This window comes from Sphingomonas sp. FARSPH, assembly GCF_003355005.1.
Taxonomy (GTDB): Bacteria; Pseudomonadota; Alphaproteobacteria; order Sphingomonadales; family Sphingomonadaceae; genus Sphingomonas.
The window spans coordinates 2729487-2844829 of record NZ_CP029985.1; the positions used below are offsets into that span (position 1 = coordinate 2729487).

The window sequence follows — 115343 nt, forward strand, 5'->3', positions numbered from 1 at the left end:
CGGGGAAAATCCAGGGGGTACGGATGGACTGGAAGGGGAAGGCCCGCGCGCTCGTCGTCGCGGCGGGGGGCGTGGCGGCAGGCGGGATCACGCCGGCGGGGGCGGATACGCCGACGCCGCCGGGTGCGCCGACGCTGGCACAGCGGTTCGGCGCGCGCGAGCGCGTGCGCGACATCAGCCTGTCGCCCGATGGCACGCATGTCGCGATCGTCGGATCCGGCGCGACGCGCGACACGATCACGATCATCGACCTGGCGACGGGCACGCCCAAGACGATGAACGCGACCATGCCCGGATCGGTGCAGCTGACCAATTGCGGCTTTTCCGCTGCGGACCGGCTGGTCTGTCGATACCGGGGCATCACCGATCTCTACACGCTCAAGGTCGCCTATACCCGCACGGTCGGCCTCGATACGGCGGGCGGCAACGTTCGCTATCTGGGGCGTCGCACCGGCATGGACGCGACGCGCGCCAGCCAGTTCGACGGCGAGGTGATCGACTGGCGCGACGGCGATGGATCGGTGTTGATGACGCACGATTACGTGCCGCAGGAATCGCCCGGATCGATCACCCGATCGGGCCGCGACGGATTGGGCGTCGACCTGGTCGACACGCGCACGGGCAAGTTCGTGACGGTGGAACAGCCCAACCAGATCGCGACCGACTATATCGCCGATGGCCTGGGCAACGTGCGTATCCGCGTCGTCGCGCCGCGGCACGTCGATGGGCTGCTGAAGGGGCAGACGGTGTACGCCTACCGGGCGAAGGGCGGCGGCGACTGGAAGGCATTCAGCACCTCCACCCCCGACAACAACGTGCTGGAGCCGATCGCGGTCGATGGCAGCGCGGACGTCGCCTATGCGGTGCGCGGGCTGGACGGACGGCGGGCGCTGTACCGCGTCGCGCTGGACGGCACGATGAAGGAGGAGCTGGTTTCCAGCAACCCCTCGGTCGACGTCGGCGCGCTGGTGCCGATCGGGCGGCGCGGGCGGATCATCGGCGCGACCTATGTCACCGATCGCCGCCATGTCGATTATTTCGACCCGGAATATCGCAAGCTCGCCGCCTCGCTCGCGCGCGCCCTGCCCAAGACGCCGCTGATCCAGTTCATGGGCGCATCGGGTGACGAGAGCCGCCTGCTCGTGTTCGCGAGCAGCGATGTCGATCCGGGTGTCTATTATACCTACGACAAGAAGACGCGGCATCTGGACGCGATCACGCTGGCGCGGCCGGAACTGGAAGGGTTGCCGCTCGCCGAGATGACGGCGATCACGTTCGAGGCGAAGGACGGAACCAAAATTCCCGCCTATCTGACGTTGCCGCCGGGCGGCGCGCGCAAGGGGCTACCGACGATCGTCATGCCGCATGGCGGACCCAGCTATCGCGACGAATGGGGATTCGACTGGCTCGTCCAGTATTTCGCGCAGGCCGGCTATGCGGTGCTGCAACCCAATTTCCGCGGATCGAGCGGCTATGGCGAGGCCTTCTTCGCCAACAATGGTTTTCGGTCGTGGCAGACCGCCATCGGCGACGTCACCGATGCGGGGCGCTGGCTGGTCAAGGAAGGGATCGCTGATCCGGCGAAGCTCGCGATCGTCGGCTGGTCCTACGGCGGCTATGCCGCGCTGCAGGCGAATGTCGTCGATCCCGACCTGTTCAAGGCAGCGATCGCGATCGCGCCGGTCACCGACCTTGCGATGACGAAGCGCGAGGCGGAGGGGTTCGAGAACGAGAAATTGGTCGCGGCGCAGGTCGGCTCCGGCCCCGCCATTGCGGCCGGGTCGCCCGCGCGTCACGCCGACCGCTTCAAGGCGCCCGTGCTGATGTTCCACGGCGACCAGGACATCAACGTCGGCGTCGACCAGTCGCGCACGATGGATCGGGCGCTGTCGCGTGCGGGCAAGCAGGCGCGGCTCGTCGTCTTCCCGAAGCTGGACCACCAGCTCGACGATGCGACCGTGCGCGCGCAGATGCTGTCGGACTCGGACGCCTTCCTGCGCAAGGCGATGAACATGTGACGCGGCGGGCGACGCGGACGGTTCAGGCCGCCCGCTTCGCCATCCATCCTTCGGCATGCGCAAAGGCGGGGGCGTCGTCGACGTCGATCCACGGCAGGTCGCTGCAATCGACGACGCGGGCGCGGCCCTTGGCGGCGAGAATCCGCACCCCTTCGGTCAGCGACGGGCTGTCGAGCGTCGCGAGCGCATCGAAGAAGGCGGGGCCGACCGCGAACACGCCGGTGTCGTAGCAGTCGTGCGGTGCCAGTTCCTTGCCGATCGCGACGATGCGGTCGCCCTGCGTCGCGACGCAGGTGACGTCGAGCGGATCGACCCACGGGTGGCCGAGCCGGCGATCGATGCCGAGGCTGAGCCCGTCGCCCGCGCCCGCCTCGGCCAGCCGGCGGTAATGCGCGGGGCGGACGAGATGGTCGCACATCGCCATCACCACGCCGTCCGCACCGATCCAGTCGCGCGCGGCCAGCGCGGAGACGCCGTTGGGCTGGTGCCAATCGGTCATCACCACCGCGACCGCGAGCGGCCAGGCGCGCTCGACCAGATGCGCGGCGATCGCATCCGCGCCATAGCCGAGCGAGACGACCGCGCGCGTCAGACCCGCCGCCGCCATGCCTTCCAGCGCATGGTCGATCAGCGCGCGCCCCGCGACCGGACACAGCGGCTTGTAGGGAGTGACGTCCCGGAGCCGGCTGCCGGCGCCGGCGGCGAGCAGCAGGCCCGTCGTGATCATCATGCGGCCTTGATGAACGCCTCGACCTCGGCATGCGCGATGTCGTCGGTCATCTGCGTGCGGGGGTGCTTGCAGAAATAGGCCGATGCCGGGTCGATCACGCCGGCGAGCCCGCGGTCGCGCGCGATCTTGGCGCAGCGGATCATGTCGATCGCGACGCCCGCGCTGTTGGGCGAATCCTCGACCGACAGGCGCAGCTCCAGGTTCATCGGCACGCCGCCGAACAGCTGGCCTTCCATGCGCAGGAAACAGACCTTGTTATCGTTCTGCCAGGGCACGTAATCCGACGGGCCGATGTGGACGTTGTCGTCCTCCAGCCGCTCCGCCGCGACCGACTGCACGGCTTCGGTTTTCGACACTTTCTTCGAGGCGAGGCGGCGGTGGTTCGCCATGTTCAGGAAGTCGGTGTTGCCGCCGGTGTTGAGCTGGTAGGTGCGGTCGAGCTTGACGCCGCGCTTGGCGAACAGGTCGGTCAGCACGCGGTGGACGATCGTCGCGCCCAGCTGCGCCTTGATGTCGTCGCCGATGATCGGCACGCCCGCCGCCTCGAACTTCGCGGCCCATTCGGGGTTCGATGCGATGAACACGGGGATGTTGTTGACGAAGGCGACGCCCGCCTCGAGCGCGCATTCGGCGTAGAATTCGGTCGCTTCCTGGCTGCCGACGGGCAAATAGTTCATCAGCACCTCCGCGCCCGAGCGCTTGAGCTCCGCGACGACGTCGGCCTTGCTCGGCTGCGTGTCGTTGGCGACGACGAACGTGCGCTCATCCTTGTAATCGCCCATATGGTCGGCGACGCCGTCCAGCACCGCGCCCATACGCACGATCGTACCCGTCGCGGTGACGTTGGGCGCGAAGACCGCGGTGCAATTGGGCTTGGCGAAGATCGCGTCCGCGACGTCCTTGCCCACTTTGCGCGCATCGACGTCCCAGGCGGCGACGACCTTGATGTCGCTCGGCTTGTAGCCGCCGACCTCCCAGTGCATCAGCCCGACAGTGTCGTTCGCGCCTTCGCGATAATGTTCGAGGCCTTGCACCAGCGAACTGGCGCAATTGCCGATGCCGATGATCGCGATGTTGATGGACGTCATGATTGACCCTGTTCACTGGAAAGGAAGGTGGGGGTGGCGGCGGCGCCGTGGACGAAGCTGCGTTCGACGCGCCGGTGGAGAAGCAGGCCCGCCGCGCAGATCAGGCTGAGCGGCACGATCTCGAACCACCAGAAGGCGGCCGGGCTGGCAGCGAGGCAGGCGAGGACGATCGCGAGCACGCGGACGTTGGCGGTCAGCAGCGCCTCCAGCCGCATCGCCGGGACGGCGCGAGCGGCATAGGCGGCGGCAAAAGCGGCGCGGTCGGGCGCGGCGGCGAAGCGGCGTTCGAACGGCATCGCCGCCCGATCGACTGCAAAGGCGACGGAATCATACAGGCGCACCAGCCACGGGCCCGAAGACACGGCCGGCGCGGCGAGCGGCTGCCCGCGAACGCGGCGGTGGAAGCGGGCGCGCTCGCCCTCATACAGGCTGGACTGGACGGCATGCGCCGCGCCCGCTGCGACCGCCAGCAGCCAGCCTTCGGGCGTGCCGACGGTGAAGGCGAGCGAAAGATAGATCAGCGTGAAGACGCCGTGGTCGCACAGGCCGTCGAGCATCCGGCCGAGCGCGCTGGCGGTGCCGGTCGCCCGTGCGATCATCCCGTCGAGCCCGTCGGCGATCAGCCAGGCGATCGCGAAGCCGAGGCCGACGAGTGCGGCGCCGGGACGATGCCATTGCGAAAAGGCGGCGGCGGCGACCCCGCCGCAGATCAGTCCGACGATCGAGACGCTGTTGGCCGACACCCGCCACGCCAGCGCGCGACCCAGCAACGCGTGTGCCGCCGGGTGGATCAGATAGAGGTTGGATGGGTCCTCGATCCGGCGATCGCGCGAGCCATCCCGCGGCGGGATTGTCATCGGATTGTCACTTTGCGCCCATCATCGGATCAGCGCAAGGACCTAACAGCGGTGCTGCCCTTTACGCATGTCGCCGATCGATCGTTCCGAGGATGCGGAGTATTCGCGTATATCCGTCACCTTCCTACAAGATGATGATGCCATCGATTCAACGTCGATAAATATTCGTCTTGGATGATATAAGTGACCCGGCAACGGATCGATGATGATGGATTGGGCGCACGGGCCGAGGGGTGTGTGATGCGATACATCAACATCCTTTTATACGCAGGCGACGCTGCGGTGCCGCCGGGATGCGTCAACATGGCAACGTACAACGAGGTCCGCGCCGTCGATACGAGGTCGGCGCAGCAGGCCGAGGTCGACGCCAAGCAGCGCGTCGTGCTGACCGTGTCGGGCACGACGCGGCTGAACGGTATCGAAAGTGCAGTGGTGCGCACGTGCGCGAAGCCGAGCCCCGACGCGCTGTCGGCAATCGCGCTGGGCGACGACGCGGGATCGTCGGCGGCGAAAAAGGCCAGCATCCAGGCAGCGTTCGCGCTTTCTGAGACGCCGAGCGACATCGGCCTGCGCACCCCATCCATCCAGCTGATGCACGATGCGATGTACCGATTATGCGAAGGCGTCGCGTCGGGAAGCCGACGAAATCGATTCTTTGACTTGAAGATGCCGCCTAGTTCTAAGCTCGAATTTTTTGACGATAATGAGAATTCTATGAATGCCGGCAGTGATCCGCCGCGTCCACGCGCCGGCGTCGTTAGCCTCCAGCCGGCACATTCCGGCGCAGCTCATCCAGCCACACCGCCGCCGTGCCATCGGAGGGTGCGCGCCAGTCGCCGCGCGGGCTGAGCGCACCGCCGGCCGACACCTTCGGGCCATTGGGCAAAGCGGAGCGCTTGAACTGGCTGGTCTGGAAGAAGCGGATCAAGAAGCGTTCCAGCCAGTGGCGGATGGTCGCCAGGTCATAGGCGGTGCGCGCGGCGGCCGGATAATCCTCCGGCCAGGCGCCCGCCGCCGCATCGCGCCATGCATGCCAGGCGAGGAATGCGATCTTCGACGGCGCGAGGCCGTGACGGACGACGTAATGCGCGAAGAAGTCGTTGAGCGCATAGGGGCCGATCATCTGCTCGGTCGATTGCAGCGCGCCGGTATCCGCATCGGCGGGCACCAGCTCGGGCGAAATCTCTTGCGCGAGGATGTCGACGAGCACGCGATTGGTGTCGGCGTCATACTGCCCCGTGCGGATGCACCAGCGGATCAGGAACTGGATCAGCGTCTTGGGCACGCCCGCGTTGACGGCATAATGGCTCATCTGGTCGCCGACGCCATAGGTGCACCAGCCGAGCGCAAGTTCGCTGAGGTCGCCGGTGCCGAGCACCAGCCCGCCGCGCTGGTTGGCGAGGCGGAAGAGGTAATCGGTGCGCAGCCCCGCCTGCACATTCTCGAACGTCACATCGTAGACGGGCTCGCCGCGGCCGAAGGGGTGGCCCATATCCTCCAGCATGCGCCGCGCGGCGGGGCGGATGTCGATCTCTTCCGCGCCGGTGCCGAGCGCGCGCATCAGCGCCCAGGCATTTCCCTTGGTCGTGTCGCCGGTCGCGAACCCCGGCAGCGTGAAGCCGAGGATATCGCTCCGCGGCCGGCCCAGCCGGTCCATCGCCTTGGCCGCGACGATCAGCGCATGCGTCGAATCGAGCCCGCCCGAAACGCCGATCACCAACGTCTTCGCGCGCGCCGCCTCGAGGCGCTTGGCCAGCGCAGAGACCTGGATATTGAACGCCTCGTAGCAATCGGCGTCGCGCCGCGCGGGATCGTTGGGCACGAAGGGAAAGCGGCGTATCCGGCGCTGCAGGCCGATGTCGGCGACGGGTGCGCGATGATCGAAGCCGATGCGGCGAAAGCGCGTTTCGGGATGGCCGGCGGCGATGGCGGCGTCGTTGAACGTGCCGTTGCGCAGCCGTTCCTGCGTCAGCCGTTCGAGATCGATGTCGGCGATCGTCAGGCCCGGCTCGGCGGCGAACCGATCCGACTGCGCGAGGCATTCGCCCAGTTCGTGGATCAGCCCCTGTCCATCCCAGGCAAGGTCGGTCGTGCTCTCTCCCGGCCCGGCGGCGGAATAGATGTAGGCGCACGATGCGCGCGCCGATTGCGCGGCGGCGAGCAGTTCGCGTTCGCGTGCCTTGCCGATGACGATGTTCGAGGCGGACAGGTTGCAGCAGACCAGCGCGCCTGCGAGCGCGCCCGCGGTGGAGGGCGGGGCCGGCGCCCAGTAATCCTCGCAGATTTCCGCATGCACGACGAAGCAGGGCAGGTCGTCGGCGGCGAAGATCAGGTCGGTGCCGAACGGCACGTCCACCTCGCCCAGCCGGATCGACAGGCCGGCCACGCCCATGCCGCTCGCGAACCAGCGCTTCTCGTAATATTCGCGGTAATTGGGCAGGAACGTCTTGGGGACGACGCCCAGAATGCGGCCGCGCGACACCGCGATCGCGCAATTGTACAGCCGGCCGTTCCTCTCCAGCGCCGCGCCGACGAGCAGCAGCGGGGCAAGCGCCGCGGTTTCGCGCGCGAAGGCGACCACCGCTTCCGCGCTCGCGCGCTGCTGCGCGCTCTGCAGATGCAGGTCGTCGAGCGCGTAGGAGGTGAGGTTGAGCTCCGGGAACACCACGAGGTCAACACCGCGTGCGTCCGCGTCCCGCGCCAGCGCGACCGCCGCCGCAACGTTCGCCGCGACATCGCCGACGCTGGCGCGCGGCGTCGCCGCGGCAACGCGGACCATGCCGTGGCGGTGGATCGAGGCGAAGGCGGCGAGATCGGTCATCGGGTTCCGGTGGTAGGGCGAGGGGGCTGGGGGATCAACTCGCCGCGTGGAGGTGCAGGTCCAGGGAGGGTGGGGCGTGACAATCCATTCGCAGTCATCATCCCCCGCTCAGCCGCCATGTCATCCCCGCGCAGGCGGGGATCCAGACGCGGGGACGGTGCTGAGGCCCGCGACGTCGGAGGTTCTGGATCCCCGCCTGCGCGGGGATGACGAGCTATTTGGGTCAGGGTGAGTCGGGGCCGGAGGTGCAGGACAGCTTTGGCGATGCTAGCGCAGCCGCCAAGGAGGCGCGGATGACGACGATCTACGGCATCAAGAATTGCGACACGATGAAGAAGGCGCGCGCGTGGCTCGATGCCCACGGCGTCGATTATGCCTTTCACGACTATAAGGTTGAGGACGTGACGGCGGATCGGGTGCGGGGCTGGGTCGATCGACTGGGATGGGAGGCGGTGCTCAACCGGGCCGGGACGACGTTTCGCAAGCTGCCGGAGGCGGACAGGGCGGGGCTGGATGCGGACAAGGCGGTGGCGCTCATGCTTGCGCAGCCGTCGATGATCAAACGACCGATGTTGGAGCATGGGGATACGCTGATCGCGGGGTTTCGGCCCGAGCGGTATGCGGCGGTGTTCGGGTGAGTTCCCCTCCCGCCCGCGGGAGGGGTTAGGGTGGGGCGGGCGCGGGGTGTGCGTCGTTCATGCTCTCCCCCAGCCCCTCCCGCGAGCGGGAGGGGAGCCTGTTGCGTTTGGGGTTTGGACGCTGCACGATCCTCGAAAATGGGGAAACCGCATGACCGTTACGCCTGCGCCGGGCTGGTTCCGGATCGTTGCTCTTGTGCTGCTCGTCTGGGGTGCGATCGGGTGTTTCGCCTGCGTCCAGCAATTCCGGCTCGGTGCGGAGGCGATGGGGCCGGCGGATGATTACCAGCGCGCGCTCTATGCGGCGTTGCCGAGCTGGTACAATGCTGTCTATGCGGTGGCGACGGGGACGGCGCTGCTGGGCGCCATCGCGCTGCTCGCACGGTCGGCGCTGGCGAGCCCGCTGTTTGCGATCTCGCTCGCCGCGGTGGTCGTCCAGTTCGGCTGGCTGTTCGCGACGACCGACATCATCGCCCATCGCGGCGCATTGACCGTGGTGCCGTTCCCGCTGGTGATCGCAGCGATCGCGGCGGGCAGTCTGTGGCTGGCGTGGCATGCCCGAGCGCGGGGCTGGATCGGCTGACGCTGCGCGCCTAGAAGCCTCGTCCATGTCCACGACCTACACGCTCGACACCGCGACCAGCCGCGCGACGCCGACGCCCGTGCCGCTCAAGCGGTTGACGGTGCCCGCGATCCTGCATCGCAAGGGCGGCGATCCCGAAAAGGGCGGGCCGCTGGTGATGCTGACCGCCTATACCGCGCGCACCGCGCAGCTGCTCGATCCGCATTGCGACATGCTGCTCGTCGGCGACAGCCTGGGCCAGGTGATCTACGGCCTGCCCTCCACGGTGCCCGTGACGCTGGAGATGATGGCGGCGCATGGCGCGGCGGTGGTGCGGGGCAGTTATCATGCGCTGGTCGTCATCGACATGCCGTTCGGCAGCTACGAAGCTTCGCCCGAACAGGCCTTCGCCAGCGCCGCGCGGCTGCTGAAGGAGACGGGCGCGGCGGCGGTCAAGCTGGAAGGCGGCGCGGCGATGGCATCCACCGTGCGCTTCCTGTCGGAGCGCGGCATTCCGGTGTGCGGCCATGTCGGCCTGACGCCACAGGCGGTCAATGCGCTCGGCGGCTATGGCGCGCGCGGGCGTAGCGAGGCGGAGGCCGCGAAAATCGTCGCCGACGGCAAGGCGATCGCCGAGGCGGGCGCATTCGCACTGGTGATCGAGGGCGTGATGGAGCCGATCGCGATCGCGCTGACCGAGGGCGTCGCCTGTCCGACGATCGGCATCGGCGCGTCGGCGCGCTGCGACGGGCAGGTGCTCGTTGCCGAGGACATGCTCGGGATGTTCGAACGCACCGCCAAGTTCGTGAAACGCTACGACGACATCGCCGGCCGCATTTCCGCCGCAGCCGAAGCCTATGCCGGCGAGGTGCGTGCGCGGACCTTTCCGGGCGCGGAGCAGGTGTATCAGCCCAAGGAGTGAATGCGCCGCGCGTCATCGCGCCGGCCAGTCTTTCGTTTCGTTGCCGGCGCGGCTACAAGTCGGCGCTTTCCCGTTCCTGCCTGACCGGAGCCCGTCTTGGCCCTGACCCCCAATACCAACGAAGCGTTTCTGCGCGAGGTCGACGACGAGCTGCGTCGCGATCAATTGCTCACCTTCTGGGAACGCTACGGCCGCGCGCTGATCGGAGCGATCGTCGTCGCCCTCGCGCTTTTCGGCGGCTACCTATACTGGCAGCATCGCAAGACGGTGGCCGCGGGCGTCGAGGGCGAAAAGCTGCAGACCGCGTACGATTCGCTCGCCACCGACCAGCCTGCGAAGGCCGCACCGGTGCTGGCGGAGATCGCCAAGTCGGGTGGCCCGGGCTATGGCGCGCTCGCCCGCTTCACGCAGGGCGACATCCAGCTTCAGAAGAACGACCTGAAGGGCGCCGCCGCCACCTTTGCCGCGATCGCTGCGGATACCACGGTGGCGCAGCCGTTCCGCGACCTCGCGCTCGTCCGCCAGACCAGTGCGGAGTTCGACACGCTGAAGCCGCAGGTGGTGATCGAGCGGCTGCGTCCGCTCGCCGTCGCCGGCAATCCGTGGTTCGGCAGCGCGGGCGAGATGGTCGCCATTTCGTATCTGAACAGTGCCCGCCGCGACCTTGCCGCGACGCTGTTCGGCCAGATCGCCAAGGACGACACGGTTCCCGAAACGCTGCGTCAACGCGCGGTTCAGATGGCCGCCGTATTGGGGTCCGATGCGGCTGCAGCCCCCGCCCCCGAACCTGCCAACGTGCGCATCGTCAAGCCCGCGACCATGAAGGAAGCTCAAGCGAAATGACACCTAAGTATCGGGCGTCCGTCGCGCTCGCGGCGCTGATGGCGCTGTCCGCCTGCGGCATCTTCAAGGGCGGCGGGCCGAAGCGGACGCCGACCGTCGGCCAGCGCGTGCCGATCCTGTCGTCGGAAAACGCGATCGAGGCCGATCGTTCGATCGCCGACATCCAGGTGCTGTTGCCCGCCGCCGCGGCCAACGCCGATTGGCCGCAGCCGGGTGGCAATGCCGCGCATTCGATGGGGCAGCTGGCCCTCGCCGACAGCCCGTCGCGCGTGTGGCAGGCGGCGATCGACGGCGGATCGAACCGCGAACGGCTCGCCGCGTCGCCCGTCGTCGCCGACGGCAAATTGTTCGTGGACGACGTCAGCGCCACCGTCCACGCGTTCAACGCGCAGACCGGCGAATCGCTGTGGAAGACCAGCCTGACCGAGGGCAAGGTCAACCGCGCCGCGCGCTTCGGCGGCGGCGTCAGCTTCGATTCGGGCAAGGTCTATGCGACCGACGGCCTGGGCGACGTGGTCGCGCTCAATGCGGCGGACGGCAAGGAAGTATGGCGCAGCAAGCCGGGCGGCCCGCTGCGCGGCGCGCCGACCGTCGCCAACGGCTCGGTCTATGTGCTGAGCCAGGACAACCAGATTTTCGCGCTGAGCGATGCCGACGGCAAGGTCCAGTGGGTCCAGTCGGGTACGCTGGAAAGCCAGGGCGTGTTCGGCGTCGCAGCGCCCGCGTCGAGCCAGGGCACGGTCGTTGCGGGTTTCTCCAGCGGCGAACTCAACGCCTATCGGTACGAGAACGGCCGCGTGCTGTGGGGCGACGCGCTGTCGCGCACGTCGATCACCACGTCGGTGTCCAGCCTGTCCGACGTCGATGCCGATCCGGTGATCGACAATGGCCGCGTCTACGCGGTCGGGCAGGGCGGGCGCATGGTCGCGCTCGACCTCGCCACCGGCCAGCGTCTGTGGGAGCAGAATTTCGCCGGCATCTCGACACCGTGGGTGGCGGGCGAATGGCTGTTCGTCGTCACCGACGATGCGCGCCTGATCTGCCTGGCGCGTTCGAACGGCAAGGCGCGCTGGATCGCCCAGCTTCAGCGGTTCAAGAACACCAAGAAGAACAAGGGGCCGCAGGTCACCTGGTTCGGACCGGTGCTGGCAGGCAACAAGCTGGTGCTGACCAATTCGCTGGGCGACGTCGTCTTCGCCAGTCCGACCGACGGCAGTGTCACGGGCCAGGTCGATGGCAAGGAGCCGTATGCGCTGCCGCCGATCGTCGTGAACAACACGCTGTACACGCTCAACCAGAAGGGCCGCATCACCGCCTATCGGTGACGCGCGCCGCGCGCGAGGGGTGACGGCGCCGCGCCGCTGGGGTAGGGGGCTCGGTTTGAACGCCGGCCCCCGGCCCGTCCCGTGCGACGGAGCGGGGGTGGTTGCGCCCTAGGACCCTCGTCATGTCTCGTCTTCCTCACGTCGCGATCGTTGGCCGACCCAATGTCGGCAAGTCGACGCTGTTCAATCGCCTGGTCGGCAAGAAGCTGGCGCTGGTCGATGATCGGCCCGGCGTGACGCGCGACCGGCGCGAGGGGGACGCGCATCTGCTCGGCCTCGACTTCCGCGTCATCGACACCGCCGGCTATGAAGACGAGGACCCGCAGACGTTGCCCGGCCGCATGCGCCGCCAGACGGAGGCGGCGGTCGCCGACGCCGACGTCGCGCTGTTCGTGATCGATGCGCGCGCCGGCATCGTGCCCCTCGACGAGGAAATCGCCCGCTGGCTGCGCGGGTCGACGACGCCGATCGTGCTCGTCGCCAACAAGGCGGAAGGCCGCGCGGGCGAGGTCGGTATCCTCGAATCGCTGGCGCTGGGCTTCGGCGATCCGGTGCAGCTGTCGGCGGAACATGGCGAGGGCATCGCCGACCTGTTCGAAGCGGTGCTGCCGCATCTTGAGCGTGACGAGAAGGATACGTTCGAGGAAGAGGAGGACGAATCGCCCTCAGCCCCGCTCAAGCTCGCGATCGTGGGGCGGCCCAACGCCGGCAAGTCGACGCTCATCAACCGCATCCTCGGCGAAGAGCGCCTGATCACCGGCCCGGAAGCGGGGATCACGCGCGATTCGATCGCGATCGACTGGACGTGGCACGACCGTGACGGCAATCCGCGGCAGGTGCGGCTGATCGACACCGCCGGCATGCGCAAGCGTGCCAAGGTGCAGGACAAGCTGGAGAAACTGTCGGTCGCCGACGCGTTGCGCGCGGTCGATTTCGCCGAGGTCGTCGTGCTGCTGCTCGATGCGGCGCTGGGGCTGGAGGCGCAGGACCTGCGCATCGCCGACCGCGTGCTGGAGGAAGGGCGCGCGCTGGTCATCGCGCTCAACAAATGGGACGTCGCCGAAAACGCCTCGTCGCTGTTCAACGGCGTCAAGAAGGCGCTGGAGGATGGCCTGAGCCAGGTGAAGGGCGTGACTTTGCTCACCGTGTCGGCGGCGACGGGCAAGGGGCTGGACGTGATGATCCAGGCCGCGTTCGAAACGCGCGAGGCCTGGTCGAAGCGTGTGCCGACGGGCGAGCTCAACCGCTGGTTCGAACGCGCGATCGAGGCGAACCCGCCCCCCGCGCCGGGCGGCAAGCGGATCAAGATGCGCTATGTCACGCAGGTGAAGACGCGGCCGCCCAGCTTTGTCATCTTCGGTACCCGCGTCGATCAGTTGCCGGCGAGTTACGAGCGCTATCTGGTCAATTCGATGCGCAAGGAGCTGGGATTCGGGGCCGTTCCGGTCCGATTGACCCTGCGGGCGCCCAAGAACCCGTTCGACCGCAAGGAATAGCGGCGCGCGGCAACCGGCTGTTTACTTCCGTTGCCCTACACTCCGCCATTATGAGGTGCACGCCGATACCGGCGGGCCTGGGGAGATTGTCGGTGTCGTTCGTAGGCAGCACGTTGGTGGATTGGGCCGCGTTCGCGCAGGCGCGCAGCGAGCTGGGCAGCGGATTCGTGCGGATTCTCGGCTATTTTCGCGAGGATGGCGTGAAATCGGTGTCCGCGATCGAACAGGCGATGCGCGCGAACACCGCCGCCGCCATGGTGATTCCGGCGCATACGCTGAAGGGCGAGGCGCGCCAGTTCGGCGCCGAGCCGCTCGCGATGCTGGCCGAAACGATCGAGGAGATCGCGCGCGATTGCGTCGAGCGGCACGAAACCTGCGAGGAAGCGCTGGAGCATGTCGTGCGCCTGCGCCCCCTGTTCTTCGAGACGCTGGCGCTGCTGGAGCGCGAGGCCAATCCGTTGGTGCCGCGCCGGCCGACGGGTAGCACGGGCGGCTTCGGGCGCAAGCTGTCGTAGCCCTATCGCTGCACTGGGTGGCGATGCGATCGCCGCCCGTTCTTGCCCGTGATGCTGCGCCCTTTTACGCCAGCGCCGCTTCCGCTCCCATCAGCGTCGGGAAGAACGCCTCGTGCGCGTGGCGCAGATCGTCGAGGCTCACCACGTCGTCGCGGTCGGGGCGTTCGAAGATCAGCCGCCTGCCGCCCGTGCGACCCAGCGGTTCCGCCTCGACGTCTGCGGCATGCGCCTCTGCCAGGAAATCCATCAGTGCGTGATCGTGGACGGTCACGACGTACACGCCCTGGTCCTCCGCGAAGAACGATCGGGCGCAGCCGAACGGCTGCTTGCGATCGATCATGGCGCCGATGTTGCCGGCCAGCGCCATCTCGGCGAGCGTCACCGCGATGCCGCCGTCGGAGACGTCGTGCACGGCGGAGAGCTGGCCCTGTTCGATCCCGCGGCGGATCAGGTCGCCGGTGCGGCGCTCCGCGTCGAGGTCGACGGGCGGCGGCGGTCCGGCGTCGCGGCCCTCGATACCGTGGCATTCGCGCAGATACAGCGACTGGCCGAGGTGGCCGCCGCGCGTGCCGACCGCGAGGATGACGTCGCCGGTGCCCTTGAACGCGATCGTCATATTGGCTTGCCAATCGGCGAGCAGGCCGACGCCGCCGATCGCGGGGGTGGGCAGGATAGCGGAGCCGCCGCCGGTCGCTTTCGATTCGTTGTAGAGGCTGACGTTGCCGGACACGATCGGGAAGTCGAGCGCGCGGCAGGCGTCGCTCATCCCCTCGAGGCAGCCGACGATCTGGCCCATGATCTCGGGCCGTTGCGGGTTGGCGAAGTTCAGGCAGTTGGTGACCGCGAGCGGCTTGGCGCCGACCGCGGTCAGGTTGCGCCATGCCTCCGCCACCGCCTGGCGGCCGCCCTGCACGGGGTCGGCGAAGCAATAGCGGGGGGTGCAGTCGGTGGTGATCGCCAGCGCCTTTGGCGTGTCGTGGACGCGCACCACCGCGGCGTCGCCGCCCGGGCGCTGGACGGTGTCGGCGCCGACCATATGGTCGTACTGCTCCCAGATCCAGCGGCGGCTGGCGATGTCGGGGGAACCGATCAGCGTCTTGAGGTCCTTCGCGATGTCGCGGCTTTCGGGCAGTTCCGCGGGCATCGCCGGCGGCACCGTCGGCACGTGCGGGCGATCGTAGAGGGGCGCATCGTCGGCGAGCGGGGCGAGCGGGATGTCGCACACCACCTCACCATGATGTTTCAGCACCATGCGCCCGGTATCGGTGACGTGGCCGATCACCGCGAAGTCGAGCTCCCACTTGCGGAAGATCGCCTCCGCTTCGGGCTCGCGGCCGGGCTTAAGCACCATCAGCATGCGCTCCTGCGACTCGGAGAGCATCATCTCGTAGGCGGTCATGCCCGTTTCGCGCTGCGGCACGTCGTCCATGATGAGTTCGATGCCGACACCGCCCTTCGACGCCATCTCCACGCTCGAGGAGGTGAGGCCGGCCGCGCCCATGTCCTGGATCGCGACGATGACGTCGGTCGCCATCAGCTCCAGGCACGCCTCGATCAGCAATTTTTCGGTGAAGGGATCGCCGACCTGCACCGTCGGGCGCTTCTCCTCGGCATCCTCGCCGAAGTCCGCCGACGCCATGGTCGCGCCGTGGATGCCGTCGCGGCCGGTCTTCGACCCGACGTAGACGATCGGATTGCCGATGCCGCTGGCGGCGGAATAGAAGATTTTGTCCTGATCCGCGACGCCGACGGTCATCGCATTGACCAGGATGTTGCCGTCATAGGCGGGATGGAAGTTCACCTCGCCGCCGACCGTGGGCACGCCGACGCAATTGCCGTAGCCGCCGATGCCGTGGACGACGCCCGCGATCAGATGGCGCATCTTGGGATGGTCCGGCCGGCCGAAGCGTAGCGCGTTCATGTTGGCGACGGGCCGCGCGCCCATCGTGAACACGTCGCGCAGGATGCCGCCGACGCCCGTCGCCGCGCCCTGATACGGCTCGATGTACGACGGGTGGTTGTGGCTCTCCATCTTGAAGATCGCCGCCTGACCGTCCCCAATGTCGATGACGCCGGCATTCTCGCCGGGGCCGCAAATCACCTGCGGTCCGGTGGTGGGCAGCTTCTTCAGGTGGATGCGCGAGGATTTGTATGAGCAATGCTCCGACCACATCACCGAAAAGATGCCCAGTTCGACCAGATTGGGCACGCGGCCGAGCGCGTTCAGCACGCGCTGATATTCCTCGGGGGACAGGCCGTGTTCGGCGACGATCTCGGGCGTGATCTGGGTCATGGCCCGCGCCTTTAGGGGAGCGCGGCGGTTTCGTCACTATCCCCGGCGCATCAGGATGACGCCGCCGATGACCAGCGCCGCGCCGGCGAGACGAGGCAGGGTGACGGGCTCTGCCTTGAGGCCGAGCAGTCCGAAGTGATCGAGGACGAGCGCGGTGGCGAGCTGGCTGGCGATCGCAACGGTGAGTGCGGTGGCAAGGCCCAGCCGCGGCGCCGCAAAGGCCATCGCCGCGACGAATCCCGCACCGTAGAACCCGCCCAGCCACGCCCAGATCGGCGCGCCCCCCAGCATCGACGGCGCAGTCCGATCGAACGCGCCCCATGCCGCCGCGAGGGCAGCCGCGCCGACGAGGAACGACACCAGTGCCGCGAGCAGGACCGAACCGGAATTCTTCGCCAGGACGGCATTGGTCGGCGCCTGCGCCGCAAGGCCGATCCCGGCCAACAGAACGGCGATCAGCGGGAATAACGCGGCCATGTCGCCTGTTACGCGTAAGGCGGCTGGGTGTATCCCTTCGGGCTGAGCGTGAAGATTTCGCAGCCGTCTTCGGTGATGCCGATCGAATGTTCGAACTGCGCCGACAGCGACCGGTCGCGCGTCACCGCGGTCCAGCCGTCGTCGAGCAGCTTCACGTCCGGGCGCCCGATGTTGATCATCGGTTCGATGGTGAAGATCATGCCCGCCTTCAGTTCGGGCCCGGTTCCCGGCTTGCCGACATGCACGACCTCGGGCGCATCGTGGAACAGGCGACCCAGCCCGTGGCCGCAGAAATCCCGGACGACGCCGTAGCGATGCTTTTCGGCGTGACGCTGGATCGCGTGCGCGACGTCGCCCATGTGATTGCCCGGCTTCGCCTGCTCGATGCCCAGCATCAGGCATTCGTACGTCACCTCGACCAGCCGCTTCGCCTTCAGCGGAACCTCGCCGATCAGGTACATGCGGCTGGTGTCGCCGTGCCAGCCGTCGACGATCGGCGTCACGTCGACGTTGACAATGTCGCCCGATTTCAGGGTCTTTTCCGACGGAATGCCGTGGCACACGACATGATTGATCGAGATGCACGTCGAATGCGTGTAGCCGCGATAGCCCAGTGTCGCGGGCACGCCGCCGTTCCCGGTAATGAAGTCGTAGATCAGCCGGTCGAGCTCGGCCGTCGTGACGCCGGGCACCATGTGCGGCACCAGCATGTCGAGCGTTTCGGCGGCGAGGCGTCCCGCCTTGTGCATCCCGGCGAAAGCGGCGGCGCCATGCAGCTTGATGGCGCCGGTGCGCCCCTCCGGCGCGTCGGAGGTCACGGTCACATATTCGGTCATCGCCGCCATATAGCGTAGCGGGCCGGCCTTTACGAGGCTATGCCCGGGGTCATGGCAGACGAGCGTATCTGGACCGCCGCTTTGGTGGTGATCGGCGATGAAATCCTGTCCGGGCGGACGCAGGACAGGAACATCGCGCAGCTGGCCGCGTGGCTCAACGTCCAGGGTATCCGCCTCGCTGAGGTGCGCGTCGTCGCGGACCGGCAGGAGGCGATCGTCGAGGCGGTGAACGCCCTGCGCGCGCGCAACGACTATCTGTTCACGACCGGCGGCATCGGCCCGACGCACGACGACATCACCGTCGACGCGATTGCGACGGCATTGAAGCTGCCCGTCGTCCACCACCCGGACGCGATGGCGACGCTGGAGGCCTATTACGCGACGCGTGGCGGCCTGACCGAGGCGCGGGCGCGGATGGCGCGCGTGCCCGAGGGCGCGACCCTGATCCCCAACCGTGTGTCCGGCGCCCCGGGGATCCGCATCGGGTCGATCTTCGTGATGGCGGGCGTGCCGCACATCACCGCCGGCATGCTCGACGCGCTGACGGGTACACTGGAAGGTGGTCGCCCCGTGGTGTCGGGCACGATCGGCTGCTGGGTCGCGGAAAGCGAGGTCGCCGACCTGTTGCGCGACGCGGAGAAAACGCACGAAGGCGTCGCGATCGGCAGCTACCCCTTCTTTCGCGACGGCAGGACGGGCGCCAATTTCGTCGTGCGCAGCCCCGAACAGGCGCTGGTCGACCGCTGCTTGGCGGACCTGACCGCCGCGTTGGAGGCGGAAGGCCGCGCCGTCGTCGCAGGCGGCATCTGAGCCGCCCAAGCGAATTTTCGCCTAAGCGTGGTTGACGAGCCTGCGCCCACCGTTAAAAACGCTTGAGCCAGTCGTCAGCCATGTCCGGCGACCGCATCACGGCAAAGCCGCGGCTGCGCGGGTGTAGCTCAATGGTAGAGCAGAAGCTTCCCAAGCTTACGACGAGGGTTCGATTCCCTTCACCCGCTCCAAGCTCAAATTTTCGCAGCGCGAAATGGGCAGCCTGGTCGACGTGTGACGCGATGCCCAAAGGGGCAGGGCGGTCAGAGGGTACTAATACTTCCAAAATAAATCGATCTTTTACAGCGTTTTAACGCGCTTGTCTGGGCATTGATCTAAAGTGTTCCGTCCCGAAACGGATTGATCCGCATCACGTTATGTCCCCGAGTAAAACCTGGGGAGACGACACATGCCTGTTTCGAAGATGATGATGACGATGGCGTTCGGCGGCCTTGCCGTGCTGGCCGTGCCGGCGGGCGTCGCGGCGCAGACGAAGATGGTTGGCGGGGCGCCGATGGTCGCGTCGAGAACGATCGTCGAGAACGCCTCTGCCTCGCCGGATCTGACCACCCTGGTCGCGGCCGTGAAGGCGGCCGGCCTCGTCGATACGCTGAGCAGCCCTGGGCCCTTCACCGTGTTCGCGCCGACCAACGAAGCGTTCAACGCGCTGCCCGCCGGCACCGTCGACACGTTGCTGCAACCGGCGAACAAGGACCAGCTCACCGCGATCCTGACCTATCACGTTGTCCCCGGGAAACTGGACGCCAAGGCCTTGATCAAGCAGATCAAGGCCGGCGGCGGCACCGCGACGCTGACCACGGTGCAGGGTGAGCCGATCAAGGCGACGCTGTCGGGCAAGTCGGTCGTGTTGAGCGATGCCAAGGGCGGTCAGGCTGCCGTCACGATCACTGACGTGCCGCAGAAGAACGGCGTCGTCCATGTGATCGACCACGTGCTGCAGCCATAAAATGCACCGGAAAGGCGGCGTCCGCGTCGCCTTTCCCGACGTCGCGAGCCGGGCGCGCGTCGCGCCCGGTCATCGCCGGCTGATCGATTGAGGAGGGAAGATCGTGCACAAGCTGTCTAGGAACGAGCGTATCGCGTTGAAAAGCGCAGCCGTCCTCTTCGTGCTGTTCTGGGTCGCGGTGATCGTGTTCCGGATCGTGCTGATGGCATCGGACACGCGCGCCGATGGCTGGTTCACCTGATCTTCTAAAGGCCGGCTTCGACTGCGAGCCGGATGGCGTCTGCGGTGGTGCGGCAACCGAGCGTTTCCAGCGCGGCGGCGCGGTCTATCTTCACCGTCCGCTCGCTGATCCCCAATTGCCACGCGATCTGTTTGTTGAGTTGCCCCGCAGCGACGAGGCGCAGGATTTCCCGCTGGCGGTCGGTGAGCCGATCGAGCGAGGCGAGCGGCGCTCTTGGCGCTTCCACCGCGATCTGCGACCCAAGGATGTAGCGCAGGTCGCCCCCGTCGCCGAAGATCGGCGCAAGCATCACCGCGTTGCGAAACGGCGTCCCGTCACGCTTGTAGTTCAGGATTTCGACCAGCGTCGCCCGTTCCTCACGCACCGCCTGCCGCAGCTCCTCGGTCGCCGCGGGTTCCGTGTCCGGGCCGCGGAGGAAGCGACAATTGCGGCCGACGATCTGATCCCGGTCATAGCCGGTCAGCGCGACGAACGCCTCGTTGCAGGCGATGATCGGCGTATCCGGCAACGTCGGGTCGCTGATTACCGCGGCGATCGCGCTTCCCTCGATCATCTCCAATGGTGACATGTGGCGGCTTTTTCTGGTTCCAGCGTGCGGTGGTCGGCACGCATCATGCACGCGTTGCGATTGCCCCACAACGACGGCCGGCCGCAGCGATAACCGATTGCTCGACGTCAGGGTGCCAGTGCCCGGTCGATCAGCGTGCGTGCATGCGTCCAGGCTGCGGTGCCGGGAGTCACGAGTTCGACGTGACCGGTGTGTGGGATCGTGTGCAACGCGACCGGATCGCCGGCCGCCTGCGCCAGGGCGCGATAATCGGTCGCGAAGCGATAGGGGATGATCCGATCCTCGCGGCCGTTGACGAGGTCCTGCCGCACGCCGAGTGGCAGCAGCGGCGGGATCGACGTGTCGGCGTAAGGCGCCGGCCGGTCCACCCCGACGAGTTTCTCGACCACGGCCGTGCCGCAGCCGTTGTCCGGGCTGGCGGCGGTTGCGGCGAGATCGGGCAGACCGCCTAGCACGACGACATGGTCGATAGGGAGCGGCTGGGATCGATACAGCGGGCTGGTGTGCGGCAGACGATGGCGGCCCGCCAGCCACAGGGCGAGATGGCCGCCCGCCGAATGGCCGACCGCGATCAGGCGGGATAAGTCGAGCTTGTAGCTGGGCGCCTCGATGCGGAGCAGATCGGCCGCCGCCGCTGCATCGAGGAAGGTGCCCGGATAGCCGCCGCCAGCGCGATCGACGCCGCGATAATCGATGTTCCACACCGCATGGCCGGCGGCGCGCAGGTCGCCCGCAACCCAGTCCATCAGCCGACGGTCGGCGATGCTCGTCTGCCAGCAGCCGCCATGAACCATCAGAACGACCGGAAAGGGCCCGTCGCCTGCGGGCAGCCACAGGTCGACGCAGTGCATCGCGTCCGGACCGTAAGCAAGCGTCGCGTCAGCGACGGGGCGGGGGCGCGCCGTCAGATCGTCCCAGGTTAGCATGGGCCAGGCTATAATTCCCGCCGCCGCGCCGCGAAAGCCGGCGGATGCGCGCGGCATGCTTTGACGCCCGCCGCCCACCTGCTAATCGTTCCCGTTATGGCCACCGATTTCCAGGAGCCGCCGATCGGCGTGCTCGACGCGCCCTTCGACAGCGCGCTGTCCGAACGCTACCTCGTCTATGCGCTGTCGACGATCACCGCGCGTTCGCTGCCCGACGTGCGCGACGGGTTGAAGCCGGTCCATCGCAGATTGTTGTGGGCAATGAGGCTGTTGCGGCTCGATCCTGCCGCCGGGTATAAGAAGTGCGCGCGCGTCGTCGGCGACGTCATCGGCAAATATCATCCGCATGGCGATCAGTCGGTATACGACGCGATGGTCCGCCTCGCGCAGGATTTCGCGCTGCGCTACCCGCTGGTCGACGGGCAGGGGAATTTCGGCAACATCGACGGCGATAACGCCGCCGCCTATCGCTACACCGAGGCGCGACTGACGCAGGTCGCGATCGACCTGATGGACGGGCTGGATGAGGATGCGGTCGCCTATCGTCCGACCTACAATGGCGAGGAGCAGGAGCCGGAGCTGTTTCCCGGCCTGTTCCCCAACCTCCTCGCCAATGGTGCGGCGGGCATCGCCGTCGGGATGGCGACCAACATACCGCCGCACAACGCCGCCGAGCTGCTCGATGCCGCGATCATGCTGGTCGATCGGCCGGATGCGACCGATGCGATGGTCCTGGAGCACGTCAAGGGGCCGGACTTTCCGACCGGCGGACTGGTCGTCGACCCGGCGGCGGTGATCGCCGAAAGCTACGCCACGGGGCGCGGCTCGTTCCGCATCCGCGCGCGCTGGGAGATCGAGCGCGAGAAGGGCGGCGGATGGCAGCTGGTCGTCACCGAGATTCCCTATGGCGTCCAGAAGGGCAAGCTCATCGAGCAGATCGCGGCGCTGATCAACGAGCGCAAGCTGCCGATCCTAGCCGATGTGCGCGACGAATCGGACGCGGTGGTGCGCATCGTCCTCGAACCGCGCAGCCGCACTGTCGACCCGCAGGTGCTGATGGACGGGCTGTTCCGCTTCTCGGATCTGGAAACGCGCTTCGGCCTCAACCTCAACGTCCTCGACCATGCGCGCACACCGCGGGTGATGAGCCTGCGCGAGGCGTTGAAGGCCTGGGTCGACCATCAGTTCGTCGTTCTGCGCCGCCGCACCGAGCATCGGCTGGCGAAGATCGCTGATCGGGTCGAGCTGCTCGACGGTTATCTCGTCGCCTATCTCAACCTCGATCGTGTCATCGAGATCATCCGGACCGAGGACGAGCCCAAGCAAGTGATGATCGCCGAATTCCGCCTGACCGACCGGCAGGCAGAAGCGATCCTCAACATGCGGCTGCGCTCGCTGCGGCGGCTGGAGGAGTTCGAGATTCGCGGCGAACGCGACAAGCTCGACAAGGAACAGGTGGATTTGACGACGCTGCTCGGGTCCGAGGCGCGGCAGCGCACGCGGATGAAGCGCGATCTCGGCAAGTTGCGCGACCGCTATGGTCCGGACACCGCCCTCGGCAAGCGGCGCACCGGGATCGAGGAAGCCGGGCCGACGCGCGACATCCCGCTGGAGGCGATGATCGAGCGCGAGCCGATCACCGTCATCTTGTCGCAGCGCGGCTGGATCCGCGCGATGAAGGGACATGGCGACCTGGCCGCCATGAAGGCCGGGGGGGCGGAGACGCTGAAGTTCAAGGAGGGGGACGGCCCCGCCTTCGCCTTTCACGCGCAGACTACCGACAAGTTGCTGCTCGCCGCGGAAAACGGCCGGTTCTACACGCTCGCCGCCGACAAGCTGCCCGGCGGCCGCGGCTTCGGCGAGCCGGTGCGCGCGATGATCGACCTCGACGGATCGGTCGGCGTCGCCGCCTTCCTCAACGCCCGCGCGCAGGACAAACTGCTGATCGCGGCGAGCGACGGGCGCGGTTTCATCGTTCCGGTCGCCGATACGATCGCGGAGACGCGAAAGGGCAAGACGGTGATGACGCCGCGTACCGGCGCAAAGCTGATCGTCGTCCGACCGGTCGCGGCCGATGCCGATTATGTCGCGGCGATCGGCGACAATCGCAAGTTCCTGGTCTTCCCGATCACGGAACTGCCGGTGATGAGCCGGGGGCAGGGCGTGCAGATCCAGCGGTTCCGCGAAGGCAGCCTGTCGGATGCGATCACGTTCGTCTTCGCGCAGGGAATGAGCTGGCCGATGGGCGGCGAGACGGGGCGGATGCGCACCGAAGCCGACCTGTCGCTCTGGCGCGCCGCGCGCGGTGCCGCGGGCCGGACGCCGCCGACCGGGTTCCCGCGCGACAACCGCTTCTTCGGATAGCGCCCCCGTTCCGACAGGCACGGAATGACGGCCCCGCGTTTTTCCCGATCGGCTTTTCAGCAGGAATTAACGATCGGCGGCTAGCACGCTCGCATGGCCAGCGCCCCGACCGATGTCGCGACGACGCACCCTGCCGAGCTCGACCTGCTCGCGCAGGACCTGGAGCTGATCCCGATTCCCGCGGTTCAGGTGGTGCGGAGCAGCAGCGGTTTCGGGTTTCTCGGGATCAACCGCGCCTATCGGCTAGCCGGGCTGGGGGTGGTGGCAGAGCGATCGGCAATGCTCCAGGCCCTGGGGCCCAGGATCGATGCCTTTTTGCGCTCGCAGGAACTGCGCAGCGATTTCGAGTGGTCGATCGGCGAGGTCATCGATTGCCGATATTATCGCGTCACCTTCGCGCGCACCAATGCCGCTGTACGCGATCGCTGCCAGATCGGCCTCGTCGATCTGACGGCGCAGATCCACACCGAACGCTCGCTGCGCCGCGAGATGACGACCGACAGCCTGACCGGCCTGCCCAATCGCGAGGGTTTCAGCGACCTGATCGAGGCGGCACAGGCCGCGGATCGGCGTCATGCCGTGCTCGTCATCGACCTCGATCGGTTCGGCCGACTCAACGCCTGTCTCGGCGGTCTTGCCGGGGACGAGCTGCTGATCACCGTCGCCCGGCGTATCAAGGGCGCGCTGCGCGCGCGCGATTCGCTGGCGCGTATCGGCGGTGACGAATTCGGCGTGCTGATGGGGATCGATGCCGCGCGCTACGAGGCCGAACAACTGGCGGACCGCATCCGCCGCGCCCTGGTCGCGCCGTTTCGCCTCAGCGATTACGAGATCGGCGTCGATTGCGCGATCGGCATCGCCCACGGCGAGGATGCGGTCGACGATGTCGAGGAGCTGATCCGCAACGCGCAATTCGCGGTCAAGGCGGCTAAGTCGGGAACGCAGGTCGAATCGTATCACACCGACGCCTTCACGATCGCGCGCGACCAGTTCGCGATGGAAACGGCCTTACGCCGGGCGATCGAGCAGTCGCAGTTGCGGCTCGCGTTCCAGCCGATCTGCGATCTGGCGAGCGGCGAGATCGTGGCGTTCGAGGCGCTGGCGCGCTGGCGCGACCTGCAGGGCGTCGACCAGGATCCCAGCAAGTTCATCCCCGTCGCGGAGGAATCCGGCCTGATCGTGCCGCTCGGCCGCTGGGCGATGGAAGAAGCGGCTCCCACGTTGGTGTGGCTGGACGAATCGTGCGGCGGCGACTGCGGGATGCGGATGGCGGTCAATCTATCGGCGATCCAGATTCAGCGCGACGACATCGCCGCCGTCGTCGAAGGCAGCCTGATCCGCCACGGCCTGAAGGGCGAGCGGTTCACGCTCGAACTGACCGAAAGCGCGATCGTCAGCGATCCCGATCGGACCGCGCGCGCGATGCACGCGCTGCGGTCGCTCGGCACCGTGCTGGCGATGGACGATTTCGGCACGGGCTATTCGAACCTTGCCTATCTGCAGCAATTGCCGATCGACATCCTCAAGATCGATCGCAGCTTCGTCACCGAAATGCTTGCGGACAGGGATAAGATCGCGATCGTCCGCGCTATTCTCAGCCTCGCGCAAGCGCTGGGCATGAAGACGACCGCCGAGGGCGTCGAGACCAACGAGCTCGCGCAAACGCTCGCCGCGCTCGGCTGCACCTATGGCCAGGGATATCTGTATGCGCGACCGCTAGAGGCAAGCGACGCGCTGGCGCTCGTCCGTCGCCTGCGCGCGCAGCGGCGCAGCGCCTAGGCCGCGGTTTCCATCGCGACTTCGCGATCGGCGAGCGCGGCGACACGCGCCGCATCGGGAAAACCTTCCGCAATCCAGGCGCTTTCGATCCGACGCAGGACGGCTGCGACTTGCGGTCCCTTGCTCAGACCGCGTTGCACCAGGGCGCCGCCGCCGATCGGCAATGACGGCGGTTGCCAATCCCGAACATCGTCGATCCGCTCCCCCGCCAGCAACAACCGGTCGATCGCGCTCACCGGGCCGACCCGATAGGCGAGGGCGCGGGCGCCCTCCTCGCCCGGTCCTTGCGTCGCGGCGATCAGCCGCTTGCGATCCGCGTTCGACAGTTTGAGCCGTGCGCCGACCGCGTCGGCCGCCGCAACAGGGACGAGCGCGGCGAGACGGCGGATCGGGTCGGGTGCGATGCCCGCCGCCGCCTCGCGCGCGGCGAGGTCGGCAAGCGGCGCGGCATCGGTGATCTCGGGCAGCATCGCGGCAAAGATGCCCTGGTCGATCATCAGCGCGACGACCGGCACCGCCTTTGCCGCGACGAGCAGCTTGAGCAGCTCGCCCGCGATCCGCTCACGCGACAGCGCCATCAGATCGTTGGCACGGGCGCGGCATGCGGCCAGACCCTCGGCATCGATCGCGTCGCCGAAGCGCGCTTGGAAGCGGAAAAAGCGCAGGATGCGCAGATGATCTTCGGCGATACGCTGCAACGGATCGCCGATGAAGCGGACACGGCCGGCGGCCAGATCGTCCAGCCCGCCGAAATAGTCGAAGATCGCGCCGGTCGCGGGATCGGCGTAGAGCGCGTTGATCGTGAAATCGCGCCGCGCGGCATCCTCGCGCCATTGGTCGGTGAAGGCGACGACGGCATGACGGCCGTCCGTCGCGACGTCGCGCCGCAACGTCGTGACCTCGACCGGGCCGGACGCGGGCAGGGCGGTGATCGTGCCGTGCGCGATTCCCGTCGGTACGGTGCGAATGCCCGCCGCCGCCAGGCGTTCGACGGCTTCGCCGGGCGGCACGACGGTCGCCAGGTCGATGTCGGCCGGGTCGAGGCCCAGCAACGTATCGCGCACGACGCCGCCGACGAGGCGCGCGGAATCGGCGCCGCCCAGCGCGTCGACCAGCGCATCGAACCCGGCGCGTCGACGGATCGCCTCGAGCGGCAGCTTCATGACCGGGCCTCTTCGTTCACCCATGCCAGCCGGCGTGACAGGTTGACGATCATCGCAGCGGTCGCGCCCCATATCCGACGATCCTGCCAGGGGATCTGATAATATTGTCGCGCGCGCCCCTGCCACATCGCCCGTTCGCGGCGGTGATTGGCGGGGTTGAGCAAATGGTCGAGCGGCACCTCGAAGACGCTCGCCACCTCCGCCTCGCTCGGGCGCAGCGGCAGGTCGGGCGGGATCGTGGCGAGCACGGGGGTGACGGTGAAGCCAGTGACGGTGCGATAGCGGTCGACCACGCCGATGACCGTCGCGGCGGCTGGCGGCAGCGCAACTTCTTCGTCCGCCTCGCGCAAGGCGGCCTCGATCGCGGTTTCGCCGGGATCGAGCCGGCCGCCGGGAAAGGCGACCTGGCCCGCGTGATGGCGCAACGTTTCCGTGCGCTGGGTCAGCAGCACCCCCGGCCGCGGCCGATCGGTTACCGCGACGAGCACGGCGGCCGGCGTCATATCCGCCTCGTCGCGTCCGTCGAGATCGTCGTGATCGCCGGTCAGCAGCGCGGGCATCCGCCGGCTGCCCTCGTCCAGCGCGGCGCGCAGCCGCTCGGCCAGCGTCACGCGTCCGGTTCCAGCGGAAAGAACGCGCCGTCGCTCCACACACCGGGAACCGCATCATCCCCCGCGATCGCGCGCTCGGCGAGCGCATAATAGACTGGCCGGGCGATCAGCGCATCCAGGTCGCCGCGCACGCGCAGATACGGCCGGGGACCGTCCGCGGCCTGCACCAACCGCAGGGAATGGTCGCGATCGGCGTAGACGAGATCGCCGGTATTGAGCCGGAAGGCGAGGCGGGACGCGCGCCCTTCGCCCTCCGCCTTCATCTCGACGGCAATGAAGGGGGCGTCATCGACGACGATGTCGAGCTTCTCGACCGGCGTGACGAGGACGTATCCGCCATCGGGTTCGCGGCGCAGGATCGTCGAGAACAGCCGCACCATCGCCGGGCGGCCGATCGGACTCCCTTGGTGAAACCAGGTGCCGTCCGCCGCGATGCGCATCTCGCTGTCGCCGCAATGGGCGGGATTCCACTGCTCCACGGGCGGCAGGCGCCGCTCCTCGGCGAGCCGGGCGACGTCGGCAAGGCTCAGCGTCGCAAGGTCGGGAAGCGCGTCCATCGGCATATTGTGCGAGGTAGGGGCGGGCGACGGCCGCGTAAAGGTTCAGGCGATGACGCGCGTCGCCGCCGCCTCGAGCTGCCCGGCCAGCGTCGGCACGCCATCCCCCTTGCTAAGTAAGCGATGCCGTTCGACCGGGCCGGGAAGGCGCCATGCGCCGGTGCGCGTGGCGTCGAAGCCGAAGAAGCGGCCATAATATTCGGGATCGCCGATCAGCATCAGGGCGGTGTCGCGGCCCGTCTCGTTCGCGGCGCGCAGGGCGTGCGTCATCAGCATGCGGCCGATGCCGTCGCGCTGCCGTTCCGGCGCGACCGCGACCGGGCCGATCATCACCATCGGGTGGACGGTGCCGTCGTCGGCGGACAGCTGGACGGGCCAGCATTGGATCGTCCCGACGAGCGCGCCATCATCGACCGCCGCGAAGCTGAGCGCGGCGATCGGCGCGCTCGCGCCGCGCACAGTATAGGCGGTGCGCGCGTGCCGATCGGGGCCGAAGGCGCGGTCGAGCAGCGCCTCGACCTCGGCGGCATCGATGGTGCCGAGCGGCACGAAGGCGATCATGGCGTGGCTCTCCTGGGGCGGCATCCGCACGAAACGGACGCGCGCGCATGACGTCCGCCGCGGGCGAAGGCAAGTGGAATGACGTCCGCGGCAGCGCGGCGGCTCACCCCCATTGCCGCCGATCCCGCCCGCGCCTAGGGGCGGCGCCATGCAAGACACGCTTCAACTGGAAGTCCACGACCTCGAGGTCCAGGTGCTCACCGGCATCTATTCGGAAGAAACGCACCTGCCGCAGCCGCTGCGCATCTCGATCACGGTCGATCTCGTCTGTCAGGACCATTTCGCGCCCGATACGCCTTTGTCGGCGTCGAAGAATTATCTCGATCTCAAGAATGCCGCGACGCAGGCGCTGCCGCCCGGCGTGCATTTCACGCTGGTCGAGGCGGTCGCCGACCATATCTGCGAAACGCTGCTGATCGGAGATGCGCGCGTGCTCCGCGTCGAGGTGAAGATCGTCAAACTCGCGATTGCGGAGGCGGGCGAGGCGATCGGGATCAGGCTGGTGCGCCACCGCCGCTGAGCGTCGCGCCGGGATCGGTGCGGATACGCCCGCACGGGCCGAGCCTGGCAAGCACGAATGCATAATCCTCGCGCGCGGTGGCGGCGTTGGTCGCATCGAGCGAGGCGGTGCTGTGCGCAGGCAGCGCCGGCGGCAGGCTGCAGGCGAGGCGATACCACAATAGAGTGTCGCGCGCCGGCGGCGCGGCTGCCTCGTCGACGATCTCCGACAGGGCGACCGCCCAGCGCGGCTGTTCGCCCGGCCGGCGCAGGATCGACAAGGATACCGGCGCGCCATTCGCGGTCGTCAGGAAGACCTGCGTCTCGCCCTCGCCGGGCAGCGCGCCGGGGACGTGGAAGGCGTTGCCGACGCCGGTGATGACCGGCGGCGCGTCGGGTGCGACGAGGTCGCGTGCGATCTGGCGGATGCGCTGGTCGTCCGCGGCGTTCCAGGCGCGCTGCCCGTCGAGCGCGACGAGTTGCACCTGGCCCGGTGTCGACGGCACGGGCTTCGCGAACACCAGCACGCGCGCTTTCTTCAATCGGGGCAACGCGCCGTCGGCGGCTGGCGCGGCGTCGAACAGATAGCCGATGCGCGGCGGCAGGCCGTCGGCTCCGCGGACGAGCGCGGTTACGTCCGCCTCGACGTAGAAACGCGTCCGACCCGGCGCGACGCCGGCCGCCTCGGCGCCCTTCAGCCGGGTTGCCGAGCGGATCGTCGCGTCCGCGATGACGGGTGAGACGGTGATAAGATCGACCAGGTCGGCATAAGGCGTCGCGCCGACGCCGGTTTCGACGGGCCGATTCGCTGGCGCCAAATCCTGCGCGCGAATCATGGCGGAATTGGGGAGCACGATCAGCGCGAGGCCGAGCGGGGCGGTCATGCGAAAAGCCGGATTCATGCTGCTTTCCCTAGCGATGGCGCCCTGAACGATACAGAAATAAAAGTGTCGCGAGACGATTGTACGTTTGTTGCGTCCGACAAAGCGTTTGCGTGTACGATGGCGTGGCGATAGGACTAGGCCACTGCATTGCGCGGCGACAGCCGCGGCAGGGGTCGCGTGCGTTCTCCCCCCGGGGCGTCCGCGAACCGAGAATTAGGGAGTGTCGTTGCTGAATGGCCTATGCTGACCAGAAGATGTCCGGTGGCAGGGTGGTCGCGATCGTCATCGTCGCGCTGATCCATGCTGCACTGGGCTATGCCTTCGTCACTGGTCTTGCGACCAATTTCGTGAAGAAGGCCCAAGAAAAGCTTAACACGTTCGACGTCGAGGAGCCGCCGCCCCCGCCGCCGGACGAACCGCCGCCCCCGCCGCCCGACACGCCGATGACGCCGCCTCCGGTCGTCTCGCCGCCGCCGATCGTGCAGAACCCGAATCCGCCGCCCGTCGTCATCGCGACGGTGCCGACGCCGCCGCCGGTCATCAACATGACCCCGATCGCGGCGCCGCCTGCACCGCCCGCGCCGCCGGCCGCGCCGCCGGCCCCGCCGCGCGTCGCATCGCCGGTGAGCGTCCGCGGCAACCAGGGCGACTGGTTCCCGCAGGACAGCTATCCGCCCGCGGCACGTCGTGCCGGTGCGGAAGGCCGCGTCAGCGTGTCGGTGACCGTCGGGACCAACGGCCGCGTCACCGCCTGTTCGGTGACGTCGTCCAGCGGCAACTCTGATCTCGATACGGCGACCTGCAACCTCGCCAAGCGTAACGGCCGCTTCAACCCGGCCAAGGATGCGAGCGGCAACGCGATCGAATCCACCTACGCGCTGCGCGGCGTGCGCTGGCAGCTCGAGAACGAATGATCTTTGCGGCGGCCGGGCGTGCCCGGCCGCCGATCTACTAATCGAACGAGAGGGATTAACTCACAATGCTCACCACCATCCTCGCGGCGGGCGGCACCGCGGCCGCCGAGAACCAGTTCGGTCTGCAGCAGGCGCTCAAGGAAGGCGGCCTGATCTCGCAGTCGGTGTTCTCGATCCTGGTCCTGATGTCGGTCGTCTCCTTCTACATCCTGTTCTCGAAGCTGTTCGAGCAGCAGAAGATCCTCAACCAGGCGAAGCGCGTCCGCCAGGGCTTCTGGCAGTCGAACAGCCTGAAGGAAGGCTCGGCCAAGCTCGAGAAGAACTCGGCCTACAAGCAGCTCGTCGACGACGGCTTGGCCGCGCAGGAGCAGCATGCCAAGCTGACCGATCCGGTCGAGGCGCACGACTGGCTGCACGGTTCGCTCGCCCGTTCGGAAGCGGCGATCAACTCGAAGCTGGGCGGTGGCCTGGCCTTCCTCGCGACGGTCGGCGCGACCGCGCCGTTCATCGGTCTGTTCGGCACCGTGGTCGGCATCTACCGCGCGCTGATCAAGATCGGCGCGTCGGGCGATCCCTCGATCGACAAGGTCGCCGGCCCGGTCGGTGAGGCGCTCATCATGACCGCGCTCGGCCTCGTCGTCGCGGTTCCGGCCGTGCTCGCCTACAACTGGCTGCAGCGTCGCAACAAGTCGATTGCTGAAGACCTGTCGGCCTTCTCGAACGACGTGCTGGGCTTCCTCGCCTCTAACGGCGCGGTGAAGCCGTCGATCGCCGGTGCGGCGCCGAAGGCTCCGGTCAAGCCGGCCGCGGCGACGACGACCGCCGGTCAGGCGGGTGGCGTGCAGACCCGTCCGTAATGCGGACCATGGGGGCGGGACGGTGTTCGCGCCGTCCCACTTCCCGGCCGGCGTGTCAGGCACCGGCCAGATTGAATGGATAGGATGGATCGCGCATGGCGATGAGTGCTGGCGGGGGCGACCCCGAAAAACCGATGTCGGACATCAACACCACGCCCCTCGTGGACGTGATGCTGGTGCTCCTCATCATCTTCCTGATCGCGGTTCCGGTGGCGATCCAGACCGTCAAGGGCATCAAGCTGCCCCAGGTCCGGTTCGACCCCACGGTGACCAAGCCCGAGAACGTATCCCTCTCGGTCACGACCAAGCCGGACGGCAGCTGCGCCGTTTACTGGGGCACGTCGCCGGTCAGCAGCAAGGAGCTGCTCGATCGTGCGGTCGCCAAACTGAAGCTCGAGATCGACCGTCAGGGCGGCCCCGGCAACCCGGCGCTCGAACTGCCGGAAGCGCATATCCGCGGTGACGTGAACACGCCGTACAAGTGCATCGGCGGCACGATCTACACGATGCAGCAGGCGGGCTTCGCGCGCGTCGGCTTCATCTCCCAGCCCCCCGCCGGCGGCGCGGGCTGACGGCCAGGACTGGAGTAAGCCCCTATGGCAATGAGTGGTGGCCGCGACGACGGCGAGCCGATGATGGAAATGAACACGACGCCGTTGATCGACGTCATGCTCGTGCTCCTCATCATGTTCATCATTACCCTTCCGATCCCGACCCATGCGGTCAAGGTCGACCTGCCGGTCAACGACCCGCGGCAGCAGAAGCCGCCCGTCGACCCGCAGAAGAACAAGATCACGATCGATGCCGCTGGCACCGTATCGTGGAACGGCACGCCGGTGGATCTGGTCACGCTGCGTCAGTATCTGGACGTTGCGGCGAACATGAACCCGGAGCCGGAACTCCACTTCCAGCCCGACCCGACGGCCAAGTACGAAAAGGTCGACGAGACGCTGGCGGTGATCAAGCGGTCGAACGTGACCAAGCTCGGCTTCATCGGCAACGAGCAGTATCGCAACGACTTCTGATCCCATCATTCGATGAGATTCCTGCGGCGGCCCCTGATGGGGTCGCCTTTTTTTGCGCCCTCGACCCTCTCAGATGGACTGCTTGCGGGCGATGGAACGGCGATGGGCTGGCCTTTCAAGCCTCAACCATTGGGCACGGGCGGAAGGCGAGCGACCGGACGGACGAGCGGGGTTGCCGTCGATGGCACAGGGCCTGCAATCGCGCTGATTCCGGCGGGCTGATATCATCGATGGGAGAACGTGGGCCAAGCGCTTGGCAACAAGCGGGGCGGCCGCGCGCGGGATCCGGGCGAACCGGCGCATCCTCCTGCCGGCCCCCTGACCCGGGCGGAAACCCGAGCGCGGCCGGTCTTCGGGTACTTCCGCCGCTCTGTCGCGGTCATCGCGCACCGATCTCCAGAGCCTGGCGGCGGAGGATATGATCCTGCTATCGTGCGCCGCGGCCGCCCACGCTCTTGATGGCGACGGACAGCGGGCTGAAACCCTTTCCTGCCGCGAGGGGCGGCGCGGCGCTTCGAAGGGTATCCGAGCGTAATGCCCTAGAGGCGGGGCAGGGTGACGCCGCGCTGCCCCATATATTTACCGGCACGGTCGGCATAGCTGACTTCGCACGGTTCGTTGCCCTTCAGGAACAGGAACTGACACGCGCCCTCGTTTGCGTAGATTTTGGCGGGGAGCGGCGTCGTATTCGAGAATTCGAGCGTGACATGACCTTCCCAGCCGGGCTCGAGCGGGGTGACGTTGACGATGATGCCGCAGCGCGCATAGGTCGACTTGCCGAGGCAGATGACGAGCACGTCGCGCGGCACGCGGAAATATTCCACCGTCCGCGCCAGCGCGAAACTGTTGGGCGGGATGATGCACACGTCGGTCTTGCGATCGACGAAGCTGTTCGACGCGAAATCCTTCGGATCGACCAACGCATTGTCGACATTCGTGAAAATCTTGAATTCGTCCGCGACCCGCGCATCATAGCCATAGGAAGACAGGCCGTAGCTGATGCAGCCGTCGCGGCGTTGCGCCTCGACGAACGGCTCGATCATCCCCTGCGTCTCGGCAGCCTCGCGGATCCAGCGGTCGGACAGGATGGACATCGGGCGGTTCCTCTGGACGCAAGCGCGCCTTCCATTGCCGGATTGGGCGCGAAGGGCAAGCCGCTACCCCGGCGGCGCGGCCTTGACCGCAGCGGCTTTACCGACGGGCCGACGGGCGAAAGCGGCCGTCCGGCCAATGCCACGCGGGATCGAAGGGCCAGCCGATCGGACGCGCGTCGATCGCATCGAGGATCGGCTTCATCGGCGCGGCGTAGATCAGTCCGGCATTGCCTTCGACCCACAGGTCCGCCGCGCCGTCGATAGGGTTGAGATCGGTGCAGTAACCGCTGACGACGCCGACGACGTGCACCGTGTCGTCGCCGGGGCGTAGCGCCAATACGGGGCCCCCCGAAAAGCCGGGATTGTTGCGGCCGTCCAGCACGGCAGGCTGGGCTTGACGCCAGCCTGGACGACGCCTGCGACGATCGCCGTCTTGACGAGCGGCAGCGCCAGATCGGGACGAATGTAGGGATAGCCCACGAAATAGACGTCCTGGGCGATGCCGAATCCGCCCCGTGCGGCGCGACCTGCTCGTCGTAGGCGAGGACGAGATAGTCGCTTTCGGGTGCAAAATGTCGTGGGCCGCCCGACGATCGTCGTCGCCACATCATGTCAGGCATCGACCAGCTACAGGCGCACAGCCGTCACCGCATCGCCATGCGGCGCGAGATGGTTGGCCGTGACGCGATATTGTCGCGCGTCCACCGTCAACGCAAAACAGCTGCCCTTCCGGCCACCCCGGTCGATCGGCGTCTTCGCCATCAACCGGTCGAGTGTCGGGAGCTTGGCGGGTCAGCCGATGCCGAGGTCCGCAGGGCCGAACGCGGCGGGCAGCAGCTCCGACAGGCGATAGCTCGCGATGGCATCGCCCTCCGCCGCGCCGCAGTGGACCGCCAGATCGCGCCCGCCGAGCTGCGCCGCCTCGTTCAGCACCTGCCGGCAGCGGCCGCACGGGCTGACCGGCGTCATGCCGGTCGCGTTGCCCTCCGCGTCCATCGCGCCGCCGATCACGCCGACCGCGACCACCTCGCGCAGGCGGCCGGCGGCACTCGCGGTCGCGATCGCCACCGTTTCCGCGCACAGCGATAGGCCATAGCTGGCGTTTTCGACGTTCGCGCCGGTGACGATACTGCCGTCGGTCATCAGCAGCGCGGCGCCGACGGCGAAGCGCGAATAGGGGGCGTGGGCATGACGCGCGGCGATGCGCGCTGCTGCGATCAGGCCGGTCGCCTCGCCATCGGAAAAATCGGTCATTGAGCCACTACGTCCCAGTTTACGGAGCCGTCGATGCCGTCGATGCGGCGGATGTCGCTGGCACGCCATATCCGCCACGGCCGCTCGGCATAATCGGGGGAAAGCAGATTGCCGGTTGCCCAGACGGGCCGGTCGATCGCGGCGCTGATGCGATACGCGCGCTCGACCGGCTTCGCGATGCGCAGCAGCACGGGTTTGCGCACGTGCGTCTCGACCATTTTGACGAACCGGCTCAGCTCCGCGATCATCACCGCGCGATCGGGACGGTCCGTGCAATCGTCGCGAAAGGCGATGTCGATCGCTGGCGGCAACGCGTCGTCGGTGCGCGGTACGAAGGCGTTGAACGTATCCGCCTGATCTTTCGCCGGCGCGCAGAGCGAATAGAGGTGCACCGCGCCGCGACGCAGACCCGCTTCGGGCAGCGCCGCCCAGTTCGCCTCGAACGCCAGGTCGCGATGACGCGCGCCGACGGTCGCGACGAGATAGGCGAAATCGGCGCCGCGCGCACGCACGATGCTCCATTCGACGGGTCGCGGATTTTCGCCGAGATCGACGCCCTGCAACGGATAGCGCGCGGTGGATGGATGCCAGCCGGTGGCATAGCTCCACCCGGCGATGCCGATCGCGCCGGCGACGATCATCGCGGCCGCGGACTTGAGGAGGGAATGGCGCATCAGCCGCGCAGATGCAGGACGCAGATCAGCGTGAACAGACGCCGTGCGGTATCGAAATCGACGTCGATCTTGCCCGCCAGCCGCTCGCGCAGCACCTCGGCGGCATCGTTATGGACGGCGCGGCGCGCCATATCGACGGTTTCGATCTGTTGCGGGGTCGCGGCGCGGATCGCCTGGTAATAGCTGTCGCAGATCGCGAAATAATCCTTGATCGGCCGGCGGAAGCGGCCGAGCGCGAGCACCAGCGTTTCCAGATGCGACCCGTCCTCGCGGTGGATGTGAATGCCCAGCCGCCCTTCGGCCGATTCGAGCCTGATGCGGTAAGGGCCGGCATAACCGTCGGGATGCACGCGCTGGGGCGCGAACCGATTGCCCTCGAGGATGTCGAAGATCGCGATCCGCCGTTCCTGCTCGACATCGGCCGAGCGCCAGCCGATGCTGGTCTCGTCGAGGTCGATGGCGATGATGCGCGGGTCGGGCATCGTCGTCGGATAGAGCGCTTGGCCGCATACGACAATTCCGAGTTTGTCGCGTGCCATGCCGGGGCGGTATGAGGGGGGATGGCGACTCTGGCATTCCCCACTCCGACGGCCGCGGCCGAACCGATGCATCTGCCGCGCAACGTCGAGGCGGAAGCCGCGATGCTGGGCGCGATGATGATCGACAACCGGCTGGCCGACGATCTGGTCGACCGGCTGGAACCGGCCCATTTCTACGAGCCCGTCCACGGCCGCATCTTCGCCGCGATAAAGACGTTGCGATCCAACGATATGCTGGCGACTCCTGTCACGCTGCGTCCGATGTTCGAGGCGGATGAGGGGATGAAGGAGCTGGGCGGACCGGCCTACCTCGCGCAGCTGACCGGATCGGGCGCCGGCCTGATCGGGGCGCGGCAGTTCGCGACGCAGATTTACGATCTGGCGATGCTGCGCGCGCTCGTCAGCGTCGGGCGAACCTTGGTCGAACGCGCGATGGATACCTCCGAAGAGGTCAATCCGCGCGCTCAGATCGAGGCGGCGGAAGAGGAATTGTACAAGGTCGCGGGCGACGGCGGGGTCGAGAATTCGGTCAAGAGCTTCGCGCAGGCGACGACGATGGCGGTCAAGATGGCCGAACGCGCGCTCAATTCGGGCGGCAACCTGTCGGGTGTCACCACCGGGCTCGATTCGGTCAATTCCAAGATCGGCGGCATGCATCATTCCGATCTGATGATTCTCGCCGGCCGTCCGGGCATGGGCAAGACGTCGCTGGCGACCAACATCGCGTTCAACGCGGCGCGGCGTTGGATGCGCGACATGGCCGACGGCATCAGCCCCAGCGAGTCGGTCGGCGCCAAGGTCGCCTTCTTCAGCCTGGAAATGAGCGCGGACCAGCTGGCGACGCGTATCCTTGCCGAGCAATCGGGGATCAGCTCCGAAAACCTGCGCATGGGCAAGATCAGCAAGGCGGAATTCGGCCAGCTCGCCGCCGCCGCCGCCGAGCTGGAGAATCTGCCGTTCTTCATCGACGACACCGGCGGTCTGTCGATCAGCGCGCTCCACACGCGCGTGCGCCGGTTGCAGCGGCGGCACAACAACCAGATCGGCCTCGTCGTCGTCGACTATCTGCAGCTGCTGACCAGCGGCAAGGGCGGCAACGAGAATCGCGTGCAGGAAATCTCCGAGATCAGCCGCGGCCTGAAGACGCTGGCGAAGGACATGAATGTGCCCGTGCTGGCGCTGTCGCAGCTGAGCCGTGCGGTCGAAAGCCGCGAGGACAAGCGTCCGATGCTGTCGGACCTGCGCGAATCGGGCTCGATCGAGCAGGACGCGGACATGGTCTGGTTCGTGTTCCGCGAGGATTATTATACCGCGCAGCGCGAACCCAAGCGCCCGATGGAGGGCGACGATGCCAAGATCTTCGAAGATCACGCGAAATGGGCTGCCGACATGGAAAGAGTATACGGCCTGGCCGAGCTGATCGTCGCCAAGCAACGCCATGGTGCGACGGGCAAGGTTGTATTGAAATTTGACCCGACGATCACGCGCTTCACGGATTATGCGGGATATTGAGGCATAGGGCCGGCGCGGAACCTCTGGCGTCGTCGGGTCGTTTGCGCCCCTGATCATTGCAGGAGGAGCAGACATGCATACGATCCTGAAGCTTGCGACCGCGGTGTCCGCCCTGTCGCTGGCCGCCGGCCCGGCTCTGGCGGAGGGCAAGACGGACCGCGCTCGCGCCGCGATCGCGGAGGCGCGTGGCAAGGTCGAGACGCTCGGCACGCTGAACGCGGCCGGCGAGGTCCCGCGGCTCGTCGCGCAGGCGCAAGCGGCGCTCCGCGCGGCGGAAGACGATTTGAAGGGCAGCCACAAGGAGCAGGCGATCGCCGATGCGCATCGCGCGTCCGAGCTCGCCGATACCGCGATCGGCGTGTCGCAGAAGCAGCAGGCGCAGAGCCAGGCGGTTGATGCTGCAGCCGTCGCCGCGACGTCCGAAGCGGCGGAACGTCAGGTGGCGGACGCCAATGCGCGCGCCGCGGCGGCCGAACAGGCGGCAAACGCGGCGGCCGCCGATGCCGCAGCGGCGCGGGCTGCGGCGGCTGCCGCGACGCCGGCGCCGCAGCCTGTCACGGTGACGACCGAAACGACGAAGGTCGCCGCAACGTCGACCGCGCGCGCCACGACGCCGCGCCGGGTCGTCAAGCGCACGGTGCACCGCACGGCTGCGAAGCGGGTGCCCACGGTTACCGAGAAGACGACGACGACCGTCACGACCAACTGACGCGATCGGCTCTCCTTCCGTGGACCGCGAATCGCCGCTTCGGGCGACGCGCGGTCCATGGGGGATCAGGCGGCGCGCGCGAGCGGCCGGGCGCGTTTGGCGATGTAGAGATTTCCGTCGGCCCGGCGGATTGCGGCGTCGATGTCTTCGTCACCGGGCCGCCATGCGGCGGTCCCATAGCTGATCCGCCACGCCGGGACGCCGGCCGGTGTCTCGCACAGCGTCGCCAGCCTCTTCACGAGCAAGGGGCGTGTAATGGCGTGATCGGGTACGAGCACGACGAATTCATCACCCCCATGCGGATCGCCTGGCCGCCGCGGGCGATGGCGACGCTCGAAAGTCGGGTCGCGTCTGCGCGAGCACCGCATCGCCGCCGGTATGGCCCAAGGTGTCTTTGATCTGCTTGAAATGATCGAGGCCGATGATCGCGACGCCGGTGCCGGGCGTCGCCCAGGCCGCCACATGAGCCGCCAGCCAGGCATGCTTGCGCAACCCCGTCAGCGCGTCGCGATAGCCGCTTTCGCGCAGATGGGCGATTGCTCGCGCGCCGGGCATCGCGAGAACCGATCGCTTGAACCTTGTTTGACGCCCACGCCGTTGCCGGCCGGAAACGGCCCGATGTCAGAAGATCGGGTCCTCGCCCGGCCGCGGCGCGACGTGGATGCCGCATTCGATCTTGTCCCAGCCGCGCCAGCGGCCCGCACGCGGATCCTCGCCCGGACGGACCTTGCTGGTGCACGGCGCGCAGCCGATCGATAGATATCCGTCCGCCTCCAAAGGATGGCGCGGCAGGTCGTGCTCGGCGAAATAGGCGTCGAGCTGCGGCTTCGCCCAGTCGGCAAGCGGATTGATCTTGAGCCTGCCCTGATCCTCCTCGAACCGCGGCAGCGCGGCGCGGGTCCCCGCCTGGAACCCCTTGCGCCCCGAAATCCAGGCGTCGAACGGCTCCAGCGCGCGGGCAAGCGGTTCGACCTTGCGGATCGCGCAACAGCCGTCCGGATCGTACGACCAGCGCAGCCCCTCGGCATCGCGCGCGGCGATCAGCCGCGGGTCCGGCCGCACCACACGCAGGTCGGTCAGCCCGAGCCGTTCAACCAGCGCGTCGCGATAGGCGAGCGTCTCGCCGAACATCTTTTGCGTATTGGTGAAGATGACCGGGATGTCGCGATCGATCGCGGCGACCATGTGGAGCAGCACGGCGGATTCCGCGCCGAACGACGATACCGAAGCGACCCGGCCGGCGAGCATGCCGGTCAGCAGCGTGCGCAGCATCTCCGGTGCCGGGACACCGGCAAATCGCGCCTCCATCGCCGCGGCATTGGCCACCGAAAAAGCGGGCAGGGTGTCGATCCTGTCCCGGTTGCGGGCGGGTTCAGCCATGTCGGTACTTCCATACCGGCGCCGTCGCGTCTGCCGCCGGCTGATACCGATAGGCGTAGCGATCCAGGGCGCGCGCCAACGTCGCCCGATCGATCGGCGCCTCGGGCGCGAAGCTGTCGAAGCCGCACCGGCGCATCAGCGGCAACTGGTCGACGAGCACGTCGCCCGCCGCGCGCAGCTCGCCGGCGTAGCCCGCCTCTCGCAGGATGCGCCCCGCCGAATAGCCGCGCCCGTCGCGAAAGCTGGGGAAGCTCACCTCGACCAGCGCGAGGCGATCGAGGTACGGCAGCAGCGCACGCGCGTCGTCGCCCGCTTCAAGCCGCACCGCAGAGGCATTGCTCTGGCCGAGGAAGGCGTCGAGCGTCACCGCGGGTTCGTCCTGCGCCTCGTCCTCGCGAAAGCGGAGCAAAGCGTCATCCATAGATCGCCTCCTTGAACGGGGCGAAGCCGACCCGGCGATAGGTGTCGAGAAACCGCTCGCCGGCGCGACGTTCGGCGAGGTAGCGGTCGGTGACGCGTTCGATCGCATCGACGACGCCGTCCTCGTCGAAGCCCGGGCCGGTGATCTTGGCGAGGCTGACGTCCTCCGCCCCCGATCCACCGAGCGACAGCTGGTAGTTTTCCGTTCCCTTCCGATCGACGCCCAGGATGCCGATATGGCCGGCGTGATGATGGCCGCAGGCGTTGATGCAGCCGGAAATCTTGAGCTTCAGCTCGCCCAGCTCGCGCTGCCGGTCGCGATCGGCGAAACGCGTCGCGATCTTCTGCGCCAGCGGGATCGAGCGGGCGTTGGCAAGGCTGCAATAATCGAGGCCGGGGCAGGCGATGATATCGGTGATGAGATCGAGGTTTGGTTCGGCAAGGCCTGCCTCGACCAACCGCTCCCACACCGTGCGCAGGTCACGGATCGCGACATGCGGCAGGACGATGTTCTGCGCGTGCGTGACGCGCAATTCGTCGAAGGAATGGGCCTGCGCCAGGTCGGCGAGCAGGTCGATCTGGTCCGCCGACGCGTCGCCAGGGATGCCGCCTGCGGGTTTCAGGCTGACGTTGACGATCGCATAGCCCGGGGCCTTGTGCGCGCGGACGTTCTGGTCGAGCCAGACGGCGAAGTCGGGATCGCTGCGGTCCGCATCGGTCGGCAGGCCCGTTTCGAACGCAGGCGGCGCGAACATCGCCCGGATGCGGTCGAGTTCGGCGACGGGCGGGTCGAGGCCGAGGCCCTTCAGCGCGGCGAACTCCTCCTCCACCTGGCGGCGATATTCGTCCGCGCCGATCTCGTGCAGCAGAATCTTGATCCGCGCCTTGTAGATGTTGTCGCGCCGGCCGTAGCGATTGTAGACCCGTAGACAGGCCTCGAGATAGCTCATCAGCGCGTCTGCCTGCACGAAGTCGCGGATCAGATGGCTGATCATCGGCGTCCGACCCATGCCGCCACCGACGTAGATCTGCGCGCCGACCGCGCCGTCGCGTTCGACCAGCCGGATGCCGATGTCGTGGAGGCGCATCGCGGCGCGATCTTCTTCCGCGGCGATCACCGCGATCTTGAACTTGCGCGGCAGGTAGGTGAATTCGGGGTGGAACGTGCTCCACTGGCGGATCAGTTCCGCCCATGGCCGCGGATCGGCGATCTCATCCCCGCTCGCCCCGGCATATTGGTCGGCGGAGATGTTGCGGATGCAATTGCCGCTGGTCTGGATCGCGTGCATCTCGACCGTCGCCAGTTCGGCGAGGATGTCGGGCGCGTCGGCCAGCTTGATCCAGTTGAACTGGATGTTCTGGCGCGTGGTGAAATGGCCGTAGCCGCGATCGTAGGTGCGCGCGATATGGCTCAGCATCCGCATCTGCCGGCTGTCGAGCGTGCCATAGGGGACGGCGACGCGCAGCATATAGGCGTGGAGCTGCAGATAGAGGCCGTTCATCAGCCTGAGCGGCTTGAACTGGTCCTCCGTCAGCTGGCCCGACAGGCGGCGTTCCACCTGGTCGCGGAATTCGTCGACGCGGGCGTCGACGATGCTCTGGTCGTATTCGTCGTAACGGTACATGTCGGTCTTCCTAATTCCTCCCCGCTGCGCGGGGAGGGGGACCAGCCGCAGGCTGGTGGAGGGGCAGCCAAGCAGTGCGAGGTCTGGGGCTACCCCTCCACCACCGGCTTCGCCGGCGGTCCCCCTCCCCGCATGGCGGGGAGGATCGGTGCGTCAGATCACCCAATTCCCCGCGTGCGGATCGGCGGGCTTGAGCGTCAGGTCGGGACGGACGGTGGGGCCGAGCGCGCGGATGCGATCCTTGATGTGTGCCGGGCGCGGTCCGTCGGGCGTCGGGATCGCGTCGATCAGATAGGGAGCGTTGACGCGCCGCGCGCCTTCCTCCGCGCGCAGGATCGCCTCGCCGGCGGCGCCGACGTCGACCGCCTCCTCGACATGGCGCGACCAGCCCTCGCCGCTCCACCAGACGACGTCGCCGCTGGCAAGGTCGTTGCCCGTCAGCAGCCTCATGCCGCCATACCCTCCGCGACACGCGCCCAGCGGGCGAGCTTGTCCTCGGCATCCGAAAGCTCGACGACCTCGCCGACGACGATGATCGCGGGGCTCTTCACCGCCTCGCGCGTCACCATCGGGCCGAGATCGGCGAGCAGGGTGCGCAGCGCGCGGCTGCCCACTAGCGTGCCGCGTTCCAGCACCGCGACGGGCATGTCCGGGGCGACGCCGTCCGCCATCAGTTTGTCGGCGATCTCGCCCGCGGTGGCGACGCCCATATAGATGACGAGCGTGCGTCCCTGTCCCGCGAGCCCGGCCCAGTCCTGTTCGGACAGCCCCTTGCACTGGCCCGCGACGAAGCTGACCGCGCTGCTGTGATCGCGGTGCGTCAGCGGCAGCATCGCCTCCGCCGCGCAACCGAGCGCGGCGGAAACGCCCGGGATCACCTCGACGGGCAGGCCCGCGGCGCGCACCGCCTCCACCTCCTCGCCGCCGCGCCCGAAGATGAACGGGTCGCCGCCCTTCAGCCGCACGACCACGCTGCCGGTCTTCACATGCGCAACGATCAGCGCGTTGATCGCCTCCTGTGGTAACGTATGCCGCGCGCGGCTTTTCGCGACCGAAATGCACTGCGCATCCGGCGGCGCGAGGTCGAGCACGCGCGGATCGATCAGCCCGTCGTGGACGACGACGTCGGCGCGCTTCAGCGCCTCCACCGCGCGTACCGTCAGCAACCCGGGATCGCCCGGTCCTGCGCCGACGAGGATGACGCGCCCACGGGCGCCCGGATCGAGAAGCGTAGCCATGGTACGAGACATGCGTCCGCCGCCCTGCTCCGGCAACCGAGCGATGCTTGGGCCGCGGGAAGCGAAGCTATCTTATCCGTCGCGCAGGCCGATGCCGATGTTGGCGCGCGCCGAATCCGCCTCGTTGCTGACCACCGGATAGGCGCAATAATCGGCGGCGTAATAAGCGCTGGGCCGATGGTTGCCCGACCAGCCGATGCCGCCGAACGGCGCGGCGGAACTGGCGCCGTTGGTCGGCCGGTTCCAGTTGACGATGCCCGCGCGAATGTTCGCCCAGAACCGGTCGTACAGCGCGGGCGTCTGGCTGATCAGCGACGCGGACAGGCCGTAGCGCGTGTTGTTCGCCTCCGCGATCGCCTGGTCGAAATCGTCGGCGCGGATCACTTGCAGGATCGGGCCGAACAGCTCGACATCGGGCCGTTCCGCCATCTGCGTCGTGTCGATCAGCGCGGGCATCAGGAACGGCCGGTCGTCCGACAATCGCTCGAGATGCCGGATCGGCCGCCCGCCGCGCATCATCAGTTCGAGGAAGCTTTCGGTCAGCATGTCGGCGGTCTGGTTGTCGATCACCGGGCCCATGAACGGTTGCGGATCGTCGAACGGGCTGCCGACGATCAGGCGGCCGATCATCTGATTGATCGTGTCGACCAGCGGGTCGTACAATCTGGTGTCGACGATCAGCCGGCGGCCCGCGGTGCAGCGCTGGCCCGCGGTGGTGAAGGCGGACTGGATCACCAGCACCGCGGCGGCGTGCAGATCGGGCGTGTCCCACACGACGATCGGATTGTTGCCGCCCATCTCCAGCGCCAGGATCTTTTCGGGCTTGGTGGCAAAGGCGCGGTTGAGTGCGATGCCCGTGCGCGCCGATCCGGTGAAGAGCAGGCCGTCGATGTCGGGATGCTCGGCGAGCGCCTTGCCCTCCGCCGGGCCGCCGATCACGACGCGCGCGCAGCCTTCGGGCACGCCGGCGGCGCGATAGCAGTCGATCAGGAACGCGCCCGTCGCGGGGGTCTTTTCGGATGGCTTGAACACCACGGCGTTGCCCGCGAGCAGGGCGGGGACGATGTGGCCGTTGGGCAGATGCGCGGGGAAATTATACGGACCCAGCACCGCGAGCACACCGTGCGGCTTGTGGCGTAGCGCCATGCGGCTGCCCATCGGCGAGTCGAGCCGGCGCTGCGCGGTGCGTTCGGCATAGGCGGTGACCGAGATGTCGACCTTGGCGATGACGGTATCGACCTCGGTTCGCGCCTCCCACAATGGCTTGCCGGTTTCGCGCGCGAGCAATTCGCTGAACGCGTCGTGGCGCTGGCGCACGACATTGGCGAAGCGGCGCATCGTCTCGATCCGCACGGCGAGCGGTTGCGCCGCCCATTGCGCCCAGCCGCCGCGCGCCGCGGCCACTTCCGCATCGACGTCGCCGACCGGCGCGCGCCACAATTCGGCGCCCGTCGCGGGTTCGTGGGAAATGATCTCGGCCATGTCGCCCCTCTCGCTCAAGCGCTGCGGGTTAGGGGAAGGCCGGGATGGCGGCAAGACGCCGTCATGCTAGAGCAGCCCCCATCTCCCGAATGGCGGCGACCTTGGCGTGGAGGCGTGACCAGTCGTCGTCCGCCGCGATCGGCGCCCAGATCGCCTCGACCTCGTCGATCAGCATCGAACAGGGTTCGCCGTGCCAGTAGGGATGGTCGCGATCCTTGCGCGGCGTGTACGGATCGAGCAGCCGGCGCAGCTCGTCGAAAGCGTCCGGATAGTCGGCGGGCACGTGACCGCCGAACCAGTCGAAAAAGAAGCGGTCGATCGGCGTGTCGGTGGCGCGCGGTACCCGCTCGACGGCCTGTACGACCGCGTGGTCGCGGCGGTCGTCGAACCTCCGGATTCCCAGCCGCCAGAACATCGCCTCCCGGATCCCCGCCTGATAGCGCGGCGCGAACGTCTGCAGCGTCTCGATCAGCGGATCGCTCTCCGCCACCAGCCGCAGCGACGCGGCGAGCTGCATCACGTCCCAATGGATCGCTTCCGGCTGGCGGCCGAAGGCGTAGAGGCCGGCGTGGTCGAAATAAGCGGCGGTGAATGCGGGGTCCCAGGTCGGCGCGAACCTCCACGGGCCATAATCGAAGCTCTCGCCGGTGACGTTGATATTGTCCGAATTGAGCACGCCATGGACGAAGCCCGCGGCCATGTAGCGTGCGGCGAGCGTCGCGGTGCGCTCCACGACCAGATCGAGCAGCCGGACGGGATCATCGCCGTCCTCGCCATAGAGTTGGCGCAGCACATAGCCGACGAGCGCGCGCATCCCGGCCTCGTCCTGATGATAGGCGAGCCGCTGGAACGTGCCGATGCGGATATGGCCATGGCTGAGCCGCACCAGCACCGCGGACCGCGTGGGGGAGGGCTCGTCGCCGCGGACGAGGTCCTCGCCCGTCTCGATTAGCGACAAGGTGCGGCTGGTCGGCACGTTCAGCGCCTCAAGCATCTCGGTGGCGAGGATCTCGCGCACGCCCCCCTTCAGTGTCAGCCGCCCGTCGCCGAAACGGCTGTACGGCGTCTGGCCCGAACCCTTGGTGCCAAGGTCCATCAGCCGGCCCGCGCCGTCGCGCAGCTGCGCGAAGGTGAAGCCGCGGCCGTCGCCGATGTCCGGATTGTACTGGCGGAACTGGTGCCCGTGATATCGCAGCGCGAGCGGCTGTGGCAGCGTGCCGGGCAGTGGGGCGAACCGCCCGAAATGCCGCGTCCATTCCGCGTCGCTCAGCGTATCGAGCCCGACCTCCGCCGCCGCCGCGTCATTGCGGAAACGCAGCGTCGTCGCGGGAAAATCGGCGGCGTCGACGGGGTCCCAGAACGTATCGCCGAGATCGAGCAGCGCGGTCTCGGGACGGTAGGCTTGCGGGTTCGCGGGCATGCGTGGATATGGAGGCCGCCACTCCTGGGACGCAAGGCATGAGCGCATATGAAAACTGCTACTGGATGTCGGCGGACGGGCTGAAGCTGCATTATCGTCGCTATCCCGGCGACGACGGCCGGCCGCCGATCCTGTGCCTGCCCGGGCTGACGCGCAATGCGCGCGACTATGACGCCTTCGCCGCACGGCTGGCGGGGCGGTGGCGCGTGCTCGCGCTCGATTTCCGCGGCCGGGGACGCAGCGAATATGCGAAGGATCCGATGACCTACGTTCCCGCGACCTATGTCGCGGACGTGCAGGCCTTGCTGGCGGAGCAGGGGATCGACCGCTTCGTCGCGGTCGGCACGTCGCTGGGCGGGATCGTGACGATGCTGCTGGCGGCCGCGGGGGCGGACATTGCCGCCGCGCTGATCAACGATGTCGGGCCGGAGATCGACCCCGCGGGCATCGCGCGCATCCGCGGCTATGTCGGCAAGGGCAGCAGCTGCCCGACGTGGATGCACGCGGCGCGTGCCGTCGCCGATTCGAACGCCGACGTCTATCCGGATTTCAAGATCGAGGACTGGCTGGCAATGGCGAAGCGGCTCTACCGGCTGACCAGCGGCGGCCGGATCGTGCCCGATTACGATCTGAAGATCGCCGAACCGTTTCGCGTCCCCGGCAACGAGCAGGGGCCCGACATGTGGGGCGCCTTGTCCGCCCTGCGCGCGGTGCCGACGCTGATCGTGCGCGGCGGTCGCTCCGACGTGCTCGCGGCGCCCGTCGCCGAGCGGATGGTGCAGGCGCTCGACCGCGCCGACCTGGTGACGCTGCCCCGTGTCGGCCACGCGCCGACGCTCAGCGAGGAGCCGCTGCGCGCGCCGATCGACCGCTGGCTGGAGCAGGCGGCGTAGACAGCGTCTTATCGGGTTGATACACCCGGTGATGCAACGACACGGGGGTGCGTGATGACGGGCGATGGCGCGCCGGACGCGGCGATCGCGGCGGCGGTCGAACCGGATGGTGCGCCGCGGATCGCGGTGCTCGACATGCTGCGCGGCGTGGCGATCCTCGGCATCCTGTTCATGAACATCAACGACATGGGCGGATCGATCACCGCGTCGGGCGGCGACGTGCGCCATCTGGGCTGGACGCCGGCGGACCAGATCGCCTGGCTGCTGCGCGAGGTGCTGGCGGACGGCACCGCGCGATGCCTGCTCGAAATGCTGTTCGGCGCCGGAATGCTGATCCTCACCGACCGTATCGCGCGCGGAGCGGAGGGACGGTGGGCGGTGCTGCGCCGCTACGGCTGGCGCAATCTGGTGCTCTGGGTGTTCGGCATCGCGCACATGTTCGTACTGATGTGGCCCGGCGATATCCTCCATACCTATGCGGTGGCGGCGATGGTCGCCTGCTGCTTCCGCGCGCTGCGCCCGCGATGGCTGCTGACGATCGGCCTTGTGATGACCGCGCTCAACCTGTTCGGAGGCGGCATCGGCATCCTCTACACGCAGGCGAGCAACGCCAAGCGCCCCGTGCTGGAGCGAAAACTGGCCGCGCACCAGACGCTGACGAAAGCGGAGACGAAGATGCTCGCCGACATCCGCAAGGCGGATGCGAACCGCGCCAAGATGAAGGCGGAGCAGCAGCGCAAGATCACGGATGAGGACGCTTACGGCCGCGGCAGCCGCGCGCAATGGGTGCGCGGCCAGTGGCGCATGAACCTCGAACGGCTGGGTCCGATGGAATTGGGCGCGATCTGGGAAGCGGCCTCGGTGATGCTCATAGGCGCGGCCTTGTTCAAGCTCGGCATCCTGCAGGGGCGACGGACGCGGCGTTTCTATCTGGCGCTGACCGCGGTCGGCTGGGGCGTTGGCGGCGGACTGCGACTGGCCACGGCGCTGGCGGTGATGCGCTTCGACGGCCAGCCGCATATCGGCTGGGCGACGTACGAGGGCGCGCGCATTCTGATGACGATCGGGCATCTCGGCGCGATCAACCTGCTTGCCGGCACGATGTTGATGCGCCCGTTCGTCGCGGCGGGGCGGACCGCGCTGACGCTCTACGTCTGCCAGACGATGCTCGTGTCCTGGCTGATCTTCTCGCCGTTCGGCTTCGGCCTATACGGGCAGATGGGCTGGGCGGGGATGATGGCGCTGTCGATAGCGGTCGACGTCGTCCTGCTGATCGTCGCGAACGTGTATCTGCGCTATTTCCGCATCGCGCCGGTCGAATGGGCGTGGCGATCGATCGTCGAGCGGCGGCGGCTGCCGTTCCGGCATCGCGCGTCGGCTGTGGCAACGGCGGCGCTGGCGTGAGCGCGCCGCGCTGACTAAAGGCGCTTCCCATGTCGCGGCCCGTCAGCATCCTGCACCTGCATTCCAGTTTCGATCTGGGCGGCAAGGAAGCGCGCGCGGTGCGGCTGATGAACGCGTTCGGCGATGCCGCGCGGCACACGATCGTATCGGGCGTTCCCGACCAGCTCGGCGCGCGCGCCGCGATCGGCAAGGGCATCCGCTACGAAATCGCGCAGGATGCGCCGTCGCTGACGGGGCGCCCCTCCGTTGCGCGCTACGAGGCGCTGGCGCGGTTCATGCGGCGGTTCGACCTGGTGCTCACCTACAATTGGGGCGCGGTCGACGGCGTGATGGCGCGCCGCGTGTTTGGGAAGGGCATGCCGCCGCTTGTTCATCACGAGGACGGCTTCAATGCCGATGAGGCGACGGGGCTGAAGGTCGAACGCAACATGTACCGCCGCCTCGCGCTGCCCGCCGCCGCGGCGCTGGTCGTGCCGTCCTTTGTCCTCGAAGACATCGCCCGCCGCATCTGGAAGCAGCCGGCGACGCGCGTCCACCGCATCGCCAACGGCATCCCCACCGCGCTCTATGCGGGCAAGCCCGATCCGAAGGCGATTCCCGGCTTCGTCCCTAACGGCAAAGAAGTGGTGATCGGCGCGCTCGCCGGCCTGCGCGCGGTCAAGGACCTGCCGCTGCTGGTGCGCGCATGCGGCGGGCTGGCGGGGCGCATCCGACTGGTGATCGTCGGCGAGGGGCCTGAGCGGGAGGCGATCGCCGCAGCGGCGCGTCAGATGGGCATGGCGGACGCGCTCGTCCTGCCCGGCTTCCTCGACCGGCCGTATCGCTTCATCGGCCATTTCGACATTCTCGCCATTTCGTCGAAGAGCGAGCAGCAGCCGATCAGCGTCATCGAGGCGATGGCCGCCGGCCTTCCTGTCGCAAGCCTGCCGGTCGGCGATGTCGCGCGCATGGTGGCGCCCGAAAACGCACCGTTCATCGCCGCCGAGTCGGACGAAGTGCGGCTGCGTAACGCGCTCCAGCCCCTCGTCGCCGATGCTGCGCTGCGGCGCTCGGTCGGTCTCGCCAATCAGGCGAAGGCGCGCGCGGCGTTCGACGAGGCGGTAATGATCGCACAATACAAGCAGTTATACGAACGTGTTCTCGGCCGTGAGGGTGCGCTCGGTTGATCACGCGCTTGCTGCGTCGCAGCGGCGCAAATGATTGAATTTCAGCGAAAATCTGCTATGGTTCGTGATGGCCGGGCACCCCCGGGACGACACGAGGGCCCGGCTCCTTTTGGAGAGGACGGGCCATGCATACGATCAAGCATGTGGGGGAATATGGCGTCGTCGCGCTGGCTGGCGCGGCGTTGATGGTCGCGGCGACCGCGCTCGCCAAGATCGCCGCCGACGGGGTGATCCTGATCGGCGAGGCGATCCTGCGCTGAGCGATCGGGAGCGGCGTTCCTGCCGGGCCAGGGCGATGCGCCGCGCTTCCGGCTGCGGCTTTCCCGCCACGGTAGCGCAATTTCTTCGCATCCACGGAACCTTTGCGATATAGGCTCGCAGATTGTTTCCTGAGAGGTGCCGTTTCCCGTGTTCAAGGGCCTGAAGCCGATCGTCTACAATGGCCGCGAAGTATGGCCGCTCGTCGAAGGTGGAAAAGGGGTCGCAGCGACCAACCACGCATCGGCCGGGGCATGGGCCGCGGCCGGCGGGATCGGCACGGTATCGGCGGTTAACGCCGACAGCTACGATCCCGATGGCAAGATCATTCCGCAAATCTACCGCGCGCTGACCCGGCGTGAACGACACGAGGAACTGATCGAATATGCGATCGAGGGCGCCGTGCAACAGGTGCGCCGCGCGTTCGACATCGCGGGTGGCAAGGGCGCGATCAACATCAACGTCCTGTGGGAAATGGGCGGCGCGCAGCGCGTGCTGCACGGCGTGCTCGAACGGACCAAGGGTCTCGTCTCGGGCGTCACCTGCGGCGCCGGCATGCCGTACAAGCTGTCGGAGATCGCGGCGTCCTATCAGGTCAGCTATCTGCCGATCGTCTCGTCCGGCCGCGCCTTCCGCGCCTTGTGGAAGCGCGCCTATTCGAAGGCGGCGGAATGGCTGGCGGCGGTGGTCTATGAGGACCCGTGGCTCGCCGGCGGACACAATGGCCTGTCGAACGCGGAAGATCCGCTGAAGCCGCAGGACCCGTATCCCCGCGTCAAGGAACTGCGCGAGACGATGCGCGAGGGCGGCATCCCCGATACGACGCCGATCGTGATGGCGGGCGGCGTCTGGTATTTGCGCGACTGGAACGACTGGATCGACAATCCCGAACTCGGCACGATCGCCTTCCAATACGGCACGCGTCCGCTGCTGACTCAGGAAAGTCCGATCCCCGATGCGTGGAAGGCGCAGCTGACGCAGATCGAGGAGGGCGGGGTGCTGCTCCACCGCTTCAGCCCGACCGGTTTCTATTCGTCGGCCGTGCGCAACCCGTTCCTGCGCAGCCTCGAGGCGCGCTCGGAACGCCAGATCGCCTTCTCGACGCAGGAGGCGGGCGACCACGTCTTCCAGCTCGACGTCGGCGTGAAGGGCAAGAACTTCTGGGTGACGCGCGGCGATCTGTTGCGCGCGCGCGAATGGTTCGGGGCGGGCTTCACCACGGCGCTGAAGACGCCCGACAACACGCTCGTCTTTGTCACGCCCGAAGAGGCGAAGGAAATCCGCAAGGACCAGGCTGATTGCATGGGCTGCCTGTCGCAATGCCTGTTCTCGAGCTGGGCGGATACCGAGACCAACTCGACCGGCCGCCTCGCCGATCCGCGCAGCTTCTGCATCCAGAAGACGCTGCAGGACATCGCGCACGGCGGCGACGTCGACAACAACCTGATGTTCGCGGGCCACGCCGCCTATAACTTCAAGCGTGATCCCTTCTATTCGAACGGGTTCGTGCCGACGGTGAAGCAGCTGGTCGACCGTATCCTGACGGGCGATTGACCCCTACGCTGGCCAGCACGCTGGCGGCCGTTGCGAAAGCGATGGCCCCGGCGACGCGGCCGTGGTGGGTGATCGGCAGCGCAGCGGTGGCGCTGCATGACGTCGCTGCGGGGGAGGTGCGGGACGTCGACGTCCTCATCGATCCGGTCGACGTCACCGCCCTGTTTGGCGAACTGAGCATCGCGCCGATCACGCTGGCGCCCGATCCGTTGTTCCGGTCCGATGTCTTCGCACGCTGGACCGGGGCCGGCCTGCCCGTCGAATTCATGGCGGGATTTTCGGTCGCGACGGTTGATGGCTGGTCGGCGGTTCGGCCTGTCACACGCCAGGCCATCGCCCTCGGGGCAGCGACGGTCTACACACCGGATCGCGCGGAACTGATCGCCCTGCTGCGCCGGTTCGGCAGGCCGAAGGACCTGAGGCGCGCCGCGGCGCTGGAGGGGCGGAAGACGGGTTGAGGCTCTCGTCTTCCGCCCCGCGCGCGCATTAGGCGACATTGCCGCAGGTCGCCCCCCGCGACACCTGCACCGGACGTGATCGACATGACGAACGCCCTGTCGCTTCCCCGGTAGCTGCGAATGTCGCAGCGCAGCGAACGGTTCCGCGGCGTAAAGATTTGTCGCGAGCGGCAGGGGCGCCGGCCGTCAGGCCCAGCCGTCGAGCACCTGATCGGGCGGACGATGTCCATCGGCCCACATGCGGATGTTCTGGATGACGCGCTCGCCGGACGCCTGCCGCCCCTCGTAGGTGGCGGAGCCCATATGCGGGGTCATCACCACGTTGGGCAGCGCGAGCAGCCGGGGGTCGATCGTGGGCTCGTGCTCCCACACGTCCAGCCCCGCGCCCGCCAGATGCCCCGCCTCCAGCGCCTCGACCAGCGCATGTTCGTCGAGGATGCCGCCGCGCGAGGTGTTGATGACGTAGACGTGCCGTCGCATCAGCGCGATGCGACGGCGATCGATCAGGTCGCGGCTGTCGTCGTTGAGCGGCGTGTGGATCGACACGATGTCCGCCGCGCGCAGCATGTCGTCGAGATCGGCATGGAACGTCGCGCCCAGCTCCGCCTCCACTACTGCGGGCAGGCGGTGGCGATTGTGATAGAGGATCGACAGGCCGAACGCGCGCGCCCGCCGCGCCACCGCCTGTCCGATGCGGCCCATTCCGACGATGCCCAGCGTCTTGCCGCCGATGCGATGGCCCAGCATGCCGCCGGGGCTCCAGCCGTGCCACTCGCCCGACCGGACCAGCTTCTCGCCTTCCGCCAGGCGGCGCGGCACCGACAGGATCAGCGCCATCGCCATGTCGGCGGTATCCTCGGTCAGGACGCCCGGCGTGTTGGTGACGATGATGCCGCGCGCGCGCGCCGCCTTCAGTGCGATATGGTTCACGCCCGCGCCGTAATTGGCGATCAGCTTCAGCCGCGGCCCCGCCTGTTCGATCAGCGCGGCGTCGATATCGTCGGTGACGGTCGGTACCAGCACGTCGCAATCCGCCATCGCGGTGGCGAGCTGATCGCGCGACATCTTGGCGTCGCCGCGGTTGTTCGTCGTGTCGAACAACGCCTCCAGCCGCGCCATCACGCCCTCCGCCAGTTCGCGGGTCACGACAACCTTGGGATTGGGGCAGCGGCGGGTATCGGTCATCGCCGCCATGGTTGGCGGAGGGGAGCGGCGGCGTCAACGGATGGTTGAAGCCGCGGCGCGGCGCGCTATGCAGGCGGCCTACAGGGAAAAGGACAGGGATGATGCGCCTTCTCGCTCTTGCCGCCGCGGCGCTGGCGATGGTCGCCGCCGATACCGGCGTGCATGCCGCCGACACGAAGAAGGCGCCGCCGTTCTTCGGCTCGATCGCCGCGGGGCGGGCGCGGATGCGCACCGGGCCGGGGCGTACCTATCCCGCCAACTGGCTGTACCAGCGCGCCGACCTGCCCGTGCGTGTCGTCGCGGTGTTCAAGGAATGGCGCAAGGTCGAGGATCCCGACGGCGCGCAGGGGTGGATTCTCGCCGCCCTCATCAGCGAGCGGCGCACCGCAATCGTCCGCGGCAGCCAGCCAATCGAGATGCGCGAACGCCCGTCGCCCGGCGCGCGGCTGATGTGGCGCGCGGAGCCGGGCGTCGTCGGTCGCCTCAGCCAGTGCAGCGGCGGCTGGTGCCGCTTCGACGTGAAGGGCCAGGCCGCCTATGTCGAAACGCGCGACCTGTGGGGCGTCGATCCGGGCGAGAGCCTGCCCTGATCGTCACGCTGCGGCGCGCGCGATGTCGCCCGCTTTCCGGCGCACCGCCAATCCCGCGATCGCGACGAACACGAACCACACGGCGAAGATCAGGCCGCCGACGAGGCCGAAGAAGCCGAGCGTGTGCGCAAGCGATGCCTGGCGCGCGATCACCTGCCCCCAGTCGACCAGCGAATGCGACGGATCTCGCGGGTCGTAACGGATCGGGACGACGCCGTTCTGCCGGGCGTAGTTATACGCGGGCCCAGGATCGTGCGGCGTGTTGCCGAGGCGGGCGAACCCCTCGACCGAGCGATGCGCGCCCACCGGCGTGAAGCGATATTCGGCTTCGATCGTGCAGCGATGCGCCTTGGTGCATTCGGTATCGAACATGCGGACCAACTGCGCGCGCACCGGGATGCCGCGCGCCATCAGGTCCTCCGCCACGCGATGATCCCGCCACGCGGAATGGCCGAAGAAGACGAGCGGCATCTCCAGTGCCAGCAGCATCATGACCGCCAGCGTCGCGCCGGCATGCCGCGACAGCGTGCGGCTTCGCCGCAGCACCGTCAGCCCGCCATAAATGATGCTGACCATCGTCATGCACAGCAACATCACCGGCACGGTACGGCCGTGAAGCAAGACGTCGCGCACGCTTTCCCTGCCGATCAGCAATTCGGGCAACGCCATGATTGCCGACAGCGCGACGGTGGCCGCCATCATCCCCAGATACATCCGCAGCGGCGATGGCGACGTCCCGGTCGTGGTCGAAACGGTGTCAGGCATCATCGCTCCCGGCCCGGTTCGGCGGCGAACCGGGCGCGGTCTAGCGCGCGCCGCTTACATCCCGCTTACAACAGTTCGACCGCCATCGCCGTCGCCTCGCCGCCGCCGATGCACAGGCTGGCGAGCCCACGCTTCCGGCCGCTGCCCTGCAACGCCGACAGCAGGGTCGCGAGGATGCGCGCGCCGCTCGCGCCGATCGGGTGGCCGAGCGCGCAGGCGCCGCCATGGACGTTGAGCCGCGCATGATCGAGGCCGAGATCGTGCATCGCGATCATCGACACCGCCGCGAACGCCTCATTGACCTCGAACAGGTCGACGTCGTCCTTGCGCCACCCTGCCTTGTCGAGCGCCTTCTGCATCGCGAAGACGGGCGCGGTGGTGAACAGCGCGGGGGCGTGCGCGTGCGCGGCGTGGCTGACGATCCGCGCGATCGGCGACAGGCCCAGCCGCTCCGCGACGCTGGCGCGCGTCATCACCAGCGCGGCGGCGCCGTCCGAAATCGACGAGGCGTTGGCGGCGGTGATCGTGCCGTCGCGCGAGAAGGCGGGCTTCAGCGTCGGGATCTTCGCGACGTCGCCCTTGGCGGGCTGCTCGTCGACCGACACCGTGGTCGAACCCTTGCGGCCCGTCACCTCGACTGGAACGATCTCGCGGTCGAACGCGCCGCTTGCCTGCGCGCGTTGCGCCCGATGCAGCGATTCGATCGCATAATCGTCCATCGCCTTGCGCGAGAACTGGTATTGGGCGGCGGTGTCCTCCGCGAAATTGCCCATCAGCTTGCCGGGCTCGTATGCATCCTCCAGCCCGTCGAGGTACATGTGGTCGTACATCGTGTCGTGGCCGATGCGCGCGCCGGCGCGATGCTTCTTCGACAGATAGGGGGCGTTTGACATGCTCTCCATGCCGCCCGCGACGAGCAGGTCGACCGATCCGGCGCCCAGCGCGTCGGCCGCCATGATCGCGGCCTGCATCCCCGATCCGCACATCTTGTTGACCGTCGTCGCCTCGACGTGCGTGCCGAGCCCCGCGCCGATCGCCGCCTGTCGCGCGGGCGCCTGGCCGAGGCCCGCGGGCAGGACGCACCCCATGTAGATGCGCTCGACCGCCGCGGCATCGACGCCGGCACGCTCCACCGCCGCCTTCACCGCCGCCGCGCCGAGCGCGGTCGCGCTCGCGCCGGCCAGGCTGCCCTGGAACGACCCCATCGGGGTGCGCGCATAGCCGAGGATGACGACGGGATCGGTGGACATGGGGCTCTCCGCGAAAGACATGATCTGTTTGATGCGCGATCTAGGGTGGCGAGGCGGGGAGGGCAATGCGGTTGCAGATGATACCGGTTGTGCCATGCCGCCGCAGTTGACGAAGCGGCAGGCGGGGGGCACCCGGCGGGCATGACCGCGAACCTTCTCTGGGCGCTGCTGCTGGCCGGCCTAGGCGTGATCTTCGGCAGCTTCATCGCGGCGCTGGTCATGCGCTGGCCGGACGGGAGATCGGTGCTGCACGGTCGATCCGCCTGCGACGCCTGCGGCGAGACGTTGCGGCCGGGCGAACTCGTGCCGCTGGCCAGCGCGCTTGTGCAACGCGGACGCTGCCGCCACTGCGGCGCGCGGATCGATCCGCTGCACTGGCGGATCGAGCTGGCCGGCGGCATCGTCGGGCTGCTCGCCGGCTTCGCCGCGCCGGGGATGGCGGGGGGAGCCGGCGCGATCTTCGGCTGGCTGCTGCTCGCGCTCGCCGCGCTGGACCTCGTCGCCTTCTGGTTGCCCGATCGGCTGACCGGGCTGCTGGCCGCGGCGGGGCTCGCCGCGGGCGCGTTCGGCCTCCCGCCGGATATGGCGGATCGCGTGTGGGGCGGGGCCGTGGGATATGCCGGCCTGTGGAGCGTCGCGTGGGGCTATCGACGCTGGCGCGGACGGGAGGGGCTGGGCGGCGGCGACCCAAAGCTGCTCGGCGCGATCGGGCTATGGCTCGGCTGGCGGCTGCTGCCCGCGGTCCTTCTCGTCGCTGGGCTGGTCGGGCTCGGCGTCGTGCTGTTCGCCGCCCTGCGCGGCCGGCCGATGGCGCGCGACACCGCACTGCCGCTCGGCACGTTGCTGGCGGTGGCCGCTTACCCCGCGTGGCTGGCGATGGTATGGACGCTGCGATGATCGCGCTGCTCATGCCCCTCGCGCTACAGGCGACGACGCCCGCGCCGACGCGGCCCGCTCCCCTATCCTTGGGCCCGATCGGCCAACAGGCGCTGCCCGCAAAGGGCTGCGCTGCCTATCTGTGGAGCATCGACGATCGCCAGCTCGTCGCGATGGCGACGGCGGCCACCGGCACGCTGCGGATCGCGCCGGGCGGCGCCACGATCGACCTTGCGAAAAGCGGCGAGACGGGGGCGGGCGATTTCGGCTTCGCCGCCTCGACTACCTATGCCGCCGGCGGCGTCGCCGCCACGCTCGACCTGACGATCCGCCGGCAGCAGGCGCTGACCGCCGGCGCGCGGGTGGAAACGGCGACGCTGCGGATCGATCGGCCGGGGCAGGACAGCTTGGTCGTGCCGCTCGCCGGGCTGATCGGTTGCGCCGCCTGACGGCGCGGCCCGCCGGGAAAAGCCAATCGGCCTGCAACCTTATGCGCGTCGTTACGTTTGCCGTACGATCGGGGGTGGGCCGAATGCGGACGTCCTGAGCGTAACGAAGGGGGCAGTTCGCGCGTGTCGGCAGTTTTGGGACGGCATTACTGGCTGGCGATCGCGCTGGTAACCGCATCGCCGGCGAACGCGCAGCTCGCACAGCAACAAGGCGTAGCCCCGGCGCGCGGGCCGGATGCGGCCAAGTCCCAACCGCCGCAACAATCGACCTCGCCGGCCGACGCCTCCGCGACCGATCCGCAGGGCGAAAAGCCGATCGTCACCGATCAGGCGTTCGACGCCGCACTGCCGCCGATCAGTGGCGACATCAACGCGCCGCTGGAGCCGATGCCGTCCGTCGCAAATCCGCCGCAGCGCACCTCTGCGCAGCCGCAAGCTGCGCAACCGCCGGCCGCGACGACGACCGATGCCGGCGTCATGCCGCCGCCCGCCGCGTCCAACCCGGAACTCGACCAACCGCTCGTCCCGTTGTCGTCGTTCGATACCACGCCGCTGCAGACGCAGGCGGATATCAAGAACGCCGCCGCGCCGCAGATCCGCTACGATACGGAATTGAAGGGGCTCGACGGTCTCGGCCTCGATTCGCAGTTCAAGTCGCTGTCCGCGCTGCGCGATGGCGGCGGCAAGGCGGCGAATGCGACGCAGGTCGCGGCCCGCGCGCGCGAGGACGAAGGGCTGGCTGTGCGGCTGATGCGGTCGCTCGGCTATTACGACGGCACCGCGATCTCGACGATCGAACCGATCCCCAACGACAGTGGCCGCCTGCTCGCGACGGTCAGCGCGACGCCGGGGCGGCTCTACACCTTGTCCTCGGTGACGGTGAAGGCCGATCCCGTCGTGCCGGCGGACCTCATCACCAGGAACCTGCCGCTCAAGGTCGGCGATCCGATCGACGCCGCGCGTATCCAGGGGGCGGAGGCGAACGTCAGCCTCGTCCTGCCGCAACGCGGCTATCCCTTCGTCAAGGTCGGGCAGCGCGACATCCTGCTCGACGACCAGTCCGACAAGGCGACGGGCGCCTATACCTTGCCCGTCGACACCGGTCCGCGATCGACCTTCGGCCAGCTGACCACCACGGGCGATGCCGTGTTCGGGCTCGATCACCTCAACGTCTTCCCGCGCTTCAAGCCGGGCGATCTGTACGACGCGCGCAAGACGGACGATCTGCGCGACGCGCTGGTCGCGACGGGGCTGTTCCGCGGCGTCGCGGTGACCCCGGAACGGACGGGGCGCACCGGCCCGGACGGCACCGAACAGGTCGACCTGCTCGTCCGCCAGACGGAAGGGCCCGCGCGCAGCCTGGGCGGCACCGTCGGCTATTCGACCGGACAGGGCTTCCGGGCGGAGGGGACGTGGACGCACCGCAATCTGTTCCCGCCCGAAGGCGCGCTGATCGGCAGCATCATCGCGGGCACGCAGGAACAGGGCGTGTCGGGCACTTTCCGCCGCTCCAACGCCGGACGCCGCGACCGGACGTTCCAGATCATCGCATCCGCCGATCGCAACAATTACGACGCCTATGAGGCGTTCACGGGCACGCTGGCCGCGCGCTGGAGCTACGATTCGACGCCGATCTGGCAGAAGAAGTTCACCTATTCCTACGGCGGCGAACTCGTCGGCACGAACGAAAGCGTGTGGGATTTCACCCGTAACGAACGCGTCCGCCGCACCTATGGCATCGTCGCGCTGCCGGGGCAGGTGCAATGGGATCGCTCGGACAGCCTGCTCAATCCCAGCAAGGGCTATCGGCTGAAGCTCAACCTCAGTCCGGAAACGTCGGTGCAGGGCAGCGTCAGCCCCTATGTCCGCACGATGGTCGAAGGTACGATCTACTATCCGATCTCCACGTCGTTCGTCCTCGCGGGCCGCGCGCGGGCGGGATCGATCGCGGGGATCGCGCGTGACGATCTGGCGCCCTCCCGCCGTTATTACGGCGGCGGCGGCGGGTCGGTGCGCGGCTACGGGTTCCAGCGGCTCGGCCCGCTCGATCCTCAGGGCAATCCCGTCGGCGGCCGCTCGCTCAACGAATTCTCGATCGAGGCGCGCTACCGCTTCGGCAATTTCGGCATCGTGCCGTTCGTCGATGCGGGCAACAGCTACGCCTCCGTCCTGCCCACCGCCTCCGACCTGCGCTTCGGTGCGGGCATCGGCGGGCGGTTCTACACCAATTTCGGCCCCTTGCGCGTCGATGTCGCGACGCCGCTCAACCCGCGACCCGGCGACGGCAAGGTCGCTTTGTACATCTCGATCGGGCAGGCGTTCTGATGACCGACGCAACGCAGCCCGCGACGACCGAGACCGTCGTCATCGTCCGCCGCCCCTGGTGGCAGCGCGTGCTGAAATGGATCGGCATCGCGGTCGTCGCGCTGCTTCTGCTCGTCGCCATCGTCGTGCTGGGCATCAACACCGATCCCGGCCGCCGCTTTGTCGCCAACCGGATCGGCGGTTACACCACCGCCTCCGGGCTCGGCATCAAGGTCGGGCGGATCGACGGGTCGCTCTACGGCCAGATGATCCTCAGCGACGTGCGCGTGTCCGATCCCAAGGGCGTCTTCCTGACCAGCCCGAAGCTTGCCGTCGACTGGCGCCCCTTCGCCTTCGCGCGCAACCACGTCGACGTGCGCGACCTGTCGACCGACCTCATCACGCTGGCGCGCCGGCCCGTCTTGAAGCCGACCCCGCCCAGCCCCGACAACCAGCCGCTGCTCCCCGACCTCGATATCGACGTCAACCGCCTGCACATCGGGCGGCTGGTGCTGCAAAAGCCGGTGACCGGCCAGACGCATGTCGTGCGTATCGACGGCAGCGTGCACATCGCCGATCGCCGCGCGCAGATCGTCGCCGATGCCGCGGCGCTGCGCGGCCCGGGCATCGCGGGCGGCGATCGCCTCGCGCTGAAGCTCGACGCGGTGCCCGACCAGAACAAGCTCGACGTCGATGTGAAGCTCGCCGCGCCCGTAGGCGGCGTCGTCGCGACGATGGCGTCGCTGAAGGCGCCGCTCGCCGTGTCGGTCGACGGCCGTGGCAGCTGGGCGGCGTGGCAGGGGCGCGCGCGCGCGACGCTCGGCGGCGGCCAGTTCGCCGACCTCGGCGTCACCGCCCGCAATGGCCATATCGCGGTGCGCGGGTCGGCGGCGCCGGGCCTCTATCTCGCAGGACCGGTGGCGCGGCTGACCGCGCCGCGGCTCGACCTCGCGATCGACACCACGCTCGACCAGCGGCGCGCGGATACGCGGCTGACCGCGACGTCTGACGCGCTGGCGGTGGATGCGGGCGGCATCCTCGATCTGGCCAACAGCCGCTTCGGCAATTTCGCAGTCAACGCGCGGCTGCTGACGCCGGGCGCGATCGCGCCGAACCTCAACGGCCGCGATGTGCGGGCGCGCGTCGTGCTGGACGGTGCCTTCGCGACGCCGACGGTCGACTACAAGGTCAGCGCCGCGGTGCTCGGCTTCGGCACGACAGTGGTGCAGGACGTCTATGCCGAAGGGCTGGCGCGGGTGAATGCGGATCGCATTCTCGTCCCGGTCCAGGCCCGTGCGCGCCGCGTCACGGGGCTCAACGCCGCGGTCGGCGGGCTGACGAACAACGTCCGGATCGCGGGCGACTTCGCGATCTCGATGCCCAACATCCTGTCGGACAATCTGCGCATCCGGTCCGACAACATCGATGCGACCGCGGTCGTCGTCGCCAACGTGCAGACCGGCCGGTACACCGGCGCGCTGAAGGGGCGGGTCAATAATTTCCGCATCGACAGCATCGGCATCATCGACCTGACGACGGATGCGAAGCTGGTGCCCGGATCGAACGGCGGCTTCGGCATGACCGGCCGGGTGGTCGCGCTGACGCAGCAATTGTTCAACAGCGGCGTGCGTAGCTTCTTGGGCGGCAATGCGATCGTCCGCGCCGACGTCGGCTACAGTCCGGAAGGTATCGTCAGCTTCCGCAACGTGCGGCTCAACGCGCCGCAGCTGCGCGTGACGCGCGGCGAGGGGCGGTTCAACCCCGCGAACGGCGCGCTGCTGGTCAATGCCGATGCCTATTCGACCCAATACGGCCCGCTGTCCGCGCGGGTGACGGGCAGCGCGACCGACCCCGTCGTGCTGCTCCGCGCGCCGCGACCGGGCGTCGGCATCGGCCTCGTCGATCTGGAGGCGCGCGTCGTCGGCCGCGGCGGCGCCTATGCGATCACCGCGCGCGGCGGCACGCAATACGGGCCGTTCACCGCCGACGTGCTGGTGCGGCCGAGCCCGCGTCTGACCATCGACGTGCGCAGCCTCGTCCTCGCCGGCATCACCGCACGCGGGCAGATCGTCGCGACTCCGCGCGGCCCGTTCGCGGGCACGCTGACCTTCGCCGGTCGCGGCATCAGCGGCACGGTGCGCCTTGCCGATCAGAACGGCGTGCAGCGCGCCGACGTCAACGGCCGCGCCTATAATGCGACGATCCCCGGCGCCGCCGACTTCACGATCGCGCGTGCGCTCGTCAGCGCCAGCGTCGTCCTCTACCCCAAGGCGCCGCAGGTCGTGGCCGACGTCCAGGTCGGCGATACGCGCTACAACGCCTTCGTCATCCAGACGATGCGCGCCAAGGTGAACTACAGTGGCGGCCGCGGCACCGCGCAGGCGGTGCTGACGGGGTCGAGCGGCGTGCCGCTGCGTCTTGCAGTCAACGCAGCGTTGTCGCCCGAAGCCTATCTGGTGGCGTTGCAGGGGCAGACGAACGGCATTCCGTTCCGCACCGCCAATCCTGCGCGGATCACGCAGGCATCGGGCCGCTACACGCTCGCGCCGACGCGGATCGACTTCGGTCGGGGGCCGAGCGCCGGCGCGGCACGGCTGGCGGCCACCTATGGCGGCGGCGTCACCACCGCGCAGGTGCGGCTCGACCGGACGAGCCTGTCGATCCTGTCCGCCTTCGTCCCCAGTTTGGGCGTGACGGGCGCAGCCAGCGGCAGCCTCGATTACCGGCAGCAGGGCGCCGGCATCCCGCAGGCGGACGTGCGCCTGACGATCGCGGACTTCCAGCGCACCGGCATCGCTGCGGTGTCGGAACCCGTCGACATCCAGCTCGTCAGCCGCCTGTCGCCCGACGGCGGCGAGGCGCGGGCGCTGGTCAAGCGCGGGCAGATGGCGGTCGGCCGCCTGCTCGCGACGCTGCGGCCGCTGCCGCCGGGCGACGGGTCGTGGACGACGCGCCTGATGCAGGCGCCGCTGTCCGGCGGGATCCGTTACAACGGTCCCTCCGCGGTGCTGTTCAGCCTTGCCGCCTTGCCGGGACAGCAGCTCAGCGGACCGATCGCGGTCGCCGCGGACTTCTCCGGGCGCCTGTCCGCGCCGCAGCTCAGCGGCCTCGTGCGCGCCGATAACCTCACCTACGACAACGAAACCTATGGCACGCGCCTGTCGCAGATGAAGATCGCGGGCCGGTTCAACAACGACCGGCTGGAACTGACCAGCCTGACCGCGCGCGCCGGCGACGGCAGCGTGCAGGCGCAGGGAACCGTCGGTCTCGCTGCGGACAGCGGCTTCCCGATCGACGTGTCGGCGCGGCTGGACAATGCGCAGCTCGCCAGGAGCGACGCGCTCGCCGCCAAGACGTCGGGCACGATCCGCTTCACCAACGGGCGCGACGGCGCGCTGTTGAAGGGCGACCTGACCGTGCCCGACGCGCGCTACCAGATCATCCGCCAGGGCGCGGCGGAGGTGCCCGAACTGACCGGCGTGCGCCGCAAGAGCGAGATCCGCGCAGCCCGGCCGACCGACCGGCCTGCCGCGCCGCCGACGCCGGCGATGGTCGTCAAGCTCGACCTGCGCCTGCGCGCGCCAAACCAGCTGTTCGTGTCGGGCATGGGCCTCGAGTCCGAATGGTCGATGAACCTCAGGATCGGCGGTACGTCGGCGGCGCCGACGATCAGCGGCGGGCTCGACCTCGTCCGCGGCACCTATTCGTTTGCGGGCAAGCGGTTCGACGTCAGCCGCGGCACGATCCGCTTCCGTGGCGGCGCGGTGACCGATCCGGACATCGACATTCAGGCGACGACGACCACTAACGGCATCACCGCGGTCATCAACATCACCGGCACCGGCCAACGGCCGCAGATCGCCTTCACCTCGACGCCTGCCTTGCCGCAGGATGAGGTGCTCAGCCGCCTGCTGTTCGGCACCAACCCCGAAAATCTGTCGGCGATCGAGGCGATCCAGCTCGCCAGCGCGCTCAACTCGCTGCGCGGGTCGGGCGGGGGCGGGCTCAACCCGCTCGGCAAGCTGCGCTCGGCGGTCGGCTTCGATCGGCTGCGCGTGCTCGGCGCGGACCAGGCGACGGGCCGCGGCACCAGCCTGGCAGCGGGCAAGTACCTGACCGACAACATCTACGTCGAGGTCGTCACCGACGCGCGCGGTTTCACCGCGACGCAGCTCGACATCTCGCTGACCAAGTCGCTCAGCATCCTCACCTCGACCGGATCGTTCGGCGGGTCGGACGTGCGCCTGAAATATTCGCGGGACTATTGAGCGGCGGCCGATATCGCGCCATCTTGCGACTGACACGAATGTCAGCAGGAAGAGTGGACGGATGACGGAGCATGTCGATGTCGTGATCGTCGGTGCCGGCCTGTCCGGCGTCGGCCAGGCCTATCACCTGCAACGCCGCTGCCCCGACCGGCGTTACGTGATCCTCGAAGGGCGGGGCGCGATGGGCGGGACGTGGGACCTGTTCCGTTATCCGGGCGTCCGCTCGGACAGCGACATGCACACGCTCGGCTTCGCGTTCCAGCCGTGGACGGAGGCGAAGGCGATCGCCGATGGCGCGTCGATCCGCGATTATATCGAGGCGACGGCGCGCGAACACGGCATCGACCGGCACATCCGCTATCGCCACCACGTCCGCGCCGCGTCCTGGTCGACGCCCGACGCGCGCTGGACAGTGGAGGCGACGGGCCCGGATGGCGAGGCGGTGACGATCACCTGCGACTTTCTGTGCATGTGCTCGGGCTATTACGATTACGCGCAAGGGCACACGCCCGACTTTCCGGACAGCACGCGCTTCGCCGGCCGCATCGTCCATCCGCAATTCTGGCCCGACGATCTGGATTATGCCGGCAGGCGCGTCGTCGTCATCGGCAGCGGCGCGACCGCGGTGACGCTGGTGCCGGAAATGGCGAAGACCGCGGCGCACGTCACGATGCTGCAGCGTTCGCCCACCTATGTCGTCTCGCGCCCGGCGGAGGACGGCATCGCCAACTGGCTGCGCGCCCGGCTGCCGCACAATCTCGCCTACGGTATCACCCGATGGAAGAACGTGCTGCTCGGCATGGTCTTCTACCGCATCGCGCGCAAGCGGCCGGAGAAGTTCAAGCAACGCCTGATCGGCATGGTGCGCGATCATCTGGGTCCGGACTACGACGTCGACACGCACTTCACCCCGCGCTACAATCCGTGGGACCAGCGTCTGTGCCTCGTCCCCGACGCCGATCTGTTCGCGGCGATCCGCGACGGCCGCGCCTCGGTCGTCACCGGGACGATCGATCGCTTCACCGAAACCGGCATCCGCCTGTCGTCCGGCGAGGCGCTGGCGGCGGACATCATCGTCACCGCGACCGGACTGCAGCTGCAATTGCTCAGCGACATCGTCTTTTCCCGCGATGGTCAGCGCATCGATCTGTCGCAGGCGGTGCAGTACAAGGGGATGATGTTCTCCGACGTGCCGAACCTGGCCTATACGTTCGGCTACACCAATGCGTCGTGGACGCTGAAGGCGGATCTGGTCGCGACCTATGTCTGCCGCCTGCTCAACACGATGCGGCGGCGCGGGCTGCGCCAGGCGACGCCGCGGATCGCCGATCCGGCGATGGGGCGCGCGCCGTTCGTCGACTTCACCTCCGGCTATGTCGCGCGCGCCGCGCATTTCCTGCCCAGTCAGGGGACGCGCAAGCCGTGGCGGCTCAACCAGAATTACGCGCTCGACGTGCTGGCGCTGCGCTTCGGTTCGCTCGACGACGAGATGGAGTTTTCCAACCCGGAGCCGGTCGCGGACACGCGGGCGGCCTGATCGCTCGTGGGCGCGGCACTTTTCGCGCCCTGCTGCGTCTTAGCGCATGTTAACACGCGGGCAACAAACCGCGGGACGTCAAAGGGGCCGGCATGAGCGAAGACGAACCGCGCGGTCGTGCGCAGGACGAGGCGGCGAACGCGCGCCGCGACGACGATCGCAGCAACGACGACGCGCATGGTTCGAACGACACCAAACAAGGCGCTGATGCCGACGCGGAAGACGGCGACCAGCCTGAGGGCGAGGCGAAGAAGAAGCCGTCCGTCTTCAAGAAGCCATTGTTTTGGGTGATCGTGGTGGTCGTCGTCGCGGCGCTCGTCATCGGCGGCACGCTCTATTATCTCCACGCGCGCCAGTTCGAGACGACCGACGATGCCTTCGTCGACACGCATATCGTGCGCATCTCGGCGCAATCGCCGGGCCGGCTCGTCCAGGTCGCCGATCTCGACAATCGGCATGTCGAGGCGGGGCGGCTGCTCGCCGTTATCGAGCCCTCCGGCCCGGCAGCGCAGCTCGCCGAAGCGCGCGCGAACGTCGTGCAGGCGCAGGCGCAGGTGCAGCAGGCGCTGGCGCAGGTCTCCGCCGCCATCGCCAATCGCGAACAGGCCGCCGCGGCGGCGCGCGTGCCGCTGGCGCAGGCGATCAAGGCGCAGGCGGACCTTGCGCGCTACGAAACGCTGCTGCGGCTCGATCCCAATGCGGTCGCCGGCCAGCAACTCGACCAGGCCCGCGCGCAGGCTCGCGCCACCGCAGCCGATGCCGCGGCCGCCCGGCGTCAGGTGAGCGCCGCGGATGCGCAGGTGACGGTGGCGACGCGGCAGGTCAAATCCGCCGAAGCGGTGGTCGGCGCGCGCCGCGCGCAGGTGTCGCAGGCGAACACGACGGTCGGCGACCTCCAGATCAAGGCGCCGGTGCCAGGACAGGTCGTCAACCGCCAGGTCAATCTCGGCTCCTACGTCCAGGCGGGCTCGCAACTGCTCGCGATCGTGCCGGACCGGATGTGGGTCACCGCCAATTTCAAGGAAACGCAGCTCACGCTGATGCGGATCGGCCAACCGGTGACGATCAAGGTCGACGCCTATCCCGGCGTAAAGTTCGTCGGCCACGTCGATTCGATCCAGCGCGGCGCGGGACAGGCCTTCGCGCTGCTCCCGCCGCAGAATGCGACGGGCAATTATGTGAAGGTCGTGCAGCGCGTGCCCGTGCGCATCCTGTTCGACGTGGGCAACGGCAACCCCGATCCGCGCCGCTATCCGATCGGCCCCGGCATGTCGGTGGTGCCGACCGTCAAGGTCCGCTGAGCGTGGCGAAGCAGGCGGCCGCGAAACGCGGTGGCGGCGGCGGTGCGGGGGAATGGAGCCCCAGCCGTTCGGCGGCCGGCCGCTACTCGCCGTGGCTGATCGTCGCGATCATCTCGATCCCGACGTTCATGGAGGTGCTCGACACCTCGATCGCCAACGTCGCGCTCGATCATATCGCCGGCGGCCTCTCCGTTTCCAGCGATCAGGCGACCTGGGTGCTGACCAGCTACCTCGTCGCCAACGCGATCATCATCCCGATCTCAGGCTGGCTGTCCGACGCGATCGGGCGCAAGCGTTATTTCCTCATCTCGATCGCGCTGTTCACCCTGTCGTCGCTGCTCTGCGGCCTCGCGCCCAACCTGTCGACGCTCGTCCTCGCGCGCGTGCTGCAGGGGATCGGCGGCGGCGGCCTCGCGCCGGTCGAACAATCGATCCTCGCCGATACCTTTCCGCCGGCGAAGCGCGGCATGGCGTTCGCCGCTTTCGCGATCGTCGTCGTGGTGGGGCCGGTGCTGGGGCCGACGCTGGGCGGCTATATCGTCGAATATTCGACGTGGCATTGGGTGTTCCTCATCAACGTACCCGTCGGCATCGCCGCATGGTTCCTGGTCGAGGTGTTCGTCGACGAACCCGATCAGGTGCAGCAGGACCGCAAGGAGAAGTTCAAGCACGGTCTGCGCATCGACTACGTCGGCGTCGCGCTCGTCGCGCTGGGGCTCGGTTTCCTCGAAATCACCTTCGACCGCGGCGAGCGGGAAGACTGGTTCTCCAGCCCGCTGATCCTCGGTTCGGCCATCGTCTCGGCGACCGCGCTCGTCTCGCTCATCGTGTGGGAGCTGAACCACGACGACCCCGTCGTCGATCTGCGCCTGCTCAAGAACCGCAATTTCGCGCTGACGATCGGCGTCATGGCGATCACCGGCATGATCCTGTTCGGCACGACGCAGCTGATCCCGCAGATGCTGCAGCAGGTGCTTGGCTATTCGTCGCTCGACGCGGGCCTCGCGCTGACCGCGGGCGGCGTCGCGACCCTCATCGCGGTGCCGTTCGCGGGCCGGCTGGCGGGCGTCGTCGATGTGCGCTTCCTGCTGTTCCCGGCGTTGCTCGTACAGGCGGCGGCCTTGTGGAACATGTCCCACCTCAACGCGGACATCACCTTCTGGGATGCCGCCACTGCGCGCCTCTATCAGGCGATGGCACTGCCGTTCCTGTTCGTGCCGATCAACGCCATCGCCTATGTCGGGCTTCGCCAGAACCAGACGGCGCAGGCGTCCAGCCTGCTCAACGTCGCGCGCAACCTGGGCGGGACGATCGGGATCAGCCTGTCGCAGACCTTGCTGTCGAACGGGCTGCAGAAGCATCAGAGCGAATTGGTCCAGCCGCTCAATCCGCTCGATCCCAATTACAACGAATGGCTGGCGACCGCGGGCAAGGCGTTCGGGGGCCAGGGCGATCCGTCGACCACGCCGCTCGCCGTGCTCTACAGCCAGGTGCAGCGCCAGGCGTCGATGCTCGCCTTCCTCGACGTGTTCCGCACCCTCATGATCGTCGTGCTCGTCGTCGCGCCGCTGGTATTGTTGATGCGCGCGAACAAGACGGGCCAGGCCCCGCAGGGAGGACATTGATGCGCCGCACCATTTCAAAGGCGCTGCCGGGGGTCGCAGTCGCGCTGATGCTCGCGGGCTGCACGGTCGGTCCGGACTATACCCCGCCGCAGGCAGAGGTGCCGGCCGCGTTCGTCGGACCGCGGAGCGCGGATACGACCCCGGTCGCCGACCGCTGGTGGCAGGCTTTCGCCGATCCGAAGCTTGACGATCTCGTCGCGCGCGCTCTCAGCGGATCGCCCGACATCGCGATCGCCGCATCCCGCGTCCGGCAGGCGCGGCTGCAGGAGATCGCGGCGCGCGCACAGGGGCTGCCGCAGGTCAATGCCGATGCCAACGTCACGCATATCGAGTTCAGCAAGAACGCCGGCTTCGCCTCGCTCGCGCGGCTGTTCGGCGGTCAGGCCGGCGGTAGCAGTGGGGCAGGGGGCAGCAACGGGACTAGCGGCGGCATCGCGCTGCCGGGCAGCGGCATCACCACCTATGCGGCGGGCTTCGACGCCAGCTGGGAACTCGATCTGTTCGGCGGGGTGCGCCGCCAGGTTCAGGGCGCGGTCGCGCGGACGGAGGCCGCCGAATGGTCCCGCCGGGATGCCGCCACGATCCTGGCCGCGGAGGTCGCGCAGGGCTATTTCGCGCTGCGCTTTGACCAGCAGCAGATCGCGATCATCGAGGCGGAGCTGGTGCGCCAGCGCGGTGCGCTGAAGATCGCGGGCGACATCGCACGCGTCGGCCTGGTACCGCCGATCGACGTGACGCGCCAGCGCGGCACGATCACCGCGGCAGAGGCGCGGCTGCAACCGATCCGCGCCGACATCGCGGTTCGGCGCCACGCGCTGGCGCTGTTGCTGGGCCAGGCGCCCGGCGCGCTCGATGGCGAGCTTGCGGACATCCCCGCGACGACCGCGATGCCGCCGGTGCCGACGATCCCGGCGGGCCTGCCCTCCGATCTGCTGCGCCGCCGCCCCGATGTGCGGGCCGCCGAGCGCAACCTCGCCGCGGCGACGGCGGACATCGGCGTCGCGGTCGCGGACCTCTATCCGCGTTTCAGCCTGACCGGCATGGCGCAATTGCTGTCCACGGCGCTCGCCAACCTGTTCACGGGCAACAGCCTGCAACTGACGGGTACCGGCGCGGCGCAATTCCCGTTGCTCGATTGGGGGCGGCGCAAGGCGACCGTCGGCCTACGCAAGGAAGCGCGAGAACAGGCGTATCTGCAATATCGGCAGACCGTCCTGCAGGCGCTGCGCGATGTCGAGGATGCCCTCGTCCAGGTTGACGCCGAGCGGAGCCGGCGCGTGGTGCTGATGCGCGCGGTGGGCGATGCCGATGCCAGCCTGCACGCGATCACCGCGCAATATCGCAGTGGCTTCGTCGCGCAGGACGCGGTGCTCAATGCAGAGGCGCAATTGCTGTCGACGCGCGAACAGGTCGCGACGAGCGATGCGCAGCTGCGCCAGCAGACGATCGCCTTGGCCAAGGCTTTGGGCGGCGGATGGGAAGCCGCGGTCCCCGCGTCGGCGCCCTGATCCAGCGCCCTTATACGCCTAACGTGCGACCGGTCGCTGGCCCGGGCCGATCATTGCGCGTGAGGATGGATGAGATGCCGCGTGTCCACCGGCTTCACGCGAGCACTTCCGGGATGGGATTGGCGGCGATTATCGGCCCGGCCGTCACGCTGACGACCGGGCCGACGAATCGGTTTACCAGGGCTTGATGTCGACCCCGATGACCATCTTGATGATGAGCGCCAGCATTTGCTTTCTCCCTTATGGTGCACCCCGAGGGACGCACCGGTCATAGTTAATCCTTCGTTCACCAAATTACAATTGCCTTCGCATGTGCGGGGGCCGCGTTGATTAATGCAATCTTAGGGTCTGCGCGCGTACGCCGGCACGGTGATGAGCCCTGCGCCACGCCCGGTCGGAACCGTCGATGCATCCGTGGTGCCGGAAGCGGAGACGATTCATTGCCACCTCCTCGTCGAGGTCGCGAATTTCGCCGCGCTGCGCCGCCGGCTGGGCTGCATCCGTGCCGATCTGCTCGCAGGCCTTGCCGCCGAACGATTGGGCCGGCTGCTGCCGACCGCGAGCGTCGCCGGGGTCGGCCGCGCGCTGGTCGCCTGCCAGTTCCGCAGCACCAGCGGCGAGGACCTCGACCGGCGCATCGCCGCGATCGAAGCGGGCTTCGCGCGTCCGTTCCTGATCGACGAAGCGTCGGTGAAGATCGAACTGACCTTTGGCGCGGCCAGCGGCCCGAGCGGGGTCGACGACGTCACGCTGGTCGAACAGGCGGAAGCCGCGCTTGCCGAGGCACGCACCGCCTATCGCGCGGTCCGCCACGATGTCGCGCCGCGTGCGCAGGGCGACGTCGTGCGCATCGCGCGCGAACTCGACCATGCGATCGACGCGGGCGATCTCGTGCTGATGTACCAGCCAAAGGTGCATGTGCGCCGGCAGGAGATCACGAGCGCAGAGGCGCTGGTCCGTTGGCGCCATCCCGAACGCGGCCTGGTGATGCCCGGTGAGTTCGTGCCCGTCGCCGAGCAATGCCAGCTGATCGACCGCATGACTTTGTGGACGATCCGCCGCGTGATCGCAGATCAGGAGATACTGGCGAGCCGCGGTCATGCGTTGCGGCTGTTCATCAACATCTCCGGCCAGCTGCTCGCCGATCCCGCCTTCGTTGACGAGGCGTGCCGCCTGGTCGGCAGCAGCGACGCGAAGCTCGGCTTCGAGATCACCGAAACCTCTGTCATCCGCGATCCCGAAAGCGCGATCGCCAACCTGCAGCGGTTCGCCGATTTCGGCATCACCATCGCGATCGACGACTATGGCGCCGGCCTGTCGTCGCTCGCCTATCTGAAGCAACTGCCCGCGCGCGAGCTGAAGATCGACAAGCTCTTCGTGACGCAGCTGACGAGCTCGAACCGCGATCCGCTGATCGTCCGCTCTACGATCGACCTCGCGCACGCGCTGGAGATGGAAGTGGTCGCAGAAGGTGTCGAGACGCACGCTGCGCTGGCGCTGCTCACCGTCATGGGGTGCGACATGGTGCAGGGCTATCTGATCAGCCGGCCCGTGCCGCTGGATGCGCTCGTCGCCTATCTGAACGAAGGCGCCTATCGACGGCCGGGCCCCGACCCGTTGACGATGTTCGGCGGACTGAATCCGGTTCGCCGGGAGGCATGAGGATGCGACGGTTCGTCGCGGCGGTGCTTCTCCTCGCGACGATCGCCGGCCATTCGACGGCCGCGCTGGCCGCCAGTGGCGTACGGGGGCGCTTCGATGGGATCATCGGAGCGACCAAGGCGGCCATGCTCAGCGATCCGAAGCTTGCCGCGGACATGGCGCTCCGAGCCGAACGGTCTGCCGATGCCGCACCGCCCTCTCGTGATCGCGATGTGATGCGGGCGACGGCACGATGGCTGCGGGGCGAGGCGCTGCTGCGCGTCAACGACATGGCCGCTGCCAAGCCCCTGATCGCGTCCGCGGTTGAACTAGCGCAAAAGGTCGCACCCGGATCATCGCTTCTCGGCGAAGCGCTGCTGACCAAGGGTTGGATCAACAGCGTCGAGGTAAGGCCGGCGGAGGCCTTGGACAATTACCAGACGGCGTTCCGTATCTTTCAGCGTGCCGGTGAAGTCCGCAACCAGGCCATGGCGCTGCAAGCAATCGGCGCGCTCTACACGACGGGGCGCGACTATGCCGGCGCACTGAAATATTATGAACAGTCGATCGACATTTATGATGCCGATCCTAATCTGTTGCTCTCCGCGTACAACAATCGGGGAAATCTGCTTCGCGAACTTAAACGTTATCGGGAGTCGGAACAGCAATTCCATCAAGCTTTGGCGCTGGCGGAAAGGCTGCATAGCGGATTGTTGCGAACCATGGTGCTGGGCAACATCGCCGAAACGCAACTGGCGGGCGGCAACGTCCACGGAGCGCAGCGGAACATCGACGAAGCGCTGCATTTGGCCCGCAAGGCGGAGGCGTCGGGATTTCGACCATTGCTCGAAGCGCTCGCGGCGCAGGCTGCCTTGCAGCGTGGCGACCTGCCTTCGGCCGAACGATTGATCGGCCGTCGCTTCGCGGGGCAAGAGCTCACCAAGACAACCGTGCTCGATCGCACGGCGCACAAGACCGCCTACGACATCTATCGCGCGGCGGGGCGCGACGACCTGGCGCTCGCGCATCTCGCCGCGCTGAAGCGGCTGGACGACGAGGCGACCGATCTTGCCCGCTCGACCAGCGCCGCGCTGATGGCGGCGCGGTTCGATTTCGCGAACCAGGAACTGCGCATCGCCAATCTTCAGCGCGACGAGGCGCGGCGCGGCATCGCCTATGCGCAGGCGCGCGCGAAGACGCAGCAGACGATCTTCGTCATCGCCGGCGCCGCGACCGCGCTCGTCATCGCCCTGCTGGCGGTCGGTCTGTTCACCATCCGCCGCAGCCGCAACCAGGTACGCGCCGCCGCGGTCGACCTTGCGGTCACCAACAGCGCGCTCGCCAAGGCGCTCGCCGCGAAGACGGAATTTCTCGCGACGACCAGCCACGAAATCCGCACACCGCTGAACGGCATCCTCGGCATGACGCAGGTGATGCTTGCCGATCCCGGCTTGCCGCGCGACATCCGCGACCGCGTCGGCATCGTGCACGGCGCCGGGGTGACGATGCGCGCGCTCGTCGACGACATCCTCGACGTCGCGAAAATGGAAACCGGCAATCTGACGATCGAGGTCGCGCCGTTCGATCTCGCCGCGATGCTCGTCGATGCCAGCCGGATGTGGGAGGAGCAGGCGCGGGCCAAGGGCATCGGCTTTACGCGCGACCTGACGCAGGCGCCCGCACGGATCATGGGCGATGTCGCACGGCTGCGGCAGATCGTCTTCAACCTCATGTCGAACGCCCTCAAATTTACCGAGACGGGCAGCGTCACGGTGCACGCCGCGGCCGTCGGCGACCGGCTGCGCATCGTCGTCGCGGATACCGGCATCGGCATCGCGCCCGACAAACGCGACCATATCTTCGAAACCTTCCGCCAGGCGGACACCAGCACGACGCGCCGCTTCGGCGGCACGGGGCTGGGCCTTGCCATCTGTCGCAACCTCGCCCGTGCGATGGACGGAGACGTCACGGTCGAAAGCGAGCCCGGGGTCGGTTCGCGCTTCACGGTCGACCTGCCCTTGACCCTCGCCGACCCGACGCAGGCCGATTCGCCGGTCGTCGGCACGGAGGCGATGCTGATCGTCGATCGCAACCCGATCACGCGCGCGATGCTGAAGTCGATCGTGGAGGCGCAGGGCGCGGAAGTGGCGCTCGCGGGGACGCTCGACGCCGCGATCGAACGGCTTGCGGCGGGGGGTGTGGCCCGACTGCTCGTCGACGAAGCCGTTCTGGGCGGGGGTGACGTCATGGCGGCGAACCTGCACCGGTTGCGCGATGCCGCGGGTGGGCGGCCGATCGCGCTGCTGGCCGGAAATGCGCCGGATTGGCCCGCGGCCGATATGTCCGTTATTGCCAAGCCGATCAGCGCCAAAGCGCTCGCAGACATGCTGTTTCCGGTCGGCAATCTGCCGCTTGTGTCGCAGGCGGCATGAGGCGTAGACGCGCGGATATGCCTTCGCCGGTCGCGCCATTCGGGCCAGAAAAACGCCCATGAACGTCCTCTTCATCGAAGACGACCGGATGAACCGCCGGGTCGTTCGCGATATGCTCGACGTTGCCGGTGCGACGATGGATGAGGCGGAAAGCGCGGAGGAGGGGCTGCGCAAGCTTACCGCCCAGCCTTACGACATGCTGCTCGTAGACCTGCGCATGCCCGGCATGGACGGCATCACCGCGATCCGCCACGTCCGTGCGCGTGACGACGATCGCGCCGCGGTGCCGATCATCGTCATCACCGCTGACACCGCGCTCGACCTGCGCGAACGCTGCCTGGAAGCCGGCGCGGACGAGGTGCTGTTCAAACCCGTCGCGATGGACGCGCTGTTCGAGGCGATGGGCCGCATCCTCGCGCGCGACGGCGGCGGGATGATCCGCTGACCGGTCAGCGGCGCGGCGTGCGCAGCGCGTCGGCGAGCGAGGTGGTGGCGCTCCCCCGGCGCGCGGGTTGCGGCTGCGACGCATCGGGCGCCCAGCCGGTCAGGTAGACGATCGCGAACCGTTCGGTGGTGCGCCCGTCCGGCCCCGCTGCCGCGGCAAAGGCCGCCGCCGCGCGCGACAGCGTGGCGCGGGTCAGCGGGCTGCGCGCGCCCAGCAGGTTCGTCGCCGCCATCCCGCGCAGGTCGTCGAGCAGCCGCCCGAACTGTGCGTAGCGGACATCGATCGTCTCGACGTCGGCGACCGGCAGCGTGAAGCCCGCGCGGACGAGCAGGTCGCCCGCCGATCGCACGTCGATCTGCGGGTGCAGGCGCGCGGCGGGCCGCTCGCCCTCCGCGACGCGCAGCACCGCCCGCAACGCCGGCAGGCTGCCGCCACCCAGGAACGCGCCGACGAACAGCCCGTCGGGGCGCAGCACGCGGCGGATCAGCGTCAGCGCGCCGGGCAGGTCGTTGACCTGGTCGAGCACGCCCGCGCTCACCACGCAGTCGAAGCTCGCGTCGGCGAAGGGCAGGCGGTCCTCGTCGGCCTGGACGCCGCCGGCGTTGTGCGCGAAGCGAAGCCCCGCGTCCATCCGCGCCATCCGCGCGCCCGGCACGCTCAGCGACCGGTCGCTCGCGCCGATGTCGAGCGCGTCGGCGAACGATCGCTTCACCGCAGACAGCCGTTCGAGCAGCCCGTCGACCATCGTGTCGCGCAGGAAGGCGTGGGCGGCGGGGTCGCCGGCGGCGGCCCGGTCGCGGCGCTGCCGGCGGGCGGCGCGGTCGAAAATCTCACTGGCGGGCACGATGTCGGTCACGCGCCGGCTTGTGCCGCCATCGCGTGCGGGCGACAAGCGCCTATGTCGGCGATGGCCATGATCGTGAAACGCTGGGCCGGCGCGACCGTCGCTTTGGCGCTGCCGCCCCGCTGCCCTGGCTGCGCGACGCCCGTGGAGGAGGATCATCGCTTCTGCGCCGACTGCTGGTCCGGGCTGCGGCTGATCGGTCCGCCGTGGTGCGCGGGGTGCAACCGGCCCTTCGCGCATGATCGCGGTCCCGATGCGCGCTGCGCCGCGTGCATCGCGGCGCCGCCGCGACATGCCGGCGTACGCGCCGCGGTCGGCTACGGCCCGGTGGCGCGGGCGCTCGCGCTGCGCCTGAAATATGGCGGGCGGATCGGCATCGCGGCGACGATGGCGACGCGGATGACCGCGGTCGTGCCCGCGGGGATCGACCTGCTCGTCCCCGTGCCGCTTCACCGCTGGCGGCTGTGGACGCGCGGCTACAACCAGGCTGCGCTGATCGCCGCCGCGCTCGCCGCACGGATCGACGTGCCGCACGATCCGATGACCCTGGTCCGCCGCCGCGCGACGCCGGCGTTGCGCGATCTGGGTCCACGCGAGCGTGCGCGCACCGTCGCAGGCGCCTTTGCGGTGACCGAGACCGCGCGGGTCGCCGACCGCACGATCGGGCTGGTCGACGACGTCTACACCAGCGGCGCGACCAGCGAGGCGTGCACGCGCACGCTGCTCGCCGCGGGCGCGCGATCGGTCGTCGTCTTGTGCTGGGCGCGCGTCCTGCCCGATACCGACGTCTGATCCGACCGATTGACAAGACCGCGCCGAGCCCACACCTCTCCCCGATGGCGAAGGTTGAAATCTACACCAAGGCGTTCTGCCCCTATTGCAGCCGCGCGATGCGGCTTCTGGCGGACAAGGGGGTCGCCCCGACCGAATATGACATCACGCTGGGCGGCCCGAAGCGCGCCGAGATGATCGATCGTGCGGGCGGCCGCACCACCGTGCCGCAGGTGTTCATCGATGACCGCCACATCGGCGGGTCCGACGACCTCGCCGCGCTCGATGCGCGTGGCGGGCTGGATCCGCTGCTCGCCGACTGACCCTTCGCCATGCGGATCGCGCTCCTGCAGATGACGAGCGGCATCGATCCTGCCGCCAATGCGCGCGTCCTCACCGATGCGGTGGCCGAGGCGGCGGGGCGGGGCGCGGCGATGCTCTTCACCCCCGAAATGTCGGGCCTGCTCGATCGCGACCGCGCGCGCGCCGCCGCCGCGATCCGCGAGGAGGGCGAGGACATCGTGCTCGCCGCCGTTCGCGACGCCGCGGCCCGGCACGGCCTGTGGGTCCATCTCGGCTCGCTCGCGGTGCGGCGTCCCGACGGGCGGCTCGCCAATCGCGGCTTCGTCGTCGACGCCGACGGCAACCTCCGCGCCCGCTACGACAAGCTGCATCTGTTCGACGTCGACCTGCCCACCGGCGAAAGCTGGCGCGAATCGGCGAGCTACGCGCCGGGCGGGGCGACCGTAGTGGTCGACACGCCGGTCGGCGCGCTGGGGCCGAGCATCTGCTACGACCTGCGCTTCCCGGCGCTTCATGCGGCACTCGCTGACGCGGGCGCGACGCTGCTGTCGGTGCCGGCGGCCTTCACCCGCCCGACCGGCGAGGCGCATTGGCACGTCCTGCTGCGCGCCCGTGCGATCGAGAATGCCTGCTTCGTCGTCGCCGCCGCGCAGACCGGCACGCACGCGGATGGCCGCGCGACCTACGGCCACAGCCTCGTCGTCGATCCCTGGGGAGAAATGCTGCTCGACATGGGCGAGGCGGCGGGCGTCGGCATCGCCGATCTCGACCCCGCACGGCTTGCCGCGGTGCGGGCGCGCATCCCCGTGCTGGCGCATCGCCGGCCCGTGCCGGTTCCCTCGCGCGCATGATCGTCTTCGACCTCCGCTGCGCCGCCGGCCATGTGTTCGAGGCGTGGTTCGCCTCGAGCGAGGCCTATGCGACGCAGCGCGCCGCGGGGCAGGTCGCCTGCCCCCTGTGCGGCGACACCGCGGTCGACAAGGCGGTGATGGCGCCCAACATCCCCGCCAAGACGAACCGCCGCCCCGACGCGCCGGACGTGTCCGTGGCCGGCGTCAAACAGGCGCTGCGCGCGCTCGCCGACGCGCAGGCGCAGGCGCTCGCCAAATCCACCTGGGTCGGCGCCGATTTCGCCACCCATGCCCGCGCGATGCATGCCGGCGACGAACCCGACCGCCCCATCCACGGCCAGGCGAGCCGGTCGGAGGCGAAGGCGCTGATCGAAGAGGGCGTGCCGATCGCCCCGCTGCCCCTTCCGGTGATCCCGCCGGACGCCAGCAACTGACGCCGGCCTCGTCGTCGCTCGCCGATTGACCCGGCTCGCCCGCGAATCTAGGAACGGCGCCGTTGCCCCCGTAGCTCAGCCGGATAGAGCGACGGTTTCCTAAACCGCAGGTCGGAGGTTCGAGTCCTCTCGGGGGCACCACTCTCGGTCAGAACTGGGCACCGCCGCGAACGTGGCGGATTGGCCCTTGCAAGCGGCGATTTCCAGGGCGGCTTTCGATCCAGCGATGACGATCTCGTTGTCGCTGACCGTAACCCTGGAGACCAAGAGGCGCACGTAGGCGCGGCGCATCGTGCTGTTCTCGGCCATGAGCTGAGTGCCCAGCGCATCCCCGAAGCGTTGGAGCGCCGCGTCCGTGATCTCGTGCGAGGCGCCGCCAAGCTGCCCGGCCAGACTGTGCTCGGTCTCAGAGAGGGCGGCAATCGAGGCATTGGCTTCGGCGAGCTTCGTCGCGAAGATCGGGTCGCGCGCGCTCATCATGCCTTCTTCGACGATCTCGAGCAGCCGGCGTAGCCGCGTCTCCGCTGCGATCCGCTCACGGCGGACACGGTCGAGATCCTCGGCACGCCGCTGTCTGGCTGCATCGGAGCGGTCGAGGACATCGGCGAGCAACTCGCGCAAACGGTCCGGTGCCAGCACACGCTGGAGAAGGCCTTCCAGCACGATCGCATCGAGCGCATCCTCGCGGATCGCCTTGCTGCCGCACACCAGGGCACCGGCTGTCGCCTTGCGGTTGCAGACGTAATAGCGATACTGGCCGCCCTTGCCGCTGCGGATCACCATGCCGGCGTTGCACCCGGCGTGCCCGCAGGTCGCAAGTCCACCGAGCAGCACGGGCGAGTTGGTGATCCGTGTCGGCGTTACGCGCGGCGCCGCCCTGGACCGGATCGCGGCTACACGGGCCATCACGTCCGGCTCGATTATCTTCGGACAGGCGACGACGATCTCGTCGGCAACGGCCGGGACCACACCGTTATCGTCGCGGGTGCGGTCGCGATAAGAGCCCGCATAGTGCTCGCGCGTCAGGATGCCGTCGACGTTGCTGTGGTAGAACTTCCTGCCGCGAAAGCTGTAGCCGTGGTCGTTGAGATATTTCGCGATCGCGCGCGTGCCCATGGGCTGGCCGACCAGGCCAACGCAGGCGAGCTGCACGGTCAGGCGGACTACCGCTGCCTCGTCGTCGCGGATGAACAGCTTCTTGCGTTCTTTGCGTCCATCGACGCTTACCACGCGCGACTCATACCCGAACGGCACTATCCCACCGTTCCAATAGCCTGATTGCGCGTTGCCCCGACGGTCGCGGCAGGTGAACGTCGATGCGTCGTTGGCGTATTTCTCGTTCATCACTGCGATGAACCCGCGCATCATGCGACTGTTTGGATCGTCACCCATGCCCTCGATCACCTAGATCAGCTTCACGCCGGCTTCGGTGAGCTTGTGCTGCGCGGTGACCTGGGTGAGCAAGCGCCGGGTGAACCTGCTCAGCGCATAGACCATGACGACGTGCACCGGACGGGCGGGGGGCGTCGCCAGCGCGATCATCCGGTCGAACTGCCTCCGCTGCAGCTTGCGGCCCGAGACGTTCAGCTCCTCGAAAACCTCGACGACCTCGATGCCCTCGCGTTCGCACAAGGCGCGGCAGGCGGCCTCCTGCGCTGCGCTGGAGGCGTTGTTGCCGCCTTCGTCGTCATTGCTGACCCGGAGATAGATGAAGGCGCGGTACCCCTCTGTCACAATCGGTTCTCCCAAACATTCACGCGATCACGGGGCGAAGATGTCGGAGAGCGCGGTTCCAAGAAACTGGAGGATGAGATTGCTTTCGTCGGACAGCACCGGCAACCGCTCCGGCAAGTCGGTGCGGACCTGCTGCGCTGGCCAAGGGCACCCTGCGGCGATGCTCCGCGAAACCGCAGAGCCTGCGTGTGCCTCTTTCCTTTCCAGCTGCCCATCCATGGCGTGGGCGTCCCAGCCGGGGCGGCCCCGTAGCTTGGGACATTCTCAAATTTCCCCTTGGGGGCAGGGGATAAGTGATCCGGATGGAATCATGAAAAGGAAGCTGGAATGTCGATCATCATCATGCTGACGATCACCGTGCTCGGCTGGCATGCCGCCAACGCTGCCGCGCGCTTGCTGGTGGAGGCAATCGCAACGGTGGTGGGCATCGCGCTGTTTGCCAAAGCAGCCGGAATCCACCGCCGGATGCTGGCGATGCGAGGCCAGTGCGGCGGCCTTGATCGCGACGCTCGTCCAAGCCGTTCCGAGCGACGGCTGATGGCGGCTAGCCTCGAGCTCGCCATCCGCCAGACCGAGCTCAGAAGCCTGTTTCCGCAGGTCGGTCTGCGCTGCGAACGCCTGGTTTCTGTCTGGCATCACGGGCGGGTCAGGACGCTCTGACCAGCATCGGCCCACGTCAGCCGGTACGGCACGGAGCCGGCTGCCACGATCATTGTCTGGCCGAAGTAGGAGGTCACCGCATCCTCGACATCCACGATCAACCACCCGCGGCCGCGCCAGGCTGGGTGATCGACGATCTCCTCGAGCTTCCGGCCGATGCAGCTCGCGGCAATCGTCTCGGGCACGGCTTCGTCGAGTTGGACGCGAAGCTCGCCAAACCGAGTCTCGAGCCAGAGGGGTCCGATCCTTGCCTCCAGCTCGAGCGCGTGGTCGACCACCTGGATCGCCACGAAGTCGCCGTTCGACCGACGAATCTTGTGTTCGTACATGGATGGCGGGGAGATCAGGGACGGCGAGATACCGCTCATGTAATAGCGCAGCAGATGCCCCACGGCTGCGCGATTGAAGAGGGGCCGCGGCGATCGGCCATGCCGGATCTCATCGGGCACAATCAACGCCAGGGCACCTTCCGGCGTCAGCCCGTCGGCGGCCAGCAGCGAGATCAGGAGCGGCGAAGCAGAGCGGATGCAAGCGGTAAGCTTCGCCCGGAACGCGGCCGTCACCGCCGCAGCGCGCGCCGCTTCGATCTTGGTAAGCATTGCTCGCGACCTACGACGGGCTCTCTGGATGCGCTGCCGATCAGTATCGGTCGGCGCATCGGACATGGCCGGCCGGTCCGCCGGGTCGAACTTGGTGCTGACTAGACCTCGACGTTTCTTCGTCATGTCGACAGGCCGCCCGCGCCGACGATCAGCGACAGCAGGTGGCTGGTGAGCGCGTGGGCGCCCTTGCGATGGGCGAGCTCACCCCACTCGTCCCAGCGGTGCACCCGCTCCGCCAGCCAGATAAACAGGTCGTCACGCGGGGTAGCGTCGGCAAAAGAGTGTGACCAGGCGACGTAGCGCGTCGGCATCCTTGCACCTGCGGTGATGCCGGTTAACGTCACGAGGTGCCGAGTGCCGACCCTCTCACGCGCGAACACGTGACGGCGGAAGCCTACCTCCCGCTCGAACGTGAGCAACGCGCGTTCACGCGCCTCTGCGTCTGCTCCCTTGGCGGCCGTGACCGCCGCGACCACTGCTCGCATCGGCAGCCCCTCGAACTCGGGCTCGCGGGTCGCTTGCAGCATCATCAGGACCGACCGACCCAGCGCGCTCAGCGGCGCTTCCAGCGTGGCGCGCCCATGCGACGGCTCGATCATGCCAATGTTGGCGAGCCAGCATCGATAGAACCGCGAGAACATCATGTCGCCCTCGAAGATGTCGTGCATGCTCTCCCGAGCCGACATGCCCTCCCGGATCGAGGTCATGACCCGCAGCATCAGCTCGTGCTGATCGAGCGCCTCATCTGCGCTCGGAAGCTTGAGCTCGCCTTCCCAGAAGGCGTCCCGAACGCTCCGCCAGGTGCGCCCCTCCGGATCCTCGAACCCAGCGGAACCGGCACGCAGCCACCAGCCCCACGGCAGCTCGCCAAGGTGACGACCGAACTCAACCACGACCGCCTCGGCGGCGGGGATCGAGGCCGATCGGGGGCGGGCCGTCGCGCGGAGGGATCGCTCCACCGTCGGCGATTGCGCGCAGCTGCGCGGCGAGCGCGACCGTCTCCCGGACCACATAGGCGTCGTCGCGATAGGTGCGAGCGAGTTCCGAAGAGGACGAGCGAGCGGACCTCGGAGCGTCACCGGGGACAAGATCGTAGGCGTGATCGCACCGGAACCCGAACCACCAGGCGTGCGGATCGCCGACGCGGTGGTCGGTGGCGTGCTTCAGCGGTTCGAAACGGGGCGGCGCGACGCGGACGTGACAGATGCGACGCACCTCAGTAGCGAGGTACCGCGCCGCCGGGCTGGGGCCGTGCTCGCACAGCCGCGAATATGTCAGCCCGCCATGCACCTCGATGCCGATGTCAGGCGGAACCGCGTCGTGATCCCAGCCCCACAGCGGGTGATCTTGCGGGATGCCGACATAGCCGCTGAGGAAGCCGAGGTGGCGATCACGCAGCATGATACAGTCATAGCCGCTGGCGTCATCGCGCCAGCTGACCTTGTCCGCCTCGCCCAGCCATCGTCCTTCGCCCTTGGGCTGAGATGCGCGGTCGTAGAACACCTCATCGGCAGGGACGATGTAAGTGTCGGTCGCGTAGGCGCGGCCGGTGACGCGAACGACGTCGTCCTCTCCCATCATCTCGCCGCCGCTGCCAATCAGCTTGGCGACGGCGAGCTCGGATCGAAGGATGGGCAGCAACGTGTCCGAGGTTGCGGGCAGAACAGCGGGCGTCGCGACCTTGCGCTTGGCAGGGGGCTTGCGCCCGCCGGCTGGAACGAGGGCGGTGGATGTGCTGGGCTTCTTGGCCATGTCGATCACCTCGACGACTTGATGGTTTGGGGAATGGTGCGGACGTTGCCAGGGCAGCGCGGGCGACGGCGATCGATTAAGGAGCGCCGCTAAGGAGCGCGGCATCGCGGCCATCGCACTCGGTGACCGGGTCGTTCTCCCCCGGATGCCAAGTGACGACGCGAAGCTCGCGGCAGAATGCGCGCAGGCCCTGTCGCGCGGCGCGATACCACATCGCCTTGGGGCAGGTGGCGCAGGCAGGCAGCGGCTGGGGAAACTCGCCGGGCCCGGCCGCGCCGAGGATCGGACCGATCGGTCCGTTCAGGTCCGGCCGGTCGTGGCCGCCCGCAGCCGACAGATTGCCGGCCGAACTGCCGATGTCGTGATTGTTCCTGTCCTTCTCGGACATGGCGCCGCTCCTCGAAAGGAACGGCCACCTGGCAGCCATTCAGGAGATCCCGCCGATGATCGGCGAAAGTCGAAGGCGGTGATCCTCCCGCATCCGAACTCGCATTGCCGGATGGCAAGCGGCGCGCATCCGGTGAAACCGGAATGGTCGACTCGCCTCACGCGGCGCTGCGCGTGGACCGGGCTTTGGACCATGCATCGCCTGGCGGTGCCTGCGAACTCCACCCCTATACGATTTACTGTCGGTAGCAGCAAGCGCGCCGACGACAGATAGCGTCTCAAATCGAGACTTGCCGGAACGCGATGTGGCTTGGCAGCTTAGAGCAATGTCTGAAAGCGCTCCGGCGAGAGCGCATCAATGCCTGTGCCGCTCCCTTGGGAAGTTAATCCAGGTGGGGCTAGCCGTGTTGTTTTGGTGGATGCACGAACCCGCTGCGCGGGAGGGCGTGCGGGACACGGTTGAGGTGATGTAACGGGCGTTGCGCGCCGGTTGAGCGTTTCGGGTGGCAGGCAGAGCATCGGGGTTCCACGAAAGGAGCCCTGCCATACGATCCTTGCACCGGTTGTTGCCGTCAGCCCGTTACGCCAGCGTCTTATCGACGAGATGGATCTGCGCCGTTTCGGCCACGAGACGCAGCGCAACTACATCCGCGACGTCGGCCGGTTACCGCCGAAGCTGTGCGTAATATCGACCGTTTCTCCACGGCACGTATCGAAGGTGCGAACGTTGGGCACGACGATCAGCGGCGCGCCAAGCTGTTCGACCGTCGGGGCCGATCGCGTGTCGCTGATCGATGCGAGCAGTGATAGCCAGGCAGGGGCGTCCAGTGTAGACCGTAGCCCAGGGTCCACAACGTGCCAATATTCGACAGTCTTTCCGCGGCGACGGTCGCGTTGGCCGACAGCGCAGCGATCGACGTGAGCGACGGCGTCGCGGCCCCTGCGATCGGCAGGTCGATGTTGGGCTGGAAGCTGGCGGTGTCGCGCTCCACTGACCCTACCCGCATCGATGCACCCAGTTGGGATCGGCTGCTGACGTCGCGCGTCGCGACGCCCGATCGCAGACTGAGCGACGCGGCCCCTGCCGGCAGGGTGAAGGGCGATCCGAGTGCATTGACGAGTTCGGCGACTTCAGCGGGAATTGGACGCAGCGTCTTGGCAACCTCACGCTCGTCGAACAGGATATCAACTCCTCTCTCGGGAATCGGCCGTTTTCCACGAAGCGGCAGTTCTATGGCCAGTCCCAGCTGCTCCTGACCCGTGCGATCGCCGAGAAAACCAGCGCGGGGGTGAACACGCGCATCAGCGCCGCGGTAGCCGACCTCGAGTCCTTTTTCAGGTGGACGCCTGAGGAGATCGAGACCCGTCAGATGCAGCTGGCAACGCTGGCGGCCGCGGTCTGGGACGTCCCGGCTCCGGCGCCCGGTTCATCGCTGGCGCCGCCCGTAGCCGAAGCGATCTGATCGCGGCGGGATTCTGGCTCTGGTTGAGTCTCAGCCTTAGGTCTTCCGCCATCATCACGATTCATCTCCTGAAAAAGTACCTCGCCATAGGCCCTTATAATTACTCCACAGTGGTTCAATATTTTGTGTTTGCCAGCGATGTCCGGATGTGACTACACAACATCAGAAGTAATAGATTTCATGCTGCCTATATAGTTCGCAGAATCGAGTTATGTTGCTGATATCAACAGATATCGTGTGGGCCTGCATCCGTCATGGGAGGGTGTGGCAAATGAGACGCAAGGCAATTGTAACTGTCGTCGGCGCAGGGATCGCGACCTCGCTGCTTGTGGGCGCTGTGATGGCTCGCGCTTCCGAGACTATCAATTATAGTTATGACGCCAAGGGGCGTCTGGTTAAGTTGATCCGCTCTGGTTCGGTGAACAACGGTGTCATTAGTGAATATTCGCATGACAAAGCCGACAATAGAATACGTGTCAGAACGATCGGGGCACCATAGCGGAGCCTACATTTTTAGTTAGGTTCAGTCCGTAACTGCGCCGGAGGGGTGGTTTATAGCGAAGACAGCACTAGTAGAATCCACATATCGAAGACTGAAAAGCGCAGCATATTTTTGGCCAGGCGTTGCTCTTGGTCTCTTAACGGTAGGGAATGCTGAACAGAAATTTTATCGGATCAGTAAAGGGAGTTGATCGATGGTTTTTGGGGATTGGTCAAGGAAGGCTTTCCTGCTGACAGCAACGGCGATTGGGCTGTGCGTAGGGATTGCTGATGCTTGTGCGCAGTCTGCAAATATCCCGCCTCCTCCAGTCCGGGAGCCCGTCGATGAAAATGGCGTTGATGTCAGCAGGGGGTTATATCCTTTATCAACTATCGACCTGAGCATTGGTGGTGAAAAGCAAAGAGGATTACGGTTCGGCCTTGAAAACACATTGGCAGGCTGGCGGCCATCCAGTGCCGGCACGCTCAATCGCTATGGGGCGGCTCTGATTGTAACGATCGATGGCACGTCAAAGAGCTTCCAAGATAATGGAGGCTCATATACCTCATTAGAGGGAGATGGTTCCACGCTTACATTGCAGGGCGACACATGGACATTCGTGTCTAGAGATGGTGCTATTGCTACGTTCCAATCAACCGCTAGTGATCCCACATATTATGGATCGTTAAGGTCGGATACCGGATACATTCAATCTCTTGTCTATCCCAATGGAGAAAGAAAAGATTTCTATTACAAATTCACGAATTATTGCAGTGGAGGCTATGAGGACAATTTTGATGGGCCGTCCTGTCCCTATGGATCAAAGGCCGTTATACGTCTTCAAGCGGTGGTAAGCAGCGGCGGGTATTTGCTAAAATTTAGATATGCCAACAACTCTTCTGGTTCAATTACGCGCGATGATTACGACAGCTGGTCTAAGCCTACAGTCGTCGGCGCCTACAATCTAAAGAACGTGACGTGTCATCCCGGCGCTGATGACTGTCCAGGAAGCAACGCGATGCTCCAAGTCTCGTACAGCGAGGCTTACGCCGGCGCAACTCAAGTTCTGTCGGTGACGGATGCCGCAGGCCAGGTTACCCGCTACACACGAGACGGCGGACCGGGTGGCGCGTTGCGTATCACGCCGCCAGGCGCCACCTCCGACACGACCATAGTACAATTCGACCCTTCTGATTATAGGGTCCGTCAGATTACCAGGGATGGCGTCGCCCATACGTATTCGTATGCAAATAGTGGATCCAGTATCATAACGACGGTCACAGATCCGTTTGGTGGACAGCGCGTGTTCACGTCGAATCCCGATCTAGGCGTTGTTACCTCTATGAGTGATGAAGTTGGTCGAACGACCAGCTATTCATACGACGCACAGGGCAGACTGTTGCAAATGAGTTTGCCAGGGGGCAATACTGTATCGTATACATATGACGATCGTGGGAACATTGTCGAGCGGCGGGAGAAGGCGAAAGCTGGATCAGGACTGGCGGATATCGTGCAAACCGCGGCTTACTCGGCCTGCGGCAATGTAAAGACCTGTAATAAGCCGGTCTCCATCACGGACGCAAAAGGGCGCACGACCGATATTACGTATAATGAGACGCATGGCGGCGTCTCATCGATCGTGCTTCCTGCCCCAAGCGGTGGGGCGCCCCGCCCGCAGATAAGCTATGGCTATCAGGCTTTCCCTTCGTGGACAGTCAATTACGGGGCCGGGGGTACATCGCCTGCTCCCACCTATCTCCCCACAACAATTTCGGAATGCCGAACCAACACGACCTGCTCGGGCGGCCCTGACGAGCAAATAACGAGATTGACGTACCTTTCCCGGAATGATGGCGGTAACTTGCTGCCCTCTTCGACAAGCGTCGGCGCCGGTGACGGATCGGTGGTAGCAACGACGGCATTCGCCTATGATGATGTCGGGAATCTGACCGCTAGCGATGGTCCGTTGCCAGGCGCAGTCGATGTCACCAATTTCACTTATGATCCTCTGCGTCGAGTAACGGGCATCGTCTTTCCCGACCCGGACGGATCAGGGCCGCGGCAACGGCGCGCAAAGATGTTTCACTACTTGCCCAATGGTCTGGTCGATGCTGTCAGCGTCGGAACGACGGATGCAAACGGTGGCTCCTTCGCATCGCAGCAGCAGATTATGAGCAGCTTCGATGGCAATAACCGAAAGACCAAGGATGTCTTAGCCTCGGGCGGTACCACCTATGCCACAACGCAATACGGCTATGATGCTTTAGGCAGGTTGCAGTGCACGGCCTTGCGCATGGATCCGGGCCAGTGGAATGGCCAGACAGATGCTTGCACACCTCAGACCAACGGGCCGAACGGACCCGACCGCGTGTCGAAGCTCGTTTATGATGGCGCGGGGCAGGTAACGAGCCAATATTCCGCCGTCGGCACCGCTGATCAAGTCGAGGAAAAGAGCGGGTATACCGCCAGCGGCAAAGTTTCCAGCGTTACCGACGGCAATGGCAATGTGACGACCTATGCGTATGACGGGTTGGATCGACTATCGACGACCAGCTTCCCCGGCGGCAGTTTCGAGCAGCAAGGCTATGATGCGAATGGCAACGTGATTTCGAAACGCCTGCGCGATGGCCAGGTGATCGGTTACGGCTACGACGCGCTGAACCGCTTGGTGTCCAGGGACCGGCCGAACGGCGTTTACTGGGAGACGGACCAGTCCTATGCCTATGACAATCTCGGCCATCTGACGAGCGCGTCGGACAGCAACGGGCGGGTGCTGGGCTTCGGCTACGATGCCCTGGGGCGTCGGACGAGCCAGAGTGACAATTGGTACAGCCTCGGCAACGCGGCATTCCAATATGACAGCGCAGGCCGGCGGACGCGCTTTACCTGGGGCGACGGCAATTACGTCAGCTACGATTATCTCGCCACCGGCGAGATGAGCGTCATCCGGGACAGCGGCGGCAATCCGCTGATAACGTTCGGCTATGATGACATGGGGCGTCGGACCAGCCTGTCACGCGCCAACGGGACGGCGACGACCTATGCCTATGATCCAGCGTCGCGTGTGTCGGCGTTGACGCTGTCGGGCGGCAACCAGTCGAATGCGCTGACCTTCAGCTACAACCCCGCAGGCCAGATCACGAGCCGGTCGTCATCGAACGATGCCTATGCGTGGACGGGGGCATATAATGTCGATCGCGGCTACGGGGTCAATGCGCTCAACCAGTTGACGAGCGCGGGGGCGACGGGGCTGGGCTATGACGGTCGCGGCAATCTGACGGCGTCGGGCGGCACGGCCTATGGCTATACGGTCGACAATCAGCTGGCGACGGCGCCGGGCGCGAACCTTGCCTACGACCCGCTCGGGCGGCTGTTCAACATCACCGCCGACAATGGTATCAACACGACGCTGACCTATGACGGGGCGGACGTGATGGCGGAAACGAACCAGTCGAACGGTGCGCTGCTGCGCCGCTACGTCTATGGCCCGGGCAGCGACGAGCCGCTGATCTGGTACGAGGGCGCAGGATTTGGCGACCGGCGGTGGCTGCACGCCGACGAGCGCGGGAGCATCGTGGCGGTGACGAACGACGCGGGCAACGCGATCGCGGTCAACAGCTACGATGAATATGGGATTCCCGGCGCCAACAACATCGGGCGTTTCCAATATACCGGGCAAAAGTGGCTGCCGAGCCTGGGTCTCTACGACTACAAGGCACGGGCCTACTCGCCCACGCTCGGCCGCTTCATGCAGACCGATCCGATCGGTTATGGCGGCGGGCTCAACTGGTACAACTACGTCGGTAGCGATCCGATCAATGCGACCGATCCGAGCGGGCTGGATAAGGAATTCGGCTTCATTAGAATTAAGCATGACGGCGGTGTCTCCGAGAAGTATCGTGACATCGTCGTTACGGCCTTGCGAGATAGCAATTCCGCAGCCCTGTCAAACGCACCGGCTGCGGGTGTCGGCAGGCCGATGGCAGAAACTGGTGGAGATGCTTCTCCGCAAAGTGGCATCGAGGCAGGTGCTGATGCTGACATTGTCGTCACCGCTCGACTGCCCTCATGTGGCTTGTTGTGCAGAGTTGGTCGGGCGCTAGGAATTGGGCGAGTTGGCGCTCAGGGCGAAGCTGCGGTCCGTGCTCAAATCGACATAGGCCCAAAGGTGATGATCAATGTGGACGGTCAGGTTAGGTTCCCTGATGGTCTGAATGATACAACGCTGAGCGAAGTTAAGAATGTTGCTCGCCTATCCTATACTAGTCAGCTAAGATCGTATGTCACTTACTCGCAGGGCAATGGCTTGCAATTTGACCTTTATGTGCGCTCGTCAACGCGACTTTCGGCTCCGCTCTTGGGATTGCAGTCCCAAGGAGTAATTAGAATTACAAACATTCCAGGAATGTAGCCTGCATGTCTCGAAGCAAATCAATGACCCTTGCCGAGCACAACGCTATTTTAGCGGCTGACCCGGCATACGTGAAGATGAGGCAGGAGAAAGATGCCGCGTTAGAAAAGAAAGCGCAGCAACTTCGAGAGGATGCGTCTCCTCTGCTAGATGAGCTTCGGGAGGCGGGATGGAATGTTAAGAGCGCTTGGGATTTAGCCAACACAGCGACGCCTTACCCGAATGCCATTCCCATATTGTTGAACCATCTTAGAAAGCCGTATATCGATCGAAATCGTGAGGCGATTGCTCGTGCTCTTGCTGTTCCAGCTGCCGCCTATGCATGGCCAACTCTAAAAGAAGAATATAGGGTGGCTCCGGTTGACAGTGGGGTGAAGAACGGCCTGGCTGTTGCATTGTCAGCTATCGCCGGAGATAGCGTTATCGAAGAGCTTGTTGGGCTGGTGAAAGACCCCACTAACGGAGAAAGTCGGGTCCTTCTTCTTCAAGGACTGCGAAAATCTAGCTCAACAGCCGCCCGAGAGGCGTTGGCGGAGTTGGCTAGTGATCCTGCCTTGGCAAAGGAGATAGCATCCTGGACTCGCGCCTGAGTGAGTTGAGTTATCCGAGTTCTGTTAATTGCATCACCCGCCGATCGCCATCCCCGCGCCCCTGACGGGCGCGGGGTTGGCGATCGCCATGTCCGGCACCTTCATCGCCTCGTCGATCGCGCCCACCTGCGCGCCATCGCGGATACCGAGTGCCTCGGTGAGGTTGGCGCGGTTGTCGGTATAGACGGCCGCGCCGTGTCGGGCGCGACTGATCGCGACATAGACGGAGCGCGCATCGACGGTGTTGGCGCGGAAGCTCTCCAAGTGCGCCAAGACCAGATCGCACGTAGCGCCCTGGTTGGAATGGATGGTGCGAACCCACCCCGGCCGGAGATGCCGGTCGGCGAGGTGGGCGAGGTCGAGCATCTCGCGCCGCCCGTCCTCGCGCTGGATGACCATGCTGGACTCGGCGGGATCGATCGCGACCACCTCGGCGGTCTGCCCGTTGAGCCGATCTGCGCGATAGTTGTTGCGGGTGAACTGCACGCGGTCGCCGGCCCTGAACTCCTGCGGCACCTCGACGAACGCCTCGGCGACATCGGCGCCCCAGCGGGCGGGTTGCCAGTCGACGGACTTCGACTCGGCACGCTGCCGGGGACGCTTGTCGGGCCGCAGCCGCACCGTGCCGGTCGCGGGGACGACGGCCTCGACGTGGTGCCCGATGCCGGAGCGGGGCCGTTCCTTCTCGGCCTCGCGCCTGTCGGGTCTGACGGCGTCGGGCGGCACGGCCTATGGCTATACGGTCGACAATCAGCTGGCGACGGCGCCGGGCGCGAACCTTGCCTACGACCCGCTCGGGCGGCTGTTCAACATCACCGCCGACAATGGTATCAACACGACGCTGGCCTATGACGGGGCGGACGTGATGGCGGAAACGAACCAGTCGAACGGTGCGCTGCTGCGCCGCTACGTCTATGGCCCGGGCAGCGACGAGCCGCTGATCTGGTACGAGGGCGCAGGATTTGGCGACCGGCGGTGGCTGCACGCCGACGAGCGCGGGAGCATCGTGGCGGTGACGAACGACGCGGGCAACGCGATCGCGGTCAACAGCTAGGATGAATATGGGATTCCCGGCGCCAACAACATCGGGCGTTTCCAATATACCGGGCAAAAGTGGCTGCCGAGCCTGGGTCTCTACGACTACAAGGCACGGGCCTACTCGCCCACGCTCGGCCGCTTCATGCAGACCGATCCGATCGGTTATGGCGGCGGGCTCAACTGGTACAACTACGTCGGTAGCGATCCGATCAATGCGACCGATCCGAGCGGGCTGGATAAGGAATTCGGCTTCATTAGAATTAAGCATGACGGCGGTGTCTCCGAGAAGCAGCGTGACATCGTCGTTACGGCCTTGCGAGACGGCGGTGTCTCCGGGAGGCAGCGTGATATCGTCGTCACGGCCGTGCGAGCAGGCAATTCCGCAGCCCTGTCAAACGCACCGGCTGCGGGTGTCAGCAGGCCGATGGCAGAAACTGGTGGAGATGCTTCGCCGCAAATACTGGAGAACAGGACTCGAGATCGTGGACGTACTGCACGCCCCGATGGAACCCAAAATCCTAACAAGAAAATCAGGCCGCACCCAACTCGTCCTGGCTGGGTCATTGATAATAGCAAGAAGGACGGAAAGGGCATTGAAAGGCCCGCTCGTCTGGGTGAGCCGGGCTACAACGGACCGCCTGCCAACTTTACCCCCTTAGACCCGAATGGCGCTGACGTCCCATTTCAACAGCCACCGTCGACGGTAGCGCCAGCCGCTGGCCTCGGGCTGGGCGTTATCATCATTGGCGGGATCATAATTCTGCTTTCACCCGTGGGATTGTAGGTGTTGATATGTCTACAGACGCCGACTTAGATGCTTACACGAAAATTGTTGAAGCCCTTGATTGGGATCGGCCATCAGAGTTCGTCGACCGGCTACGAATGCTGGCTGATCGTGGTCAGATCGAGTCCATGAACCTTTTGGCAGTTCTGTTAGGCGACATCGATCCTGTCGGCGCTAAGAGCGAAATTCTGGAGCTATATAAAAGAGCCGCAGCCAATGGGTCGCTTGTAGCAGCGGAGAACTTGGCTATTCAGCAGCGGCAATGGGAAAATCCAAAGTCGCCGGACGATGAACGGCGGACCTCCAACTACTAGGGTTTTAGCCGCAAAAGGTAGACTGCGGAACGCGTTTACCCAATGGCAGGACAGTTGGTGACTATGTTAGAAGTCAGAGAGCGGCACTGCAAAGCGCTGCAGATGCAGCGATACAATCTGGCGGCAACCCGCTTCCTTCCGCAGCAGGAGCTATGGCATCAATTGCGTGGCCGAATGGACCGATAGACTTCAAAAATAATTTTCGTGGTCAGGCAGAAGCTGGGATGCTCGGTCGGGCAGGCAATTTTGCTTACTACGCAATCGGCACGGGCATCATCTCCAATGCTATTCTCGACGCCGGCGCTGGGGCTTATGCAATCTCGTCGGCTTTAAGAGGCCACAAATCTTGGTCCACACTCACTGGTCCAATGTTCTCAGACCAGAGCGCCGCATCAACTCGTGACGCTGCCCTCGCCTCCGGGGGGTGCCCGAGATGAGGGTTCTTCTTATGGCCATTCTCGGCACCCTGTTGAGCTTCCTGCCGGCGTGTAGTGGCAAACCGAGTGCGACGCGGTCGTACCGGAGTCCGTTGGCTGCATTGAGGGTTGTTGTAGAGGATTTTGGGGGCGATGGACCCTTATCTGCGGATACGACGCGCGTTTACGCAGTCCGCATTTTGAGAGAGAAAACTGTCAAACAGCTGATTGTGGAAGGAGAATACCTAGGTCTGTCGCGTGTTGAATGGATTAGCGCCGATCAGCTAACGCTATGCATTTCGTCCAACAGTATGACATCAAGCTTTTACAATAATGTAACGCTGAGTGATGGTGAAACGTCGTTGAAGGTTCATACGACACTGAATCAAAATTGCGCACATTAGTGCCGCAAAAGGAGGAGCCGACGCCCGCTCCCAAGCCAAGACCTAAGTATGATGCACGTGTAAACTACTGCGGCGGTGAGGGAGGCGCGCGCTTTCCCAACCAGGGGATCAACCAAGCGTGCTTCAACCATGACGTTTGCTATGATGGTTCGGGAACGCAAAGATCGACCTGCGATGCGGTTTTTGCTGGGGAAATCTGGGTACGAAGATTCTTGTTCAATATCCCTTCTCCCACTGCAGCCGCTGATGCGAGCCTGTGGTCGCTCATATACGGCTCATGCGTAGCCCTTCGTGGATAGCAGTTTTATGTTCCGAAGAAATAACATCCTCTTGTATTCGGTCGTATTTGTGGTTGGCGCCGCTATCATTGGAGCGTCCTGGGCTTATGGAGGGGGTCTTATACCTCAACAGCGTCCCGACGGCGTATCTGTGTACGATAGAGCAGGCTTCTATGTGGAGCTCGCTATACGGGTCGCCACCTTAATCAGCGGGATGCTTCTCCTAGCAATATTAGTGATGGCAAGACGTGATTGATAATCTTTGCAGCAAAATGATGACATTTTAGTGGCCGGCAATCGGGACGACCCACTTCTGCGACTACGACGCGTGCCTGATTACTGTGATGGCGCTGGCCTTATCATCCGGCGTTCCTGACAACGTCGGTGGCACCGACATATCCGGCCCATGCATGGAGGCATGACACCTGCTACGGCTCGGCCGCAGATCGGCCGACATGCGATAGCCGTTTCTACTCCGACATTCGTAATGTCTGCAAGCAACAGGGCGGTGGCGATTTGGCCTGCTCGGCTAAAGCTGAAATCTATTACCGAGGCGTCCGCTATTTCGGGTATTTCTTTTATCAAAGACGTGGAAGAAATCCACGATTTACTAGAGGCTAGAGGAATGGTCTGGTGCTACGTAGAAGCGTATACATAGCGCTTTTGGCGCTGTATTCCATCTTCGTGGTGCCAGTCGTTCTCGTCGGCATTGGCATGTCTGGAGGTCGCATTCTATCGCCGACTGGCTTCATGTACGATATAGCTGAGCTTGATCCTGCAATATTTCTGAGATTCGTGGCTTGGACTGTTGTTATTTACTTAGTCGCTGGAGCGACCTATCCATTCCTGCTTGTGATAAAAAGAGTTCGGGCGCGTGGGCAGTAGTTGCCGCAGAATGGCATCCTCAATCATGACATCGGTGCGGATATCGTCGTCCTGGCCAAGAAGGTGCCGAAGCCGGTTCACAACTTCATTAGCGACTGGGTCATTGACTATGACTGTGGCTTCGTCAGCAGCGCCAACTGCAGCGCATCCGACTATGTTGCCGCTTGCCTTCTGGTTACAGGCGTTGGCGTTGCAGAAAAGACTGCGATCGAAGGTGCGTCAAAGGGTTTCGCAAAATATGGCGTTGGTCGCGCAGGTCAGATTCGTTTCTTCGAGAACCGCTTGATCATCAGGTTGGATGTGAACAAGCCCATCACCCACCTCAATGTCGAGGGGAATATGTTTGGATTTAGATTTAACTTCCACCTTCCAAAAAGGTGATTGATATGATTGATGGTCGCATTCGCGCAGCAGTCATCGGCATCGTAGAAATGAAGCGAAATCGCCAAACCGTTGATTGGGATAAAATCGAAGCCGATGCGCTTTCTACAATAGGATATATCCACGAGCATGGGGTGGAGGTGGATAATCGCATCTACCACTTTCTTGAAGATGCCGATGCTAGGCGGAAAAGTTCCTCATATGCCCAGTATCAGATCGATGAGGTGCTCTCGCTGATGAGCTAGCCGCCGATCGCCATCCCTGCGGCCTTGACCGGCGTGGGTGTGGCGATCGTCGCCACCTTCGGCTGCGTCATGGTCTGATCGATCGCCCCCACCTGCGTACCATCGCGGATGCCGAGCGCTTCGGTGAGGTTGGCGCGGTTGCCGGTATAGACGGCCGCGCCGTGTCGCGCGCGACTGATCGCGACATAGACGGAGCGGGCATCGACGGTGTTGGCGCAGAAGCTCTCCAAGTGCGCCAAGACCCGATCGCACGTAGCGCCTTGGCCAGAATGGATCATCCGCACCCATCCTGGCCGGAGATGCCGGTCGGCAAGATGGGCGAGGTCGAGCATCTCGCGCCGCCCGTCCTCGCGCTGGAGGACCATGCTCGCGCCATGGGAGTCGATCGCGACCACCTCGGCGGTCTGCCCGTTGAGCTGATCGGCGCGATAGTTGTTCCGGGTGAACTGGATGCGGTCGCCGGTCCTGAACTCCTGCGGCACTTCGATGAAGGCTTCGGCGACATCGGCGCCCCAGCGCGCGGGCTGCCAGTCGACAGGCTTGGGTCTGCACGCTGCCGGGGGCGCTTGTCGGGCCGCAGGCGAACGGTGCCGGTCGCGGGGTCGACGGCCTCAACGCGGTGCCGGACGCCGGCGCGGGGTCGGCCCTTCTCCGACTTGCTGAGGACGACGATGTCGCCGGGCCGGTAGGAGGTGGCGAGCCGGGCTTGCGGCCGGGTCGCGTGATTCGAGGACGCTCGCGACCATGGCATCCTCGCCCGGCGTGCCGTCGGTGACGAGCGCGGCGCGGATGGCGTCGGTGAGTTCCTGCCCGCCCTGGCGGGTGGGGTCGAGCACCGGCGTCTTCGCGCGGTCCTCGCGGAAGAGCGCGGCGAAGTCGCGGGCGAGGACGGCCTGGTGGGTCTGGGTGTCGGGCTGCTCGACGACGCGGCCGCCCCTTCGTCGAGCGCCTCGAACGCGGCTTGGGCTTCCCCTTCGAGCACGGCATCCACGGCCTTGCAAATCCTCGGTTTAGACTGGCGGACGATTCTCTTCAGCCTGAGCGCCGCCATGGCAGCGTGCTGTTCTCGATACAGGCGCTCCCGGTCTCCGTCATGCCGAGCAGGTCGGCCTCGGCGATCAAAGCGGACGAGCGCTTGCGCGAAGAGTGAGGTGGTTAGATACCGCCATCAACCCAGCAGGCCCAAAAGATTTCGAACGAAGGTGTCGAGCCAATGATAATGCGAGACAGTGTCCTGGTGGCAGCCAATTGGGTCGAGCACATGTTGACCGGCTCGCTCGCATTGGCCGTAGCCACAATTGCCGTGGCAATGCTCGGGCTGGCTGTGATGAGCGGACGCGTTACCACGCGCCGCGGGCTGGAGGTAGTGCTGGGCATCTTCCTGATTTTCGGGGCGCCCGTGATCAGTGCCGGGTTGCTGCGGGCGCGTCCGGTTGAAGTCGGTCCAGCAGCGCCAAGCCTGCCTCGGCCAGGAGCGGTAACGACTGCGCCGCCGCGCGCGTCCGTTTATGATCCTTATGCCGGCGCATCGGTGCCGTCGATGCAAATGCGATCCGGTGACCTCGCGCCAATGCAGTGATTTGCGCCAGGATGATGCATTCTGAGCGCATGAAGAATTGACGGGTGTCGCCAAAGCGAGGACACAGTGTTCCACTGGTTCGGCGGGGGTTGGGTGGTGTCGATCAAGCGTATCGTAAGCGTCATGTCCCTGCTTGTCTGGCCAAAGGTCGCGCTGGCGCAGGACAGTTTCTCCGATCCCGCCGGCTCCGGCCCCATCGTCGGTGCGATGCAGTGGTTGCAGCATACGTTGCTCGGCACGGTGGCGACGGTGGTGGCCATCATCGCGGTTGCGTCGGTCGGTTTCCTGATGCTCACGGGCCGGATGAGCTGGCGCTACGGCGCGACAGTCATTCTTGGTTGCTTCATCCTGTTCGGGGCGGCGAGCATCGTCGGTGGAATCCAGGCATCGGCTGGCGGCGGCCTTTGAGATGGACGGCCTTGACCGAGATTTGCTGTTCACCGGCCTGACGCGTCCGCAGATGCTGTTCGGCGTCACCTACGGCTTTGCCATCGCCAACGCGATCCTGACCACCGAGCTGTTCCTCGCTTTCAAGTCCGCGTGGGTGCTTGTCGCGGCGGTCGCGGTGCACGTTGTCGGTGTAGCGGCGTGCCTGCGCGACCCGCGCATCTTCGACCTGTGGCTGGTCAAGGTGCAGCGCTGTCCGCGCGTCAAGAATTACCGGCTGTGGCGCTGCAACTCGTACCGCCCGTAGGGCGTCCCGAGGATTGGCCGCGCGAGGCGGCGGCAGGATCGCATCTGCCGTATCGCGCGGCAATCGACCCCTACACGCTGATGCTGCGCGACGGACGGCTGATGCAGGTCGTGGCACTGGACGGTCTGTTGTTCGAGACTGCCGAGACGAGCGAGATCAACTATCGCAAGGGTCTGCGCGATGCGATGCTGCAGGCGATCGGATCGTCACGCTTCGCGCTTTACCATCATGTCGTGCGGCGGCGGGTGGATATCGCGAGCGCTGGTCGTTTTGCCGATCCGTTCAGCGCGCGCGTCCATGCCGCCTGGCAGCGGCGGCTGGCCAATAAGCAGCTTTTCGTCAACGAACTGTTCCTGTGCCTCATTCGCCGGCCTGCGCAGGGCAGGGGTGGCGTCGCCGACCGGCTGGCGAACCTGTTCGGCCGCATCTCGGTCGAGGGCCGTGCGACTGCGCTTGCCGAGGAGCGCCGGGCGCTTGAGGCCGCGACCGACGCAATGCTCGCCGCGCTTGGCGCTTATGACCCGCGGCGGCTCGGCGAGTATCCCCACGCCGGCGGGACGGCATCCGAAATCCTCGACTATCTCGCGATGCTCTACGGCGGAGCGCCGCGCTCGGTGCAGCGGCCCGAGGGCGACATCGGTCAGGCGCTGCCCGACCGGCGCATCAGCTTTGGCGCCGAGACGGTCGAACTAGGCAACAGCGGCGATGGCCGGCGCAGCTTCGTAGGGATGGTCGGGATCAAGGAATATCCGGGCGCTACAGGCCCCGGTATGCTCGACGAGTTGATGCGCTTGCCGATCGAGCTGACGGTCACACAGAGCTTCGGTTTCGTCGACCGGCAGGCGGCGCTCGGCAAGGTCAATCTGACGCTGCGCCGGATGCGCGCGGCGGATGACGAGGCGCTGTCTCTGCGCGGCGAACTCGCCGGCGCGCGCGACGATCTAGCCGCTGGCCGCGCAGCGTTCGGAGAGCATCATCTGACGGTCGCAGTGCGCGGTGATACGCCCGACGCGGTCGATGCGAACGTCGCCGAGGTGCAGGCGGCGCTGACCGACCTCGGCATCATCGCGGTGCGCGAGGATATGGCGCTGGAGCCGGCCTTCTGGGCGCAATTTCCTGGCAACTTCCGCTACATCCCGCGACGCGGCATGGTCGCCAGCCGCAATTTCGCCGGGCTCGCCAGCCTGCACAACTTTCCGGTCGGCAGTGCCGCGGGCAATCACTGGGGCGAGGCGGTTACCGTGTTGGAGACGACCGCGGCTGGCCCCTATCATTTCAACTTCCACCATGGCGACCTCGGCAACTTCACCGTCATCGGCCCGTCGGGTTCGGGCAAGACCGTGGTGCTCAACTTCCTCCTCGCCCAGGCGCGCCGCTTCGATCCGCGCATCGTCTTCTTCGACAAGGATCGCGGCGCCGAGCTGTTCCTGCGCGCGATCGGCGGGCGCTACGACGTGCTGCGGGCTGGCGAACCCGCCGGGCTCAATCCGCTGCTGCTTGACGACACGCCGGAGAACCGGCGCTTCCTAATCGAATGGCTCGGCCTGCTGGTCGCCGAACCCGGCCGGCCGCTCGACGTCGAGGATCTCGCCCGGATCAAGGAAGCGGTCGATGCCAATATGGAGGCGCCGCGCGCCTATCGCCGGCTCGGCCATTTCGCGCAGCTGCTGCGCGGCGGGCATCGTCCCCGTGCGGGCGACCTCGCCGCGCGGCTTGCGCCCTGGTGGGGCAGCGGCGAACATGCCTGGCTGTTCGACAATGCGGAGGACCTGACCGACCTGTCGCAGCGCGTCGTCGGCTTCGACATGACGCGCATCCTCGATACGCCGGTCGTGCGCACGCCGGCGATGCTGTATCTGTTCCACCGCGTCGAGGAGCGGCTTGATGGCAGCCCGACGATCATCGTCGTCGACGAGGGCTGGAAGGCGCTCGACGACGAGGCATTCACCGCCCGCATCCGCGATTGGGAAAAGACGATCCGCAAGCGCAACGGTATCGTCGGCTTCGCGACGCAGAGCGCCGAGGATGCGCTGTCGAGCCGGATCGCCTCGGCGATCGTCGAACAGGCCGCGACGCAGATCTTCATGGCCAATCCCAAGGCCCAGGCGCGCGACTATGTCGACGGCTTCGGGCTGACCAACCACGAATATGATCTCGTCCGCGGACTGCCCGACAATGCCCGGGCTTTTCTGATCAAACATGGCAACGAAAGCGTCGTCGCACGGCTCGACCTGTCGGGCGAGGCGGATCTTCTCACCATATTGTCGGGCCGTGAGCGCACGGTGCGGCTGCTCGACGCGATCCGCGCCGAGACGGGCGACGATCCGCAGGCCTGGCTGCCGCGGCTGCTCGAGGCGGCGCGGTGACGCTGGCCTGCGTTCCCGTGGATGCCGATGCCGGCGTGGTGCTGCACTTTGCCGCCAACGCCGAATGTGCGGCGCAGACGATCGGTGCAGACGGCTTCCAAGCGATGATCGGCGGTCCGGTCGCGGCGGGGTTGCTGTCCGCGCTGGTGACGATCTTCGTTGCGATCATCGGCTATCGGCTGGTGCTCGGCAATGCGCCGCGCTTCGACGAGGGCATCGGCCGCGTGCTGCGGCTTGGCATCGTGCTCGCGCTGGTGACCGGCTGGCCGGCATTTCAGACGCTTGTCTACGATACGACGACCCAGGCGCCTGAAGAGCTAGCCGCGACTATCTTACCCGCGGCAGGCCTGTCGCCGACGGGCCTGCCGGAGCGCGTGCAGGCGATCTACGACGCGATGCGGCTCGGTGCGAGCGGCGATCCGCGCGCGGCCGATCCGCAGCAGGTGGCGTCCACAGCAACGACGCCGAATCAGCCGGGCGGCGCACCCGGACCGGTCACGTCGCAACAACCTGCCAATGGCCAGCCGGGGCTGGGGGCGCTACCGCAGACGGCCTCGCTGTTCGCCGTGGCGACGATCGGGACGCTCGCCGCCTTGCATCTTGCGCTCGGTATACTGCTTGCCCTGGCGCCACTGGCGATCCTGGCACTGCTGTTCGACGGCACGCTCGGTCTGTTCAATGGCTGGATGCGCGCGCTGGTCGGCGTGGCACTGGGTGGCCTTGCCGCGACGATCGTCACGGCGGTGATGTTGATCCCGATCGAGCAGGAGGTGCTGCGGCTGCAGGGTTGGCGTGGGGGCGGGGTGCTCGCGGTGGTCGATACGCAGGCGCTTCCGACCCTGGTGTTGGCTTGCGCGATGGCGATGCTCGTCGGCGTATTGGCGGCGGTGCGGATGGGGAGTGCGTTACGCTACGCGCCCGGGACAGCGGGCAGCTGGAGTTCCGTCGCGCGGCACAACAACCGCTCGGATATCGCGGTGTCGGCAACGACGCAGGGTGCGCCCGGAAACACGCGGAGCATCGCCATACCCGGCCGCGACCGCGCCGCAGGTGTGGCGGAGGCGCTGGCGACGACGGTGCGGCGCGAGCAACGGTCGGGTGGCCCTGCAGTACCCAGTGAGGCGGGGGCACGCGGCGCACTGATCAGAAACGGACAACAGGACCGGCAGGCGTCGGTAGCTGGCGGGCAGGGGCCGGCGGCACGCCGGACGACGCTGCGCCGCTCGCGCGTCGCCGCGTCGCGAGACAAGGTGGGGCAGTGAAGAAGGATTATCACGATCAGGCGACGAGCTGGGCGCTGGACCGCGAGGTGCAGGCCGCGCGGTCGCGCCGCACCGCCTGGACGGTCGCCGGCGTCGCGGTCGCGGTTGGCCTGTTCGAGGCCGTGGCGCTGGCGATGCTCGCGCCGCTGAAGACGGTCGAGCCGATCACCCTGCTCGTCGATCGGCAGACGGGTTTCGTCCAGGCGCTCAATCCGCTCGCACCGCAACGCGTTGCGGCGGATGAGGCGCTGACCCAATCCTATCTTGCCCAATATGTGACCGCGCGCGAAGGATTCGACCGTGCGACGGTGCGGCTCGACTATCGCAAGGTCGCGCTCTGGTCGGGCGGGGCGGCGCGCAGCCGTTATCTGGCTTCGATGCCTGCGACCAATCCGGATAGCCCGCTTGTCCGCTATCCCGCTGGCACGACCGTCACCGTCCGGGTGAAGAGCGTGTCGCGGCTCGGGCAGAACGTGGCGCTGGTGCGCTTCGACACGCAGCGCGTTGATCGCGACGGGCAGGTCGCGCAAGCCTCGCCCTGGGTCGCCGTCATCCGATACCATTTCGTCGATGCGCCCATGGCCCTGTCCGACCGGTTGCTCAATCCGCTCGGCTTCCAGGTGACGGGCTATCGCCGCGATGCCGAGGCGGTGCCGACCGCCGATGCGCCGGTGGCGACCTCGGAGCCGATCGTCGCGCCGGCAAGCGTCCCTCTCCGGTCGCTAGCCCCCGCTGTGAACGCCGCGCCGGTCAGACGGGTTTCCGCGCAGACGACGCGACCGATCCCGGCAGAAGCAGAACAACGCGCTGACGAGCCCGCGTATCGGTTCGGCATGCCGCGCGCGGTGCCGATCAATCAATTGCCGATGGGGTCGCCGCTTTCGCCGGCCGTGCCAGCGCCCGTCGCGATGGCGGCGCGACCGTGATCCTCGCCATGCTCGCCCTCCTAGCCCCGCAGGCGCTGTTCCAGCCGTCCGACCCGCGCATCCAGACGCTCGACTATAATCCGGGGCAGGTGGTGACGCTGTCGGTGGCGCAGGGCTATGCGACCGTCGTCGAGCTGTTGCCCGAGGAGCGCGTCGATACCGTCGTCGTCGGCAACAGCGCCGGCTGGCAGGTCACCGCCGCGCGGGCCGGCGATAGGATCGTCGTCAAGCCGCTGCAAGGCGCGACGACCACCAACCTCGTCGTCATCACCGATGCGCATCGCTACGCCTTCCTGCTGCAGCCGGGCGAGGGCGGGATGGGCAGCCCGTTCATCGTCCGCTTCACGACGCCGGTCGACCCACGCAGCGATGCGGTTTTGCTGGCGCAGACGCGCAGCTTCCGCCTGTCGGGCGACAAGGGCCTATTGCCGCTCGAGATGTCCGGCGATGGCCAGCGCACGCGCATCCGCTGGAAGGCCGATGCGCCGTTGCCGGCGATCTTCGCCGACGATGCGCATGGCAAGGAGACGCTCGTCAACGGCCGGATGGTCGACGGCGTCTATGTCGTCGAGGGGGCGGCGAAACGCTACACCTTTCGCATCGGCAGGCGCCGTGCCGTCGCAATGATGGTCGCAGCCGGGACGCCGCGATGACCGCCGGGCCCCTGCACGACCATGACCCGCGCCCCGTCGTGCGGCTGCCGCGCGCCGGCGTCCCTGGCATTGCCATTGCGGGCGGCGCAGTACTCGCCGCAGGTCTGCTGTTCGCGGTGCTCGATGGCCGGCGCCGTGACGATACAACCGCCGCGAAAGCGGATGCGGCCCAGCAGGCGAACGCCTTCGCACCGCCACCCGCGCTCGCCATGCCGCCCGAGGTGCAAGCGGCACCACAGCCACCGGTCGTGATGATGGTGCCGCCGACACCAGTGCCGCCATCCGCACCACCGCGCCCCTATGTCGCGCCATCTCTCCCCGCGCCGGTGATCGTCGCCGCTCCGCCGCAGCCACTGCTCGTTCCGCAACCGCAGCCGCTAACGGTCCGCGAGCGTGCGACGCGAGAGAGCGAGGAGCCACAGGCGCTGATCATCGATGGCGGCATCGAGCGCCAGGTCGCGGCGACGGGCCAGCCGGCGAGCCGGCCGAGCCAGGACGGCAACCAGCAGCGCAATCCGCTGGCACAAGGACCCGGAATCGGGGGCGACACCGCGCCGGCGCAGGCGGCGTCGCTGCGCAACCGGACGATGGTGATGCCGACGGGCACGATGATCCCGGCCGTGATGGAGACGCCGATCGACACGGCGCGCCCGGGGCTCGTGCGCGCGATCGTCAGCAGCGACACGCGCGGCTTCGACGGGCGCCGCATCCTCGTGCCCCGCGGCGCGCGCCTCGTCGGCGAATATCAGGCGTTCGTGCAGAGCGGGCAGAACCGCGTACTGGTCAATTGGACCCGGCTGATCCGGCCGGACGGCGTGACGATCGCCCTGTCCTCGCCGGCCGCCGACGCGCTCGGCGGGGCGGGGGTGCCGGGCAAGGTGCACAGCTATTTCCTCAAGCGCTTCGGTGCCGCGCTCCTCCAGTCCGCAATGACCGTCGGGGTCAATCTGGCCTCACGCCCCGGCAACGGCTCGGTGATCGTCGGGCTCCCATCCGCGCAGATCGGCAACACGATCGGGCAGGGGCTGCTTCCCAACGACATTCGTCCCAAGATCACGGTGAAGCAGGGCGCCGAGATCAACGTCTTCGTCGCGAGGGACCTCGATTTCTCGCTGGCTACGGCTGCACCGTGACGGACGCGCTTGCGTCCTATCTCGGCGTCTATCTGTCGCCGCTGGCGGATTATCTCGATAAGGACGACGTCACCGACATCTACATCAACCGCCCTGGCGAGCTGTGGATCGAACGTCTCGGACATCGCCCGGCGCGTCACGAGGCGCCAGCGCTGACCGAGAGCCTGCTCTGGCGGCTTGCCAAGCAGGTGGCGAGCCTGACGCATCAGGGAATCAGCCGCGAGCATCCCTTGCTGTCGGCGCGTCTGCCAGACGGATCACGCATCCAGATCATCGCGCCACCCGCCACGCGTGGGCCGATCGTGATCGCGATCCGCAAGCACCTAGTCGCCGATATGACGCTCGATGACTATGTCGATCAGGGCGCGTTTGCGCATACCCGCCGCGGCGGAGAGCGCGATGGCGATGATGAACTCGCAGATCCGTACGAGCGGGGAGACTGGGCCACGTTTCTCCGCCTCGCCGTGCGGCAGTGCAAGACCATCCTTGTTTCGGGCGGTACCTCGACCGGCAAGACGACGTTCCTCAACGCGCTTCTGCGCGAAGTCGGCGCCGAGGAGCGCCTCATCGTCATTGAAGACACGCCGGAGATCCAGCTTCGGCATGACAATGCGGTGGGGCTGGTCGCGGTAAGGAGCGAACTCGGTGAGACGAACGTCACACCGGACGACCTGCTCACTGCGACGCTGCGCATGCGGCCTGACCGGATCATCATCGGTGAATTGCGCGGTCGCGAGGCGTTCACCTTTTTACGCGCGGTAAACACCGGCCACCCCGGTTCTATGTCAACGATCCATGCCGACACGCCCGCAGGCGCATTTGAGCAGTTGGCCATGCTGGCCCGCATCGGCTCGGCACCAGGCAGTCGCAGCGAGATCATCGATTACGCCCGCACGGTTGTCGACGTGGTTGTGCATCTTGCACACTTGAACGGAAAAAGATCCATTGTTGAGGTTGATCGGCATAAGCCCAAGTAAACCCACGACATGAATATCATGTGAGATTAAATAGCGCTTGCTGGACATCGGAAAACATGTTGTCTTTTATAAAAGGAATCATGGGTCGAGGGTGGTAACATGCTATTCCGAGTGCTGGTTACGATGGCTATCGTTGTCATGCCAGACGTCGCCGCCATGGCTGCCGAAACCGTGTCGTACACGTACGATGCGCAAGGCAGGTTGATCCGGGTGGTCAAGAGCGGTTCCGTCAATAACGGCGCTGCTGTCCAATATACCTATGACGCGGCTGGTAATCGTGTTCGCGTAACCGCTACCGGCTCGCCCAACGGTTAACACGCGGCGCTCGACCATATAATTTTTGCGACTTTGCAGCGCTGGCGTGAGCAAGCGCGAAGCAAAGTGTGCGCGAAATTACGTTACGGCTCCGCTGTCGGGCGGGCGTTTTTGTGTTTCATACGATTTAAATTCGAGGGAAACGCCGATGAGCTCGAAGATTTTCGGGAACGGCTGTCCGCGTGCGCGGCGCATTGTCGTGGAAAGCGAAATTTTTATCTCCAAACCGCGCGTTTCCGTGCTGGCGCTCTTGGGGGCGGCTTCATGGCCTGTCCTCGCGGCTGCGCAGATCGCCGCACCACCTCCTCCCCGTCCGCGGATCGATGCCAACGGCATCGATCTGTTTTCCGGCACGGCTAACGTCGACGCGTCCAAGATGGTGTTGGGGACCGGCAGGGCGCAACTCGACTATCATCAATTGACGCGAGGCTCGGGTTGGACTGACACGCTCACGGCTGCATTGGACACCTTTTACGGGAGCAACACGCTTACGGTGACGATCGGCGGCAAGTCTGAGATATTCGTCGTGAGCAATGGGACATATGCACCGCAGACACCGAGCGGGTCAACGCTCACACTCTATAATGGTATATATACCTATACGATGTCCGATGGCACTTTAGTGCATTTCAGTCAAATCTTTGCGCAGGGCCGTCCGGCATATGCCAATGGTGGCAGAGTAACAGATATTACTCGTCCGTCAGGAGAGAAACTGGTTTTCAGTTATCAAAGCCTATACTACTGCGTTTATAATAAATATTATGATGGAAGCCATCCATGCACGGTTCATGGTCGTGCGTATCGGGTTTCCGAAGTCCACAACAGTTTCGGATTCTCCATAAATTATGGATATGATTCCGACTCGGAGGATTTCGAGCCCGACATGCCGGCCAGCAGCCAGATGATCGATGCCTGGGAAACCCCGTCCAGCGCGACCGCTACAAATCTCGAGCAGCCCGGCGCGTCCGTGGCGCAGGGCTTCAGATATTCCGACGCGAACGGCTTTACCTATCTCGCGCTGACAGACCAGGCGAATAACACCACGACCTATCGGATGAGCGGATGGCAGCTCATGGGCATCACGCCTCCGGGCGCTTCGGGAGAGACCGTCACGTTCGGATATGCGAACAATCGCGTCGCAAGCGTGACGAAGGGGGGAGGCACCTGGACCTACACCAGCAACGATCCTGGCGATGGCACGCGGGTCGTCCGGGCGACCGATCCCGCCAACGCAACGACCACCTATACTTTCAGCCTGGCGTCGCAGCAGATGACGGCGATGACCGATCCATTGGGGCACGTATCGTCTTGGGGTTACGATCCGAACACGACCCTTCTGACAAGCGCGACGGCGCCGGAGGGGAATTCGGTCACCTATGGCTATGACGGTCGCGGCAACGCGACGTCGACGACGTTGCGATCGAAGGACGGCAGTTCGACGATCGCGTCGACCGCCGGTTACGAGGATGGTTGTTCCAATGCGATGACCTGCAATCAGCCGCAGTGGACGCGCGACGCGAGGGGCAATCAGACGGATTTTCAATACGATGGTACCCATGGCGGGGTTACCGTCGTGACTGCTCCGGCGGGCGCCAATGGCGTGCGGCCCCAGACACGCTACGGCTACACGAGCTACACCGATTATCTCGGCGGCACGATATGGCAGCAGACGTCGACGTCGACTTGTCGCACGCAAAGCGCGTGCTCAGGGTCCGGTGACGAGGTTGTGTCGACCACCAATTACGGCTCGCTCGCGGGCAACAATCTCATGCCGGTGGGAGCGACGCAGCGGGCGGGCGACGGAAGCGTCAGCGCGAGCGTGTCCGTCAGCTATGACTGGCAAGGCAATGTGCTTGCCTCGACCGATCCGCTGGGCGGTCAAACCAACTACACCTATGATGCGCTGCGCCACGTCACGAGCGTCGTGTCGCCCGATCCAGACGGTGCAGGGCCGCGGCTGCGGCGGGCGCGTGTCACCCACTATCTGCCAAGTAGCCTCGTCGATTCCGTCAGCATCGGCACGACGGACGCGAACGGCGGGTCGTTTTCATCGCAGCAACAATTGGTCACGACGTTCGACGGCAATTTGCGCAAGGTGCAGGATGCGTTCACCTCGGGCGGCACGACCTATGCGGTGACGCAATATGGCTATGACGCCGTCGGGCGTATACAGTGCACGGCGGTGCGGCTCGATCCCAGTCAATGGGGCGGCCAAAGCGATGCCTGCACGCCGCAGACGTCGGGCAGCAATGGTCCGGATCGTGTAACGCGTCAGGTGTATGATGCCGCAGGGCGGGTGAGCGGCGTCTATACTGCCTATGGTACGGGCGCGCAGGCGTTTGAGCAGACGAGCTATACCGCCGACGGTAAGGTGGCGAGCGTGACGGATGCCAACGGCAACGTGACCACAGCAGGCTATGACGGGTTAGACCGTCAGGTGACCACGAGCTATTCGGGCGGCAGCTACGAGCAGCGCAGCTTCAATGCCAACGGCAACGTGACGCAGCGGCGTCTGCGCGACGGGCAGGTCATCAACTATGGCTATGACGCGCTGAACCGCGTGGTGTCGAAGGACCGGCCGAACACGACCTATTGGGAGACGGACCAGTCGTTCGGCTACGACAATCTGGGCAATCTGGCGAGCGCGTCGGACAGCAACGGCCGGGTGTTGACGTTCGTTTACGACGCGCTCGGCCGGCGGACGGGTCAGGGGGACAATTGGTATGGGCCTGGCAACGCGACGTTTCAGTATGATGCGGCGGGTCGGCGGACGCGGCTGACGTGGAACGACGGCAATGCGGTGGGGTACGATTATCTCGTGACCGGCGAGATGAATACGATCCGCGACGGTGCGGGTACTGTGCTGGTGACGTTCGGTTATGACGACCTGGGGCGGCGCACGAGCCTATCCCGGGCGAACGGCACGGTGACGAGCTATGCGTATGACGCGGCCTCGCGGCTTTCGCAGCTGACGCAGGATCTGGCGGGGAGCGGGAGTGACCTGACGGTGAGCCTGGGCTACAACCCGGCCGGTCAGATCACGAGCCGGAGCGTGTCGAACGATGGCTATGCGTGGACCGCCGCGGTGAACGCGGATCGCGGCTACAGCGTCAACGGGCTGAACCAATATACGCAGGCCGGGCCGGTGACGCTGGGCTATGACGGGCGCGGCAATCTGACGAGTTCGGGCGGCAGCGGCTACGGCTACACGGTCGACAACCAGCTGGCGACGAGCCCGGGGGCGAACCTCGCCTACGATCCGGTCGGGCGGTTGTTCAACATCAACGCGGAGAATGGCGTCAACACGAGCCTGGTCTACGACGGCGCGGACGTGCTGGCGGAAGGGGACCAGAACAGCGGTGCGCTGCTGCGGCGCTACGTCTACGGCCCGGGCAGCGACGAGCCGCTGATCTGGTACGAAGGATCGGGGATGGGGGACCGGCGCTGGCTGCACGACGACGAGCGGGGCAGCATCGTGGCGGTGACGAACGATGCGGGGCAGGCGATGGCGATCAACCGCTACGACGAGTTCGGCATCCCGCAGTCGGGCAACCTCGGCCGGTTCCAGTATACGGGGCAGAAGTGGCTGCCGAGCCTGGGGCTGTACGACTATAAGGCACGCACCTACTCGCCGACGCTGGGCCGCTTCCTGCAGACCGATCCGATCGGATACGGCGATGGCATGAACTGGTACAATTACGTCGGTGGCGATCCGATTAATGCGATCGATCCGAGCGGGCTGATTCATCAGGAATGCACATATCCCGTCGTATTTTACATCAACAGCGACGGAGATTACCAGAATTACAACCTGCCGCAGGTCTGCTCCTGGGTGCTCGACCCGAGTGACTGGTATAGATACCAGCAACCAACTTGGGGACCCGGCTATGCGCCCTCATTCCCTGGAGGCGGCGGTGGTGGCGGTAGCGGTAGGCCTCAGGCGCCATCCGCTCCGGCTCCTTCCATGCCGCAAAAGAGAGAGTCTGACTGCCCTGCTGGTGTCAGGCACACTTTTTCGGATAGTTTCGGGCTGACAATCTTCTTGTTTGGGAGAGGCATAAGCCTAAGCGCCGAGGTTGGGGTTGCGATACCCGAAACGTCCTGGCTGCGGGGGGCGCAGACCTACCTTAGTCTCAATGCCGTCGGCTTGGGAGGGCGTGGACTATTTGGGGGCGGTGGTGAGAGCCTCGGTGTAGGGGTGAACAACGGACCAATCACGGGAGGCTACAGCAACTCTCGGGTCGTCCAGGGCGGGGCAGCGTGGGGTCCCGGTGGCGAGGGCCAGTATACATACAGAGGTGGGAGCGGAGGTTCGGTTGCGGGCGGGCCGAGAGCGGGCGCGGGAGTTTACCTCGCCGCCGGCGATAAACACAGCTACACAGTGGCGACACCTCAGATTGGGTGCAGATGATGAGGTCGTTCTATACCTTCACCTCTCGGTCGGTAGACCGGGTCTTCATTCTCTTGCTGCTGGTCGGATTGATCATCTTGGTCCTCTCAGCGTGTGATGTCTATCTCAGACTTGGTCTAGGGTTCACCAAGGACGACCTCCACCGCGTGCTAATCATTCTACCGGGCGCTGCATTCATATATTGCCTCACGCGCGGTTGGATCGTTTTGACCGAGCGGGTGGCGAAAGCATTTCGAAAATGACATCTGCCGCAAAGGCAAACATGTCGTGCCGCGAGCAATTCGAGTGGAGCCAGTGGAGTTTGGCTTGGGGCATCTGCTGAGGCTGGGTTAGGGCACACTGCTGTCGGCGGACAGGTTTCTGTATCTAGACAGCGCTTTGACGGCGGCCAAATTGCCAATTATCTTACCCGTGGCAGCGTAAGATCGAATAACGGCGTAGTTTTTGGTGCTGCTGCTGGAGCTGGCGGAGGACTCTCTTTCTCTAATGCAGGTCAAGTGAGTGATCTTTTGGGAGATGCGACGACTTACAATCTAAATGTCGGGCTTTTCAGCGGTAGCTTGTCAATCAGCGGACGGACTTTCAGCCTTAACATTGGCGCCGCGAAGGGGATTGGTTTGGATTTCAGCCGTTACCGCACAAACGCCACCCTAATCTCGACAGGATGCGATTCTGAACGCTAGGACGGTTTCTTTTCCAAAAGATGGAAAGATGTGGTTTAAGCGGATACTTTGGGCTTATTATCCAATAAGCTGGCAAGGATGGGTGATTTTACTCTTGCTTGCTTTTAGTTTTACTGCGGTGCAATTAATAGTCCGATTTTTGATCGAGAAATTGCATTTTCAAATATCAGAGGACATGGTCTATTTAAGTATCCCTGCGATTGTATTAACTGGCTTATTCATTGCGCACAGGCATAGTAGGTAGGCTACCTTGTTGCCGCAGAGGCCGCAGTGCCCCGGCGGAGATTACAAAACCTATGCTCTCGGTGGTTCCGCAACTCTCGCTTTGTTTGTGGGGTAAATGTGAGTGTCTCCGTTGGGATTAGCATTCCAAAAGACGGGAATATATTTGGCCTTCAGTGCTTTGGCGGCGGTCAAGTTGCGGGTATGCTAGGTGTAGGTGGGTTCGCAGGTGCGGGCGCGACATTCTCGAAAGGCACTAATTCCGGACCAATGAAAAACTTCGACAGGGGCGGGTTCGGTTATGGCGAAGCCGACGCCGGTTTGGGATTCGCAGTCGGCGGTAGCCTGCAAGGAAGCCGTGGATCATCTTCCGGGTCGGTTGGGCTCCCGATCCCGAAAGTGGGCGCAGGCTACGGGGCATACGCTGGAGTTGGTGCGGGATATGGAGCCACCGTCGCTACCACCACGTTCTGCAACGCGGGGCGATGAACATGAGCAACTATGTCCGAACCGTATTCGCAATTGTAATAGGAATATTTGTTACATTTAGTGTAATATCCACCCTAATCCTAATTTATCAAGTTGTTTTAGGTTTCAGGGAGGGCAGTTTGTCAGTTCATCGTGAAGGTATAATTACCAGTGCTTTTCTTTGTGGGGTCGGGATTGCTGGGGTGGTTTTGATGTCAGTCATAAAGCGAGTAACCCTGCCCTACAAATAATAAGAGCCGAACAAGACACAGACACCGCGTTGTGGGAACGGCACGGCGGCCAGGATTGCCGACATAACTGACAAGATCAGTCTCTACTTTGGTGAGTTGGCTGTGGGAGCGGGGATTGCCGGCTTGGCAGCTGCGCCAACCGGAGCTGGTCTAGTCGCACTGGAATATGTTGCGGCGGTTTCCGGCGCTGTATCACTTGCGGCGTCAGGTGTTGGCGCCCTCGCGCATCTTGCCAACCGAGATTATCTCGGTGCTCTGTTTGATGTGGGAGGTATCGCGGGGGGTGTCGCCGTGGGTAAGTTGGCTGGAAGTGCGCTGGCTTCGACAGGGCAGGTCACCGGTGTCTACACCGCCTACGGCACGGGCGCGCAGGCGTTTGAGCAGACGAGCTATACCGCCGACGGTAAGGTGGCGAGCGTGACGGATGCCAACGGCAACGTGACCACAGCAGGCTATGACGGGTTCGACCGTCAGGTGACCACGAGCTATTCGGGCGGCAGCTACGAGCAGCGCAGCTTCGATGCCAACGGCAACGTGACGCAGCGGCGTCTGCGCGACGGGCAGGTCATCAACTATGGCTATGACGCGCTGAACCGCGTGGTGTCGAAGGACCGGCCGAACACGACCTATTGGGAGACGGACCAGTCGTTCGGCTACGACAATCTGGGCAATCTGGCGAGCGCGTCGGACAGCAACGGCCGGGTGTTGACGTTCGTTTACGACGCGCTCGGCCGGCGGACGGGTCAGGGGGACAATTGGTATGGGCCTGGCAACGCGACGTTTCAGTATGATGCGGCGGGTCGGCGGACGCGGCTGACGTGGAACGACGGCAATGCGGTGGGGTACGATTATCTCGTGACCGGCGAGATGAATACGATCCGCGACGGTGCGGGTACTGTGCTGGTGACGTTCGGTTATGACGACCTGGGGCGGCGCACGAGCCTATCCCGGGCGAACGGCACGGTGACGAGCTATGCGTATGACGCGGCCTCGCGGCTTTCGCAGCTGACGCAGGATCTGGCGGGGAGCGGGAGTGACCTGACGGTGAGCCTGGGCTACAACCCGGCCGGTCAGATCACGAGCCGGAGCGTGTCGAACGATGGCTATGCGTGGACCGCCGCGGTGAACGCGGATCGCGGCTACAGCGTCAACGGGCTGAACCAATATACGCAGGCCGGGCCGGTGACGCTGGGCTATGACGGGCGCGGCAATCTGACGAGTTCGGGCGGCAGCGGCTACGGCTACACGGTCGACAACCAGCTGGCGACGAGCCCGGGGGCGAACCTCGCCTACGATCCGGTCGGGCGGTTGTTCAACATCAACGCGGAGAATGGCGTCAACACGAGCCTGGTCTACGACGGCGCGGACGTGCTGGCGGAAGGGGACCAGAACAGCGGTGCGCTGCTGCGGCGCTACGTCTACGGCCCGGGCAGCGACGAGCCGCTGATCTGGTACGAAGGATCGGGGATGGGGGACCGGCGCTGGCTGCACGACGACGAGCGGGGCAGCATCGTGGCGGTGACGAACGATGCGGGGCAGGCGATGGCGATCAACCGCTACGACGAGTTCGGCATCCCGCAGTCGGGCAACCTCGGCCGGTTCCAGTATACGGGGCAGAAGTGGCTGCCGAGCCTGGGGCTGTACGACTATAAGGCACGCACCTACTCGCCGACGCTGGGCCGCTTCCTGCAGACCGATCCGATCGGATACGGCGATGGCATGAACTGGTACAATTACGTCGGTGGCGATCCGATTAATGCGATCGATCCGAGCGGGCTGATTCATCAGGAATGCACATATCCCGTCGTATTTTACATCAACAGCGACGGAGATTACCAGAATTACAACCTGCCGCAGGTCTGCTCCTGGGTGCTCGACCCGAGTGACTGGTATAGATACCAGCAACCAACTTGGGGACCCGGCTATGCGCCCTCATTCCCTGGAGGCGGCGGTGGTGGCGGTAGCGGTAGGCCTCAGGCGCCATCCGCTCCGGCTCCTTCCATGCCGCAAAGGAATGTTGCGCCAAAGCCTCCGCTCACTGAGTGCGAGAAGGTGCGAAACGAACCGGGCGGCGTAGTTGTCGTCTACGGCGAAGGTTCGGCTTTTGCCGGGCTTGGTGTGACTGGATCAGTTGGCGTGTTCTACAACATTTCCAGTGGCAGTGGCGGTTTCTTCTATGCCGGGGGCAGTTGCGAAGGTTACGACTTGAGCGCCGGCATGAGGGGCGGATATTATCGCAGCGCTAAGGATCTTTTCGGTGTCAATGCCAATGTAAGTGGCTCTGTTCCTGGTTTTACGGGTAGCCTAAACTTCTCGACAGATAAGCGGTTAGTAGGCGGTAGCGTTGGGCCCTCAGCCGGAGCGGGTGGCTCGGCAAGCGTGACAAATACCGGCTTCTTTGGCTGTAATTACAATCATACGAACTGAAACATGAGCAAAATTATAAAGGCATCGATGGCAGCGGTATTTATCGCCGGAGTTGTGATTGTATTGGCGAAGCCATCAAACCGCCCTGATCTGCTGCCAAGAGTTGCTGGGTGCTTCTCTAATGACCCCGATGCCACCCGGCCTAATCTTGTTTTGCGTCGGGAAGGAACGCTGAGTTACCAAGGTAATTCGGTCCGATATGTCCTTCGGCAGGACAAAGGAGGAGTCTCGGTCTTACCCGAGGTTGAAGTTGCGGTTCATTCAAGAGAAAATCCCTTGGTTGAAATAGGCGGTGATCACCCTCTCCTAATGCGGCTATCTCAGGACTATGGCTCTATTGGTATACCAGATTTGAATGGCAACCCTGTCGACTTCATACGCGTGAAATGCTAGCCGCAGAATAAGGCTTCTGCGATGCAGTGCGCTTGGAAATCTGCGAAGCAGAATGGCGCCGCGCTAGCGGTCGATGGCACAGTGCTAGCTCTCAGCTTTGCGGCACCGGAGGCAAAGCTTGTCGCCTTGGTTGGTGAGGCTCGGGCGCGGACAACCGAGCTTGGATTAGCGGGCACGGGCTTGGTTTTGGCTGGCGTTAGTAGCGCTCAGTCCCGGGACGCATCGGCATTTTCCAACGGGTTTCTCGGTTACCATTTTATGATGGCAGATTGGGCGTCTTTCAAGGGCGGCGCAGGTGCCGCGGTCAAATTCCTCGGGAAGGTCTCAGGGGTAACCGCTGTGGCGTTGGATGCAATTGATGCATACGACACATATCGGGAATGTCGCGAGGGGAGGGAATAGCTTTTATGCTGGGCCAGAGAGCCGCCTTGCCAGGAATGGACAGATATCCAACCTGGCTTTGGTGGGTGTCTTTGCTTGTAGCGTCGCCCGTATTTGCATTTTTTGTTTGGCAAGGGGGCCACGTAAGGGCATTTTTATCTACATTATCAATAGCGGTGCTGGTGGGAATGCTAGTTACGCTCAGGGATTATAGGTCTGATTTACTTTATTGGTTGGTCGCGTTCGTCGCGGCAGTCTGTCACTTGTCAGGTATCCTTCTCCTCAAAAGCGGTGGCGGACATTTTCCAGTAGTACTGCTAACGCCGGCAGCTGTTATTGACCTTCTTATCTGGCAAACTGTATTCGTAAACTTATATAATTTAGCCAATCGCCGTTCGGCGTGATGCTTGCCTCGCCGCAGAATAACCAGCCTCAACCCTGTCGGCCGTCTCCGAATGCTATGAAGAACTCGGGGAGCGTGACGTTCAAGTATTCCGAGTTCAACGTCTCCGCCTTGGGCACTAGCGGAGATGCGTTCGGCACGTTCAAGACAAGCAACGGCTATTCCGGCACATTCCACACCTCGTTCGATGGCGTTTTCATCGGCGGAAAAGGTGTTGACGTGTCCTATGGAGGCGGCTCTTCGCGAAACCTTTCCGCGTTCTCCGGAGTTAAATACAACGTCGTTGCTACGCTTGGTCCTTACGCGATCAGCGACAACTTCGATCCCAATTCTGGTGAACATGTGGGACAGACCGATGCCGGGTCAACGCTTGGGTTAGGCATTGGTGGAACACGTTCAAATACGACCATCGTCACCATTAGCTGCCCGAGGTAATCATGGTTTTCCAATCGCCATCGGGAATCGAGCAAAATAGAAAGGTTCAGCTAGTTTTAGCCATGATACTAGCTGGAGCCATAGCCATCTTCTTTGTGACGACGCGATCTCGAGTGCTGGATGTGAAGACTGTTTACAGAACGTATCATAATGATTGCTGCCGCGATATTGTTATTAGCGGCAGCGGTATATCCTATGGGGCGTCATCGGCTCCTTTTAGGCTGTCAGATATGAAGTTCGGTCTGACAGGGTATGTGAAGGGTCGTTTTACAAAGGCAGGAATATTTCCGGCAGGAGAAGAGACCTCCATATCTTTTTCCGGGGATGCTGAGAAACGCACCATGTCTTTGCCAATAGGGGGACGTGATTATACGTTCCAACTGGCTCCATCGTCGGTGCATCGCTGAACGGATGAACGCTATCCGCCAATCGCCAACCCTGCGGCCCTGACGGGTGAGGGGGCATCTGCTGAGGCTGGGTTAGGGCACACTGCTGTCGGCGGACAGGTTTCTGTATCTAGACAGCGCTTTGACGGCGGCCAAATTGCCAATTATCTTACCCGTGGCAGCGTAAGATCGAATAACGGCGTAGTTTTTGGTGCTGCTGCTGGAGCTGGCGGAGGACTCTCTTTCTCTAATGCAGGTCAAGTGAGTGATCTTTTGGGAGATGCGACGACTTACAATCTAAATGTCGGGCTTTTCAGCGGTAGCTTGTCAATCAGCGGACGGACTTTCAGCCTTAACATTGGCGCCGCGAAGGGGATTGGTTTGGATTTCAGCCGTTAGGGCATCCCCGGCAACGGACACCGGTATGGCCGGGGTGCGCCGTTTACGACGATCGCACCGGACGGTGGCGGCCTCTATTACCACCGTATCACGGTGGAGGGCTGGCTTGAGATCGGTCGGCCGCAGGGCACAATATGCCTAATCCGACCGGCGGGGCGCACGGGGTTTCAGGACAGCGCGCTGATCGGCTGCGGCAACGGCGCACCGCACCGCCTCATGGTGAACGACGATCTTGTGCACGGTGTCATCACGGCCACGATGGACGACGTCGTGGAAACGTTCCGCTACGATCCCGACACCGGCGAACTCCTGTCCCCGAGCATGCCGCCGCCCATGACGCCCTCCAACTTCGTACCGGACGACGTTCGGACGTCCGCCCGCGAGGATTGAAGCGGCCGGTTGGCGCGGGTGTAGAACGATGTCGATCGAAACGGAATCGTCGGTCCGATTGAGGATGCCGCACGGGCGGTACACGTCGCTTTGGCACGGGCCGACGGCCCCGCACCAATCGTTCAGGTGATCGCGAACCTGGTGCCGGGTCCCGGTACGACCGTCGCACCGGTTCCGGTCACTCGAAGGGCGCGCCTGCCGTCGGCGCTGCGGATCGTGACACTGCCGGCGGCGGGAAGCAGGCGAAACATGCTGCCGACATCGCGGGATGTCCGCGCGACGGACAGATGCCCGTCGGCCGCATAGACGAGCCGTTCGCCGCGACGTTCGATCGGCTCGAACGAGACGGTGTCGTCCGGCCCGGCGATCGGGCGCAGCTGGGTGGACGGGAGCGGGCCATCCCCGACTCCGACACGATCCCCTTCCACAGCCAGGAACGCATCCGGGCGCCCGGCCGGCGAGAGGCGCAGCGGAAGCGGTCCGTTGCCGACGGGAATGCCGAAATCGGGCGTACCGTCCTTGCGATAATAGATGCGCTGCACCCGCGTCTCGCGGTTCGGGTCGAACAGGGGGTCGCCCTTGATGTCCGCATAGTCGCGTCCGTGATACGCCAGGATGTCGCGCCCCTGTTCGTCCACCGTGAAGGAATTGTGGCCGGGACCGTAGACGCCGGTCGCCGCGGACGAGACGAACACCGGGACCTGGCTTTTGGACCAGGCGCCGGGCTGCATGATGTCCGCCCCGGCGTCCGCCGTCAGC

At 66.1% G+C, this 115343-nt stretch carries 109 protein-coding genes, 2 tRNA genes and 1 pseudogene (1 of these 112 only partly in view); 70 read left to right on the forward strand and 42 right to left on the reverse strand.

The features are described 5' to 3' along the window. Positions 1-23 precede the first annotated feature (23 nt). The gene (locus tag DM480_RS12975; RefSeq protein WP_198665831.1) at positions 24-2018 is read left to right on the forward strand and encodes an alpha/beta hydrolase family protein; all 1995 of its coding nucleotides are present in this window, start codon (positions 24-26) and stop codon (positions 2016-2018) included. 22 nt (positions 2019-2040) lie between these two features. Here DM480_RS12975 and DM480_RS12980 read toward each other — a convergent pair whose 3' ends face one another. From DM480_RS12980 to DM480_RS12990, 3 genes are read right to left on the reverse strand one after another with little or no spacing between them, the layout of a single operon-like run. Next, entirely contained in the window at positions 2041-2748 is a 708-nt protein-coding gene (locus DM480_RS12980) for a phosphocholine cytidylyltransferase family protein (protein ID WP_232833998.1), read from the reverse strand. Continuing rightward, the gene (locus DM480_RS12985; protein ID WP_115379649.1) at positions 2745-3836 is read right to left on the reverse strand and encodes an inositol-3-phosphate synthase; all 1092 of its coding nucleotides are present in this window, start codon (positions 3834-3836) and stop codon (positions 2745-2747) included. The genes DM480_RS12980 and DM480_RS12985 overlap by 4 nt, the downstream gene beginning before the upstream one ends. Further along, positions 3833-4693, reverse strand: coding sequence for a CDP-alcohol phosphatidyltransferase family protein (locus DM480_RS12990; RefSeq protein WP_115379651.1), 861 nt, complete (start codon positions 4691-4693; stop codon positions 3833-3835). The genes DM480_RS12985 and DM480_RS12990 overlap by 4 nt, the downstream gene beginning before the upstream one ends. Before the next feature lie 240 nt (positions 4694-4933). On the opposite strand from DM480_RS12990, the gene DM480_RS12995 reads away from it, so the two are divergent. After that, a complete protein-coding gene (locus DM480_RS12995; RefSeq protein WP_115379653.1) occupies positions 4934-5542 on the forward strand; it encodes a hypothetical protein in 609 nt (202 codons plus the stop codon). Here DM480_RS12995 and DM480_RS13000 read toward each other — a convergent pair. Beyond that, positions 5451-7514, reverse strand: coding sequence for an NAD(+) synthase (locus DM480_RS13000; RefSeq protein WP_115379655.1), 2064 nt, complete (start codon positions 7512-7514; stop codon positions 5451-5453). The two genes, DM480_RS12995 and DM480_RS13000, sit on opposite strands and share 92 nt — an antisense overlap. 293 nt (positions 7515-7807) lie before the next feature. Between DM480_RS13000 and DM480_RS13005 the strand changes: the two genes are divergently transcribed. From DM480_RS13005 to DM480_RS13035, 7 genes are all read left to right on the forward strand, one after another. After that, complete coding sequence (locus tag DM480_RS13005) at positions 7808-8152, forward strand: ArsC family reductase (protein WP_115381313.1); 345 nt, start codon at positions 7808-7810, stop codon at positions 8150-8152. Between the two features lie 151 nt (positions 8153-8303). Further along, entirely contained in the window at positions 8304-8735 is a 432-nt protein-coding gene (locus DM480_RS13010) for a hypothetical protein (protein WP_115379657.1), read from the forward strand. Positions 8736-8760: 25 nt separating this feature from the next. Next, on the forward strand, positions 8761-9636 hold the full coding sequence (panB, locus tag DM480_RS13015; protein ID WP_115379659.1) for a 3-methyl-2-oxobutanoate hydroxymethyltransferase: 876 nt from the start codon (positions 8761-8763) through the stop codon (positions 9634-9636). 96 nt (positions 9637-9732) lie between these two features. Then, positions 9733-10479: a tetratricopeptide repeat protein gene (locus DM480_RS13020; RefSeq protein WP_115379661.1), complete on the forward strand. Its 747-nt coding sequence runs from the start codon at positions 9733-9735 to the stop codon at positions 10477-10479. Further along, positions 10476-11804 (forward strand): outer membrane protein assembly factor BamB family protein, encoded by a 1329-nt coding sequence (locus DM480_RS13025; protein WP_115379663.1) that lies wholly within the window; start codon positions 10476-10478, stop codon positions 11802-11804. The genes DM480_RS13020 and DM480_RS13025 overlap by 4 nt, the downstream gene beginning before the upstream one ends. Positions 11805-11926: 122 nt before the next feature. Next, positions 11927-13300, forward strand: a complete 1374-nt coding sequence (gene der, locus DM480_RS13030) for a ribosome biogenesis GTPase Der (protein ID WP_115379665.1) — start codon at positions 11927-11929, stop codon at positions 13298-13300. A gap of 92 nt (positions 13301-13392) precedes the next feature. After that, positions 13393-13815, forward strand: coding sequence for an Hpt domain-containing protein (locus DM480_RS13035; RefSeq protein WP_115381314.1), 423 nt, complete (start codon positions 13393-13395; stop codon positions 13813-13815). Between the two features lie 64 nt (positions 13816-13879). Here the strand turns inward: DM480_RS13035 and purL are convergent, their stop codons facing one another. Genes purL through map form a run of 3 tightly spaced genes read right to left on the reverse strand, consistent with a single transcriptional unit; the run spans position 13880 to position 17421 of the window. Continuing rightward, the gene (gene purL / locus DM480_RS13040; RefSeq protein ID WP_115379667.1) at positions 13880-16108 is read right to left on the reverse strand and encodes a phosphoribosylformylglycinamidine synthase subunit PurL; all 2229 of its coding nucleotides are present in this window, start codon (positions 16106-16108) and stop codon (positions 13880-13882) included. A 36-nt stretch (positions 16109-16144) separates the two neighbouring features. Beyond that, a complete protein-coding gene (locus DM480_RS13045; RefSeq protein ID WP_115379669.1) occupies positions 16145-16585 on the reverse strand; it encodes a DMT family transporter in 441 nt (146 codons plus the stop codon). An 8-nt stretch (positions 16586-16593) separates the two neighbouring features. After that, entirely contained in the window at positions 16594-17421 is an 828-nt protein-coding gene (gene map / locus DM480_RS13050) for a type I methionyl aminopeptidase (protein WP_115381316.1), read from the reverse strand. 51 nt (positions 17422-17472) lie between these two features. On the opposite strand from map, the gene DM480_RS13055 reads away from it, so the two are divergent. The 4 genes from DM480_RS13055 to DM480_RS18120 all read left to right on the forward strand — a co-directional run bounded on the left by DM480_RS13055 (position 17473) and on the right by DM480_RS18120 (position 19439). Next, positions 17473-18231 carry a competence/damage-inducible protein A gene (locus tag DM480_RS13055; RefSeq protein WP_115379671.1) on the forward strand — a complete coding sequence of 253 codons (759 nt, stop codon included), beginning with the start codon at positions 17473-17475 and terminating at the stop codon, positions 18229-18231. Between the two features lie 117 nt (positions 18232-18348). Next, positions 18349-18422: transfer RNA gene (locus tag DM480_RS13060), tRNA-Gly, on the forward strand. 218 nt (positions 18423-18640) lie between these two features. Continuing rightward, the gene (locus tag DM480_RS13065; RefSeq protein ID WP_115379673.1) at positions 18641-19198 is read left to right on the forward strand and encodes a fasciclin domain-containing protein; all 558 of its coding nucleotides are present in this window, start codon (positions 18641-18643) and stop codon (positions 19196-19198) included. A 103-nt stretch (positions 19199-19301) separates the two neighbouring features. Beyond that, positions 19302-19439, forward strand: a complete 138-nt coding sequence (locus DM480_RS18120; RefSeq protein WP_157968797.1) for a hypothetical protein — start codon at positions 19302-19304, stop codon at positions 19437-19439. Positions 19440-19443: 4 nt separating this feature from the next. Here the strand turns inward: DM480_RS18120 and DM480_RS13070 are convergent, their stop codons facing one another. Further along, positions 19444-20007: a PAS domain-containing protein gene (locus DM480_RS13070; RefSeq protein WP_232833999.1), complete on the reverse strand. Its 564-nt coding sequence runs from the start codon at positions 20005-20007 to the stop codon at positions 19444-19446. Positions 20008-20114: 107 nt separating this feature from the next. Continuing rightward, the gene (locus DM480_RS13075) at positions 20115-20990 is read right to left on the reverse strand and encodes an alpha/beta hydrolase (protein WP_198665832.1); all 876 of its coding nucleotides are present in this window, start codon (positions 20988-20990) and stop codon (positions 20115-20117) included. A gap of 39 nt (positions 20991-21029) precedes the next feature. Between DM480_RS13075 and parC the strand changes: the two genes are divergently transcribed. Both parC and DM480_RS13085 read left to right on the forward strand, forming a co-directional pair. Further along, positions 21030-23297 carry a DNA topoisomerase IV subunit A gene (gene parC / locus DM480_RS13080; RefSeq protein ID WP_115379679.1) on the forward strand — a complete coding sequence of 756 codons (2268 nt, stop codon included), beginning with the start codon at positions 21030-21032 and terminating at the stop codon, positions 23295-23297. A 93-nt stretch (positions 23298-23390) separates the two neighbouring features. Next, positions 23391-25076 (forward strand): putative bifunctional diguanylate cyclase/phosphodiesterase, encoded by a 1686-nt coding sequence (locus DM480_RS13085; RefSeq protein ID WP_115379681.1) that lies wholly within the window; start codon positions 23391-23393, stop codon positions 25074-25076. On the opposite strand, the gene DM480_RS13090 is transcribed toward DM480_RS13085, so the two are convergent. Genes DM480_RS13090 through DM480_RS13105 form a run of 4 tightly spaced genes read right to left on the reverse strand, consistent with a single transcriptional unit; the run spans position 25073 to position 27968 of the window. Then, entirely contained in the window at positions 25073-26239 is a 1167-nt protein-coding gene (locus DM480_RS13090; RefSeq protein WP_115379683.1) for a CCA tRNA nucleotidyltransferase, read from the reverse strand. The two genes, DM480_RS13085 and DM480_RS13090, sit on opposite strands and share 4 nt — an antisense overlap. Then, entirely contained in the window at positions 26236-26850 is a 615-nt protein-coding gene (locus DM480_RS13095; RefSeq protein ID WP_115379685.1) for a CoA pyrophosphatase, read from the reverse strand. The genes DM480_RS13090 and DM480_RS13095 overlap by 4 nt, the downstream gene beginning before the upstream one ends. Next, positions 26847-27413, reverse strand: coding sequence for a DUF1285 domain-containing protein (locus DM480_RS13100; protein ID WP_198665833.1), 567 nt, complete (start codon positions 27411-27413; stop codon positions 26847-26849). Before DM480_RS13100 ends, DM480_RS13095 begins: the two co-directional genes overlap by 4 nt. A gap of 39 nt (positions 27414-27452) precedes the next feature. Then, on the reverse strand, positions 27453-27968 hold the full coding sequence (locus tag DM480_RS13105) for a GNAT family N-acetyltransferase (RefSeq protein ID WP_115379687.1): 516 nt from the start codon (positions 27966-27968) through the stop codon (positions 27453-27455). 148 nt (positions 27969-28116) lie between these two features. Between DM480_RS13105 and DM480_RS13110 the strand changes: the two genes are divergently transcribed. Beyond that, entirely contained in the window at positions 28117-28488 is a 372-nt protein-coding gene (locus tag DM480_RS13110; RefSeq protein ID WP_115379689.1) for a dihydroneopterin aldolase, read from the forward strand. On the opposite strand, the gene DM480_RS13115 is transcribed toward DM480_RS13110, so the two are convergent. Next, positions 28463-29368: a hypothetical protein gene (locus DM480_RS13115; protein ID WP_232834000.1), complete on the reverse strand. Its 906-nt coding sequence runs from the start codon at positions 29366-29368 to the stop codon at positions 28463-28465. The genes DM480_RS13110 and DM480_RS13115 overlap by 26 nt on opposite strands. 215 nt (positions 29369-29583) lie before the next feature. On the opposite strand from DM480_RS13115, the gene DM480_RS13120 reads away from it, so the two are divergent. The 4 genes from DM480_RS13120 (at position 29584) to DM480_RS13135 (ending at position 32146) form a co-directional block, all read left to right on the forward strand. Next, on the forward strand, positions 29584-30264 hold the full coding sequence (locus DM480_RS13120) for an energy transducer TonB (RefSeq protein ID WP_115379691.1): 681 nt from the start codon (positions 29584-29586) through the stop codon (positions 30262-30264). A 65-nt stretch (positions 30265-30329) separates the two neighbouring features. Next, positions 30330-31121, forward strand: coding sequence for a MotA/TolQ/ExbB proton channel family protein (locus DM480_RS13125; RefSeq protein WP_115379693.1), 792 nt, complete (start codon positions 30330-30332; stop codon positions 31119-31121). A gap of 95 nt (positions 31122-31216) precedes the next feature. Continuing rightward, entirely contained in the window at positions 31217-31693 is a 477-nt protein-coding gene (locus DM480_RS13130) for an ExbD/TolR family protein (protein WP_115379695.1), read from the forward strand. A 24-nt stretch (positions 31694-31717) separates the two neighbouring features. Next, positions 31718-32146 carry an ExbD/TolR family protein gene (locus DM480_RS13135; protein WP_198665834.1) on the forward strand — a complete coding sequence of 143 codons (429 nt, stop codon included), beginning with the start codon at positions 31718-31720 and terminating at the stop codon, positions 32144-32146. Positions 32147-32685: 539 nt separating this feature from the next. Here the strand turns inward: DM480_RS13135 and dcd are convergent. From dcd to DM480_RS13160, 5 genes are all read right to left on the reverse strand, one after another. Continuing rightward, positions 32686-33240 carry a dCTP deaminase gene (gene dcd / locus DM480_RS13140; protein WP_115379699.1) on the reverse strand — a complete coding sequence of 185 codons (555 nt, stop codon included), beginning with the start codon at positions 33238-33240 and terminating at the stop codon, positions 32686-32688. 97 nt (positions 33241-33337) lie between these two features. Continuing rightward, positions 33338-33622, reverse strand: coding sequence for a hypothetical protein (locus DM480_RS13145; protein ID WP_115379701.1), 285 nt, complete (start codon positions 33620-33622; stop codon positions 33338-33340). Between the two features lie 410 nt (positions 33623-34032). Continuing rightward, entirely contained in the window at positions 34033-34494 is a 462-nt protein-coding gene (locus tag DM480_RS13150) for a cytidine deaminase (protein WP_332871306.1), read from the reverse strand. Further along, a complete protein-coding gene (locus DM480_RS13155; RefSeq protein WP_115379705.1) occupies positions 34491-35168 on the reverse strand; it encodes a GH25 family lysozyme in 678 nt (225 codons plus the stop codon). Before DM480_RS13155 ends, DM480_RS13150 begins: the two co-directional genes overlap by 4 nt. Continuing rightward, positions 35168-35650 (reverse strand): UPF0262 family protein, encoded by a 483-nt coding sequence (locus DM480_RS13160; RefSeq protein WP_115381322.1) that lies wholly within the window; start codon positions 35648-35650, stop codon positions 35168-35170. The genes DM480_RS13155 and DM480_RS13160 overlap by 1 nt, the downstream gene beginning before the upstream one ends. A gap of 78 nt (positions 35651-35728) precedes the next feature. Here DM480_RS13160 and DM480_RS13165 point away from each other — a divergent pair, with 78 nt between their 5' ends. Together DM480_RS13165 and DM480_RS13170 are read left to right on the forward strand one after the other, a co-directional pair. Further along, positions 35729-37219, forward strand: coding sequence for a replicative DNA helicase (locus DM480_RS13165; RefSeq protein ID WP_115379707.1), 1491 nt, complete (start codon positions 35729-35731; stop codon positions 37217-37219). A gap of 73 nt (positions 37220-37292) precedes the next feature. Further along, on the forward strand, positions 37293-37928 hold the full coding sequence (locus DM480_RS13170; RefSeq protein WP_115379709.1) for a hypothetical protein: 636 nt from the start codon (positions 37293-37295) through the stop codon (positions 37926-37928). A gap of 65 nt (positions 37929-37993) precedes the next feature. Here DM480_RS13170 and DM480_RS18125 read toward each other — a convergent pair whose 3' ends face one another. From DM480_RS18125 to DM480_RS13215, 9 genes are all read right to left on the reverse strand, one after another. Further along, a complete protein-coding gene (locus DM480_RS18125; protein ID WP_157968798.1) occupies positions 37994-38206 on the reverse strand; it encodes a hypothetical protein in 213 nt (70 codons plus the stop codon). A 10-nt stretch (positions 38207-38216) separates the two neighbouring features. Beyond that, on the reverse strand, positions 38217-38483 hold the full coding sequence (locus DM480_RS13180; protein ID WP_115379713.1) for a diguanylate cyclase domain-containing protein: 267 nt from the start codon (positions 38481-38483) through the stop codon (positions 38217-38219). Between the two features lie 66 nt (positions 38484-38549). Next, positions 38550-39308, reverse strand: coding sequence for a phosphoadenylyl-sulfate reductase (locus DM480_RS13185; RefSeq protein WP_115379715.1), 759 nt, complete (start codon positions 39306-39308; stop codon positions 38550-38552). Next, positions 39301-39729, reverse strand: coding sequence for a DUF934 domain-containing protein (locus DM480_RS13190; protein WP_115379717.1), 429 nt, complete (start codon positions 39727-39729; stop codon positions 39301-39303). The genes DM480_RS13185 and DM480_RS13190 overlap by 8 nt, the downstream gene beginning before the upstream one ends. Then, positions 39722-41353, reverse strand: a complete 1632-nt coding sequence (locus DM480_RS13195; protein ID WP_115379719.1) for a nitrite/sulfite reductase — start codon at positions 41351-41353, stop codon at positions 39722-39724. Before DM480_RS13195 ends, DM480_RS13190 begins: the two co-directional genes overlap by 8 nt. A 153-nt stretch (positions 41354-41506) precedes the next feature. Next, a complete protein-coding gene (locus tag DM480_RS13200) occupies positions 41507-41803 on the reverse strand; it encodes a DUF2849 domain-containing protein (RefSeq protein WP_115379721.1) in 297 nt (98 codons plus the stop codon). Beyond that, positions 41800-42591 (reverse strand): uroporphyrinogen-III C-methyltransferase, encoded by a 792-nt coding sequence (gene cobA, locus DM480_RS13205; RefSeq protein ID WP_115379723.1) that lies wholly within the window; start codon positions 42589-42591, stop codon positions 41800-41802. The genes DM480_RS13200 and cobA overlap by 4 nt, the downstream gene beginning before the upstream one ends. A 72-nt stretch (positions 42592-42663) precedes the next feature. Then, on the reverse strand, positions 42664-44073 hold the full coding sequence (astD, locus tag DM480_RS13210; protein WP_115379725.1) for a succinylglutamate-semialdehyde dehydrogenase: 1410 nt from the start codon (positions 44071-44073) through the stop codon (positions 42664-42666). A gap of 61 nt (positions 44074-44134) precedes the next feature. Then, positions 44135-45493: a protein adenylyltransferase SelO family protein gene (locus DM480_RS13215; RefSeq protein ID WP_115379727.1), complete on the reverse strand. Its 1359-nt coding sequence runs from the start codon at positions 45491-45493 to the stop codon at positions 44135-44137. Positions 45494-45531: 38 nt separating this feature from the next. On the opposite strand from DM480_RS13215, the gene DM480_RS13220 reads away from it, so the two are divergent. The 6 genes from DM480_RS13220 to DM480_RS13240 all read left to right on the forward strand — a co-directional run bounded on the left by DM480_RS13220 (position 45532) and on the right by DM480_RS13240 (position 51226). Further along, a complete protein-coding gene (locus tag DM480_RS13220; protein ID WP_115379729.1) occupies positions 45532-46386 on the forward strand; it encodes an alpha/beta fold hydrolase in 855 nt (284 codons plus the stop codon). Between the two features lie 54 nt (positions 46387-46440). After that, the gene (locus DM480_RS13225) at positions 46441-47790 is read left to right on the forward strand and encodes a DUF418 domain-containing protein (RefSeq protein WP_115379732.1); all 1350 of its coding nucleotides are present in this window, start codon (positions 46441-46443) and stop codon (positions 47788-47790) included. Between the two features lie 29 nt (positions 47791-47819). Then, complete coding sequence (locus DM480_RS13230; RefSeq protein WP_115379734.1) at positions 47820-48956, forward strand: glycosyltransferase; 1137 nt, start codon at positions 47820-47822, stop codon at positions 48954-48956. Positions 48957-49081: 125 nt separating this feature from the next. Next, positions 49082-49216, forward strand: a complete 135-nt coding sequence (locus tag DM480_RS18760) for a hypothetical protein (protein ID WP_269801928.1) — start codon at positions 49082-49084, stop codon at positions 49214-49216. 148 nt (positions 49217-49364) lie between these two features. Then, entirely contained in the window at positions 49365-50768 is a 1404-nt protein-coding gene (locus DM480_RS13235) for an NAD(P)H-dependent flavin oxidoreductase (RefSeq protein WP_115381324.1), read from the forward strand. 41 nt (positions 50769-50809) lie between these two features. Then, entirely contained in the window at positions 50810-51226 is a 417-nt protein-coding gene (locus DM480_RS13240) for a hypothetical protein (RefSeq protein ID WP_115381326.1), read from the forward strand. A gap of 186 nt (positions 51227-51412) precedes the next feature. Here the strand turns inward: DM480_RS13240 and DM480_RS13245 are convergent, their stop codons facing one another. Continuing rightward, on the reverse strand, positions 51413-52411 hold the full coding sequence (locus DM480_RS13245; RefSeq protein ID WP_115381328.1) for a 2-hydroxyacid dehydrogenase: 999 nt from the start codon (positions 52409-52411) through the stop codon (positions 51413-51415). Positions 52412-52512: 101 nt separating this feature from the next. Between DM480_RS13245 and DM480_RS13250 the strand changes: the two genes are divergently transcribed. Further along, the gene (locus tag DM480_RS13250; protein WP_115381330.1) at positions 52513-53001 is read left to right on the forward strand and encodes an SH3 domain-containing protein; all 489 of its coding nucleotides are present in this window, start codon (positions 52513-52515) and stop codon (positions 52999-53001) included. A gap of 3 nt (positions 53002-53004) precedes the next feature. Here DM480_RS13250 and DM480_RS13255 read toward each other — a convergent pair whose 3' ends face one another. Together DM480_RS13255 and DM480_RS13260 are read right to left on the reverse strand one after the other, a co-directional pair. Further along, the gene (locus DM480_RS13255; protein ID WP_115379736.1) at positions 53005-53769 is read right to left on the reverse strand and encodes a DUF3592 domain-containing protein; all 765 of its coding nucleotides are present in this window, start codon (positions 53767-53769) and stop codon (positions 53005-53007) included. Positions 53770-53831: 62 nt separating this feature from the next. Next, positions 53832-55016, reverse strand: coding sequence for an acetyl-CoA C-acyltransferase (locus tag DM480_RS13260; RefSeq protein WP_115381332.1), 1185 nt, complete (start codon positions 55014-55016; stop codon positions 53832-53834). A gap of 141 nt (positions 55017-55157) precedes the next feature. Here DM480_RS13260 and DM480_RS13265 point away from each other — a divergent pair, with 141 nt between their 5' ends. The 11 genes from DM480_RS13265 (at position 55158) to DM480_RS13315 (ending at position 73402) form a co-directional block, all read left to right on the forward strand. Continuing rightward, positions 55158-55913 (forward strand): prepilin peptidase, encoded by a 756-nt coding sequence (locus DM480_RS13265; protein ID WP_115379738.1) that lies wholly within the window; start codon positions 55158-55160, stop codon positions 55911-55913. Further along, complete coding sequence (locus DM480_RS13270; RefSeq protein ID WP_115381334.1) at positions 55910-56341, forward strand: hypothetical protein; 432 nt, start codon at positions 55910-55912, stop codon at positions 56339-56341. Before DM480_RS13265 ends, DM480_RS13270 begins: the two co-directional genes overlap by 4 nt. 123 nt (positions 56342-56464) lie before the next feature. Continuing rightward, positions 56465-58666 carry a BamA/TamA family outer membrane protein gene (locus DM480_RS13275; protein ID WP_115379740.1) on the forward strand — a complete coding sequence of 734 codons (2202 nt, stop codon included), beginning with the start codon at positions 56465-56467 and terminating at the stop codon, positions 58664-58666. Then, positions 58666-62913: a translocation/assembly module TamB domain-containing protein gene (locus DM480_RS13280; protein WP_115379742.1), complete on the forward strand. Its 4248-nt coding sequence runs from the start codon at positions 58666-58668 to the stop codon at positions 62911-62913. The genes DM480_RS13275 and DM480_RS13280 overlap by 1 nt, the downstream gene beginning before the upstream one ends. Before the next feature lie 61 nt (positions 62914-62974). Next, positions 62975-64450, forward strand: coding sequence for a flavin-containing monooxygenase (locus DM480_RS13285; RefSeq protein ID WP_115379744.1), 1476 nt, complete (start codon positions 62975-62977; stop codon positions 64448-64450). Between the two features lie 92 nt (positions 64451-64542). Continuing rightward, complete coding sequence (locus DM480_RS13290; protein ID WP_115379746.1) at positions 64543-65751, forward strand: HlyD family secretion protein; 1209 nt, start codon at positions 64543-64545, stop codon at positions 65749-65751. Between the two features lie 2 nt (positions 65752-65753). Next, the gene (locus tag DM480_RS13295; RefSeq protein ID WP_115379747.1) at positions 65754-67376 is read left to right on the forward strand and encodes a DHA2 family efflux MFS transporter permease subunit; all 1623 of its coding nucleotides are present in this window, start codon (positions 65754-65756) and stop codon (positions 67374-67376) included. Next, positions 67376-68884 (forward strand): efflux transporter outer membrane subunit, encoded by a 1509-nt coding sequence (locus DM480_RS13300; protein ID WP_232834001.1) that lies wholly within the window; start codon positions 67376-67378, stop codon positions 68882-68884. The genes DM480_RS13295 and DM480_RS13300 overlap by 1 nt, the downstream gene beginning before the upstream one ends. Before the next feature lie 372 nt (positions 68885-69256). Continuing rightward, a complete protein-coding gene (locus DM480_RS13305; RefSeq protein ID WP_115379751.1) occupies positions 69257-70546 on the forward strand; it encodes an EAL domain-containing protein in 1290 nt (429 codons plus the stop codon). Between the two features lie 2 nt (positions 70547-70548). Further along, positions 70549-72957 (forward strand): sensor histidine kinase, encoded by a 2409-nt coding sequence (locus tag DM480_RS13310; protein WP_232834002.1) that lies wholly within the window; start codon positions 70549-70551, stop codon positions 72955-72957. Positions 72958-73015: 58 nt separating this feature from the next. Beyond that, the gene (locus DM480_RS13315; protein WP_115379756.1) at positions 73016-73402 is read left to right on the forward strand and encodes a response regulator; all 387 of its coding nucleotides are present in this window, start codon (positions 73016-73018) and stop codon (positions 73400-73402) included. Positions 73403-73406: 4 nt separating this feature from the next. Here the strand turns inward: DM480_RS13315 and DM480_RS13320 are convergent, their stop codons facing one another. Next, the gene (locus tag DM480_RS13320) at positions 73407-74258 is read right to left on the reverse strand and encodes a class I SAM-dependent methyltransferase (protein WP_405053261.1); all 852 of its coding nucleotides are present in this window, start codon (positions 74256-74258) and stop codon (positions 73407-73409) included. 42 nt (positions 74259-74300) lie between these two features. Here DM480_RS13320 and DM480_RS13325 point away from each other — a divergent pair, with 42 nt between their 5' ends. From DM480_RS13325 to DM480_RS18560, 6 genes are all read left to right on the forward strand, one after another. Then, a complete protein-coding gene (locus DM480_RS13325; RefSeq protein ID WP_232834003.1) occupies positions 74301-75038 on the forward strand; it encodes a ComF family protein in 738 nt (245 codons plus the stop codon). A gap of 44 nt (positions 75039-75082) precedes the next feature. Then, positions 75083-75340 (forward strand): glutaredoxin 3, encoded by a 258-nt coding sequence (gene grxC, locus DM480_RS13330; RefSeq protein WP_115379758.1) that lies wholly within the window; start codon positions 75083-75085, stop codon positions 75338-75340. Positions 75341-75349: 9 nt separating this feature from the next. Next, positions 75350-76171: a carbon-nitrogen hydrolase family protein gene (locus DM480_RS13335; RefSeq protein ID WP_115379760.1), complete on the forward strand. Its 822-nt coding sequence runs from the start codon at positions 75350-75352 to the stop codon at positions 76169-76171. Continuing rightward, positions 76168-76605, forward strand: coding sequence for a DUF1178 family protein (locus DM480_RS13340; RefSeq protein ID WP_115379762.1), 438 nt, complete (start codon positions 76168-76170; stop codon positions 76603-76605). The genes DM480_RS13335 and DM480_RS13340 overlap by 4 nt, the downstream gene beginning before the upstream one ends. A 64-nt stretch (positions 76606-76669) precedes the next feature. Next, positions 76670-76746 (forward strand) — tRNA-Arg (locus DM480_RS13345). Between the two features lie 39 nt (positions 76747-76785). Beyond that, on the forward strand, positions 76786-77118 hold the full coding sequence (locus DM480_RS18560) for a hypothetical protein (RefSeq protein ID WP_232834004.1): 333 nt from the start codon (positions 76786-76788) through the stop codon (positions 77116-77118). A 195-nt stretch (positions 77119-77313) separates the two neighbouring features. On the opposite strand, the pseudogene DM480_RS18880 reads toward DM480_RS18560, so the two are convergent. Then, a pseudogene (locus DM480_RS18880) lies at positions 77314-77736 on the reverse strand (recombinase family protein); the annotation flags it as partial. On the opposite strand from DM480_RS18880, the gene DM480_RS18565 reads away from it, so the two are divergent. Continuing rightward, positions 77617-77883 carry a hypothetical protein gene (locus tag DM480_RS18565; protein ID WP_115379764.1) on the forward strand — a complete coding sequence of 89 codons (267 nt, stop codon included), beginning with the start codon at positions 77617-77619 and terminating at the stop codon, positions 77881-77883. The pseudogene DM480_RS18880 and the gene DM480_RS18565 sit on opposite strands and share 120 nt — an antisense overlap. A gap of 126 nt (positions 77884-78009) precedes the next feature. Here the strand turns inward: DM480_RS18565 and DM480_RS13360 are convergent, their stop codons facing one another. Then, the gene (locus tag DM480_RS13360; RefSeq protein ID WP_157968799.1) at positions 78010-78339 is read right to left on the reverse strand and encodes a recombinase family protein; all 330 of its coding nucleotides are present in this window, start codon (positions 78337-78339) and stop codon (positions 78010-78012) included. 327 nt (positions 78340-78666) lie between these two features. On the opposite strand from DM480_RS13360, the gene DM480_RS13365 reads away from it, so the two are divergent. Further along, entirely contained in the window at positions 78667-78999 is a 333-nt protein-coding gene (locus DM480_RS13365; protein WP_115379767.1) for a hypothetical protein, read from the forward strand. On the opposite strand, the gene DM480_RS13370 is transcribed toward DM480_RS13365, so the two are convergent. The 5 genes from DM480_RS13370 to DM480_RS18320 all read right to left on the reverse strand — a co-directional run bounded on the left by DM480_RS13370 (position 78975) and on the right by DM480_RS18320 (position 82732). Beyond that, positions 78975-79598, reverse strand: a complete 624-nt coding sequence (locus tag DM480_RS13370; RefSeq protein ID WP_115379769.1) for a hypothetical protein — start codon at positions 79596-79598, stop codon at positions 78975-78977. The genes DM480_RS13365 and DM480_RS13370 overlap by 25 nt on opposite strands. A 122-nt stretch (positions 79599-79720) precedes the next feature. Continuing rightward, positions 79721-80494 carry a hypothetical protein gene (locus DM480_RS13375; RefSeq protein WP_115381344.1) on the reverse strand — a complete coding sequence of 258 codons (774 nt, stop codon included), beginning with the start codon at positions 80492-80494 and terminating at the stop codon, positions 79721-79723. Next, positions 80487-81353 carry a hypothetical protein gene (locus tag DM480_RS13380; protein WP_115381342.1) on the reverse strand — a complete coding sequence of 289 codons (867 nt, stop codon included), beginning with the start codon at positions 81351-81353 and terminating at the stop codon, positions 80487-80489. Before DM480_RS13380 ends, DM480_RS13375 begins: the two co-directional genes overlap by 8 nt. 76 nt (positions 81354-81429) lie before the next feature. After that, the gene (locus DM480_RS13385; RefSeq protein ID WP_115379771.1) at positions 81430-81741 is read right to left on the reverse strand and encodes a hypothetical protein; all 312 of its coding nucleotides are present in this window, start codon (positions 81739-81741) and stop codon (positions 81430-81432) included. Between the two features lie 739 nt (positions 81742-82480). Continuing rightward, on the reverse strand, positions 82481-82732 hold the full coding sequence (locus tag DM480_RS18320; protein ID WP_198665835.1) for a hypothetical protein: 252 nt from the start codon (positions 82730-82732) through the stop codon (positions 82481-82483). Between the two features lie 27 nt (positions 82733-82759). Here DM480_RS18320 and DM480_RS13395 point away from each other — a divergent pair, with 27 nt between their 5' ends. From DM480_RS13395 to DM480_RS17960, 3 genes are all read left to right on the forward strand, one after another. Next, positions 82760-83203 carry an HNH endonuclease family protein gene (locus DM480_RS13395; RefSeq protein WP_115379773.1) on the forward strand — a complete coding sequence of 148 codons (444 nt, stop codon included), beginning with the start codon at positions 82760-82762 and terminating at the stop codon, positions 83201-83203. Between the two features lie 695 nt (positions 83204-83898). Continuing rightward, a complete protein-coding gene (locus tag DM480_RS13405; RefSeq protein ID WP_115379777.1) occupies positions 83899-88095 on the forward strand; it encodes an RHS repeat-associated core domain-containing protein in 4197 nt (1398 codons plus the stop codon). Positions 88096-88118: 23 nt separating this feature from the next. Then, a complete protein-coding gene (locus DM480_RS17960; protein ID WP_125471532.1) occupies positions 88119-88685 on the forward strand; it encodes a hypothetical protein in 567 nt (188 codons plus the stop codon). 33 nt (positions 88686-88718) lie between these two features. Here DM480_RS17960 and DM480_RS13410 read toward each other — a convergent pair whose 3' ends face one another. After that, positions 88719-89306 (reverse strand): hypothetical protein, encoded by a 588-nt coding sequence (locus tag DM480_RS13410; RefSeq protein ID WP_198665836.1) that lies wholly within the window; start codon positions 89304-89306, stop codon positions 88719-88721. 40 nt (positions 89307-89346) lie between these two features. On the opposite strand from DM480_RS13410, the gene DM480_RS18325 reads away from it, so the two are divergent. The 5 genes from DM480_RS18325 (at position 89347) to DM480_RS13425 (ending at position 93430) form a co-directional block, all read left to right on the forward strand. Further along, complete coding sequence (locus tag DM480_RS18325; protein WP_198665837.1) at positions 89347-89739, forward strand: hypothetical protein; 393 nt, start codon at positions 89347-89349, stop codon at positions 89737-89739. Between the two features lie 72 nt (positions 89740-89811). Then, positions 89812-90507: an RHS repeat-associated core domain-containing protein gene (locus DM480_RS13415; RefSeq protein ID WP_232834209.1), complete on the forward strand. Its 696-nt coding sequence runs from the start codon at positions 89812-89814 to the stop codon at positions 90505-90507. Positions 90508-90515: 8 nt separating this feature from the next. After that, complete coding sequence (locus DM480_RS17965; RefSeq protein WP_125471534.1) at positions 90516-90821, forward strand: hypothetical protein; 306 nt, start codon at positions 90516-90518, stop codon at positions 90819-90821. A gap of 1983 nt (positions 90822-92804) precedes the next feature. Then, a complete protein-coding gene (locus DM480_RS13420; protein WP_115379781.1) occupies positions 92805-93185 on the forward strand; it encodes a hypothetical protein in 381 nt (126 codons plus the stop codon). 5 nt (positions 93186-93190) lie between these two features. Then, a complete protein-coding gene (locus DM480_RS13425; RefSeq protein WP_115379782.1) occupies positions 93191-93430 on the forward strand; it encodes a hypothetical protein in 240 nt (79 codons plus the stop codon). Here DM480_RS13425 and DM480_RS13430 read toward each other — a convergent pair. Continuing rightward, the gene (locus tag DM480_RS13430; protein WP_115379784.1) at positions 93427-93912 is read right to left on the reverse strand and encodes a hypothetical protein; all 486 of its coding nucleotides are present in this window, start codon (positions 93910-93912) and stop codon (positions 93427-93429) included. The genes DM480_RS13425 and DM480_RS13430 overlap by 4 nt on opposite strands. Before the next feature lie 755 nt (positions 93913-94667). On the opposite strand from DM480_RS13430, the gene DM480_RS13440 reads away from it, so the two are divergent. The 14 genes from DM480_RS13440 to DM480_RS18130 all read left to right on the forward strand — a co-directional run bounded on the left by DM480_RS13440 (position 94668) and on the right by DM480_RS18130 (position 114584). Then, on the forward strand, positions 94668-95009 hold the full coding sequence (locus DM480_RS13440) for a TrbC/VirB2 family protein (protein ID WP_157968800.1): 342 nt from the start codon (positions 94668-94670) through the stop codon (positions 95007-95009). Positions 95010-95132: 123 nt separating this feature from the next. Continuing rightward, positions 95133-95417, forward strand: coding sequence for a TrbC/VirB2 family protein (locus DM480_RS13445; protein WP_115381347.1), 285 nt, complete (start codon positions 95133-95135; stop codon positions 95415-95417). A 1-nt stretch (position 95418) separates the two neighbouring features. Then, positions 95419-95703: a type IV secretion system protein VirB3 gene (locus tag DM480_RS13450; RefSeq protein ID WP_115379790.1), complete on the forward strand. Its 285-nt coding sequence runs from the start codon at positions 95419-95421 to the stop codon at positions 95701-95703. Then, complete coding sequence (locus tag DM480_RS13455) at positions 95676-98069, forward strand: VirB4 family type IV secretion/conjugal transfer ATPase (protein WP_232834005.1); 2394 nt, start codon at positions 95676-95678, stop codon at positions 98067-98069. The genes DM480_RS13450 and DM480_RS13455 overlap by 28 nt, the downstream gene beginning before the upstream one ends. Continuing rightward, positions 98066-99331, forward strand: a complete 1266-nt coding sequence (locus DM480_RS13460) for a type IV secretion system protein (protein ID WP_125471536.1) — start codon at positions 98066-98068, stop codon at positions 99329-99331. Before DM480_RS13455 ends, DM480_RS13460 begins: the two co-directional genes overlap by 4 nt. Beyond that, positions 99328-100257 carry a virB8 family protein gene (locus tag DM480_RS13465; RefSeq protein WP_115379794.1) on the forward strand — a complete coding sequence of 310 codons (930 nt, stop codon included), beginning with the start codon at positions 99328-99330 and terminating at the stop codon, positions 100255-100257. The genes DM480_RS13460 and DM480_RS13465 overlap by 4 nt, the downstream gene beginning before the upstream one ends. Then, the gene (locus tag DM480_RS13470) at positions 100254-100910 is read left to right on the forward strand and encodes a TrbG/VirB9 family P-type conjugative transfer protein (protein ID WP_115379796.1); all 657 of its coding nucleotides are present in this window, start codon (positions 100254-100256) and stop codon (positions 100908-100910) included. Before DM480_RS13465 ends, DM480_RS13470 begins: the two co-directional genes overlap by 4 nt. Continuing rightward, positions 100907-102043, forward strand: coding sequence for a TrbI/VirB10 family protein (locus DM480_RS18570; RefSeq protein WP_232834006.1), 1137 nt, complete (start codon positions 100907-100909; stop codon positions 102041-102043). Before DM480_RS13470 ends, DM480_RS18570 begins: the two co-directional genes overlap by 4 nt. Then, complete coding sequence (virB11, locus tag DM480_RS13480; protein WP_115379798.1) at positions 102040-103020, forward strand: P-type DNA transfer ATPase VirB11; 981 nt, start codon at positions 102040-102042, stop codon at positions 103018-103020. The genes DM480_RS18570 and virB11 overlap by 4 nt, the downstream gene beginning before the upstream one ends. A gap of 123 nt (positions 103021-103143) precedes the next feature. Then, positions 103144-103335, forward strand: coding sequence for an RHS repeat domain-containing protein (locus tag DM480_RS13485; protein ID WP_232834007.1), 192 nt, complete (start codon positions 103144-103146; stop codon positions 103333-103335). A 148-nt stretch (positions 103336-103483) separates the two neighbouring features. Next, the gene (locus tag DM480_RS13490; protein ID WP_115379800.1) at positions 103484-107746 is read left to right on the forward strand and encodes an RHS repeat domain-containing protein; all 4263 of its coding nucleotides are present in this window, start codon (positions 103484-103486) and stop codon (positions 107744-107746) included. A gap of 1915 nt (positions 107747-109661) precedes the next feature. Further along, positions 109662-111797 carry an RHS repeat-associated core domain-containing protein gene (locus DM480_RS13500; protein ID WP_125471538.1) on the forward strand — a complete coding sequence of 712 codons (2136 nt, stop codon included), beginning with the start codon at positions 109662-109664 and terminating at the stop codon, positions 111795-111797. Between the two features lie 1252 nt (positions 111798-113049). After that, on the forward strand, positions 113050-113409 hold the full coding sequence (locus tag DM480_RS17970) for a hypothetical protein (protein ID WP_125471539.1): 360 nt from the start codon (positions 113050-113052) through the stop codon (positions 113407-113409). An 878-nt stretch (positions 113410-114287) separates the two neighbouring features. Next, a complete protein-coding gene (locus DM480_RS18130; protein ID WP_115379807.1) occupies positions 114288-114584 on the forward strand; it encodes a hypothetical protein in 297 nt (98 codons plus the stop codon). 122 nt (positions 114585-114706) lie between these two features. Here the strand turns inward: DM480_RS18130 and DM480_RS13510 are convergent, their stop codons facing one another. Then, positions 114707-115343, reverse strand: the 3' end of a protein-coding gene (locus DM480_RS13510) for a glycoside hydrolase family 43 protein (RefSeq protein ID WP_115379809.1). It continues 770 nt past the right edge of the window; only the last 637 of its 1407 coding nucleotides appear in the window; its start codon lies off the right edge, out of view — the gene reads right to left on this strand; it ends in the stop codon at positions 114707-114709.

Coding starts and splice junctions, on each gene's coding strand:
- astD (WP_115379725.1), bottom strand. CDS start 44,073: ATGGCCGAGATCATTTCCCACGAACCCGCGACGGGCGCCGAATTGTGG.
- DM480_RS13285 (WP_115379744.1), top strand. CDS start 62,975: ATGACGGAGCATGTCGATGTCGTGATCGTCGGTGCCGGCCTGTCCGGC.
- DM480_RS13215 (WP_115379727.1), bottom strand. CDS start 45,493: ATGCCCGCGAACCCGCAAGCCTACCGTCCCGAGACCGCGCTGCTCGAT.
- DM480_RS13130 (WP_115379695.1), top strand. CDS start 31,217: ATGGCGATGAGTGCTGGCGGGGGCGACCCCGAAAAACCGATGTCGGAC.
- DM480_RS13190 (WP_115379717.1), bottom strand. CDS start 39,729: ATGGATGACGCTTTGCTCCGCTTTCGCGAGGACGAGGCGCAGGACGAA.
- DM480_RS13065 (WP_115379673.1), top strand. CDS start 18,641: ATGCCTGTTTCGAAGATGATGATGACGATGGCGTTCGGCGGCCTTGCC.
- DM480_RS17965 (WP_125471534.1), top strand. CDS start 90,516: ATGTCTACAGACGCCGACTTAGATGCTTACACGAAAATTGTTGAAGCC.
- DM480_RS13290 (WP_115379746.1), top strand. CDS start 64,543: ATGAGCGAAGACGAACCGCGCGGTCGTGCGCAGGACGAGGCGGCGAAC.
- DM480_RS17960 (WP_125471532.1), top strand. CDS start 88,119: ATGACCCTTGCCGAGCACAACGCTATTTTAGCGGCTGACCCGGCATAC.
- DM480_RS13025 (WP_115379663.1), top strand. CDS start 10,476: ATGACACCTAAGTATCGGGCGTCCGTCGCGCTCGCGGCGCTGATGGCG.
- DM480_RS18325 (WP_198665837.1), top strand. CDS start 89,347: ATGCCGGAGCGGGGCCGTTCCTTCTCGGCCTCGCGCCTGTCGGGTCTG.
- DM480_RS13105 (WP_115379687.1), bottom strand. CDS start 27,968: ATGATCGCCTTCGTGCCGCTCGGCACCATCGATGCCGCCGAGGTCGAG.
- DM480_RS13225 (WP_115379732.1), top strand. CDS start 46,441: ATGACGGGCGATGGCGCGCCGGACGCGGCGATCGCGGCGGCGGTCGAA.
- DM480_RS13405 (WP_115379777.1), top strand. CDS start 83,899: ATGGTTTTTGGGGATTGGTCAAGGAAGGCTTTCCTGCTGACAGCAACG.
- DM480_RS13230 (WP_115379734.1), top strand. CDS start 47,820: ATGTCGCGGCCCGTCAGCATCCTGCACCTGCATTCCAGTTTCGATCTG.
- DM480_RS13200 (WP_115379721.1), bottom strand. CDS start 41,803: ATGAGGCTGCTGACGGGCAACGACCTTGCCAGCGGCGACGTCGTCTGG.
- DM480_RS13120 (WP_115379691.1), top strand. CDS start 29,584: ATGGCCTATGCTGACCAGAAGATGTCCGGTGGCAGGGTGGTCGCGATC.
- purL (WP_115379667.1), bottom strand. CDS start 16,108: ATGACCCAGATCACGCCCGAGATCGTCGCCGAACACGGCCTGTCCCCC.
- DM480_RS13160 (WP_115381322.1), bottom strand. CDS start 35,650: ATGCCCGACCCGCGCATCATCGCCATCGACCTCGACGAGACCAGCATC.
- DM480_RS13180 (WP_115379713.1), bottom strand. CDS start 38,483: ATGCCCGGCGCGCGAGCAATCGCCCATCTGCGCGAAAGCGGCTATCGC.
- DM480_RS13085 (WP_115379681.1), top strand. CDS start 23,391: ATGGCCAGCGCCCCGACCGATGTCGCGACGACGCACCCTGCCGAGCTC.
- DM480_RS13195 (WP_115379719.1), bottom strand. CDS start 41,353: ATGTACCGTTACGACGAATACGACCAGAGCATCGTCGACGCCCGCGTC.
- DM480_RS13325 (WP_232834003.1), top strand. CDS start 74,301: ATGTCGGCGATGGCCATGATCGTGAAACGCTGGGCCGGCGCGACCGTC.
- DM480_RS13100 (WP_198665833.1), bottom strand. CDS start 27,413: ATGCCGATGGACGCGCTTCCCGACCTTGCGACGCTGAGCCTTGCCGAC.
- dcd (WP_115379699.1), bottom strand. CDS start 33,240: ATGTCCATCCTGTCCGACCGCTGGATCCGCGAGGCTGCCGAGACGCAG.
- DM480_RS13250 (WP_115381330.1), top strand. CDS start 52,513: ATGCGCCTTCTCGCTCTTGCCGCCGCGGCGCTGGCGATGGTCGCCGCC.
- DM480_RS13000 (WP_115379655.1), bottom strand. CDS start 7,514: ATGACCGATCTCGCCGCCTTCGCCTCGATCCACCGCCACGGCATGGTC.
- DM480_RS13255 (WP_115379736.1), bottom strand. CDS start 53,769: ATGATGCCTGACACCGTTTCGACCACGACCGGGACGTCGCCATCGCCG.
- cobA (WP_115379723.1), bottom strand. CDS start 42,591: ATGGCTACGCTTCTCGATCCGGGCGCCCGTGGGCGCGTCATCCTCGTC.
- DM480_RS13110 (WP_115379689.1), top strand. CDS start 28,117: ATGCAAGACACGCTTCAACTGGAAGTCCACGACCTCGAGGTCCAGGTG.
- DM480_RS18570 (WP_232834006.1), top strand. CDS start 100,907: ATGACCGCCGGGCCCCTGCACGACCATGACCCGCGCCCCGTCGTGCGG.
- DM480_RS12985 (WP_115379649.1), bottom strand. CDS start 3,836: ATGACGTCCATCAACATCGCGATCATCGGCATCGGCAATTGCGCCAGT.
- DM480_RS13310 (WP_232834002.1), top strand. CDS start 70,549: ATGCGACGGTTCGTCGCGGCGGTGCTTCTCCTCGCGACGATCGCCGGC.
- DM480_RS13125 (WP_115379693.1), top strand. CDS start 30,330: ATGCTCACCACCATCCTCGCGGCGGGCGGCACCGCGGCCGCCGAGAAC.
- DM480_RS13170 (WP_115379709.1), top strand. CDS start 37,293: ATGCATACGATCCTGAAGCTTGCGACCGCGGTGTCCGCCCTGTCGCTG.
- DM480_RS13280 (WP_115379742.1), top strand. CDS start 58,666: ATGACCGACGCAACGCAGCCCGCGACGACCGAGACCGTCGTCATCGTC.
- DM480_RS13270 (WP_115381334.1), top strand. CDS start 55,910: ATGATCGCGCTGCTCATGCCCCTCGCGCTACAGGCGACGACGCCCGCG.
- DM480_RS12980 (WP_232833998.1), bottom strand. CDS start 2,748: ATGATGATCACGACGGGCCTGCTGCTCGCCGCCGGCGCCGGCAGCCGG.
- DM480_RS13075 (WP_198665832.1), bottom strand. CDS start 20,990: ATGCCGCGCGCATCCGCCGGCTTTCGCGGCGCGGCGGCGGGAATTATA.
- DM480_RS13385 (WP_115379771.1), bottom strand. CDS start 81,741: ATGTCCGAGAAGGACAGGAACAATCACGACATCGGCAGTTCGGCCGGC.
- map (WP_115381316.1), bottom strand. CDS start 17,421: ATGACCGAATATGTGACCGTGACCTCCGACGCGCCGGAGGGGCGCACC.
- DM480_RS13115 (WP_232834000.1), bottom strand. CDS start 29,368: ATGAATCCGGCTTTTCGCATGACCGCCCCGCTCGGCCTCGCGCTGATC.
- DM480_RS12995 (WP_115379653.1), top strand. CDS start 4,934: ATGCGATACATCAACATCCTTTTATACGCAGGCGACGCTGCGGTGCCG.
- DM480_RS13165 (WP_115379707.1), top strand. CDS start 35,729: ATGGCGACTCTGGCATTCCCCACTCCGACGGCCGCGGCCGAACCGATG.
- DM480_RS13380 (WP_115381342.1), bottom strand. CDS start 81,353: ATGGCCAAGAAGCCCAGCACATCCACCGCCCTCGTTCCAGCCGGCGGG.
- DM480_RS13090 (WP_115379683.1), bottom strand. CDS start 26,239: ATGAAGCTGCCGCTCGAGGCGATCCGTCGACGCGCCGGGTTCGATGCG.
- DM480_RS18760 (WP_269801928.1), top strand. CDS start 49,082: ATGCATACGATCAAGCATGTGGGGGAATATGGCGTCGTCGCGCTGGCT.
- DM480_RS12990 (WP_115379651.1), bottom strand. CDS start 4,693: ATGACAATCCCGCCGCGGGATGGCTCGCGCGATCGCCGGATCGAGGAC.
- der (WP_115379665.1), top strand. CDS start 11,927: ATGTCTCGTCTTCCTCACGTCGCGATCGTTGGCCGACCCAATGTCGGC.
- DM480_RS13155 (WP_115379705.1), bottom strand. CDS start 35,168: ATGCGCCATTCCCTCCTCAAGTCCGCGGCCGCGATGATCGTCGCCGGC.
- DM480_RS13150 (WP_332871306.1), bottom strand. CDS start 34,494: ATGACCGATTTTTCCGATGGCGAGGCGACCGGCCTGATCGCAGCAGCG.
- DM480_RS13045 (WP_115379669.1), bottom strand. CDS start 16,585: ATGGCCGCGTTATTCCCGCTGATCGCCGTTCTGTTGGCCGGGATCGGC.
- DM480_RS13305 (WP_115379751.1), top strand. CDS start 69,257: ATGAGCCCTGCGCCACGCCCGGTCGGAACCGTCGATGCATCCGTGGTG.
- DM480_RS13425 (WP_115379782.1), top strand. CDS start 93,191: ATGATTGATGGTCGCATTCGCGCAGCAGTCATCGGCATCGTAGAAATG.
- DM480_RS13185 (WP_115379715.1), bottom strand. CDS start 39,308: ATGGCTGAACCCGCCCGCAACCGGGACAGGATCGACACCCTGCCCGCT.
- DM480_RS12975 (WP_198665831.1), top strand. CDS start 24: ATGGACTGGAAGGGGAAGGCCCGCGCGCTCGTCGTCGCGGCGGGGGGC.
- DM480_RS13315 (WP_115379756.1), top strand. CDS start 73,016: ATGAACGTCCTCTTCATCGAAGACGACCGGATGAACCGCCGGGTCGTT.
- DM480_RS13450 (WP_115379790.1), top strand. CDS start 95,419: ATGGACGGCCTTGACCGAGATTTGCTGTTCACCGGCCTGACGCGTCCG.
- parC (WP_115379679.1), top strand. CDS start 21,030: ATGGCCACCGATTTCCAGGAGCCGCCGATCGGCGTGCTCGACGCGCCC.
- DM480_RS13445 (WP_115381347.1), top strand. CDS start 95,133: ATGTCCCTGCTTGTCTGGCCAAAGGTCGCGCTGGCGCAGGACAGTTTC.
- DM480_RS13055 (WP_115379671.1), top strand. CDS start 17,473: ATGGCAGACGAGCGTATCTGGACCGCCGCTTTGGTGGTGATCGGCGAT.
- DM480_RS13300 (WP_232834001.1), top strand. CDS start 67,376: ATGCGCCGCACCATTTCAAAGGCGCTGCCGGGGGTCGCAGTCGCGCTG.
- DM480_RS13340 (WP_115379762.1), top strand. CDS start 76,168: ATGATCGTCTTCGACCTCCGCTGCGCCGCCGGCCATGTGTTCGAGGCG.
- DM480_RS13005 (WP_115381313.1), top strand. CDS start 7,808: ATGACGACGATCTACGGCATCAAGAATTGCGACACGATGAAGAAGGCG.
- DM480_RS13335 (WP_115379760.1), top strand. CDS start 75,350: ATGCGGATCGCGCTCCTGCAGATGACGAGCGGCATCGATCCTGCCGCC.
- grxC (WP_115379758.1), top strand. CDS start 75,083: ATGGCGAAGGTTGAAATCTACACCAAGGCGTTCTGCCCCTATTGCAGC.
- DM480_RS13070 (WP_232833999.1), bottom strand. CDS start 20,007: ATGTCACCATTGGAGATGATCGAGGGAAGCGCGATCGCCGCGGTAATC.
- DM480_RS13365 (WP_115379767.1), top strand. CDS start 78,667: ATGTCGATCATCATCATGCTGACGATCACCGTGCTCGGCTGGCATGCC.
- DM480_RS13135 (WP_198665834.1), top strand. CDS start 31,718: ATGGCAATGAGTGGTGGCCGCGACGACGGCGAGCCGATGATGGAAATG.
- DM480_RS13010 (WP_115379657.1), top strand. CDS start 8,304: ATGACCGTTACGCCTGCGCCGGGCTGGTTCCGGATCGTTGCTCTTGTG.
- DM480_RS13370 (WP_115379769.1), bottom strand. CDS start 79,598: ATGCTTACCAAGATCGAAGCGGCGCGCGCTGCGGCGGTGACGGCCGCG.
- DM480_RS13245 (WP_115381328.1), bottom strand. CDS start 52,411: ATGACCGATACCCGCCGCTGCCCCAATCCCAAGGTTGTCGTGACCCGC.
- DM480_RS13485 (WP_232834007.1), top strand. CDS start 103,144: ATGGCTATCGTTGTCATGCCAGACGTCGCCGCCATGGCTGCCGAAACC.
- panB (WP_115379659.1), top strand. CDS start 8,761: ATGTCCACGACCTACACGCTCGACACCGCGACCAGCCGCGCGACGCCG.
- DM480_RS13240 (WP_115381326.1), top strand. CDS start 50,810: ATGGCCCCGGCGACGCGGCCGTGGTGGGTGATCGGCAGCGCAGCGGTG.
- DM480_RS13260 (WP_115381332.1), bottom strand. CDS start 55,016: ATGTCCACCGATCCCGTCGTCATCCTCGGCTATGCGCGCACCCCGATG.
- DM480_RS13265 (WP_115379738.1), top strand. CDS start 55,158: ATGACCGCGAACCTTCTCTGGGCGCTGCTGCTGGCCGGCCTAGGCGTG.
- DM480_RS13220 (WP_115379729.1), top strand. CDS start 45,532: ATGAGCGCATATGAAAACTGCTACTGGATGTCGGCGGACGGGCTGAAG.
- DM480_RS13490 (WP_115379800.1), top strand. CDS start 103,484: ATGAGCTCGAAGATTTTCGGGAACGGCTGTCCGCGTGCGCGGCGCATT.